The organism is Arthrobacter sp. NPDC080082, from assembly GCF_040686595.1.
GTDB lineage: Bacteria > Actinomycetota > Actinomycetes > Actinomycetales > Micrococcaceae > Arthrobacter.
Genome location: NZ_JBFBKQ010000005.1, coordinates 1 through 115343, shown reverse-complemented (window position 1 = coordinate 115343; position 115343 = coordinate 1). Strand labels below are relative to the sequence as shown.

General features: G+C 69.7%; 106 protein-coding genes and 1 tRNA gene (1 of these 107 running past the window's edge). 65 read left to right on the top strand and 42 right to left on the bottom strand.

The genetic code is table 11. From position 1 onward, the window contains the following. Positions 1-425, bottom strand: partial view of a long-chain-fatty-acid--CoA ligase gene (locus AB0O44_RS11600; protein ID WP_364137486.1) — the 5' portion only. It extends 1339 nt beyond the left edge of the window; the window shows 425 of its 1764 coding nt (coding positions 1-425); the start codon lies at positions 423-425; the stop codon falls past the left edge of the window. 262 nt (positions 426-687) lie between these two features. Between AB0O44_RS11600 and AB0O44_RS11595 the strand changes: the two genes are divergently transcribed. The 7 genes from AB0O44_RS11595 (at position 688) to AB0O44_RS11565 (ending at position 7523) form a co-directional block, all read left to right on the top strand. Then, on the top strand, positions 688-2070 hold the full coding sequence (locus AB0O44_RS11595) for an MBL fold metallo-hydrolase (protein ID WP_364137485.1): 1383 nt from the start codon (positions 688-690) through the stop codon (positions 2068-2070). Next, entirely contained in the window at positions 2067-3383 is a 1317-nt protein-coding gene (locus AB0O44_RS11590) for an erythromycin esterase family protein (RefSeq protein ID WP_364137483.1), read from the top strand. The genes AB0O44_RS11595 and AB0O44_RS11590 overlap by 4 nt, the downstream gene beginning before the upstream one ends. A 245-nt stretch (positions 3384-3628) precedes the next feature. Continuing rightward, complete coding sequence (locus AB0O44_RS11585) at positions 3629-4498, top strand: universal stress protein (RefSeq protein ID WP_364137481.1); 870 nt, start codon at positions 3629-3631, stop codon at positions 4496-4498. 74 nt (positions 4499-4572) lie between these two features. Further along, positions 4573-5253, top strand: a complete 681-nt coding sequence (locus AB0O44_RS11580; protein WP_364137479.1) for a hypothetical protein — start codon at positions 4573-4575, stop codon at positions 5251-5253. A gap of 213 nt (positions 5254-5466) precedes the next feature. After that, positions 5467-6678 (top strand): inorganic phosphate transporter, encoded by a 1212-nt coding sequence (locus AB0O44_RS11575; protein WP_364137477.1) that lies wholly within the window; start codon positions 5467-5469, stop codon positions 6676-6678. Continuing rightward, positions 6679-6900 (top strand): hypothetical protein, encoded by a 222-nt coding sequence (locus AB0O44_RS11570; RefSeq protein WP_364137475.1) that lies wholly within the window; start codon positions 6679-6681, stop codon positions 6898-6900. 74 nt (positions 6901-6974) lie between these two features. Further along, positions 6975-7523 (top strand): dihydrofolate reductase family protein, encoded by a 549-nt coding sequence (locus tag AB0O44_RS11565; RefSeq protein ID WP_364137473.1) that lies wholly within the window; start codon positions 6975-6977, stop codon positions 7521-7523. Between the two features lie 30 nt (positions 7524-7553). On the opposite strand, the gene AB0O44_RS11560 is transcribed toward AB0O44_RS11565, so the two are convergent. Then, positions 7554-8042 (bottom strand): hotdog fold thioesterase, encoded by a 489-nt coding sequence (locus AB0O44_RS11560; RefSeq protein ID WP_364137471.1) that lies wholly within the window; start codon positions 8040-8042, stop codon positions 7554-7556. Between AB0O44_RS11560 and polA the strand changes: the two genes are divergently transcribed. The 3 genes from polA (at position 8041) to rpsA (ending at position 14045) form a co-directional block, all read left to right on the top strand. Then, positions 8041-10902 (top strand): DNA polymerase I, encoded by a 2862-nt coding sequence (polA, locus tag AB0O44_RS11555; protein ID WP_364137469.1) that lies wholly within the window; start codon positions 8041-8043, stop codon positions 10900-10902. The genes AB0O44_RS11560 and polA overlap by 2 nt on opposite strands. A 93-nt stretch (positions 10903-10995) precedes the next feature. Further along, complete coding sequence (locus AB0O44_RS11550) at positions 10996-12294, top strand: GNAT family N-acetyltransferase (protein ID WP_364137467.1); 1299 nt, start codon at positions 10996-10998, stop codon at positions 12292-12294. Between the two features lie 269 nt (positions 12295-12563). Next, entirely contained in the window at positions 12564-14045 is a 1482-nt protein-coding gene (rpsA, locus tag AB0O44_RS11545; RefSeq protein WP_290257943.1) for a 30S ribosomal protein S1, read from the top strand. A gap of 82 nt (positions 14046-14127) precedes the next feature. Here rpsA and AB0O44_RS11540 read toward each other — a convergent pair whose 3' ends face one another. The 3 genes from AB0O44_RS11540 to AB0O44_RS11530 form a co-directional block, all read right to left on the bottom strand. Further along, positions 14128-14559, bottom strand: a complete 432-nt coding sequence (locus AB0O44_RS11540) for a DUF1810 domain-containing protein (RefSeq protein ID WP_364137465.1) — start codon at positions 14557-14559, stop codon at positions 14128-14130. 124 nt (positions 14560-14683) lie between these two features. Beyond that, positions 14684-15247 (bottom strand): GNAT family N-acetyltransferase, encoded by a 564-nt coding sequence (locus tag AB0O44_RS11535; protein WP_364137463.1) that lies wholly within the window; start codon positions 15245-15247, stop codon positions 14684-14686. Next, the gene (locus AB0O44_RS11530; protein ID WP_364137461.1) at positions 15231-15929 is read right to left on the bottom strand and encodes a YigZ family protein; all 699 of its coding nucleotides are present in this window, start codon (positions 15927-15929) and stop codon (positions 15231-15233) included. The genes AB0O44_RS11535 and AB0O44_RS11530 overlap by 17 nt, the downstream gene beginning before the upstream one ends. A gap of 22 nt (positions 15930-15951) precedes the next feature. Here AB0O44_RS11530 and coaE point away from each other — a divergent pair, with 22 nt between their 5' ends. From coaE to AB0O44_RS11515, 3 genes are all read left to right on the top strand, one after another. Continuing rightward, positions 15952-17193 carry a dephospho-CoA kinase gene (coaE, locus tag AB0O44_RS11525; protein ID WP_364137459.1) on the top strand — a complete coding sequence of 414 codons (1242 nt, stop codon included), beginning with the start codon at positions 15952-15954 and terminating at the stop codon, positions 17191-17193. Positions 17194-17233: 40 nt separating this feature from the next. Continuing rightward, a complete protein-coding gene (gene uvrB, locus AB0O44_RS11520; RefSeq protein WP_364137457.1) occupies positions 17234-19321 on the top strand; it encodes an excinuclease ABC subunit UvrB in 2088 nt (695 codons plus the stop codon). 176 nt (positions 19322-19497) lie between these two features. Then, positions 19498-20526: a TerC family protein gene (locus AB0O44_RS11515; RefSeq protein WP_364137455.1), complete on the top strand. Its 1029-nt coding sequence runs from the start codon at positions 19498-19500 to the stop codon at positions 20524-20526. Between the two features lie 101 nt (positions 20527-20627). Here AB0O44_RS11515 and AB0O44_RS11510 read toward each other — a convergent pair whose 3' ends face one another. From AB0O44_RS11510 to AB0O44_RS11500, 3 genes are all read right to left on the bottom strand, one after another. Next, on the bottom strand, positions 20628-21893 hold the full coding sequence (locus AB0O44_RS11510; protein ID WP_364137950.1) for an alpha/beta fold hydrolase: 1266 nt from the start codon (positions 21891-21893) through the stop codon (positions 20628-20630). Between the two features lie 97 nt (positions 21894-21990). Continuing rightward, positions 21991-22488, bottom strand: coding sequence for a GNAT family N-acetyltransferase (locus tag AB0O44_RS11505; protein ID WP_364137453.1), 498 nt, complete (start codon positions 22486-22488; stop codon positions 21991-21993). A gap of 20 nt (positions 22489-22508) precedes the next feature. Continuing rightward, entirely contained in the window at positions 22509-25055 is a 2547-nt protein-coding gene (locus AB0O44_RS11500) for a DEAD/DEAH box helicase (protein ID WP_290257935.1), read from the bottom strand. 178 nt (positions 25056-25233) lie between these two features. On the opposite strand from AB0O44_RS11500, the gene AB0O44_RS11495 reads away from it, so the two are divergent. The 19 genes from AB0O44_RS11495 to AB0O44_RS11405 all read left to right on the top strand — a co-directional run bounded on the left by AB0O44_RS11495 (position 25234) and on the right by AB0O44_RS11405 (position 46454). Continuing rightward, positions 25234-25875, top strand: coding sequence for an NAD(P)-binding domain-containing protein (locus AB0O44_RS11495; RefSeq protein ID WP_364137451.1), 642 nt, complete (start codon positions 25234-25236; stop codon positions 25873-25875). Continuing rightward, on the top strand, positions 25876-26556 hold the full coding sequence (locus AB0O44_RS11490; protein WP_364137449.1) for a serine esterase: 681 nt from the start codon (positions 25876-25878) through the stop codon (positions 26554-26556). 70 nt (positions 26557-26626) lie between these two features. Then, the gene (locus tag AB0O44_RS11485; protein WP_364137447.1) at positions 26627-27415 is read left to right on the top strand and encodes a trans-aconitate 2-methyltransferase; all 789 of its coding nucleotides are present in this window, start codon (positions 26627-26629) and stop codon (positions 27413-27415) included. A gap of 190 nt (positions 27416-27605) precedes the next feature. Next, a complete protein-coding gene (locus AB0O44_RS11480) occupies positions 27606-29363 on the top strand; it encodes an ABC transporter ATP-binding protein (RefSeq protein WP_364137445.1) in 1758 nt (585 codons plus the stop codon). 101 nt (positions 29364-29464) lie between these two features. Beyond that, positions 29465-31204: an ABC transporter ATP-binding protein gene (locus AB0O44_RS11475; RefSeq protein WP_364137948.1), complete on the top strand. Its 1740-nt coding sequence runs from the start codon at positions 29465-29467 to the stop codon at positions 31202-31204. Next, positions 31201-31593, top strand: coding sequence for a GntR family transcriptional regulator (locus AB0O44_RS11470; protein WP_364137443.1), 393 nt, complete (start codon positions 31201-31203; stop codon positions 31591-31593). Before AB0O44_RS11475 ends, AB0O44_RS11470 begins: the two co-directional genes overlap by 4 nt. 163 nt (positions 31594-31756) lie before the next feature. Beyond that, complete coding sequence (uvrA, locus tag AB0O44_RS11465; protein ID WP_290258249.1) at positions 31757-34657, top strand: excinuclease ABC subunit UvrA; 2901 nt, start codon at positions 31757-31759, stop codon at positions 34655-34657. A gap of 191 nt (positions 34658-34848) precedes the next feature. Then, positions 34849-35571, top strand: coding sequence for an HAD hydrolase-like protein (locus AB0O44_RS11460; protein WP_364137946.1), 723 nt, complete (start codon positions 34849-34851; stop codon positions 35569-35571). Beyond that, a complete protein-coding gene (locus AB0O44_RS11455; protein ID WP_290257928.1) occupies positions 35558-36226 on the top strand; it encodes a lysophospholipid acyltransferase family protein in 669 nt (222 codons plus the stop codon). The genes AB0O44_RS11460 and AB0O44_RS11455 overlap by 14 nt, the downstream gene beginning before the upstream one ends. Before the next feature lie 81 nt (positions 36227-36307). After that, the gene (gene uvrC, locus AB0O44_RS11450; RefSeq protein WP_364137441.1) at positions 36308-38371 is read left to right on the top strand and encodes an excinuclease ABC subunit UvrC; all 2064 of its coding nucleotides are present in this window, start codon (positions 36308-36310) and stop codon (positions 38369-38371) included. Positions 38372-38486: 115 nt separating this feature from the next. Next, positions 38487-39407 (top strand): RNase adapter RapZ, encoded by a 921-nt coding sequence (gene rapZ / locus AB0O44_RS11445; RefSeq protein WP_290257926.1) that lies wholly within the window; start codon positions 38487-38489, stop codon positions 39405-39407. Next, complete coding sequence (gene yvcK, locus AB0O44_RS11440; RefSeq protein ID WP_364137439.1) at positions 39407-40426, top strand: uridine diphosphate-N-acetylglucosamine-binding protein YvcK; 1020 nt, start codon at positions 39407-39409, stop codon at positions 40424-40426. The genes rapZ and yvcK overlap by 1 nt, the downstream gene beginning before the upstream one ends. Before the next feature lie 9 nt (positions 40427-40435). Beyond that, a complete protein-coding gene (whiA, locus tag AB0O44_RS11435) occupies positions 40436-41416 on the top strand; it encodes a DNA-binding protein WhiA (RefSeq protein ID WP_290257924.1) in 981 nt (326 codons plus the stop codon). 173 nt (positions 41417-41589) lie between these two features. Next, positions 41590-42213: a superoxide dismutase gene (locus AB0O44_RS11430; protein ID WP_364137436.1), complete on the top strand. Its 624-nt coding sequence runs from the start codon at positions 41590-41592 to the stop codon at positions 42211-42213. A gap of 267 nt (positions 42214-42480) precedes the next feature. Then, a complete protein-coding gene (gene gap, locus AB0O44_RS11425) occupies positions 42481-43491 on the top strand; it encodes a type I glyceraldehyde-3-phosphate dehydrogenase (protein WP_290257922.1) in 1011 nt (336 codons plus the stop codon). 10 nt (positions 43492-43501) lie between these two features. Further along, positions 43502-44728 carry a phosphoglycerate kinase gene (locus AB0O44_RS11420; protein WP_364137434.1) on the top strand — a complete coding sequence of 409 codons (1227 nt, stop codon included), beginning with the start codon at positions 43502-43504 and terminating at the stop codon, positions 44726-44728. 74 nt (positions 44729-44802) lie between these two features. Beyond that, positions 44803-45618 carry a triose-phosphate isomerase gene (tpiA, locus tag AB0O44_RS11415; RefSeq protein WP_290257920.1) on the top strand — a complete coding sequence of 272 codons (816 nt, stop codon included), beginning with the start codon at positions 44803-44805 and terminating at the stop codon, positions 45616-45618. 48 nt (positions 45619-45666) lie between these two features. Next, positions 45667-45924, top strand: coding sequence for a preprotein translocase subunit SecG (gene secG, locus AB0O44_RS11410; RefSeq protein WP_290257919.1), 258 nt, complete (start codon positions 45667-45669; stop codon positions 45922-45924). 137 nt (positions 45925-46061) lie between these two features. Further along, positions 46062-46454 carry an RNA polymerase-binding protein RbpA gene (locus AB0O44_RS11405; RefSeq protein WP_364137431.1) on the top strand — a complete coding sequence of 131 codons (393 nt, stop codon included), beginning with the start codon at positions 46062-46064 and terminating at the stop codon, positions 46452-46454. On the opposite strand, the gene pgl is transcribed toward AB0O44_RS11405, so the two are convergent. The 6 genes from pgl to tkt form a co-directional block, all read right to left on the bottom strand. After that, entirely contained in the window at positions 46407-47225 is an 819-nt protein-coding gene (gene pgl, locus AB0O44_RS11400) for a 6-phosphogluconolactonase (protein ID WP_364137429.1), read from the bottom strand. The genes AB0O44_RS11405 and pgl overlap by 48 nt on opposite strands. After that, positions 47215-48156 (bottom strand): glucose-6-phosphate dehydrogenase assembly protein OpcA, encoded by a 942-nt coding sequence (locus AB0O44_RS11395; protein WP_364137427.1) that lies wholly within the window; start codon positions 48154-48156, stop codon positions 47215-47217. The genes pgl and AB0O44_RS11395 overlap by 11 nt, the downstream gene beginning before the upstream one ends. Next, on the bottom strand, positions 48153-49715 hold the full coding sequence (gene zwf / locus AB0O44_RS11390; protein ID WP_290257915.1) for a glucose-6-phosphate dehydrogenase: 1563 nt from the start codon (positions 49713-49715) through the stop codon (positions 48153-48155). Before zwf ends, AB0O44_RS11395 begins: the two co-directional genes overlap by 4 nt. Positions 49716-49730: 15 nt before the next feature. Next, the gene (locus AB0O44_RS11385; RefSeq protein WP_364137425.1) at positions 49731-51380 is read right to left on the bottom strand and encodes a glucose-6-phosphate isomerase; all 1650 of its coding nucleotides are present in this window, start codon (positions 51378-51380) and stop codon (positions 49731-49733) included. Positions 51381-51385: 5 nt separating this feature from the next. Continuing rightward, positions 51386-52504, bottom strand: coding sequence for a transaldolase (gene tal, locus AB0O44_RS11380; protein WP_290257913.1), 1119 nt, complete (start codon positions 52502-52504; stop codon positions 51386-51388). A 62-nt stretch (positions 52505-52566) separates the two neighbouring features. Continuing rightward, on the bottom strand, positions 52567-54684 hold the full coding sequence (gene tkt / locus AB0O44_RS11375) for a transketolase (protein WP_364137423.1): 2118 nt from the start codon (positions 54682-54684) through the stop codon (positions 52567-52569). 527 nt (positions 54685-55211) lie between these two features. Here tkt and AB0O44_RS11370 point away from each other — a divergent pair. Beyond that, positions 55212-56165, top strand: a complete 954-nt coding sequence (locus tag AB0O44_RS11370; RefSeq protein WP_290257911.1) for a heme o synthase — start codon at positions 55212-55214, stop codon at positions 56163-56165. A gap of 36 nt (positions 56166-56201) precedes the next feature. Here AB0O44_RS11370 and AB0O44_RS11365 read toward each other — a convergent pair whose 3' ends face one another. The 4 genes from AB0O44_RS11365 to AB0O44_RS11350 are packed head-to-tail and all read right to left on the bottom strand — an operon-like array spanning position 56202 to position 59603. Continuing rightward, entirely contained in the window at positions 56202-56840 is a 639-nt protein-coding gene (locus AB0O44_RS11365) for a DedA family protein (protein ID WP_364137421.1), read from the bottom strand. Between the two features lie 54 nt (positions 56841-56894). Beyond that, positions 56895-57839 (bottom strand): COX15/CtaA family protein, encoded by a 945-nt coding sequence (locus tag AB0O44_RS11360; RefSeq protein WP_364137419.1) that lies wholly within the window; start codon positions 57837-57839, stop codon positions 56895-56897. A 7-nt stretch (positions 57840-57846) separates the two neighbouring features. Then, positions 57847-58638: an ABC transporter permease gene (locus AB0O44_RS11355; protein WP_364137417.1), complete on the bottom strand. Its 792-nt coding sequence runs from the start codon at positions 58636-58638 to the stop codon at positions 57847-57849. Then, positions 58635-59603 (bottom strand): ABC transporter ATP-binding protein, encoded by a 969-nt coding sequence (locus AB0O44_RS11350; RefSeq protein WP_364137415.1) that lies wholly within the window; start codon positions 59601-59603, stop codon positions 58635-58637. The genes AB0O44_RS11355 and AB0O44_RS11350 overlap by 4 nt, the downstream gene beginning before the upstream one ends. 151 nt (positions 59604-59754) lie before the next feature. On the opposite strand from AB0O44_RS11350, the gene AB0O44_RS11345 reads away from it, so the two are divergent. From AB0O44_RS11345 to AB0O44_RS11320, 6 genes are all read left to right on the top strand, one after another. Continuing rightward, positions 59755-60597, top strand: a complete 843-nt coding sequence (locus AB0O44_RS11345; protein WP_364137413.1) for a helix-turn-helix domain-containing protein — start codon at positions 59755-59757, stop codon at positions 60595-60597. Further along, positions 60597-62060: a Fe-S cluster assembly protein SufB gene (sufB, locus tag AB0O44_RS11340; RefSeq protein ID WP_290257905.1), complete on the top strand. Its 1464-nt coding sequence runs from the start codon at positions 60597-60599 to the stop codon at positions 62058-62060. Before AB0O44_RS11345 ends, sufB begins: the two co-directional genes overlap by 1 nt. After that, positions 62060-63346, top strand: a complete 1287-nt coding sequence (gene sufD, locus AB0O44_RS11335) for a Fe-S cluster assembly protein SufD (protein WP_364137411.1) — start codon at positions 62060-62062, stop codon at positions 63344-63346. Before sufB ends, sufD begins: the two co-directional genes overlap by 1 nt. A gap of 36 nt (positions 63347-63382) precedes the next feature. Beyond that, positions 63383-63742, top strand: a complete 360-nt coding sequence (locus AB0O44_RS11330) for a non-heme iron oxygenase ferredoxin subunit (RefSeq protein WP_364137409.1) — start codon at positions 63383-63385, stop codon at positions 63740-63742. Positions 63743-63847: 105 nt separating this feature from the next. Beyond that, positions 63848-64642, top strand: coding sequence for a Fe-S cluster assembly ATPase SufC (gene sufC / locus AB0O44_RS11325; RefSeq protein ID WP_290257902.1), 795 nt, complete (start codon positions 63848-63850; stop codon positions 64640-64642). 13 nt (positions 64643-64655) lie between these two features. Continuing rightward, positions 64656-64988, top strand: a complete 333-nt coding sequence (locus tag AB0O44_RS11320) for a metal-sulfur cluster assembly factor (RefSeq protein WP_290257901.1) — start codon at positions 64656-64658, stop codon at positions 64986-64988. Between the two features lie 117 nt (positions 64989-65105). Here the strand turns inward: AB0O44_RS11320 and AB0O44_RS11315 are convergent, their stop codons facing one another. After that, positions 65106-65990 carry a neutral zinc metallopeptidase gene (locus AB0O44_RS11315; protein ID WP_364137406.1) on the bottom strand — a complete coding sequence of 295 codons (885 nt, stop codon included), beginning with the start codon at positions 65988-65990 and terminating at the stop codon, positions 65106-65108. A 59-nt stretch (positions 65991-66049) separates the two neighbouring features. Here AB0O44_RS11315 and AB0O44_RS11310 point away from each other — a divergent pair, with 59 nt between their 5' ends. Both AB0O44_RS11310 and AB0O44_RS11305 read left to right on the top strand, forming a co-directional pair. After that, on the top strand, positions 66050-67465 hold the full coding sequence (locus tag AB0O44_RS11310) for an AMP-binding protein (protein ID WP_364137404.1): 1416 nt from the start codon (positions 66050-66052) through the stop codon (positions 67463-67465). Beyond that, entirely contained in the window at positions 67458-68660 is a 1203-nt protein-coding gene (locus tag AB0O44_RS11305) for a thiolase family protein (RefSeq protein WP_364137402.1), read from the top strand. Before AB0O44_RS11310 ends, AB0O44_RS11305 begins: the two co-directional genes overlap by 8 nt. Here AB0O44_RS11305 and AB0O44_RS11300 read toward each other — a convergent pair. From AB0O44_RS11300 to AB0O44_RS11290, 3 genes are read right to left on the bottom strand one after another with little or no spacing between them, the layout of a single operon-like run. Next, entirely contained in the window at positions 68657-69283 is a 627-nt protein-coding gene (locus AB0O44_RS11300; RefSeq protein WP_364137400.1) for an energy-coupling factor transporter transmembrane protein EcfT, read from the bottom strand. The genes AB0O44_RS11305 and AB0O44_RS11300 overlap by 4 nt on opposite strands. Next, positions 69280-69990, bottom strand: a complete 711-nt coding sequence (locus AB0O44_RS11295; RefSeq protein ID WP_364137398.1) for an ABC transporter ATP-binding protein — start codon at positions 69988-69990, stop codon at positions 69280-69282. The genes AB0O44_RS11300 and AB0O44_RS11295 overlap by 4 nt, the downstream gene beginning before the upstream one ends. Further along, entirely contained in the window at positions 69987-70715 is a 729-nt protein-coding gene (locus AB0O44_RS11290; RefSeq protein ID WP_364137396.1) for a biotin transporter BioY, read from the bottom strand. The genes AB0O44_RS11295 and AB0O44_RS11290 overlap by 4 nt, the downstream gene beginning before the upstream one ends. A 274-nt stretch (positions 70716-70989) precedes the next feature. On the opposite strand from AB0O44_RS11290, the gene AB0O44_RS11285 reads away from it, so the two are divergent. Then, the gene (locus tag AB0O44_RS11285; protein ID WP_290258902.1) at positions 70990-72588 is read left to right on the top strand and encodes an ABC-F family ATP-binding cassette domain-containing protein; all 1599 of its coding nucleotides are present in this window, start codon (positions 70990-70992) and stop codon (positions 72586-72588) included. Positions 72589-72728: 140 nt separating this feature from the next. Here AB0O44_RS11285 and AB0O44_RS11280 read toward each other — a convergent pair whose 3' ends face one another. From AB0O44_RS11280 to AB0O44_RS11270, 3 genes are read right to left on the bottom strand one after another with little or no spacing between them, the layout of a single operon-like run. Beyond that, entirely contained in the window at positions 72729-73610 is an 882-nt protein-coding gene (locus tag AB0O44_RS11280) for an SURF1 family protein (RefSeq protein WP_364137394.1), read from the bottom strand. Next, positions 73611-73871 (bottom strand): hypothetical protein, encoded by a 261-nt coding sequence (locus tag AB0O44_RS11275; RefSeq protein ID WP_290258900.1) that lies wholly within the window; start codon positions 73869-73871, stop codon positions 73611-73613. Further along, entirely contained in the window at positions 73868-74326 is a 459-nt protein-coding gene (locus tag AB0O44_RS11270; RefSeq protein WP_364137392.1) for a DUF3099 domain-containing protein, read from the bottom strand. The genes AB0O44_RS11275 and AB0O44_RS11270 overlap by 4 nt, the downstream gene beginning before the upstream one ends. A gap of 133 nt (positions 74327-74459) precedes the next feature. On the opposite strand from AB0O44_RS11270, the gene AB0O44_RS11265 reads away from it, so the two are divergent. The 3 genes from AB0O44_RS11265 to AB0O44_RS11255 all read left to right on the top strand — a co-directional run bounded on the left by AB0O44_RS11265 (position 74460) and on the right by AB0O44_RS11255 (position 76740). Continuing rightward, entirely contained in the window at positions 74460-75185 is a 726-nt protein-coding gene (locus tag AB0O44_RS11265) for a beta-ketoacyl-ACP reductase (RefSeq protein ID WP_290258898.1), read from the top strand. A 166-nt stretch (positions 75186-75351) separates the two neighbouring features. Continuing rightward, positions 75352-75771: an Hsp20/alpha crystallin family protein gene (locus AB0O44_RS11260; RefSeq protein ID WP_290258897.1), complete on the top strand. Its 420-nt coding sequence runs from the start codon at positions 75352-75354 to the stop codon at positions 75769-75771. Positions 75772-75984: 213 nt separating this feature from the next. Further along, positions 75985-76740 carry an SDR family oxidoreductase gene (locus AB0O44_RS11255; RefSeq protein WP_290258896.1) on the top strand — a complete coding sequence of 252 codons (756 nt, stop codon included), beginning with the start codon at positions 75985-75987 and terminating at the stop codon, positions 76738-76740. A gap of 98 nt (positions 76741-76838) precedes the next feature. On the opposite strand, the gene serB is transcribed toward AB0O44_RS11255, so the two are convergent. Then, positions 76839-77735, bottom strand: a complete 897-nt coding sequence (gene serB / locus AB0O44_RS11250) for a phosphoserine phosphatase SerB (protein WP_364137389.1) — start codon at positions 77733-77735, stop codon at positions 76839-76841. 201 nt (positions 77736-77936) lie between these two features. Here serB and AB0O44_RS11245 point away from each other — a divergent pair, with 201 nt between their 5' ends. The 5 genes from AB0O44_RS11245 to AB0O44_RS11225 all read left to right on the top strand — a co-directional run bounded on the left by AB0O44_RS11245 (position 77937) and on the right by AB0O44_RS11225 (position 81975). Further along, the gene (locus tag AB0O44_RS11245) at positions 77937-78722 is read left to right on the top strand and encodes an ABC transporter ATP-binding protein (protein WP_364137387.1); all 786 of its coding nucleotides are present in this window, start codon (positions 77937-77939) and stop codon (positions 78720-78722) included. A 19-nt stretch (positions 78723-78741) separates the two neighbouring features. Next, positions 78742-79527, top strand: coding sequence for a sulfite exporter TauE/SafE family protein (locus tag AB0O44_RS11240; protein ID WP_364137385.1), 786 nt, complete (start codon positions 78742-78744; stop codon positions 79525-79527). A 1-nt stretch (position 79528) separates the two neighbouring features. Beyond that, entirely contained in the window at positions 79529-80335 is an 807-nt protein-coding gene (locus AB0O44_RS11235) for an RNA methyltransferase (RefSeq protein ID WP_364137383.1), read from the top strand. A 173-nt stretch (positions 80336-80508) separates the two neighbouring features. Next, positions 80509-80766 carry a type B 50S ribosomal protein L31 gene (locus AB0O44_RS11230; RefSeq protein ID WP_290258891.1) on the top strand — a complete coding sequence of 86 codons (258 nt, stop codon included), beginning with the start codon at positions 80509-80511 and terminating at the stop codon, positions 80764-80766. Positions 80767-80868: 102 nt separating this feature from the next. After that, positions 80869-81975 carry a lipoate--protein ligase family protein gene (locus AB0O44_RS11225; protein ID WP_364137380.1) on the top strand — a complete coding sequence of 369 codons (1107 nt, stop codon included), beginning with the start codon at positions 80869-80871 and terminating at the stop codon, positions 81973-81975. 77 nt (positions 81976-82052) lie between these two features. Here AB0O44_RS11225 and pepN read toward each other — a convergent pair whose 3' ends face one another. Further along, the gene (gene pepN / locus AB0O44_RS11220; protein ID WP_364137378.1) at positions 82053-84656 is read right to left on the bottom strand and encodes an aminopeptidase N; all 2604 of its coding nucleotides are present in this window, start codon (positions 84654-84656) and stop codon (positions 82053-82055) included. A 34-nt stretch (positions 84657-84690) separates the two neighbouring features. Next, entirely contained in the window at positions 84691-85722 is a 1032-nt protein-coding gene (locus AB0O44_RS11215; RefSeq protein WP_364137376.1) for a putative sulfate exporter family transporter, read from the bottom strand. Between the two features lie 193 nt (positions 85723-85915). Between AB0O44_RS11215 and AB0O44_RS11210 the strand changes: the two genes are divergently transcribed. Genes AB0O44_RS11210 through AB0O44_RS11200 form a run of 3 tightly spaced genes read left to right on the top strand, consistent with a single transcriptional unit; the run spans position 85916 to position 89278 of the window. Further along, a complete protein-coding gene (locus tag AB0O44_RS11210) occupies positions 85916-87511 on the top strand; it encodes a circularly permuted type 2 ATP-grasp protein (protein WP_364137374.1) in 1596 nt (531 codons plus the stop codon). Next, on the top strand, positions 87504-88430 hold the full coding sequence (locus AB0O44_RS11205) for an alpha-E domain-containing protein (protein WP_290258886.1): 927 nt from the start codon (positions 87504-87506) through the stop codon (positions 88428-88430). The genes AB0O44_RS11210 and AB0O44_RS11205 overlap by 8 nt, the downstream gene beginning before the upstream one ends. Further along, entirely contained in the window at positions 88427-89278 is an 852-nt protein-coding gene (locus tag AB0O44_RS11200; protein WP_364137372.1) for a transglutaminase family protein, read from the top strand. The genes AB0O44_RS11205 and AB0O44_RS11200 overlap by 4 nt, the downstream gene beginning before the upstream one ends. Positions 89279-89308: 30 nt before the next feature. On the opposite strand, the gene AB0O44_RS11195 is transcribed toward AB0O44_RS11200, so the two are convergent. Continuing rightward, on the bottom strand, positions 89309-89821 hold the full coding sequence (locus tag AB0O44_RS11195) for a pyridoxamine 5'-phosphate oxidase family protein (protein WP_364137370.1): 513 nt from the start codon (positions 89819-89821) through the stop codon (positions 89309-89311). A 173-nt stretch (positions 89822-89994) separates the two neighbouring features. On the opposite strand from AB0O44_RS11195, the gene AB0O44_RS11190 reads away from it, so the two are divergent. Further along, entirely contained in the window at positions 89995-91692 is a 1698-nt protein-coding gene (locus tag AB0O44_RS11190) for a GAF domain-containing protein (RefSeq protein ID WP_364137368.1), read from the top strand. Between the two features lie 60 nt (positions 91693-91752). Here AB0O44_RS11190 and AB0O44_RS11185 read toward each other — a convergent pair whose 3' ends face one another. Next, on the bottom strand, positions 91753-92448 hold the full coding sequence (locus AB0O44_RS11185) for a response regulator transcription factor (RefSeq protein WP_290258882.1): 696 nt from the start codon (positions 92446-92448) through the stop codon (positions 91753-91755). A gap of 420 nt (positions 92449-92868) precedes the next feature. On the opposite strand from AB0O44_RS11185, the gene AB0O44_RS11180 reads away from it, so the two are divergent. After that, positions 92869-93315 (top strand): universal stress protein, encoded by a 447-nt coding sequence (locus tag AB0O44_RS11180; RefSeq protein WP_364137366.1) that lies wholly within the window; start codon positions 92869-92871, stop codon positions 93313-93315. Positions 93316-93342: 27 nt separating this feature from the next. On the opposite strand, the gene AB0O44_RS11175 is transcribed toward AB0O44_RS11180, so the two are convergent. The 3 genes from AB0O44_RS11175 to glgC form a co-directional block, all read right to left on the bottom strand. Next, on the bottom strand, positions 93343-93771 hold the full coding sequence (locus tag AB0O44_RS11175) for a pyridoxamine 5'-phosphate oxidase family protein (protein WP_364137944.1): 429 nt from the start codon (positions 93769-93771) through the stop codon (positions 93343-93345). Positions 93772-93865: 94 nt separating this feature from the next. After that, positions 93866-95317, bottom strand: a complete 1452-nt coding sequence (locus tag AB0O44_RS11170) for an SDR family NAD(P)-dependent oxidoreductase (RefSeq protein ID WP_364137942.1) — start codon at positions 95315-95317, stop codon at positions 93866-93868. Positions 95318-95420: 103 nt separating this feature from the next. Next, positions 95421-96845 carry a glucose-1-phosphate adenylyltransferase gene (glgC, locus tag AB0O44_RS11165; RefSeq protein ID WP_364137940.1) on the bottom strand — a complete coding sequence of 475 codons (1425 nt, stop codon included), beginning with the start codon at positions 96843-96845 and terminating at the stop codon, positions 95421-95423. Positions 96846-96941: 96 nt separating this feature from the next. On the opposite strand from glgC, the gene glgA reads away from it, so the two are divergent. Next, positions 96942-98141 (top strand): glycogen synthase, encoded by a 1200-nt coding sequence (gene glgA / locus AB0O44_RS11160; protein WP_364137364.1) that lies wholly within the window; start codon positions 96942-96944, stop codon positions 98139-98141. 126 nt (positions 98142-98267) lie between these two features. On the opposite strand, the gene AB0O44_RS11155 is transcribed toward glgA, so the two are convergent. Both AB0O44_RS11155 and AB0O44_RS11150 read right to left on the bottom strand, forming a co-directional pair. Further along, complete coding sequence (locus AB0O44_RS11155) at positions 98268-100433, bottom strand: acyl-CoA dehydrogenase (RefSeq protein WP_364137362.1); 2166 nt, start codon at positions 100431-100433, stop codon at positions 98268-98270. Positions 100434-100533: 100 nt separating this feature from the next. Then, positions 100534-101238, bottom strand: coding sequence for a TetR/AcrR family transcriptional regulator (locus AB0O44_RS11150; RefSeq protein WP_364137938.1), 705 nt, complete (start codon positions 101236-101238; stop codon positions 100534-100536). A 68-nt stretch (positions 101239-101306) separates the two neighbouring features. Between AB0O44_RS11150 and AB0O44_RS11145 the strand changes: the two genes are divergently transcribed. The 3 genes from AB0O44_RS11145 to AB0O44_RS11135 are packed head-to-tail and all read left to right on the top strand — an operon-like array spanning position 101307 to position 104945. After that, positions 101307-102671, top strand: a complete 1365-nt coding sequence (locus AB0O44_RS11145) for an acetyl-CoA C-acetyltransferase (RefSeq protein WP_364137360.1) — start codon at positions 101307-101309, stop codon at positions 102669-102671. Positions 102672-102681: 10 nt separating this feature from the next. Next, positions 102682-104022, top strand: coding sequence for a 3-oxoacyl-ACP reductase (locus AB0O44_RS11140; RefSeq protein WP_364137358.1), 1341 nt, complete (start codon positions 102682-102684; stop codon positions 104020-104022). Beyond that, complete coding sequence (locus AB0O44_RS11135) at positions 104019-104945, top strand: MaoC/PaaZ C-terminal domain-containing protein (RefSeq protein ID WP_290258873.1); 927 nt, start codon at positions 104019-104021, stop codon at positions 104943-104945. The genes AB0O44_RS11140 and AB0O44_RS11135 overlap by 4 nt, the downstream gene beginning before the upstream one ends. A 99-nt stretch (positions 104946-105044) precedes the next feature. Here AB0O44_RS11135 and AB0O44_RS11130 read toward each other — a convergent pair whose 3' ends face one another. The 5 genes from AB0O44_RS11130 to AB0O44_RS11110 form a co-directional block, all read right to left on the bottom strand. Then, positions 105045-106172, bottom strand: coding sequence for an aromatic acid exporter family protein (locus tag AB0O44_RS11130; RefSeq protein ID WP_364137356.1), 1128 nt, complete (start codon positions 106170-106172; stop codon positions 105045-105047). A 111-nt stretch (positions 106173-106283) separates the two neighbouring features. Further along, positions 106284-107468, bottom strand: coding sequence for a serine hydrolase domain-containing protein (locus tag AB0O44_RS11125; RefSeq protein ID WP_364137354.1), 1185 nt, complete (start codon positions 107466-107468; stop codon positions 106284-106286). 2 nt (positions 107469-107470) lie between these two features. Next, positions 107471-108535, bottom strand: a complete 1065-nt coding sequence (locus AB0O44_RS11120; protein ID WP_290257861.1) for a glutathione S-transferase family protein — start codon at positions 108533-108535, stop codon at positions 107471-107473. 39 nt (positions 108536-108574) lie between these two features. Further along, on the bottom strand, positions 108575-109378 hold the full coding sequence (locus tag AB0O44_RS11115) for a M50 family metallopeptidase (protein WP_364137352.1): 804 nt from the start codon (positions 109376-109378) through the stop codon (positions 108575-108577). A 7-nt stretch (positions 109379-109385) separates the two neighbouring features. Beyond that, entirely contained in the window at positions 109386-109739 is a 354-nt protein-coding gene (locus AB0O44_RS11110; protein ID WP_364137350.1) for a TraR/DksA C4-type zinc finger protein, read from the bottom strand. 129 nt (positions 109740-109868) lie between these two features. Between AB0O44_RS11110 and AB0O44_RS11105 the strand changes: the two genes are divergently transcribed. After that, a complete protein-coding gene (locus AB0O44_RS11105) occupies positions 109869-110348 on the top strand; it encodes a hemerythrin domain-containing protein (protein ID WP_364137348.1) in 480 nt (159 codons plus the stop codon). 145 nt (positions 110349-110493) lie between these two features. Next, entirely contained in the window at positions 110494-111126 is a 633-nt protein-coding gene (locus AB0O44_RS11100) for a GNAT family protein (RefSeq protein WP_364137346.1), read from the top strand. A 173-nt stretch (positions 111127-111299) separates the two neighbouring features. On the opposite strand, the gene AB0O44_RS11095 is transcribed toward AB0O44_RS11100, so the two are convergent. Next, a tRNA-Leu gene (locus AB0O44_RS11095) sits at positions 111300-111382 on the bottom strand. A 151-nt stretch (positions 111383-111533) separates the two neighbouring features. Between AB0O44_RS11095 and AB0O44_RS11090 the strand changes: the two genes are divergently transcribed. After that, the gene (locus AB0O44_RS11090) at positions 111534-112838 is read left to right on the top strand and encodes a M20/M25/M40 family metallo-hydrolase (RefSeq protein ID WP_364137344.1); all 1305 of its coding nucleotides are present in this window, start codon (positions 111534-111536) and stop codon (positions 112836-112838) included. Between the two features lie 38 nt (positions 112839-112876). Continuing rightward, positions 112877-114037, top strand: coding sequence for an acyl-CoA dehydrogenase family protein (locus tag AB0O44_RS11085; RefSeq protein WP_364137342.1), 1161 nt, complete (start codon positions 112877-112879; stop codon positions 114035-114037). Positions 114038-114073: 36 nt separating this feature from the next. Here the strand turns inward: AB0O44_RS11085 and AB0O44_RS11080 are convergent, their stop codons facing one another. Then, complete coding sequence (locus AB0O44_RS11080) at positions 114074-114307, bottom strand: DUF5703 family protein (protein ID WP_290257854.1); 234 nt, start codon at positions 114305-114307, stop codon at positions 114074-114076. Between the two features lie 39 nt (positions 114308-114346). Between AB0O44_RS11080 and AB0O44_RS11075 the strand changes: the two genes are divergently transcribed. Both AB0O44_RS11075 and AB0O44_RS11070 read left to right on the top strand, forming a co-directional pair. Beyond that, a complete protein-coding gene (locus AB0O44_RS11075; RefSeq protein WP_290257853.1) occupies positions 114347-114622 on the top strand; it encodes a hypothetical protein in 276 nt (91 codons plus the stop codon). Positions 114623-114789: 167 nt separating this feature from the next. Then, positions 114790-115343: DUF222 domain-containing protein (locus tag AB0O44_RS11070; protein WP_364137339.1), on the top strand; the 554-nt coding region annotated here is incomplete at its 3' end.

Below are 115343 nucleotides of genomic sequence, written 5' to 3'. Positions count from 1 at the left end.
CAGACGATCGCGACGGTGGCGCCGTGGTCCTCGAACTGATGGCGCAGCTCGCGGTCCGTGTACAGGGGGTTGTGTTCGACGACGACGGCGCCCAGGCGCAGCACCGCGTAGAAAGCAATGACGTGCTGCGTGCAGTTGGGTAGGACCAGGGCCACCCGGTCCCCGGCGGCCACCCCCAGCTTCTGCAACCCGGCGGCCACACGGTTGATCTGCGCGCCGAGCTCCCGGTAGCTGGTCCGCGCACCGAAGAACTCCAGCGCCGTCCGGCTGCCGTAGCGCCGAACGGACGCCTCCACCATGTCCACCAGCGACCCGGTGGGCAGCACCAGGTCGGCCGGAACGCCGTCGCTGTAGAGGGCGGTCCAGGGGCGGTCCGCCCACGGGAGGCCCGGCACCTGTGGTTCCGGGAGATTCTTCTGCTTCATGCCTGGTCCTTGCCGTGGGGAGGGGGTCCGGCCGCTGACGGGTCGGGGCAGTGGTTCGCGGCGGCTGCGGGACAAGTCGGCCGCCCCGAAAAAGCCTACTGCCCGGTACCGGGTCCCGGAGCGATGGGCGCTCCCAGTGGGCGGTCACGGCGGGCTGTCCGCACGGTGGCGAGGGGCGCCGCGGCGCCGTGACTTTCGGCCCTAGGGAGCGTGGGCGATTGCGCGGAAGGTGGGGGTGACGGACTCGGGAACGGAACGCACCATGACACACGACCGGCCTTCCCTGCGGTTCCTCGGTGCGACAGACACCGTGACCGGTTCCCGGTACCTGCTCGAATCCGGCGGCCGCCGCGTCATGGTGGACTGCGGGCTGTTCCAGGGCTACAAGCGGAGCAGGGAACGCAACCGGACCCCGTTTCCCGTCCCGCCGCACACTATCGACGCCGTCGTCCTCACCCACGCCCACCTGGATCACACGGGCTACGTCCCGGCCCTGGTCCGGGACGGCTTCAAGGGGCCCGTCTACGCCACCGACGGCACCACCGAACTGTGCAAGCTGATCCTGCCGGACAGCGGCTACCTCCAGGAGGAGGAGGCCAAGTACGCGACCCACCGGGGGTCGGCCAGCCACTCGCCGGCCCTCCCGCTTTATACGGCGGCGGACGCGGTCAGGTCGCTGAACAGCTTCAAGGTCAGGGAGTTCGATGACCCGCTGGAGCTCGGCGGCGGCATGGAGTTGACGTTCGTGCCGGCGGGCCACATCCTGGGCGCCGCCCAGGTGCACGTCCGGTTCGGCTCGCAGTCGCTCCATTTCACCGGGGACCTGGGCCGGAGCGATGATCCGTTCATGTATCCGCCCCGGCCGCTGGGAGATGTGGACGTCCTGGTCACCGAATCCACCTACGGGAACCGGAAACACGCGGAGGCGGACCCGGAAGAGCAGCTGGGGGAGATCGTCCGGCGGGTAGCCAAACGCGGGGGCGTGGTCCTGTTCGCCGCGTTCGCCGTCGGCCGCGCTGAAACCCTGATGCTCTACCTCTCCAGGCTGCGGCGGAAGAACGCCATCCCGGACATCCCCATCTACCTCAACAGCCCCATGGCCATCGACGCCTCGGACATGTACCAGCGCCACCCGGAGGAACACCGGCTCCGGCCCGAGGAGTACCGGGGCATGTACACCGTGGCCACCTTCACCCGCAGCGTGGACGACTCAAAGCTGCTAAACCTGCGCGGCGGGCCGATGATCATCATCTCCGCCAGCGGCATGCTCACCGGCGGCCGGGTGCTGCACCACCTCGCGGCGTACGGGACGGACCCGAAGAACGCCGTCGTCCTCAGCGGCTACCAGGCCGGCGGGACCCGGGGAGCGGCGCTCGCCGCCGGCGAGCGCAACGTGCGGGTCTACGGCGAGGACCTGACCATCCGGGCCGAGGTCATCCAGATGGAGAACCTCTCCGCCCACGCGGACACCGACGGGCTGATCGCCTGGATGAAGGCCGCGCCGCGGGCCCCGCGCATCGCCTACGTCACCCACGGCGAGCCGGACGCCGCAGACGCCCTGCGGCTGCGGATCAAACGGGAGCTGGGCTGGCGGGCCCGGGTTCCGGAGTACCTGGAACGGGTCGACCTGGGGAACCCGCGGTGAGCGCGCAGGTCACCCGCTCGGCGGTGTTGAGTGAGATCCACGCCCTGGCCCGGCCTTTGCGCAGCGACCGGGACCTCGACGCCGTCGTCCGGCGCGCGGCGGACTGCCGGTTCACCGCCATCGGGGAGGCCTCCCACGGCACGCATGACTTCTATACCTGGCGGGCCACGTTGAGCCGCCGGCTGATCGAGGAGCTGGGCTACACCTGGATCGGGGTGGAGGGGGACTGGCCGGACTGTTGGCGGATCAACCAGTGGGTGCGCGGCATCACGGGGGCGGAACAGGGCGTGCATTCGCTGCTGGCGGGGTTCCAGCGCTGGCCCACCTGGATGTGGGCGAACGAGGAGGTGGCGGCGTTCCTGGACTGGCTGCGGACCTGGAACCTGCACCGGCCGTTGTCCCGGCGCGTGGGCTTCTACGGCTTGGACGTGTACTCGCTCTGGGACTCGCTGCGGGAGATCATCGCCTGGCTCCAGGCCCACCAGCCCGACGCCGTCCCCGCGGCGATGCGCGCCTGGCAGTGCTTCCTGCCCCACCACGAGGACCCGCACCAGTACGCGTGGAGCACGCGCCTGGTCCCGCAGTCCTGCGAGGCCGACGTTGTCGCCCTTCTTCGGGAGATCCGCGCCCGGGCCTTCGACGCCGCGGAGCACGAGGACGACGACGCGTTCGACGCCGTCCAGAACGCGGAGGTCGCCGCCAACGCCGAGCACTACTACCGGATCATGGTCCGCGGCGACCGGCAGTCCTGGAATGTCCGGGACCATCACATGGCGGACAGCATCGACCGGCTGAGCCACCACCTGGGGCCGGAGTCCCGCGGCATCGTCTGGGCCCACAACACGCACGTGGGCGACGCGCGGGCCACGGACATGGCGGTGGACGGGCTGGTCAACGTGGGGCAACTGCTGCGGGAGCGGCACGCCGCCGACGGGGTGGCGCTGGTGGGCTTCGCCGGCCACCGCGGCACCGTGCTGGCCGCCGGGGCCTGGGGGACCCCGGAACGGATCCTGGAAGTCCCGGTCGCCCGGCCGGACAGCCACGAGGCGTTCCTGCACGAGGCGCTGGGTGTGCCCGCGGTGCTGGACTTCGGCGAGGACCGCACCGGCCCGTGGCTGGGCACCTGGCTGGGGCACCGGGCGATCGGCGTCGTCTACAACCCGGAGCGCGAGCGCGGCAATTACGTGCCCACACGGATGGGGGACCGCTACGACGCCCTGATCTGGCTCGAGGAGACCTCCGCCGTCCGGCCGGTCCACCACGAGGGACCGCCGCGCGAACCCGAATTCGAGACCGAGCCCAGCGGCTTTTAGCCCCTGCCGCAGCGGCGTGCCTGCCCCGAAAAGGTGCGGGGCTTAAGGCCCTAACCCGCCCCGCGGACCCGGGACACACTGAGGTGTCGGCGGCTCCCAGGGGCGGCCGGCGCGTCATGCCAGACAGCAGCGGCCACGGCAGCGGCTCGTGCGGCGTCCGGGCGCAGCGGTCACAGAAGGGTGCGCTGCCGGGACCGCCGCGGCGGGGCGGCCAGCCTGGCCTACGACGGAAAAGAGCGATCAGCATGAGTAAACCAATCGTCGTCGGCGTCAACGGGTCCGCGGGCAGCGACGCCGCGCTGGCCTGGGCGCTGGAACGGGCCGCCGCGGACAACGCCCCGGTCCTCTGCGTCCACGCCGTGGACGACCGCTGGATGTCCCCGGACTTCCAGTACCACGAGCTGATCCGCCAGTCCGGGATGGAGCTGCTGGAGAAGGCCAAGGCCGCCGCCGCTAAGCAGGCCCCGGACGTCACGGTCGACACCGAACTGCGGCACGGCAGCCCGGGCGCGGCGCTGCGCGAGGCGTCCCAGTCTGCCGCCCTCGTGGTGGTGGGCGGCCACGACAAGCACTGGCTCGACGGCGGCCCCATGACGGACCGCGCGCTGCAGGTGGCGTCCGCCTCCGAATGCCCGGTGGCGGTCATCCCCACCCAGCGCGGCACCGGCAACCGGGGCGTGGTGGTCGGCGTCGACGGCTCCGAGGAATCCCTGCAGGCCGTGGCCTACGCCGCCGCCGAGGCGGACCGCGGCGGCGACGAACTGACCGCGGTCCTCGCGTTCCGGAACCCGGCCCGCTGGGTGGAACGGCAACTGCCCGAGAGCGGACTGGCCGAGACGATCGTCGAGGAGGACCGGGTGGTGCTGGCCGAATCCGTCGCCGGGCTGCACGACAAGTACCCGGACCTGGTGGTCCATCAGCGCCTGGAAACAGACACCGACCCCGCGAAGGCCCTCTCGGACCTGGCGGGGGAGGCGCGCCTGCTGGTGATCGGAAGCCGCGGACGCGGCGGCTTCTCCCGGCTGGTGCTCGGCTCGACCGCACACGCGGTGCTCCTGAATGTCCCGTGTCCCACCGTCGTGACACGGGTCCACAAGGTCAAGCACGGCGACTGAGCGGTCCTGCCGACGGGAAGCCCCCTCCACGGAGGGGGCTTTTCCCGTGTCCGGGCCGGTGCGAGGATGGGGCGGTGGATTCGATACTGACCTTCGTGGGCCATTACTGGTGGCTCGTGTTCCCGCTCAGCGCCCTGGGCGGCAGCTGGGCCGGCGCCTGGCGGAAGGCCGCCGAACGGCGGCACCGGCGCCGGGTGGAGCTGTACCAGCTGAAGAACCGGCAGGCCGAGGCGGAGCAGAGCAGCCGGGCGGAGGTGCAGCAGGTCCTGGACGCCCATGACGCCGTCAACCGCCGCTGGCTGGACTATGAGCTCGACGTCGGCAAACTCATCGACTTCCCCGCCATGACGGACGTCCGGGAACCCCTCACGGTGGCGTTCCTGCGCGCCAAGCGGGACGCGGACGGCCTCCGCCCGGCGGGAACGGAGCCGCCGGCCGCCGCCCGGCTCGCCGAGTACCGGAACGCCGTCAACGCCTTCGAGGTGGCCTTCGACGTCGCCGAACGCGAGGCCAGGCGGATCCGCGACAGCAAGTTCACCGGCCCGGAACGCGACCGGCTCGCCACCGCCCGGAAACTGCTCCGGATCGCCTCCGACGCCGGGTCCACCCCGGCCGAACGGCAGACGGCGTACAAGCGGGCGCGGCGGGAACTGGACGGGCTGATCGTGCTCCCGGACGCGACGACGGCGGCCCTGGAGGCCAGGATCGCCGTCGCCCTCGACGCCGGGACGAGCGAAGACCTCCCGCGCCCCTGAGCGGGCGGCGCCGCTTCGGCCGCCCCCGGGTGCCGGGGCAGGCTTTCCCGCTGTTTTGCCGTGCCCCCGTTGGCACGTACGATCTATAGGGTTTCAGGACAGCTTTGGTGAACCGCGCAAGTGGCACCTGCCAAACGGCGGGTGAACAGTGAATGACAAGGCCGCCACGGGGAATGAAACTGCTGACCGTCGACTCTGCAGATTGGGCAACAGGTGGAAATCACCGTAATGGTGGCGCTAGTCATAGCACTGGCGCTGTTCTTCGACTTCACAAACGGGTTCCATGACACCGCCAATGCGATGGCCACGCCCATCGCCACCGGTGCCATCAAGCCCCGCACCGCCGTCGCACTCGCCGCGGTGCTGAATCTCGTGGGCGCGTTCCTGTCCACCGAGGTGGCCAAGACCGTCTCCGGCGGCATCATCCGTGAGGGCTCGGACGGCATCCAGATCACCCCGGAAATCATCTTCGCCGGCCTCATGGGCGCGATCCTCTGGAACATGATCACCTGGCTCAAGGGCCTGCCCTCGAGCTCCTCGCACGCGCTGTTCGGCGGGCTCATCGGCGCCGCCATCGCCGGCATCGGGCTGCACTCGGTCAACTTCACCTCCGTCCTGCAGAAGGTGCTCCTGCCCGCCGTGTTTGCGCCGGTGATCGCCGCGATCGTCGCCTACATCTGCACCCGGCTGGCCTACGCCCTGACCGCCCGGCACGATCCTGAGACCGGGAGCAAGCTGACCCAGAAGCGCGGCGGCTTCCGCACCGGCCAGATCTTCACCTCCAGCCTGGTGGCCCTGGCCCACGGCACCAACGACGCCCAAAAGACCATGGGCATCATCACCCTGGTCCTCATCGCCGCCGGCAGCCAGGCACCGGGCACCGGACCCCAGCTCTGGGTGATCGCTGCCTGCGCCCTCGCCATCGCCATCGGCACCTATTCCGGCGGCTGGCGGATCATCCGCACCATGGGCTCGGGCCTGACCGAGGTCAAGCCCGCGCAGGGCTTCGCCGCCGAGACCAGCACCGCCGCCGCCATCCTGGCCTCCTCGCACCTGGGCTTCGCGCTTTCCACCACGCACGTGGCCTCTGGCTCCGTCATCGGCTCCGGCATGGGCCGCCGCGGCACCACCGTGCGCTGGGGCACCGCCGGCAAGATCGTCATTGGCTGGCTCTTCACCCTCCCCGCAGCCGGCATCGTCGGCGCCCTCACCGCCCTGCTGGTGCACACCGGAACGGTCGGGTTCATCATCGCCGCCGTCGCCGGCACGGCCGCGGTGGTCTACATGTTCGTCGCCTCCCGGAAGTCCCACGTCGGCAGCCACAACGCCGTCGAGGTCGAAGAGGCCGGCCAGGCCATCCGGTTCGCGAAGAAGAAGGCAGCAGCCGTCAGCCGCGGCAACAAGTCCAAAGGTGGCCGTAAGTAAATGAAATGGCTTGAACTCTTCCAGGTGGCCGGCGCGACCCTCGTCGCCGCGGTGCTCATCACCGTTTTGTACTCACTCGGGGTGCGGCTCACGGCCATCGCCGGCGACAGCAGGACCGAGCAGCCCGGCTGGGTCCGGCCGCTGTCCTACGCCTGCTTCGGCCTCTGCGGCATCGCCGTCCTGGCCGGGCTGTACCTGATCATTCCCTACTTCTCCAAGTAGCGGCTCAAAGTAGCGGCGGGGTCCGGGCCCCCGCGGGGCTGGGAACCCGGCGGGCCCTTGGCTAGGCTGGGCCCATGGCTGACTTCCAGTACTTTGTCGCGGCATCCCTGGACGGCTACATCGCCACGGACGCGGACGGCCTCGACTGGCTGCTGCAGTTCGACGGGTTCGACGGCGGCGCCGAGAGCTACGATGCGTTCCTCGCCGGCGTCGGGTGCGTCGTCATGGGCGGCGGGACCTACGCGTGGCTGCTGGACCACCTGTCCGAGGGCTGGCCGTACCCCGGCATCCCGTGCTGGGTCTTCACCCACCACGAACTCGGGCACGTGCCCGGGGCGGACATCACCTTCGTGCGGGGTCCCGTCGCCGAATTCGCCGACGACCTCAGCTCCGCGGCAAAGGGCCGGAACGTCTGGGTGGTGGGCGGGGGAGTGCTCGCCGCACAGTTCGCCGACGCCGGGCTCCTGGGCGAGCTGATTCTCTCCGTCATCCCGGTGGTCCTGGGCCGGGGCAAACCGCTGCTGCCCCTCGCCGGTCCGACGGCGCCGCTGGAGCTCCTGGAATCCCGGACGATGGGCCGGGGCGTGGTAGAGCTGCGATACCGGCTGCCCGCCCGTTCCTGAGCCGACCGGCCGAGCCGACCTGCCCGGCGGCTACTGGGCCGGGTCGACGGCGGTGTCGGGGGCGTTGTCGCGCAACAGGTTGGTGATGCGGGCGGTGGAGAGCCGGCGGCCCTGCTCGTCCGTCATGACAATCTCGTGCGTGGTGAGGGTGCGGCCCAGGTGGATGGCCGTGCACGTTCCCGTCACGGTGCCGGAGGCTATCGACCGGTGGTGCGTCGCGCCGACGTCGACGCCGAGCGCGTGCCGGCCCGGGCCGGCGTGCATGGCCGCGGCGAACGACCCCAGGGTCTCGGCGAGCACCACATGGGCTCCGCCGTGCAGGATCCCGGCCACCTGGGTGTTGCCCTCCACGGGCATGGTGGCCACGGTGCGTTCCGGGCTGAGCTCCACGAACTTGATACCCATCTTCACCACCAGGGACCCGACGCCCATCCGGCCCAGCCAGCCATGCAGTTCCGCGGGAATGCCGGCGGCTTCCAGTTCGGCGGCGTACGGGGCCGGCGTGAAATTGTCGATCATGCCAACTAGGCTGGCACCTGTGAGCGAAACTACCAAACCGGCCCCTTCCGCGTCCGCAGTGGACACCCTTCAGCCAGCCGCACCGGCGGCGGAGAGCCCCGCCGGGAAGGCCCCGGCCAAGGCGGCCGGCCACAGCCTCGCCGACCACCCCTCGGCCACCGAAGCCCCCGTCATCCCGATCACGGACCAGCCCCGGCTCCTGGTGCTCGACGGCCACTCCATGGCGTTCCGCGCGTTCTTCGCGCTGCCCGCGGACAAGTTCTCCACGGCCACCGGCCAGCACACCAACGCCATCCACGGCTTCACCTCCATGCTGATCAACCTGATCAAGGAGCTGAAGCCCACGCACATCGCTGTCGCCTTCGACGTCTCCGACGACACCACCCACCGCAAGGCCGAATACGACGGCTACAAGGGCGGCCGCAACGAGACCCCGCGCGAAATGAGCGGGCAGATCGACCTGATCGATAGGGTCATGGGCGCCTGGGGCATCAAGACCATCAAGCTGCCGGGCTGGGAAGCGGACGACATCCTGGCCACCCTCGCCGCCCAGGGCGAAGCGGCTGGCTTCGAGGTCCTGCTGGTATCCGGTGACCGTGACGCGTTCCAGCTCATCACCGACAACGTCTTCGTTCTCTACCCGCGCAAGGGCGTCAGCGACATTCCCCGGATGGACGCGGAAGCCATCCAGGAGAAGTACTTCGTCAGCCCCGCCCAGTACTCCGACCTGGCCGCCCTGGTGGGCGAAACCGCCGACAACCTTCCCGGCGTCCCCGGCGTCGGACCCAAGACCGCGGCCAAGTGGATCAACCTCTATGGCGGCCTCGAGGGCGTGCTGGAGAACATCGACTCGATCGGTGGCAAGGTCGGCGACGCCCTCCGGGAGAACGTCGACGCCGTCAAGCGCAACCGCAAGCTCAACCGGCTGCGGACCGACCTGGAACTGCCCGTCACGCTCGAGGAGCTCGCCGATCCCAGGCCGGACCAGGGCGCGCTCGAGGAACTCTTCGACACCCTCGAATTCAAGACCATCCGCACCCGGCTCTTCGCCCTCTACGGCAGCGAGGTCACCGAGGCCGAACGCGAAACCCTGGCCACCCCGGACTACACCGTCCCGGCCACGGCCGAGGAACTCGCCGCATTCCTCGCCGGCACGCAGGGCAAGCGCGCCGCCGTCGCCGTGGACCTGGTCCCCGGCCGGATCGGCGAGGACGCGGCCGCCGTCGCGATCGTCCACGGCGAATCCGCCGTCTACCTCGACCTCACCACCCAGGACGCCGACACCGAGAACATCCTCGCCGCCTGGCTCCGGGACCCCTCGGCCGCGAAGGTGATGCATGGGTTCAAGGGTGCCCTCAAGGCGCTCTCCGCCCGCGGCATGGAGCTGGACGGCGTGGTCGATGACACGGCCATCTCCGGCTACCTCATCCAGCCGGACCGCCGCAGCTACGAGCTCGCCGAACTGGCCCAGCACCACCTCAACCTCACCGTCTCTAAGGAAGAGGCGAAGGCGGGGCAGCTGGAGCTGGCGTTCGACGGCGACGACGAGGCCTCGGCTGGCGCGTTGGTGCACGTCGCCGCCGTCGTCCAGGCCCTAAGCCGATTCTTCGAAGACGAACTCAAGGACCGCGGCGCCCTGGACCTGCTGACCACCCTGGAACTGCCGGTCAGCCGCGTCCTGGCGGACATGGAACTCGCGGGCATCGGCATCGACATGCAGCGCATGGACGAGCAGCTCTCCGACCTGGCCCGGGTGATCGACAACGCCCAGCAGCAGGCCTTCGCCGCGATCGGCCACGAGGTGAACCTCGGCTCGCCCAAGCAGCTGCAGACGGTGCTGTTCGAGGAACTCGGCCTGCCCAAGACCAAGAAGATCAAGTCCGGGTACACCACGGACGCCGCGTCGCTGAAAAACCTTCTGGAGAAGACGGGGCACGAGTTCCTGGTCCAGCTGATGGCGCACCGCGAATCCTCCAAGCTCCGGCAGATGCTCGAGTCGCTGAAGAAGTCCGTGGCGGAGGACGGCCGGATCCACACCACGTACGCGCAGAACGTTGCCGCCACCGGCCGGATCTCCTCGAACAACCCGAACCTGCAGAACATCCCGATCCGCAGCGAGGAGGGCCGGCGCGTGCGCGGCATCTTCGTGGTCAGCGACGGGTATGAGTGCTTGCTCTCCGCCGACTACTCGCAGATCGAGATGCGCATCATGGCGCACCTCTCCGGCGACGCCGGCCTGATCCAGGCGTACAAGGACGGCGAGGACCTGCACCGCTTCGTCGGCTCAAACATCTTCCACGTCCCCACGGACCAGGTCACCAGCGCCATGCGCTCCAAGGTCAAGGCCATGTCTTACGGCCTGGCGTACGGGCTGACCTCCTTCGGCCTGTCCAAGCAGCTGGAGATCTCCGTGGACGAGGCCCGGACCCTGATGAAGGACTACTTCGACCGGTTCGGCGCCGTCCGCGACTACCTCCGCGGCGTGGTGGAGAAGGCGCGGGTGGACGGCTACACGGCCACCATCGAGGGCCGGCGCCGGTACCTGCCGGACCTGACCAGCACGGACCGGCAACTGCGCGAGAACGCCGAACGCATCGCGCTGAACTCGCCCATCCAGGGTTCCGCGGCGGACATCATCAAGCGCGCCATGCTGGGCGTCTCCGGGGCCCTGGCGGAGCAGGGGCTGAAATCCCGGATGCTGCTGCAGGTCCATGATGAACTGGTCCTGGAAGTCGCCGCCGGCGAACGCGACGCCGTCGAGAAGCTCGTCACCGAGCAGATGGGCGCCGCCGCGGAGCTGTCGGTGCCGCTGGAGGTCCAGATCGGCATCGGCACCAGCTGGTACGAGGCCGGACACTAGCCGGAGCGCCGGGGGCAGCCGGCCACCGTCAGGCAGCCACCGGCAGGCGAACGCCGGGTTTACGTTTCACACAGTCATCAGGGGGAGTAGCACGTGTCAGAACAGTATGAGATCCGGCGGTTCACGCCCGCGGCCAAGGGCGAGACGGCCTACCCGGAGGCGGTTGCCTGGATGCGCGCCGTCGCCTTCGGCTTCCACGACGACCGCCGCACGGAGGAACGCGTGGACCGCGGCATCGCCATGCAGCGGACCGACGGCCGGGTGATGACCGGCGCCTACCAGACCGGCCGGGTCGCCGCGCACTCGCTCGACGCCGACATCCCGGTGGCCACCTTCGGCACCATGAACAAAACGCTCAACATCGGGTTCGGGCGCCTGCTCGACGCGCGGCTGGTGACGGCCGTGACGGTCCGGACCTCGCACCGCCGGCGCGGGCTGCTGCGCCGCATGATGGTGCAGGAAATGGAACTCGCCCGGAAGGAAGGCTTCGCCGTGGCGGCGCTGACCGCCTCGGAGGCGTCCATCTACGGCCGCTTCGGCTACGGGGTCGCCACGGCGGAACAGTCCATCAAGGTGGACACCAGCGCGCGCTTCGTCCTCAACCACGTGCCCGTGGGCAGCGTGGAGGTCGCCGATCCCAAGGTTCTCCTGGAGCTCGCCCCGCAGATCTTCGACCGGGTCCACCGCCAGACGCCCGGCTCCGTGGGCCGGCATGAGTTCTACCGGCAGTTCGTCTCCGGTGAGGTCAGCCGGGAAGCCAACGAGGACCCGAAGATCAAGACCGCGCTGCACTATGGCCCGGACGGGACCGTGGACGGGTACGTCTCGTACAAGTTCGGCGGCTGGTCCAGCACGCCGGCCACCATGGAGGTCGTGGACCTGGTGGCCGCCACCCGTGACGCCTACCTGGAACTGTGGCAGTACCTCGGCGCCATCGACCTCGTGGAGCGCGTCACGTGGCAGGAGGCTCCCGTGGACGACCCGCTGCCGTGGGCGCTCAAGGACCCCCGCTGCGTGGAGGCCTCGGAACCCCGCGACATGCTCTGGCTGCGCATCCTGGACGTGCCCCGGGCCCTGGCGGCCCGGCACTACCCGGCCGACGGCCGCCTGGTGCTGGCGGTCGCCGACGGCCTTGGGATCGCCGGCGGCACGTTCGCCCTCGACGTCGACGGCGGGACCGCCACGGTCGCCGACGTTACCGGGCAGGGCGCTGACCTGCCCGCGGACCTGGAACTGGACATCGCCGACCTGTCCTCGATGTTCGTCGGCGGCGTCAACCCGGTCACCCTCGCGGCCGCCGGCCGGATCCGGGAGCTCACGCCGTCGGCCGCGTTCCGCGCCGCCCGGATGTTCGCCGTCGAACGCCCCCCGCACTGCCTCACGCACTTCTAAGCGGGCCGCCCGTGGAGGGGCTGTTCAGGATCTCGCGCAGCCCGGCACCCGCCCGGTGCCGGGCTGCGCCGCGCCCGCATGCGCTTTGACCGGGCTTGGCGGATGGCACTAGACTAAGCGGGCGTGTACTACGTGTGCGCAACCAAATCCACAGAATCAGGATGACCCGGCAGATCGCCCGCGATCTGCCGTGCTTTCTCCCCGTGTCGCCGATGCGGGCTGGACGGTCTGCCTGACCGACTCACTATCCACAACGGAGCCCCTACTACATGACCATCACCTCTACCGAGAAGTCCGGTACCCCTGTCGTCGCGATCAACGACATCGGGTCCGCTGAGGATTTCCTCGCAGCTGTCGACGCGACCATCAAGTACTTCAACGACGGAGACCTCGTTGAAGGCACCGTCGTCAAGGTCGACCGCGACGAAGTCCTGCTCGACATCGGTTACAAGACCGAAGGTGTCATTCCCTCCCGCGAGCTGTCCATCAAGCACGACGTTGACCCCGGAGACGTTGTCTCCGTTGGCGATCAGGTCGAAGCCCTGGTGCTCACCAAGGAAGACAAAGAAGGCCGTCTGATCCTCTCCAAGAAGCGTGCTCAGTACGAGCGTGCCTGGGGCGACATCGAGAAGGTCAAGGAAGAAGACGGCGTCGTCACCGGTACTGTCATCGAAGTTGTCAAGGGTGGTCTTATCCTCGACATCGGTCTGCGCGGCTTCCTGCCCGCATCCCTCGTCGAGATGCGCCGCGTGCGCGACCTCGCTCCGTACATCGGTCAGCAGATCGAAGCCAAGATCATCGAGCTGGACAAGAACCGCAACAACGTGGTGCTGTCCCGCCGTGCATGGCTCGAGCAGACCCAGTCCGAGGTCCGCTCCACGTTCCTCAACAAGCTGGAAAAGGGCCAGGTCCGTCCCGGCGTCGTTTCCTCGATCGTCAACTTCGGTGCCTTCGTGGACCTGGGCGGCGTCGACGGCCTGGTTCACGTTTCCGAGCTGTCCTGGAAGCACATCGACCACCCGTCCGAGGTTGTCGAAGTCGGCCAGGAAGTCACCGTCGAGGTTCTCGAGGTCGACCTGGACCGCGAGCGCGTTTCCCTGTCGCTCAAGGCTACGCAGGAAGATCCGTGGCAGACCTTCGCCCGCACCCACGCCCTCGGCCAGGTTGTTCCGGGTAAGGTCACCAAGCTCGTTCCGTTCGGTGCGTTCGTTCGCGTCGAAGACGGCATCGAAGGCCTGGTCCACATCTCCGAGCTCGCCGTGCGCCACGTTGAGCTGGCCGAGCAGGTCGTCTCCGTTGGCGACGAGCTCTTCGTCAAGGTCATCGACATCGACCTCGAGCGCCGCCGCATCTCGCTGTCCCTCAAGCAGGCCAACGAGGGCGTCGACGCCGACAGCACCGAATTCGACCCGGCTCTGTACGGCATGGCCGCAGAGTACGACGAAGAGGGCAACTACAAGTACCCGGAGGGCTTCGACCCGGAGTCCAACGAGTGGCTCGAGGGCTACGAGACCCAGCGCGCCGCTTGGGAGCAGCAGTACGCTGACGCCCAGACCCGTTGGGAAGCCCACAAGAAGCAGGTTGCCCAGCACGCTGCCGACGACGCCGCTGCTGCGACGTCCGGTGACAGCGACTCCGGCACCACCAGCTACTCCTCGGAGCCGGCTGCGTCCGAGTCCAACACCGGTGGCGGCACGCTCGCTTCCGACGAGGCTCTCGCCGCCCTGCGTGAGAAGCTGACCGGCAACTAATTGCCAGCGGCCCGGGTTTCCCGGGCCACACACCGAGGGCCCCTGCACCATGCAGGGGCCCTTGGTGGTTTAAGTGGCGTCTTCAGCCGGCGAGGATCCGGTCCGTGGCGTCGTCCGCCGTGCCGTCGAAATACCGGTCGAGCAGTTGCTGGAATTCCGGTTGCCCGGGATCGGCCCGGAGGAACAGGGTCGCCGAGGACTGCAGCTTGCGGGCGTCGATGCCGCCGAAGATCTGCACGGCGCTGCGGCCGTCGACTTGGAGCACGGCGCGGGCACACTCCAGCAGCCGGGGGCCGAGCACCGGATGCGCCAGATAGGCGCGGGCCTCGTCCAGCGACGCGATGGCATACATGCGCGACGTCGCGCTCATGCCCAGGCCGGCGACCTGCGGGAAGACGAACCACATCCAGTGGCTGCGCTTGGCCCCGGCCTCCAGCTCGGCCAGCGCCTGCCGGTAGGTGCCGCCAGAGTCCTGCGCCGTCACGAACCGCTCCAAGTCATAGTTGCCGCTCATGCCGCTGCTCCCGTCCTTTGCCCTCGGCTGTTTCCTCCCATCGTGGCACACCCAAGTGACTCGCAGCTGAGGCCGTTATCAATGCTCACAACGGCCTCAGCTGCCAGTCAGATGGGTTGAGATCCTAGGGGAGCGGGATCCGGGCCGTGACCCGGGTGCCGTCGTCGGCGAGCGTCGCACCAAGGCCCGCCAGCAGGGACCGGGCCGCGGCGTTGACGGTGGCGGTGTCCGCCGTGAGGACCGCGGCCCCTGTGGCCGCCGCCTGCACCGTGACCAGCCGCAATGCCTCCCGGCCGATGCCCCGGCCGCGCAGGCTCCGGCGCAGCCAGATCCCGGTTTCAAGCACCAGGGAGCCCCCGGCGGTCCCCGGGACAGACACAGCCTTGAGCCGGACGGCACCGGCAAGCGTACCTCCCGCCGTGACCGCCCAGGTTTTCTCCCGGGCCGGCCCCTCCAGCCCGGCTGCCGCGGCCCGGTGGTAGGCGCGGAACCATCGGACGCGGTCCGCATTCCAGCCCGGAGACCCGCCCCCCGGTGGGGTTACCTCGTCGGCGTCCGCATCGTCCTGAGCGACGGCCAGCAGCCGCTTCAGCACGGCCTCCGTAACGTCGAGAAGTGCTACGTCGATGGGTGCCAGGTCAATGGGCGGCACGTCGGTCGGCTCTGCGGCGTCAGGGGAGCGGGACATCGACCCACTCCGTCCCGCCCGGTTGCAGGGAGGCCCCGCCGGCGGTGAGGGCGGCCACCCGCTCCGCGGCCCGGTCCAGCCCGGCGGGATCGTCCGGCAGCGCCAGCCGCAAGACGGTGGCGTGCTGCTCGTAGGCGGCCTCCGTCATCACGAACCCGGCGGCGCGGAGGTCGTTCTCCAGCCTTCCGGCGGTGGCGTGCGGCGCGGCGACGGAGCAGGTCCTGAGCCGCTGCCGGCGCACCATTGGCGCCAGGTCCAGGGCGGCGGACACCGATTCGGAGTAGGCGCGGACCAGGCCGCCGGCGCCCAGCAGGATACCGCCGAAGTAGCGGACCACGACGGCGGTGACGTCGCTGAGGTCCGCGGCGCCCGGGACGGTTTCGCGTTTCAGGAGCGCCTCCAGCATCGGGATTCCGGCGGTGCCGGACGGCTCGCCGTCGTCGCTGGAACGCTGGACGTCCCGGTCGGGGCCCAGCACGAACGCTGAGCAGTGGTGCCGCGCGTCGTGGAATTCCCGCCGCAGCCCGGCGACCACGGCCCGGGCCTGGTCCTCGTCGGCGGTGCGGGCGATCACCGTGATGAAGCGTGAGCGCTTGATCTCCAGCTCGTGCCGGAACTCCGGACCGGCGGGGACGGTGTAGGCGGTGGCCCGGCTCTCCTGGAATTCGGCGTCGTCAGGCACCCGTTCAGTTTAGTCTTGAGGTGTGCTGAAGATCGGTTTGACCGGCGGGATCGCCTCGGGAAAGTCAGTGGTGGCTTCACGGCTGCGCGAGCTCGGCGCCGTCCTGGTCGACGCCGACGCGCTGGCCAGGGAAGTGGTGGAGCCGGGCACGCCGGGGCTCGCGAAGGTGGTGGAGGCGTTCAGCTCCGCGGTGTTGGGACCCGACGGGCGCCTGGACCGGCCCCGCCTCGGCGCCCTCGTGTTCGGCGATCCGGAGCGGCTCGCCGTGCTCAACGGCATCATCCACCCGCTGGTGCGGGAACGGGCCGCGGCCCTCACCGCCGCGGCCCCCGCCGGCGCCGTGCTGGTCCAGGACATCCCGCTGCTGGTGGAGACGGGGCAGGGCGCCCACTTCCACCTCGTGGTGGTGGTCGACGCGCCCGAACCCGTCCGGGTCCGGCGGATGGTGGAGCACCGGAAGATGACCGAGGATCAGGCCCTCAGCCGGATCGCCGCGCAGGCCGGCCGGGAGGAACGCCTGGCCGCCGCCGACGTCGTGCTCGAGAACGCCGGCTCCAAGGACGAACTCCGGGACGCCGTGGACCGGCTCTGGAAGTTCCGCCTCACCCCCTACGCCGACAACCTCAACCGGCGCCGCGTGGCGGCCCGCACCGGTGGCCCCGCGCTGACCCCTGCCAACCCGGACTGGCCGGCGCAGGCCGCCCGGATCATCGCCCGGCTCCGGGTGGCGGCGGGGGAGGAGGCCCTGACGCTGGACCACGTGGGGTCCACCGCCGTGCCCGGTCTGGCGGCCAAGGACGTGCTGGACCTGCAGCTGGGCGTCGCGGACATGGCCGCCGCCGACCGGCTGGCAGCCGCCCTGACCGGCGCGGGTTTCCCGGTCTGGCCGGGCGTCCTCGCCGACCACCCCAAACCCGCGGACGCGGACCCCGGCCAGTGGGGGAAGCGACTGCACGGCAGCGCCGACCCCGGCCGGGCCGTGAACCTCCACCTCCGGGCCGCCGGCTCCCCGGGCTGGCGGTTCGCGCTGTGCTTCCGCGACTGGCTGCGCGACGACGACGGTGCCCGCGCGGCCTACCTCGCGGAGAAGCGCCGCGCCGCGCGCCTGCACGAGGTGGACCGGTCGACCGCCGGGTACGCCGCGGACAAGGAGAACTGGCTGACCGCATACGCCGTTCCCCGGATGGAGGAGTGGGCGGCCCGCACCGGCTGGCAGCCGCCGTCGTACGGCCTCCCCGGGGGCGGCCGTACCGCCCAAAGCTGAATCGGCTGTTCCTGTCGGTGCCCGGCGGTAAATTAGATTCATGAGCCTTGCCCAGGAAATCAACCGTGTCGTGGCGCCCTTCGAAGTCATCAGCGAGTTCAAGCCCGCCGGTGACCAGCCCGCGGCGATCGCCGAACTCACCGAACGGATTACCAACGGCGAGAAGGACGTGGTGCTCCTGGGCGCCACCGGTACCGGTAAGAGCGCGACGACGGCCTGGCTGATCGAGCAGGTCCAGCGGCCCACCCTGGTGCTGGTCCAGAACAAGACCCTCGCCGCCCAGCTGGCCAATGAGTTCCGCGAACTGCTGCCCAATAACGCGGTCGAGTATTTCGTCTCCTACTACGACTACTACCAGCCCGAGGCCTATGTCGCGCAGACGGATACCTTCATCGAAAAGGACTCCTCCATCAACGAGGAGGTCGAACGGCTCCGGCACTCGGCCACCAACGCGCTGCTGACCCGGCGCGACGTCATCGTGGTCGCCACCGTCTCCTGCATCTACGGCCTCGGCACGCCGGAAGAGTACATCTCCGGGATGGTCACGCTCCGCCGGGGCGCCGAGATGAACCGCGATGATTTGCTGCGGAAGTTTGTCTCGATGCAGTACGCGCGCAACGATATCGACTTCCACCGCGGCACCTTCCGGGTCCGCGGCGATACCGTCGAGATCATCCCGATGTATGAGGAACTGGCCATCCGGATCGAGTTCTTCGGCGACGAGATTGAGAACATCCAGACCCTGCACCCGCTCACCGGCGAGGTGCTCCGCGACGAGGATGAGATGTACGTCTTCCCCGCCTCGCACTACGTCGCCGGGCCGGAGCGGATGGGCCGCGCCATCAAGCGGATCGAGGACGAACTCGCCGACCGGCTCAAGGTCCTGGAGAGCCAGAACAAGCTCGTCGAGGCCCAGCGTCTCCGGATGCGCACCACCTACGACCTGGAAATGATGCAGCAGATGGGGTTCTGCAACGGCATCGAGAACTACTCCGCCCACATCGACGGCCGTGAACCGGGCACCGCCCCGCACTGCCTCCTCGACTACTTCCCGGACGACTTCCTGCTGGTCATCGACGAATCCCACGTCACGGTGCCGCAGATCGGCGCCATGTACGAGGGCGACATGTCCCGCAAGCGGAACCTGGTGGACTTCGGCTTCAGGCTGCCCTCCGCCATGGACAACCGGCCGCTGAAGTGGGACGAGTTCCTCGAACGCGTCGGCCAGACCGTGTACCTCTCGGCCACGCCGGGCAAGTATGAACTCGGCAAGGCGGATGGTTTCGTCCAGCAGATCATCCGCCCCACGGGCCTCATCGACCCCGAGGTGATCGTGAAGCCCACCAAGGGCCAGATCGACGACCTGCTCGGCGAGATCAAGACCCGCACGGCCAAGAACGAGCGCGTCCTGGTCACCACGCTGACCAAGCGCATGGCCGAGGACCTCACCGACTACCTCGTGGGCCACGGCGTGAAGGTGGAGTACCTGCACTCCGACGTCGACACGCTGCGCCGCGTCGAGCTGCTGCGCGAGCTGCGGATGGGCGTGTTCGACGTCCTCGTCGGCATCAACCTGCTTCGTGAGGGCCTCGACCTGCCCGAGGTGTCCCTGGTCAGCATCCTGGACGCGGACAAGGAAGGCTTCCTCCGCTCCGCCACCTCACTGATCCAGACCATCGGCCGTGCCGCGCGTAACGTCTCCGGCGAGGTGCACATGTACGCGGACAAAATCACCGACTCGATGGCGCAGGCCATCGACGAGACGAACCGCCGCCGCGCCATCCAGGTTGCCTACAACAAGGACCACGGCATCGACCCGCAGCCGCTGCGGAAGAAGATCGCCGACATCACGGACCAGCTGGCCAAGGAGGATGCGGACACCCGCGAATTGCTCGCCAGCGCCGGAAAGGGCAAGGGCAAGAACGGCGGCAAGGGCGGAGCGAAGGTCCGCGCCGACGGCCTCGCCGCGGCGCCCGCGGAGGACCTGGTGGGCCTGATCGAACAGCTCACCGAGCAGATGCACGCCGCCGCCGGCGAGCTGCAGTTCGAGCTCGCCGCCCGGCTCCGGGACGAGGTCGGCGACCTCAAGAAGGAGCTCCGGCAGATGCAGTCGGCAGGTCACGCCTGAGGTAAACTGGGAGGCACGTAGGGGAGTATCCCAAAGCGCTACGATCGTCAGCACGCATGGCACGGACGCCATGCCGGACGTAGCGGGCACCACACCAGATCCAGGAACGCGTTCCTGGCCGCCGTGGGGCCGGAGAGACTTACACCGCTGAGTCATGCCCTCCGAAAGGTTTCTACGTGCCTGAACTTCCCCTCTGGTTTGAGATCGGCTCCTTCGCCGTCCTCGGCCTGATCCTTGCCATCGACCTGCTGCTGGTCCTGAAGCGGCCGCACGAGCCGTCGATGAAGGAAGCCGGCCTCTGGGTCTCGTTCTACATCGGCCTGGCGCTGCTGTTCGCGGGCGCCATGTTCCTCTTCACCGGCCCCGAGTACGGCGGCCAATTCGTCTCCGGCTGGGTCACCGAGTACAGCCTGAGCATCGACAACCTGTTCGTGTTCATCATCATCATGGCGCGCTTCTCGGTGCCCCGGAAATACCAGCAGGAAGTCCTGATGGTGGGCATCATCATCGCCCTGATCCTGCGCGGCATCTTCATCATGCTCGGCGCGATCGTCATCGAGCAGTTCAGCTGGGTGTTCTACATCTTCGGCGCGTTCCTTCTCTGGACCGCCTGGAAGCAGGCCCAGGACGAGGGTGAGGACGAAGAGGACCGGGAGAACCCGCTGATCGCAAGGATCCGCCGCGTCCTGCCGATGTCCGAGAAGTTCGACGGCGGCAAGATCCGCACCGTGGTGGACGGCAAGAAGGTCTTCACCCCCATGGTGATCGTCTTCGTCACCATCGGCCTGACCGACCTCCTCTTCGCGGTGGACTCCATCCCGGCGATCTTCGGCCTGACGCAGAGCGCGTTCATCGTCTTCACCGCCAACCTGTTCGCCCTGATGGGCCTGCGCCAGCTGTACTTCCTGCTGGGCGGCCTGATGACCCGGCTGGTCTACCTCAAGCACGCGCTCTCGGTGATCCTGGCCTTCATCGGCGTCAAGCTGGTCCTGCACGCCATGCACGTCAACGAGCTGCCCTTCATCAACGGCGGCCGGCACATCGAATGGGCCCCGGAGATCCCCACCTTCGTCTCCCTCGGCGTCATCGTCGGCACCATCATCATCGCCGTCGTCGCCAGCCTCTACAGCTCCAAGGCCACCACGGCCAAGCTGGACGCCCGGCTCGAGGAAGACTCCCGCAAGAGCCTCACCGACGCCGAGTAGCGCCGACCCAGTACCGGCTAGCGCCGGTCGCGCTGGCAACAATGCCCGGGGAAGCCAGCGCTTCCCCGGGCATTGTTGTGCCCAGGCTGTGCCGGGCGGTGTCAGGCCGTGTGGGCCCGTGCCATCCCCAGCAGGCGGCCGAAGATCGCCTCGCCGTCGTCGGCAATGCCGTCGTGGTGGAACTCGTCCGTCTCCCAGACCTGCAGCCCGCGCACCGCGCGGGCGGTTTCCAGCGACAGGTCGCGGTCCACGTAGATGTCGTCGGTGTAGACGGCGGCCGCGACCGGCACCGTGGTGGCGGCCAGTCGGTCCAGGTCGTACAGCGGCGCCCAGTCGTCCTTCTCTGCCAGCAGGGCGGCGACGGCGCGCAGCGGCTCCAGCGCCGGGTCCTGCTCGAAGTACCAGGGGTAGACCATCTCGCCGGTGAGCAGCGGGGCCGGCACGTCCGGGCGGAACTCTGGGTGGTCCTGCAGCACCCGCAGCGCCGCCCAGTCCGTCGCCTCGCCCTGGCCGTAGATGGATTCGTGCATCAGCGCGTAGAGCGGGTTGGCGGCGCGGGTGACCAGGCCGCGGACCTGCTCCAGGAAGGTGTCGGAGAGCCGGTCGCCGTCGGGAGTGGCGGTGAAGGCGTCCTCCAGCAGGTGGTGGAGGCCGTCCACGCGGGTGTTGCCGCCCAGGAAGGAACCCACCATCTGGAACCGCTCCACCGTCAACGGGCTGCCGTCCGCCAGCACCTCCGGCGTCTCCCGCAGGTGCCGGGCGATCCGGTTCACGGTCTCCCGGTCCTCCGGGTACCAGCCGAAGTATTCGGCGTTGCGGGCGGCGACCCGGCGGAACGTGGCCTGGTAGACCCGGTCCGCGGGGCCGGTGAGGGGAGCGAGGCCCCCGGTGATCAGCACCTCGCGCAGACCCTCCGGGGCGAAGGACAGGTAGGTCAGGGCGCAGAAACCTCCGTAGCTCTGCCCGTAAATGGTCCACGGCGCCGCGCCGAGGGTCCGGCGGATCGCCTCGGCGTCGGCCACGATCGAGTCGGCGCGCAAGTGGGTTAGGTACTCGGCCTGGTCCCGGTCGCTGCCCCGCAGCGGCAGGGTGTGCCGGTCCGCGGGGGAGGACAGGCCGGTGCCGCGCTGATCCAGCATGAGAATCCGGAAGTCCTTGGCCGCGGCCTTGCCCCAGCCGCCCAGGGACGGGAACCGGTTGCCGCGGCCGCCGGGGCCGCCCTGCAGGAAGAGCAGCCAGGGCAGCTCCTGCGCCTGCTCCTCGGTGTGGTCGGCGGAGACGTACTCGCGGGCGAAGACAGTGATGGTCTCGCCCGCGGGATCCGCATGGTCCAGGGGGACCTCGAAGTAGTGTTCGGTGGTGCGCATCCCCCGGTAGCTGTGCCGGCCCTTGACCACGTGCGGGACGGAGCCGGACTCGAGGACGGGCAGCGGGGCGTGCGCGGCGGGTGCCGGGGCCACGGTGTCAGCCACGGGCCGCCTCCGCGCGGGAACCGAACCCTGCCAGGGCGTCGCCGGTGAGCCGGAAGGTGGACCATTCGTCCATCGGCGCCGCGCCGAGGTTCCGGTAGAACGCGATCGAGGGCTCATTCCAGTCCAGGACGCTCCACTCCACCCGGGCGTAGCCGCGTTCGACGGCGGTGGCAGCCAGGTGCTGCAGCAGGGCCTTGCCGTGCCCGGCGCCGCGGGCCTCCGGCTTGACGTACAGGTCCTCGAGGTAGATCCCGTGGACGCCCTCCCAGGTGGAGTAGTTCAGGAACCACAGAGCGAATCCCTGCACCTCGCCCGCCTCGTTCTCGGCCATGGTGGCGAAGACCCGCGGGTTCTCCCCGAACAGCACTTCGGTGAGCATGTCAGGGGTGTTCCGGACCGCGTCCGGCTCCTTTTCGTAGATGGCCAGGTCGTGGATCATCTGCAGGATGGCGGGGACGTCGGAGGCGGCCGCGGGCCGGATTACAGTCATGGACTGCAGTTTACTAGCGGCTACAGACGGTTAACGTCGGTCACGCGCACCACCGCGCTGCCGGCCTCGTCGGAGGCGGCGAGGTCCACCTCGGCGGAGATGCCCCAGTCGTGGTTGCCCTCCGGATCGTCGAAGATCTGCCGGACCTTCCAGCGGCCCGGCTCCTCGGTGATGATCAGCAGCCCGGGTCCGCGCGCGTCCGGCCCGGTGCCGATGTCGTTGTGTTCGTCGAAGTAGTCGTCCAGGGCGTCCTCCCAGCGCTCGGCGTCCCAGCCGGCGGCGCCGTCGAGCTCCCCGAGTTCGGTGGCGGCCTCGTCCGCGAAGAGCTCAACGCGGCGGAACATCTCATTCCGCACCATCACCCGGAAGGCCCGGACGTTGGATGTCAGCGACGGCGGCGGGGGAGGGGGAGCGTCGTGCGGGGTGGGCGCGGCGCCGGAGGTGAGTTCCTCCCATTCGTCCAGCAGGCTGGAGTCGACCTGCCGGACCAGCTCGCCGAGCCACGCGATCAGGTCCTCGAGGTCCTCGCGCAGGGCGTCCTGCGGCACGGTCTGTCGGAGCGCCTTGAAGCCGTCCGCCAGGTAGCGGAGCACGATCCCCTCGGAGCGGGCCAGGCCGTAGAACTGGACGAACTCGCCGAAGTTCATGGCCCGTTCGTACATGTCGCGGATGACGGACTTGGGTGCGAGTTCGAAGTCGCCGATCCAGGGCGCGGCCTTGCGGTAGACGTCGAACGCCTCGCCGAGGATTTCGGCCAGCGGCTGCGGGTAGGTGACTTCCTCCAGCATGGCCATCCGCTGGTCATAGTCGATCCCGTCCGCCTTCATCGCGGCGACGGCCTCGCCGCGGGCCTTCTTCTGCTGCGCGGAGAGGATCTGCCGCGGCTTCTCCAGCGTCGATTCGATCACCGAGACAACGTCCAGGGCGTACGACGGCGACTCCGGGTCCAGCAGGTCCAACGCCGCCAGGGCGAAGGGGGAGAGCGGCTGGTTCAGTGCGAAGTTGGCCTGCAGGTGCACGGTCAGCCGGACCGACCGGCCGTCCGGGCCCTGCTCGGCGGCCGGGATCCGCTCGACGACGCCCGCCGCCAGGAGCTCGCGGTAGATGCCGAGAGCGCGCTTCATCAGCTTCAGCTGCGCGGGCCTCGTTTCGTGGTTCTCGGTCAGCAGCCGGCGGGCGGCCTGGAAGGGATCGCCGGGGCGTTCCATCAGGTTCATCAGCATCGCGTGCGTGACGGTGAAGCTGGAGACCAGGGGATCCGGCACGGACTCGACCAGCCGCTGGAAGGTCGGCTCACCCCAGGACACGAAGCCCTCGGGCGGCTTCTTCTTGACCACCTGGCGGAGCTTCTTCTGGTCGTCGCCGAACTTGGCGGTGGCCTTGGCCATCGCCTTGACGTTCTCGATCACGTGCTCGGGCGCCTGGACCACCACGGTGCCGGCGGTGTCGTAGCCTGCGCGGCCCGCGCGTCCGGCGATCTGATGGAATTCGCGCGAGTTCAGCAGACGGGTGCGGACGCCGTCGTACTTGCTCAAGGCGGTGAGCAGCACGGTGCGGATGGGAACGTTAATGCCCACGCCCAGGGTGTCCGTGCCGCAGATGACCTTCAGCAGCCCCGCCTGCGCCAGCTGCTCCACCAGGCGGCGGTACTTGGGCAGCATGCCCGCGTGGTGGACGCCGATGCCGTGCCGGACCAGCCGGTTCAGCGTCTTGCCGAACCCGGGCGCGAACCGGAAGCCGGCAATGAGTTCGGCGATCCGGTCCTTTTCCTCCCGGGTGCAGACGTTGATGCTCATCAGCGTCTGGGCCCGGTCGATCGCCTCCAGCTGGCTGAAGTGCACCACGTACACCGGGACCTGTTTCGTGGAGAGCAACTCCTCCAGGGTCTCGTGCACCGGCGTCTGCTGGTAGTAGAAGTGCAGCGGGATGGGCCGCTCCGCGGAGCTGACCGTGGTGGTGGGGCGGCCGGTCAGGTCGGTGATGCCGGTTTCGAAGCGGCTGACGTCGCCGAGGGTCGCGGACATCAGCAGGAACTGGGCCTGCGGCAGTTCCAGCAGCGGCACCTGCCACGCCCAGCCGCGCTGGGGGTCCGAATAGAAGTGGAACTCGTCCATGATCACGGAGCCGAGTTCGGCGGCCGAGCCCTCCCGGAGGGCGATGTTGGCCAGGATCTCGGCCGTGCAGCAGATGATCGGGGCATCCTGGTTGACGCCGGAGTCGCCGGTGATCATGCCGACGTTCTCGGCGCCGAAGATGTCGCAGAGCGCGAAGAACTTCTCGGAGACCAGGGCCTTGATCGGGGCGGTGTAGTAGCTGCGCTGTCCGCGGGCCATCGCCTGGTAATGGGCGGCAATCGCTACCAGCGATTTACCCGAACCGGTGGGGGTGGCGAGGATGACGTTGGCCCCGGAGGCCAGTTCCATGACGGCCTCGTCCTGGGCGGGGTAGAGGGCGATTCCGCGGCTCTCCGTCCACTCGACGAAGCGGGTGTAAAGCTCGTCCGGGTCCACACCCGCGCCGCCTGAAACGCGGGCGGCCGGGGCGGGGAGCTGATCTACGAGTTTCATTGCCTTCCAGCTTAGTGCCGCGGCCGTCGGGCGGGATTCCGCACCGGCGCAGCAAACACTTGAACATTCAACTGCAGCGGCGTAGTTTTAGTTGTAGCTTCAACTTATCAATTCGATCCCGGCAGAACAGAACCCCATGAAAAACCTCCTGGCACGCCTCTTTGGAAAGAAGAACCCCATGACTGACATCACCATCATCGGCAACGGCTCCATGGCCCGTGGCATTGCCACCCGCGCCCTCGCTGCCGGCCGCACCGTCGAAATCCTTGGCCGGGACGCGGACAAGGCCCGGACGCTGGCTGGTGAACTCGGCGCAGGCGTCGGCCACGGCAGCATCGGGAGCGCCCCCGCCGGCGGCCTCCTCGTCCTCGCGGTTCCGTTCGACGCCGCCAGGGACGTGGTGGAGAGCTATGGCGCCGCCCTGGCCGGCAAGGTCATCGTTGACATCACGAACCCCGTCAACTTCGAGACCTTCGACTCCCTCGTGGTCGCCCCGGGCAGCTCCGCGGCCGAGGAAATTGCCGCCCTGGCCCCCGCCGGTGCGCCCGTCGTCAAGGCCTTCAACACCACCTTCGCCGGAACCCTCATGACCGGCCAGTCCGCCGGGCAGCCGCTGGACGTCTTCATCGCCGGCGACGACGAGGCGGCCACCGCCGCCGTCGCCCGCTTCGTCAGCGACGCCGGCATGCGGCCCCTCGCCGTCGGACCGCTCAAGCGCGCCCGCGAACTCGAAGGCTTCCAGTTCGTCCTCATGACCATGCAGGCCAGCCCCGCGTTCCCCGACTTCACCTGGGACACCGGCCTGAAGGTGACGAAGTAAATGACGGACACCTATCCGGCGCCGGTGGTGGCGACCGCAGGGTCCGCAGACCCGAAGGCACCACTCGTGGTCCTGCTGCACGGCCGGGGATCGAACGAACGCGACATCCTGGGCCTGGCCGGCGCGTTGCCCGAGGGCGCCGCCTATGCCGCCGTGCGGGCCCCCATCGCCGAGGGCGGCGGCTATGCCTGGTTCGCCAACCGCGGCATCGGACGGCCCGTAGCCGAATCCCTGGCCGGGACCATGGCCTGGTTCCGGACATGGTTGGACGGGGCCGCCCCGGCCGGCCGCCCCGTGGTGCTGGTGGGCTTCAGCGGCGGCGCCGCCTTCGCCGGCGGCCTGCTGCTCTCCGACCCGGTCCGCTACGCCGGCGCGGCCATCCTCTACGGGACGCTGCCCTTCGACGCCGGAGTCCCCGTGACCCCTGGCCTGCTCGACGGGACGCCCGTCTTCGTGGCCCAGGGCGAGCAGGACCGGGTGATCCCCGCGGAACTGCTCGACCGCACCTGGCGGTACTTGCGGGGCGAATCATCCGCGGCCGCCCGCTCCCGGCGCGACCCGGGCGGCCACGGCATCTCGCCCCGGACCCTGGCGGAGCTGGGCTCCTGGATCGCGGACCTCACGGCGGGCGCCGCGCGGACCACGGACCGTGACGCCCCGGCGGCCCCCGCCCGGGCTTAGGCTTCCCCTGGAAGAACACTGCGGGTGAAAGAACACTGCGGTTAAAGAGCATCGCGAGGCGGGGGAACTCATGAAGTGGGATGCGGCCAAGTATGCACAGTTCGGCGACCACCGGGACCGGCCCTTCTTCGACCTGACCGGGCGGATCCGGGCCGAAGCGCCGCGGCAGGTGGTGGACCTCGGCTGCGGACCGGGCAACCTGACGGCTGCCCTCGCCGCCCGCTGGCCAGGTGCCGACGTGGTGGGTATCGACTCCTCACCGGAGATGCTGGAACGTGCAGCGGCGCTGGCCGGCGGCGGCCTCCGCTTCGAGCGGGCCGACATCGCCGGCTGGCAGCCCGGTCCGGAAACCGACGTCGTGGTCACCAACGCGGCCCTGCAATGGGTCCCGGGCCACCGCGGGCTGCTGGAGGGCTGGCTGGCCGCGCTCCGCCCCGGCGCGTGGTTCGCCCTCCAGGTCCCGGGCAACTTCGATGCCCCCTCGCACGCGCTGATGCGCTCCCTGGCCGGGACGGGGGAGTGGGCCGAGCCGCTCGCCGGAGTCCTCCGGCACGACGACGTCGTGGGCCAGCCCGCCGACTACCTGAAGCTGATGCTTGATGCCGGCTGCGACGCGGACGTCTGGGAGACCACCTACTTGCAGGTGCTTCAGGGCCCGGACGCCGTCCTGGAGTGGGTCCGCGGCACGGGGCTGCGGCCGGTTCTCGCCGCACTCGACGGCCCGGACGCCGAACGCTTCGAGGCGCAGTACGGAGCGATGCTCCGGGAGGCCTACCCGCGGGGGCCGCACGGGACGGTCTTCGAGTTCCGCAGGGTCTTCGCCGTCGCCCGCAAGCGCGGCGGTTCCCTCCTCGATTGACGGATGTGACACGCCGTGTGACAACTTCCGCTGAGTCGTAGGCATACAATGACAAAGCGGTCTGGGGGCGGCCGCGCGACTCTCCGCTTCCGGGTACCTTTCCGCCGCCAGGCCGGGGGACGGTACCGGCCCGGCGGGCGACGGCTACGACGTCCGCCATCACGCTGCGTGACCCGACGTTGGAGGTTCTATGCTGTTTGCCCTGATCAGACGGGCGCTGGCCGCGCATCGGGGCGCGGTCGCGGCCATCATCGGGCTTCAGCTGCTCCAGACCACCGCCAACCTGCTCCTTCCCACCCTGAATGCGGCGATCATCGACCAGGGGATCGTCGCCGGCGACACCCCGGCCATCCCGCGCCTGGGGGCCGTCATGGCCGCCGTCGCCGCGGTGCAGGTGGTCACGGCCCTCGCCGCAGGCTACCTCGGCGCCGTCGTCGCCATGCGGGTCGCCCGGGACCTGCGCAGCGACCTCTTCGCCACCGTGCAGACCTTCTCCTCGCAGGACATCGCCGGCTTCGGCGCGTCCAGCCTGGTCACCCGGGCCACCAACGACGTCGTCCAGATCCAGAACCTCACCCTGCTGGTCCTGACAATGCTGGTGGCGGCGCCCGCCAGCTTCGTCGGCGGCATCGTGCTGGCGGTTCACCAGGACGTGGCGCTTTCCGGCATCGTGGTCGCCGTCATCCCGCTCCTGGCAGCGATCATGTTCCTGATCGTCCGCCGGCTGATCCCGCTCTACCGGGCGGGCCAGCAGCTCATCGACCGCGCCGGCCGGACGCTGCGGGAGCAAATCATCGGTGCCAACGTGATCCGCAGCTTCGTGCGGCAGGAGCACGAGATGCGGCGCTTCGGCGCGGTCAACCGGGACCTCACCCGGAACAACCTGGATTCGGCGCTGTTGGTGGCCGGGATGAATCCCCTGATCATGATCGTGGTGAACCTGTCATCCGTGGCGGTCGTCTGGTTCGGCGGGCACCGGATTGCCGCCGGGCAGATGAAGGTGGGCGCCCTGGCCGCGTTCATCGCCTACATCCTGCAGATCATGATCGCGATCGTCATGGCCATGTATGTGTTCACTACGGCGCCCCGGGCTGCCGTCTGCGCCGAACGGATCCGGGCGGTGCTGGACACCGAGCCGTCCATCGCCGACCCCCGCACCGCCGTCGTCGGCGCTGCAGTCCGGACGGTCGAACCCCGCGCCGCCGCCGGGACGGTCGAGTTCCGCGACGTCGGCTTCGCCTATCCGGGGGCAGAGAAGCCCGTGCTCTCCGGGATCAGCTTCACGGCCCGCCCCGGCACCACGACCGCGGTCATCGGCGCCACCGGCAGCGGGAAGACCACGCTGGTGAACCTCCTGCCACGCTTCCTGGATCCGACGCACGGCACCGTCTTCCTGGGCGGGGCCGACATCGCCACGCTGCCCCTGGACCAGCTGCGCGGCAGGATTTCGCTGGTGCCGCAGCACTCCCACCTTTTCGGCGGGACCGTGGCGCGGAACCTCCGGGTGGGCGGGCTCGACGCCACCGACGCCGAACTGTGGGAGGCGCTGGAGGCTGCGCAGGCCGACGTCTTCGTCCGCGAACTCGACGGCGGGCTCGACGCCCCGCTCAGCCAGGGCGGCGGCAACCTCTCCGGCGGCCAGCGGCAGCGGCTCTGCATCGCCCGGGCCCTGCTCCGCCACGCCGACATCTACCTCTTCGACGACAGCTTCTCGGCCCTGGACTACGGCACCGACCACCGGCTGCGCCGCGCCCTGCAACCCCTGCTGGCGGACGCCACCGTGCTGGTGGTGGCCGAACGGGTGGCCAGCATCGCGGACGCGGACACCATTCTCGTGCTGGAGGAGGGGCGGGTCAGCGCGCAGGGCAGCCACGACGCGCTGCTGGCCGGCTCCCCGGCGTACCGGGACATCGCCGCCTCCCAGCTGATCCTGGCGGACAGCCTGTGACCGCCGACGGCGCCGCCGACACGGCCGTCACCCCGCCGCCCCCGCCGCGGCGGCGGACGGCAGCCCGGCTGCTCGGACTGCTCCGGCCCGTGCGGCTCAGGATGGCAGGCGTCGTCGCGGCAACCTGCGGCTTCGCCGCCCTGAACGTCGCCGCACCGAAGTACCTGGGCGACGCCACCGACATCGTGGTCCGCGGCGTCATGGGCCGGGGCTTCGACGAGGCGCACCTGGGCCGGCTGCTGCTGGCGGTGTCGCTGATGTACCTCGGCGCCTCCGTCTTCAGCTGGATCCAGGGCGCCCTCACCGCCACCGCCGTGCAGCGGCTCAGCTACGGCCTCCGGGCCGCCGTCGAACGCAAGGTCCACGTCCTGCCGTCCGCCCACTTCGAGGGCCAGCACCGCGGCGACGTGCTGAGCCGGGCCACCAACGACGTCGACAACGTCTCCCAGTCCCTGAACCAGCTGCTCAACCAGTTGATCATGTCCGTCCTGATGCTCACCGGGGCGCTGACCATGATGATCTGGCTTTCGCCGCTGCTGGCGCTCATCGCGCTCGTCTCCGTGCCGGTGTCCACCCTGGTCACCGTCCTGGTGGCTCGCCGGTCGCAGGCGCACTTCGGCGAACAGTGGAGCAGCACGGGCGCCGTCCAGGCCCACCTCGAGGAATTCTTCTCCGGGCACGAGGTGGTCAAGGCCTTCGGCCGCCAGGAGGCCGCCGCCACGGTCTTCCGCGCCGGGAACGAGCGGCTCTACCGGGCCGCCTCCAGCGCGCAGTACCTCTCCGGGATGGTGCAGCCGCTGATGCTGTTCGTCGCCAACCTCAACTACATCGCCGTCGCCGTCATCGGGGCACTCCAGGTGGCCGCGGGAACCATGAGCATCGGCGGTGTCCAGGCCTTCATCCAGTTCAGCAGGCTCTTCAGCCAGCCGATGGGGCAGATCGGCGGCATGCTCACCCTGATCCAGTCCTGCCTGGCCTCCGCCGGGCGCGTCTTCGCCCTGCTCGACGCGGACGAAATCCCCGCCGACACCGGAGAAGTCGCCGTGCCAGCCGGCACCGGCAACGCCGCCCTTCCGGCCGGACGGATCCGCTTCGAGGGGGTCAGCTTCGGCTACCGCCCGGACGCACCGGTGGTCCGCGACCTCAGCTTCACGGCCGAACCCGGCCAGACGGTGGCGATCGTCGGCCACACCGGCGCCGGGAAGACCACGGTGGTCAACCTCCTGATGCGCTTCTACGAGCCCGACGCCGGCCGCATCACCATCGACGGCGTCGACATCGCGGAGCTGCCCAGGGACGTCCTCCGGGCGGGCATCGGAACCGTCCTGCAGGACGCCTGGCTCTTCACCGGCACCATCCGGGACAACATCGAGTACGGCCGGCCCGGCGCCCCCGACGCGGACATCATCGCCGCAGCGCAGGCCAGCCACGTCGACCCGTTCGTCCGCGCCCTCCCGGACGGGTACGCCACCGTCCTCGGCAACGACGGCGGCTCGCTCAGCCGCGGCCAGCGCCAGTTGATCTCGATCGCCCGCACCCACCTGGCCGGCGGCAGCATCCTGGTCCTGGACGAGGCCACCAGCTCCGTGGACAGCAGGACCGAGCTGCAGATCCGGGAAGCGATGGCACGGCTCCGGGAGGACCGGACCAGCTTCGTGATTGCCCACCGCTTGTCCACCGTCCGGGACGCTGATCTAATTCTCGTCATGGACCAAGGACGCGTCGTTGAGCAGGGCACCCACCAGGAACTGACCGGACGGGGAGGCCACTACGCCGCGCTGTGCCGCGCCCAGTTCGCCGGGCTGCCGGCCGCCGCGGACGCCCTGGAGTCCGGCCGGTGACGCCTCCGTCCGCCGGCACGGCCGCCTTTCCGGGCACCTGGAAGCCCAGCACCGCCAGCTCCGTCCCGCTGTTCGAGCAGCTGCGGCTGAACATCATCGAACGGGCCGACGACGGCACGCTCGCCCCCGGAACCCGGCTCCCCGCCGTCCGCAGCCTGGCCGCCGAGCTGGGCGTCGCGCCGCACACCGTGGCCCGCGCCTACAAGGAACTCGAGGCCGCCGGCGTCGTCAGCACCCAGGGCCGCAACGGCACGGTGGTCTGCGCGCGGGACGAGGCCTGGGGGTCCCTCGCCGAGTCCGCCGCCGACTACGCCGCCGCCGCGCGGGCCAAGGGCGCCAGCTTCGCCGAGGCGGTCCAGCTGCTCGCCGCCGCGTACGACCGCCACTGAGCGGCGTTGAGCGCCCCTGACCGGGGTGCCCTAGCACACGCACCGCCCGAATAGCGATTCGAAGAAGTTTTCGATTAGCATGGTAAGCGTGCCTAAAGCCGTAGCTGAAGAACCCGCCGTCGTTATCCAGCCTGACGCCACCGCGCCGGAGCCCGGAAAAGCCGTGTCCCGGACCGAAGGAAAGACGGCCCGGGTGGCCACCGCGGTGCCGGAACGGCCCGACCTGTCCCGCCTGGTGGTGAAGGGCGCCCGCGAGCACAACTTGCGCAACGTTGACCTGGACCTGCCGCGCGACGCGATGATCGTCTTCACCGGCCTCTCCGGCTCCGGCAAGTCCTCCCTGGCGTTCGACACCATCTTCGCCGAGGGCCAGCGCCGCTATGTCGAGTCGCTCTCCGCCTATGCCCGGCAGTTCCTGGGCCAGGTGGACAAGCCCGACGTCGACTTCATCGAGGGCCTCTCGCCCGCGGTCTCGATCGACCAGAAGTCCACCAGCAAGAACCCCCGCTCCACCGTGGGCACCATCACCGAGATCTACGACTACATGCGCCTGCTCTGGGCCCGTGTGGGGCGCCCGCACTGCCCGGTCTGCGGCGAGCCCGTCACCAAGCAGACCCCGCAGCAGATCGTGGACCAGCTGCAGGAACTGCCCGAGGGTACCCGGTTCCAGGTCCTTGCGCCCGTGGTCCGCGGCCGTAAGGGCGAATTCGTCGAGCTCTTCAAGGAGCTCAGCGCCAAGGGCTACTCCCGTGCCCGGGTGGACGACAAGCTGGTCCAGCTCAGCGACCCGCCCAAGCTGGGCAAGCAGTTCAAGCACACCATCGAGGTGGTGGTGGACCGCCTGGTGGTGAAGGAAGGCATCCGCCAGCGCCTGACCGACTCGGTGGAGACCGCCCTGGGGCTCGCCGAGGGCCGCGTCCTGGCAGAGTTCGTGGACCTCGACGCCGATGATCCCGAGCGGATCCGCGCGTTCTCCGAGCACCTCGCCTGCCCCAACGAGCACCCCCTCGCGCTGGACGAGATCGAGCCCCGCTCCTTCTCCTTCAACAACCCGTTCGGTGCCTGCTCGGTCTGCAGCGGCATCGGCACCCGGCTCGAGGTGGACGAGGAACTCATCGTCCCCAACCCCGAGCTGTCCCTGGCCGAGGGAGCCATCGCCCCCTGGTCGATGGGCGCCGCCACCACCGAATACTGGATTCGTCTCCTCAGCGGCCTCGCCAAGGACGTCGGCTTCTCCATGACCACGCCCTGGGAGAAACTCTCCAAGGATGCCCGCCAGACCGTCCTGCACGGCAAGGACCACAAGGTGGTCGTGCAGTACCGCAACCGCTTCGGCCGGGAACGCAAGTACAGCACCGGCTTCGAGGGCGTCGTGCAGTACGTGCACCGCAAGCACACCGAGACGGATTCCGACTCGGCCCGCGACCGGTACGAGGAATACATGCGGCAGGTCCCGTGCCCGGCCTGCAATGGCGCGCGCCTGAACCCGGCCTCGCTGTCCGTGCTGATCAACGGCAAGTCCATCGCCGAGGTCGCCGCCCTGCCGATGCGCGAGTGCGCCCACTTCCTGGACACCCTGGTGCTCACCGGCCGCGAGGCCCAGATCGCCAACCAGGTGCTCAAGGAGATCCAGGCCCGCCTGACCTTCCTGCTGGACGTCGGCCTCGAATACCTGAACCTGGAACGGTCCTCGGGCACCCTGTCCGGCGGCGAGGCCCAGCGCATCCGCCTGGCCACCCAGATCGGCTCCGGCCTGGTGGGCGTGCTCTACGTCCTCGACGAGCCCTCGATCGGCCTGCACCAGCGCGACAACCGCCGGCTCATCGAAACCCTCACCCGGCTCCGGGACCTCGGCAACACCCTGATCGTGGTCGAACACGACGAGGACACCATCCACGAGGCCGACTGGGTGGTGGACATCGGACCGGGCGCCGGCGAGCACGGCGGAAAGGTGGTCCACTCCGGCTCCTACCAGGACCTGCTGAAGAACACCGAGTCCCTCACCGGCGACTACCTCTCCGGCCGGAAGGCCATCGCGGTGCCGAAGAAGCGCCGCAAGTACGACAAGAAGCGCGAGCTGAAGGTCGTCGGGGCCAAGGAAAACAACCTCCTCAACGTAGACGCCTCCTTCCCGCTGGGGCTCTTCACCGCAGTCACCGGCGTCAGCGGCTCCGGCAAGTCCACGCTGGTCAACGAGATCCTCTACAAGGTCCTCGCAACCAAGCTCAACGGCGCCAAGCAGGTGGCCGGCCGGCACAAGACCGTCCAGGGCCTCGAGCACCTGGACAAGGTGGTCCACGTCGACCAGAGCCCCATCGGCCGCACGCCCCGGTCCAACCCGGCCACGTACACCGGCGTCTTCGACCACATCCGGAAGCTCTTCGCCGAGACCACGGAGGCCAAGGTCCGCGGCTACCTGCCCGGCCGGTTCTCCTTCAACGTCAAGGGCGGCCGTTGCGAGGCTTGCTCCGGCGACGGCACCCTGAAGATCGAGATGAACTTCCTGCCGGACGTCTACGTCCCCTGCGAGGTCTGCCACGGCGCCCGCTACAACCGGGAAACGCTCGAGGTCCACTACAAGGGCAAGACCATCGCGGACGTGCTGAACATGCCGATCGAGGAGGGCGCGGAGTTCTTTGCCGCGTTCTCGCCGATCGCCCGGCACCTGCGCACCCTGGTCGACGTCGGCCTCGGCTACGTGCGGCTGGGCCAGCCGGCCACCACCCTCTCCGGCGGCGAGGCGCAGCGCGTCAAGCTGGCAGCGGAACTGCAGAAGCGCTCCAACGGCCGCAGCGTCTACGTCCTGGACGAGCCGACCACCGGCCTGCACTTCGAGGACATCCGCAAGCTCCTCATGGTGCTGCAGGGCCTCGTGGACAAGGGCAACACCGTGATCACCATCGAGCACAACCTTGACGTGATCAAAAGTGCGGACTGGATCGTGGACCTGGGTCCCGACGGAGGCTCCGGCGGCGGGCGGATCGTCGCCTCCGGCACCCCGGAACAGGTTGCCAAGTCCAAGGACAGCCACACCGCGGCGTTCCTCGCCGAAATCCTCGGCTAGCCCCTTCTCGACGCATCAAGAGGCTGTCGACACGCAAATGCCCTGCCGCACCCGGAATTCCGGGCGCGACAGGGCATTTGTGCGTCGAACGACACCCGTGGCAGCGTGCCGCACGGGATCCGGCCTCCGGTTAACCGTTCGTCTGGACGAATTTCGGCCTTCCGGCCCCTCGTGAGAAACTAGGGCCCGTGATGCCAACCCCCGTGCCCGTGATCTTCGACCTGGACGGCACCCTGGTGGACCCGGCCGGCGGCATCACCGGAGGCATCGCCGCCGCCCTGCGGCAGCTCGGGATGCCCGTTCCGGGCCCCGCCGACCTGGACGCGATGGTGGGCCCCAAGCTCAGCCACTCCCTGCTGGAGATCGCCGGCGTCCCCGCCGACCGGCTCGAGGACGTCATCCGGCTCTACCGGGCGCACTACCTCGCCGAGGGCATTGCCCGGAGCCGGGTCTACGACGGGATCCGCGAACTGCTGGAGACCTTCGCCGCCGACGGCCGGCCCGCCGCGGTCGCCACCCAAAAACCCGAGCACCTGGCCCGGATCGTCCTGGACCACCACGGCCTGACCGGTTTGTTCCACACCATCCGGGGCTCCGCCGCGGACGAGTCCGCCTCCGCGCACGGACCGGCCGGGAAGGCCGGGATCGTCGCCGCCGCCCTCGCCGACCTCGGCACCGGCTACGCCGTCATGGTGGGGGACCGCGCCCAGGACGTCGCCGGAGCGGCTGCCAACGGCCTGGAGTGCATCGGGGTAGGCTGGGGTTTTGCGCTCGACGGCGAACTCGCCGGGGCGGGCGCGGTGGCGGTCGTGCACAGCACCTCCGACCTAACCGACACGATTACCCGGCTGGACGCCGTCCGGACCGGTGCCCTGCAGGCCCTGAACGAGGTGCACACCGATGGCAATGTTTGACGCGATCCGCTGGACCACGCGGGGGCTGGTCAGCTCGACCTGCCGCCCCACGGTCATCGGACTCGAGAACGTCCCCACCACGGGACCGTTCATCGTGGCGCCGAACCATCTGTCCTTCCTGGACAGCGTGATCGTCCAGGCCCTCATGCCGCGGCCGGTGGCGTTCTTCGCCAAGGCCGAATACTTCACCACCAGCGGCGTCAAGGGCCGCCTGATGAAGGGCTTCTTCGAGGCCGTCGGTTCCATCCCGGTGGAGCGCGGCGAGCAGGCCGCCAGCGTGCAGGCACTCAAGACGCTCCTGGACATCCTCGAAGCCGGCAAGGGCATCGGCATCTACCCCGAGGGCACCCGCTCCCGCGACGGCATCCTCTACCGCGGCCGCACCGGCGTCGGCTGGCTCGCCCTGACCACCGGGGCCCCGGTCATCCCGGTGGGCCTGATCGGCACCGAGAACCTGCAGCCGGCGGACAGCAACAAGGTCCGCCCGCAGCACTTCACCATGAAGGTGGGGGAGCCGCTCTACTTCGAGAAGACCGGCCCGGACCACTCGCTCCCGGCCCGGCGCCAGGTCACCGACAAGATCATGGACGCCATCGCCGAGCTGAGCGGCCAGGAACGCGCCACCACCTACAACCAGAGCAAAACCGTCGAGTAGCGCCAACTCCGATACGGGAGGGCGGCGCGTGCGGCGTGCCCCGATGCGGGGGCGGGGCGTGCCGCTCAGTAGAATGAACTAGTGGCACATCCAGCGAGTTACCGCCCCAAGACCGGGGAAATCCCTACCAATCCGGGCGTCTACCGTTTCCGGGACCCGCACGGCCGGGTCATCTACGTCGGCAAGGCCAAGAACCTCCGCTCCCGGCTGAACTCGTACTTCGCCAACCCCGCGGGACTGCTGCCCAAGACCCACGCCATGGTTCACACCGCCAGCAGCGTGGAGTGGACGGTCGTCGGCAGCGAGCTGGAATCCCTGCAGCTCGAATACACCTGGATCAAGGAATTCAAGCCGCGGTTCAACGTGATGTTCCGCGACGACAAGAGCTACCCCTACCTTGCGGTCACCATGTCGGAAAAGTACCCGCGCGTGCAGGTGATGCGCGGCGACCGGCGCAAGGGCACCCGCTACTTCGGCCCCTACACGGCCGGCGCCATCCGCGACACCATGGACACGCTGCTGCGCGTCTTCCCGGTCCGCAGCTGCAGCCCCGGGGTGTTCAAACGCGCCGAGGCCAGCGGCCGGCCCTGCCTGCTCGGCTACATCGACAAGTGCTCCGCCCCCTGCGTCGGCCGCATCTCCCCGGAGGACCACCGGGTCCTGGCCGAGGACTTCTGCGCCTTCATGGGCGGCGAAGCCAAGCGCTTCGTCTCCCGGCTGGAAAAGGACATGGCCGCCGCCGTGGCCGAACTCGACTACGAGCTGGCCGCCCGGGTGCGCGACGACATCGTCGCCCTGAAAAAGGTCTTCGAACGCAACGCCGTCGTCCTCGCCGAGGACACCGACGCCGACGTCTTCGCCCTTTACGAGGACGAGCTGGAGGCGGCCGTGCAGGTCTTCCACGTCCGCGGCGGCCGGATCCGCGGTCAGCGCGGCTGGGTAGTGGAAAAGGTCGAGGACTCCACCACCCCGGACCTCGTCGAACACCTCCTGCAGCAGGTCTACGGCGCGGAGGGCGAGGTCCAGGGCCGGCTTCCGCGCGAGATACTGGTCCCCGCCGAACCCAGCAACGCCGAGGAGCTGGCCCAGTGGCTCAGCGGCCTGCGCGGCGCCCGGGTGGACATCCGGGTCCCGCAGCGCGGGGACAAGGCCACACTGCTCTCCACCGTCCGGGATAACGCCGAACACGCCCTCAAGCTGCACAAGTCCCGCCGTGCCGGCGACCTGACCATGCGGTCCCAGGCGCTGAACGAACTGCAGGAGGCGCTGGACCTGCCGGTGGCGCTCCTGCGGATCGAATGCTTTGACATCTCGCACGTCCAGGGCACCAACGTGGTCGGTTCCATGGTGGTGGTCGAGGACGGCCTGCCGAAGAAGTCGGACTACCGCAAGTTCTCCGTCACCGGGCCCGCCGCCAACGACGACACCGCGGCCATGCACGACGTCCTGACCCGCCGCTTCCGCAACTACCTGCAGGAGCAGGCCGTCACCGCAGGCTCAAACTCGGAGCCGGGCTCCGGCCCGCTGGCCGCCGCCCAGGCCGCCGCCGTCGCCCCCGCCGCCCCCGCCGCCGGGGCCCCTTCAACCAGCTCCGGCTCCGGCCCGGTCACCGACACCACGACGCCGGCGCCCAAGGCGAAGTTCGCCTATCCGCCCAACCTCGTCGTCGTCGACGGCGGCAAGCCCCAAGTCAACGCCGCAGCCAAGGCCCTCGCCGACCTCGGCATCCAGGACGTCTACGTCGTCGGCCTGGCCAAGCGGCTCGAGGAGGTGTGGCTGCCGGACAGCGACTTCCCGGTCATCCTGCCCCGCGCCTCCGCCGGGCTCTACCTGTTGCAGCGGATCCGCGACGAGGCCCACCGCTTCGCCATCACCTTCCACCGGCAAAAGCGCGGCAAGGCCATGACCGTCTCCGTGCTCGACGGCGTGCCCGGCCTCGGCGAATCCAAACGCAAGGCCCTACTGAACCAGTTCGGCTCGGTCAAGAGCATCAAGGCCGCCAGCGTCGAGGAGCTCACCGCGGCCAAGGGCATCGGTCCCGCGCTGGCCGCCGCGATCGTGAAGCATTTCGACGCCGGCGACGGCGGGGACGAGCCCGCCGCGCCCGCGATCAACATGACCACGGGAGAAATCCTGGAAACTTAGCCCGGGCCGGCAAACTTGGCTAGGGTTAGAGGCTGATGCACGACGCGCGGCCGGCAGCACTTGCCCCGCGCGCCGTGCCGACGGCAGAGCAGACAGCAGAGATGGGGCACGACCGATGACAGAGTCACCTGCGGGAACCGGAGCAGAGGACGACCTGACCCCGGTGAAACCCGTCGAGGGGGAGCTGCTGGTGGTCACCGGCATGTCCGGCGCCGGGCGCAGCACCGCCTCCGACGCGCTCGAGGACCACGGCTGGTACGTGGTGGAAAACCTCCCGCCGCAGATGCTAGGAACCCTCGCGGAGCTGGTCTCGCACGCCCCGGGCTCCATCTCCAAGCTCGCCGTCGTGGTCGACGTCCGCAGTAAGGACCTGTTCGCGGACATCCGCGCCGCGCTGCGCAACCTCGAGGCCAGCGGCGTGACCTTCCGGGTGTTGTTCCTCGACGCCAGCGACGACGTCCTGGTCCGCCGCTTCGAGCAGGGCCGCAGGCCGCACCCGCTGCAGGGCGGCGGCCGGATCCTCGACGGCATCTCCGCCGAACGGGAACTGCTCCGCGAGCTGCGCGAGTCCTCCGACATCGTCCTGGACACCTCCCCGCTGAACGTCCACGGCCTCGCCACCGCCATCACCGAACTCTTCAGCGAGACCGGACCCGTGGCGCTCCGCCTGAACGTCATGAGCTTCGGCTTCAAGTACGGCCTGCCGGTGGACGCGAACTTCGTCGCCGACGCCCGCTTCATCCCCAACCCGCACTGGGTCCCGCAGCTGCGCCCGCACACCGGGCTGGACAAGGACGTCAGCGACTACGTGCTGGAGGCCGAGGGCGTCAGCAACTTTGTGGAACGCTACGTGCTGGCCCTCGAACCGGTCCTGGACGGTTACCGGCGCGAGAACAAGCACTACGCCACGATCGCCGTCGGCTGCACCGGCGGCAAACACCGCTCCGTCGCCGTTGCCGTCGAACTCTCCCGCCGGCTGGCCCAGTACCCCCGGGTCACGGTCACCACGACCCACCGGGATCTGGGCCGCGAATAATGGCGCTCCTCACCGGCCCCCTGCCCCTGGTCCCGGCCGCCAGCGCCGCCTCCGCCGGCCAGCAGGACAAGGGCCCCTCCGTCGTCGCGCTCGGCGGCGGCCACGGGCTCGCCGCCTCGCTCTCCGCCCTGCGCCTGCTTACCTCCGAACTCACCGCGATCGTCACGGTCGCGGACGACGGCGGCTCCTCCGGGCGGCTGCGCGAGGAGTACGGCGTGCTGCCCCCCGGTGACCTGCGGATGGCCCTCTCCGCCCTGTGCGATGACACCGACTGGGGCCGGACCTGGCGCGATGTCATGCAGCACCGCTTCAAGCCCGGCCGCGGCACGGGCGGCTCGCTCGACGAACACGCGATGGGCAACCTGCTGATCGTGACCCTCTGGGAACTCCTCGGCGACACGGTGGCCGGGCTGCAGTGGGCCGGCGCGCTGCTGGGCGCCCGCGGCCAGGTGCTGCCGATGTCCACCACCCCGCTGACCATCGAGGGCCAGGCACGGGTCCCCGGACCGGACGGCACCCCCGTCCTGGAAACCATCCGCGGCCAGGCCCGCTGTGCCGTCGCCGGCACCCTCGAGGCCGTGAGGCTGCTGCCGGAGGCGGCCCCGGCCTGCGTCGAGGCGCTCACCGCAATCGAACTCGCGGACTGGGTGGTCCTCGGACCCGGGTCCTGGTACACCTCCGTGCTGCCGCACCTGCTGCTGCCGGAGATGCGCACCGCGCTCTGCAACACCGAGGCCCGGCGCTGCCTGACCATGAACCTGGCGACCAACACCAAGGAAACCGCCGGCATGTCCGCCGCGGACCACCTCCGGGTGCTGCGGGACTACGCTCCCGACTTCACCGTCGACGTCGTCCTCGCCGACCCCGCCTCCGTGCCGGACACCGCCGACTTCGAGCGGGCGGCCGCGATGCTCGGGGCCGAGGTGGTCTTGGGTAAGGTTAGGGCGTCGAGCCGCCGGCCCGTGCATGATCCGCTGCGCCTGGCGACGGCGTACCACGACATTTTTGGAAACAGGTAGGAAGGTGCCATGGCACTGACAGCATCGGTCAAGGAAGAACTTTCCCGGCTGGACATCAAGAAATCCTCGGTCCGCAAGGCCGAGGTCTCCGCCATGCTGCGCTTCGCGGGCGGCCTGCACATCATCTCCGGCCGGATCGTGATCGAGGCGGAGGTGGACCTGGCGTCCACCGCCCGCCGGCTCCGTGCCGCGATCGCCGAGGTGTACGGCCACCAGAGCGAGATCATCGTCGTCTCCGGCGGCGGCCTGCGCCGCGGCAGCCGCTACGTGGTCCGCGTGGTGCGCGACGGCGAGGCGCTGGCCCGCCAGACCGGCCTGCTGGACGCCCGCGGCCGGCCCGTCCGCGGCCTTCCTTCCGTCGTCGTCAACGGCTCGGCCGCCGACGCGGAGGCCGTCTGGCGCGGCGCGTTCCTGGCCCACGGCTCGCTGACCGAACCGGGCCGGTCCTCCGCGCTCGAGGTCACCTGTCCCGGCCCCGAATCGGCGCTGGCCCTGGTCGGCGCCGCCCGCCGGCTCGGCATCCAGGCCAAGGCCCGCGAGGTCCGGGGAGTGGACCGCGTGGTGATCCGCGACGGCGACACCATCGCCGCGCTGCTGACCCGGATGGGCGCGCACGACGCGCTCATGGTCTGGGAGGAGCGCCGGATGCGCAAGGAAGTCCGCGCCACCGCCAACCGCCTGGCCAACTTCGACGACGCCAACCTGCGCCGCTCCGCCCAGGCCGCCGTCGCCGCCGGTGCCCGCGTGGACCGTGCCCTGGAAATCCTCGGCGACGACGTCCCGGACCACCTGAAGTACGCCGGCGAACTCCGCGTGGCGCACAAGCAGGCCAGCCTGGACGAGCTGGGCCGCCTGGCCGACCCGGTGATGACCAAGGACGCAATCGCGGGCCGCATCCGCCGCCTCCTGGCCATGGCGGACAAGCGCGCCCAGGACCTCGGCGTCCCCGGCACCGAGGCCAACGTGACCCCCGAGATGCTGGACGAGTAGCGGCACCCGCGGATCAGCGACAGAATCGGATCCAGGGCACGGGAATACCTCGCCGCCAGCGGAGGCTATGCCCACCGGGTCCACCCACAATCTTCCGGATGTCCAAGCATCCGGAGGCACAATCCGAGAGTTAGCAAAACCGGACCGTCGGGTCCACGACATTGGAGGATTTTGTGACCGAGTACGTACTGCCAGAGCTGGACTATGATTACGCCGCGCTGGAGCCCCACATCTCCGCAAAGATCATGGAGCTGCACCACAGCAAGCACCACGCAACCTACGTCGCCGGCGCCAACAACGCGCTGGCACAGCTGGCCGAGGCCCGCGAAAAGGGCGACTTCGCCAACATCAACCGCCTCTCCAAGGACCTCGCGTTCCACACCGGCGGCCACATCAACCACTCCGTCTTCTGGAAGAACCTCTCCCCGGACGGCGGCGACAAGCCCGAGGGCGAGCTGGCCGCCGCGATCGATGACGCGTTCGGTTCCTTCGACGCCTTCCGCGCCCAGTTCAGCGCCGCGGCGCTGGGCCTGCAGGGCTCCGGCTGGGGCTTCCTGGCCTACGAACCGATCGGCGGCAACCTGGTCATCGAGCAGCTCTACGATCAGCAGGGCAACGTGGCTCTCGGCACCACCCCGCTGCTGATGCTGGACATGTGGGAGCACGCCTTCTACCTGGACTACGTCAACGTCAAGGCCGACTACGTCAAGGCGTTCTGGAACATCGTGAACTGGGCCGACGTCGCCAAGCGTTTCGACGCCGCCCGCAGCAACGCGACCGGCCTCATCACCCTCTAGCCGGACCCCCGGCGGAAACCCGCGTGTAACAAACCTCACATTTTGTTGCGCAAGGGGCCGAATCACGGAAGGCCCGCCCCTTTTGTTGCAGGGGCGGGCCACCTTAAACGTAAGATGGATCACGGAAGGCGGTTAGCCTTCAGCAACGTGGCTGGTCGCCCTCCGATCTGGTAATCATCTCTGCCCAATGGCGTGCGGGATCTGTTAGTTGGCTTGAACGCCTACTCAACTAATCGTGCTTGAGAGAGCACCAAGGAGACTGAAAACGTGACGACACGTATTGGTATCAACGGCTTCGGCCGCATTGGCCGCAACTACTTCCGCGCCGCCCTCGCACAGGGCGCCGACCTTGAGATCGTTGCCGTCAACGACCTCACCAGCCCGGAAGCCCTGGCCCACCTCTTCAAGTACGACTCCGTCGGCGGCCGCCTGGCCGAGTCGATCGAGGTCAAGGACGGCAACATCGTCGTCGACGGCAAGACCATCAAGGTCCTGGCCGAGCGCGATCCCGCGAACCTGCCCTGGGGCGAGCTCGGCGTGGACATCGTGATCGAATCCACCGGTTTCTTCACCAAGGCCGCCGATGCCAAGAAGCACATCGACGCCGGCGCCAAGAAGGTCCTGATTTCCGCACCCGCCTCGGACGAGGACATCACCATCGTCATGGGCGTCAACGACGGCCTGTACGACAACGATGCGCACCACATCATCTCGAACGCCTCCTGCACCACCAACTGCCTCGGCCCGCTGGCCAAGGTCGTCAACGACGCGTTCGGCATCGAGCGTGGCCTGATGACCACCGTGCACGCCTACACCGCCGACCAGAACCTGCAGGACGGCCCGCACAAGGACCTCCGCCGCGCCCGCGCCGCAGCCATCAACATGGTCCCCACCTCCACCGGTGCCGCCAAGGCCATCGGCCTGGTCCTCCCGGAGCTCAAGGGCAAGCTGGACGGCTACGCCATCCGCGTTCCCGTCCCCACCGGCTCCGCCACCGACCTCACCGTCACCGTCTCCCGCGAGACCACCGTCGAGGAAGTCAACGCCGCCCTCAAGGCCGCCTCCGAGACCCCGGAACTCAAGGGCCTGCTGACCTACACCGACGAGCCGATCGTCTCCTCCGACATCGTCGGTGACCCGGCCTCGTCGATCTTCGACTCCGGCCTGACCAAGGTCATCGGCAACCAGGTCAAGGTTGTGTCCTGGTACGACAACGAATGGGGCTACTCCAACCGCCTCGTCGACCTCACGGAGCTCGTCGCATCCAAGCTGGGCTAGGGTAAGAGCCATGACATTCCACACCCTCGACGAACTGATCGCTGAAGGTGTCCGCGGGCGGTACGTTCTGGTCCGAAGTGACCTGAACGTGCCGCTCGACGGCTCTACAGTGACTGATGACGGCCGGATCAAGGCCTCCCTGCCGGTCCTCACGAAGCTCACCGACGCCGGTGCACGCGTGCTGGTCACGGCGCACCTGGGCCGCCCCAAGGGCGCCCCGGAGGAGAAGTACTCGCTCAAGCCCGCCGTCGCGCGCCTGGCCGAGCTCGCCTCCTTCCCGGTCACCCTCGCCGACGACACCGTGGGGGAGTCCGCCACGGCGGCCGCCGCCGCGCTGTCTGACGGTGCGGCTCTGGTACTCGAGAACGTGCGTTTTGACGCGCGGGAGACCTCCAAGGACGACGCCGAACGCGGCGCCTTCGCGGACGAGCTGGTCGCCCTCACCGGCGGCAACGGCGCCTTCGTGGACGACGCCTTCGGCGCCGTGCACCGCAAGCACGCCAGCGTCTACGACGTCGCCACCCGCCTGCCGTCCTACCAGGGCGACCTGGTCCGGACCGAGGTCGAGGTGCTGCGGAAGCTCACCACGGACACCCAGCGGCCCTACGTGGTGGTGCTCGGCGGTTCCAAGGTCTCGGACAAGCTCGCCGTGATCGAGAACCTCATCGGCAAGGCCGACACCATCCTGGTGGGTGGCGGCATGCTGTTCACCTTCCTCGCGGCGGCGGGCCACAAGGTCGCCGGCAGCCTGCTCGAAGAGGACCAGATCCCCGTCGTCCAGGACTACCTGAAGCGCGCGGCCGACGCCGGCACCACCTTCGTCATCCCCACCGACGTCGTCGTGGCCGCCAAGTTCGCCGCCGACGCCGAGCACGAGACCGTGCAGGCGGACGCGATCGAGGAGAGCCGCTTCGGCACCTCCGGCATCGGCCTGGACATCGGCCCCGACTCCGCGGCAGCCTTTGCCGCGAAGATCGCCGAGGCGAAGACCGTGTTCTGGAACGGCCCCATGGGCGTCTTCGAATTCCCGGCCTTCGCCGGCGGCACCCGTGCCGTCGCCGAGGCGCTGACGAAGACCGGTGCCTTCACCGTGGTGGGCGGCGGCGACTCCGCCGCTGCGGTCCGGACCCTCGGCTTCGCCGACGACCAGTTCGGGCACATCTCCACCGGCGGCGGCGCCAGCCTCGAGTACCTCGAAGGCAAGGACCTCCCCGGCCTGAGCGTGCTGGACCGCTAGACCCTTCCGGCCGGCCGGGCGCCCACGGGTGCCCGGCCGGCCCCTTTTTCACCGCAACGACTTTTGGAGACCTCGTGACCACGTCAACCAACGGCAAGTTCGACCGGAAGCCCTTCATCGCGGGCAACTGGAAGATGAACATGGACCATGTCCAGGGCATCACCCTGCTGCAGAAGCTCGCCTGGACGCTCTCGGACGCCAAGCACGACTACAACCGCGTGGAGGTGGCCGTCTTCCCGCCGTTCACCGACCTCCGCGGCGTCCAGACCCTGGTCCAGGGCGACGACCTGCAGGTGGCCTATGGCGGCCAGGACCTGAGCCAGTTCGACTCCGGCGCCTACACCGGCGACATCTCCGGTGCCTTCCTCGCCAAGCTGGGCTGCAGCTACGTTCTCGTCGGCCACAGCGAACGCCGCACCATCCACCAGGAGACCGACGAGGTCCTCAACGCCAAGACCAAGGCCGCCTTCAGCCACGGCCTCACCCCGGTGCTGTGCGTGGGCGAAGGCCTCGAGGTCCGCCAGGCCGGAACCCACGTCGAGCACACCCTCGCCCAGCTCCGCGCCGGCGTCGAGGGCCTCACCGCCGAGCAGGCCGCCGAACTGGTCGTGGCCTACGAGCCCGTCTGGGCCATCGGCACCGGCGAGGTCGCCGGACCGGAGGACGCGCAGGAAATGTGCGCCGCGATCCGCGCCGAGCTCGAAAAGCTCTTCGACGGTTCCGTGGCCGCGAAGACGCGCCTGCTCTACGGCGGTTCCGTGAAGGCCAACAACGCTGCCGCTATCCTGAAGGAACGCGACGTGGACGGGCTGCTGGTAGGCGGTGCCAGCCTGGACGCGGCCGAGTTTGCTAATATTGTCAGGTTCGAGAGCCACCTCACGGCGGAGTAGTCCGCCGCAGGTACCGGTTCCCGCAATCCCCTCTTTCGAAAGGCCGTCGTGGACGTTCTTCATGTCATCCTGCAGGTGCTGCTGGGTATCACCAGCCTCCTGCTGACCCTGCTCATCCTGCTGCACAAGGGTCGCGGCGGCGGTCTGTCCGACATGTTCGGCGGCGGCATGAGCTCCGGGCTCAGCTCCTCCGGCGTGGCGGAGCGGAACCTGAACCGGTTCACGATCGTCCTCGGCGTCACCTGGGGCGTGGTCATCATCGCCCTCGGCCTGCTGATGCGCTTCAGCACCGGCGCCGACTCCTAGCGCCGGCCGCGGGCCCCTCACGGGGCCGGTGCAGACAATTTCATACGGGCCCTCCGGCCCTGACCGCATCGGGAACTTCCTGCTTACACTGTCGCTTGCAACCGCCAACGGACCATGACAGTAGCCAGGAGTTCCCGATGCTGCATTCTGCGACAGGTTTCAGGGGTATCCGCGTCGGCGCGGTGGCCGGCGCGTCCGCCCGCCACGAGCCGTTCGACGGCGGCGCCACCCCGCCCCGGGTCAGCGTGTGCTTCCGCTGCGCCAAGGGCCACGAGACATCCGTCGTCTTCGCCCGGCTGCCCGAGGACCAGATCCCGGGCGTCTGGGACTGTCGCCGCTGCGGTTGCCCGGCCACGCGGGACGAGGCCCGCTTCGCCCTCGAGGACGAGCCGGGGGACAGCTACAAGACCCACCTCGAATACGTTAAAGAGCGGCGCTCCAGCCAGGACGCCGAAGACGTCCTGGCCGGAGCGCTGGAAAAACTACGCGCCCGACGCGCTTTTGCGGACCAGTTGCTCCGGGACACGTGAGGCCGCTTCCTCGTCGATCAGCCAGAGCGTCTCCAGGCGACCACGCGGCCCGGCCGCCGGGACCTGGACGGGGTTGGCGCCGGCCAGGGCCAGGCCCACGGCACCGGCCTTGTCGTCACCGGCCACCACCATCCACACCTCGTCCGCGGTATTGATCGTCGGCATCGTCAGCGAGACGCGCAGCGGCGGCGGCTTGGGGGAGTTTCGGACCCCCACCACCGTCAGCTGCTTTTCCCGGATGCCCGCCTGCTCGGGGAACAGCGAGGCCACGTGGGCGTCCGGGCCGACGCCGAGAAGAACGATGTCCAGCCGCGGGAGCGTGCCCGGCTCCTCCGGACGGTCATCGGACGTGTCCGCCGCGTGTTCCGCGGCGGCGGCCTCGGCCAGCCGGCGCGCGTAGTCCGCGGCCGCCTCCTCCGGGGTGTCGAATTCGTCCGAGGAGCCAGGGACCTGCACCCGGGCGGGGTCGACGTCGATGTGCGCGAGCAGGGCCTCCTGCGCCTGGCGGGCGTTCCGGTCGGCGTCGTCGCGGCCGACGAAGCGCTCGTCGCCCCACCAGAAGTTGACCTTGGACCAGTCCACCGCGCGGACCGCGGGGGATTCGGCCACGGCCTTGAGCGATCCAATGCCCATGGTGCCGCCGGTCAGGACCACCGTGGCCTGGCCGTGCTTGTCCTGGATGTCCACCAGCTTGGTGATCAGCCGGGCGGCGATCGCCGCCATCAGGACCTTGGAGTCGGGGTGGATGCTAACTCTGGGCTCAACGCTCACTGGGACGGACACTCCTTAGGTTGGTACGCGGCAGTCCAATGGTAATCACTTCGCCGAAGACCTCATCCGGGTCCAGGCGCCGGAGTTCCTCGGCCAGGCAGTCCTTGAGGCTGCGCCGCGGCAACGAGATCCGCTGCACGGGCTGTCCCGGCTGGCTCAGCTCGGCCACGTCCAGGCCCGGCCGGAACAACTGCACGTCCCCGCCGGTCCGGCAGAGCCGCACCCGGCGGATGCCGGTGCCGGCCGGGTCGGCGACGATCGTCACCGGTGCGTCGAGTGCCAGCGTGAGCCAGGCCGCGAGCAGCAGCGTGCTGGGGGAGTCGGAGGCGCCCTCGACGGCGACGGCGGTCACCGGGGAGGCATCGACCTGGTCCAGCGCGGCGGCCAGCTGGATCCGCCAGTTGGTCAGGCGGGTCCAGGCCAGGTCCGTGTCGCCGGCCTTGTAGGTGCTGCGGATGTTCTCGAGCGCCGCGTACGGGTCCGGCTCGTTGGCCGAGTCCGTGATGCGGCGGTGCGCGATCCGTCCGATTGAGGTCTCGCAGGCGTTGCGCGGGGCACCGTGCGGCCACCAGGCCACGATCGGAGCGTCCGGCAGCAGGAGCGCGGCCACCAGGGACTCGCTCTCCTCGGCCAGTTCGCCGTAGCCGCGCAGCACGATCACCTCGGAGGCACCGGCGTCGCCGCCCACCCGGATCTGGGCGTCCAGCCGGGTGGGGGCGGAGGCCCCGGCGTCGGCGAGAACGATGATCCGGCAGGGGTGCTCCCGGCTGGCCTCGTTGGCCGCCTGGATGGCTTCCTCCTCCAGGCCGGACTTGGTGACCACCACAAGGGTCAGCACTCGGCCCAGGGCGATCACCCCGCCGCGTTCGCGCAGCGACATGATCTCCTTGGAGATCTTGGACGTGGTGGTATCGGGAAGATTGACGATCATGGCCTTCTCCAGGTCCGCCCGTCGCGGGCAAGCAGTTCATCGGCGGAGGCGGGGCCCCAGCTGCCGGGCGCGTACGGCTCCGGTTGTTCCTTCTTCGCGGCCCAGTGTTCCTCGAACGGGTCGAGGATCTTCCAGGACAGCTCCACCTCCTGGTGCCGCGGGAAGAGCGGCGGCTCACCCAGGAGCACGTCCAGGATCAGACGCTCGTAGGCCTCAGGGCTGGACTCGGTGAACGAGTGGCCGTAGCCGAAGTCCATGGTCACGTCGCGGACTTCCATCTGCGTGCCGGGAACCTTGGACCCGAAGCGGATGGTCGCGCCCTCGTCCGGCTGGACGCGGATGACGACGGCGTTCTGCCCGAAGGTGTCCTCGCCGTGGTCGCGGAACAGCAGGTTGGGGGCGCGTTTGAAGACGACGGCGATTTCGGTCACCCGGCGGCCCAGGCGCTTGCCGGCGCGCAGGTAGAACGGCACCCCGGACCAGCGGCGGGTGTTGATGTCCACCCGGATGGCGGCGAAGGTCTCGGTGTTGGAGTCCTTGGGGATGCCCTCTTCCTCCAGGTAGCCGAGCACCTCCTCGCCACCCTGCCAGCCGCCGGCGAACTGGCCGCGCGCCGAGTGGGCGGACAGGTCCTCTGGCAGCCGGACGGCGGCGAGGACCTTTTCCTTCTCCGCGCGCAGGTCGTCGGCATTGAAGGAAATGGGTTCCTCCATGGCCGTCAGCGCCAGCAGCTGCAGCAGGTGGTTCTGGATGACGTCGCGGGCCGCGCCCACGCCGTCGTAGTAGCCCGCGCGGCCGCCGGTGCCGATGTCCTCGGCCATGGTGATCTGCACGTGGTCGACGTAGTTGGCGTTCCAGAGCGGCTCGAACAGCTGGTTGGCGAAGCGCAGCGCCAGAATGTTCTGGACCGTTTCCTTGCCGAGGTAGTGGTCGATGCGGAACACGGCGTCCGGCGGGAAAACGGACTCGACGATGTCGTTGAGCTGCCGGGCGGACTCCAGGTCGTGGCCGAACGGCTTCTCGATCACCACGCGGCGCCACTTGTCGCCCTCGGCCTGGGCCAGGCCGTGCTTGGACAGCTGGCGGCAGACCAGCTCGAAGGCCTTCGGCGGGATCGAGAGGTAGAAGGCGTGGTTGCCCTGGGTGCCGCGCCGTTCATCGAGCTCGTTGATCGTCTCGCTCAGCCGTTCGAACGCCTCGTCGTCGTCGAATTCGCCCTGGACGAAGCGGATGCCCTCGGACAGCTGCTCCCAGACGGTCTCGTCGAACGGGGTGCGGGCATAGCTCTTGACCGACTCCTTCACCTCGGCGGCGAAGTCCTCGTCCTCCCACTGCCGCCGCGCGAAGCCCACCAGGGCGAAGCTGGGCGGCAGAAGTCCGCGGTTGGCCAGGTCGTACACGGCCGGCATGAGTTTCTTGCGGGCCAGGTCACCGGTGACGCCGAAGAGCACCAGGGATGAGGGGCCGGCGATGCGGTTAAGTCGGCGGTCCCGCGGGTCGCGGAGCGGATTGCGCCCCCGGCCCGCGGCCTTCTGACCGCCGTTGTGCGTGGATGGCATGGTTGGTCTGGTGCCTTAGCTTTCGGGGGACGAGGGGGAGTGGCCGGTGCCTGCCGCGCCGGGCAGCGAGCGGACCAGCTGCTGCAGCTGGGCGACGCCGGCGGCCCGGTCGGTCAGGTGCAGCCGCAGGACGGGACGGCCGTGCTCGGAGAGTACCTGCGCGTCGCCTGCGGCCTGGGCGGAGATGAGTTCGCCGAAGCTGAACGGCCGGTCCGGGATGGCCAGGTCCGTCGCGGAGGCCGCGGTGACCTGCAGGAACACGCCGATCGCGGGGCCGCCCTTGTGGAACTGCCCGGTGGAGTGCAGGAAGCGCGGGCCCCAGCCGAAGGTCACCGGCCGGCCGGTGGCCGCGGCGAGCTCGTCGCGGACGCCCTCCAGCGGCGCGTAGCTGAGCCGGTCGAAGTAGGCCTGGACGCTGAGGTAGCCGTCCGAACCGAGCTGGCCGAGCAGCGCGGTGACGGCCTCGGCGGCCGTCCCGGCCCCGCCCAGCCAGTCGCCGCCGCGGACCTCGATGGCGCCGTCGGTGAAGTTGGCGGGCGTGGGTTCGGGCTGGGCGTCCAGCAGGCCGCGGGCGGCCACCTTGGCGGCCTCCACGTCGGGCTGGTCGAACGGGTTGATGCCCAGCAGCCGTCCGGCGACGGCGGTGGCGAATTCCCAGGTCATCATCTGGGCGGCGAGGCCGCCGGCGATGGCCGCCTGGTCGCCGGAGAGTTCGACGTCGGCGTCGGCCGCCACGAGCCGGACGACGAGCACGTCGGCGGCGCCGGAGGTGACCTCCGGGGCGTGGGGGCCGGCGACGACGGGCAGCACGCCGGTGCCCAGCTTGCCGGTGGATTCGGCGATCAGCTGCTCGGCCCAGTCGGCGAAACCCTTGATCCCGGAGCCGTCCTCGGCGATGACGATCTTGTTCCGCAGCGGGCTGGTGCCGCCCAGGGCGGCGCCGAGGGCCAGGCCGATGTTGTCCTCGCTGTCCTCGTTGAGGATCTCCGCGGTCTCCTCGGCCTCGTCCAGGAACGCCTGGATGTCGACGCCGGCCAGGCCCGAGGGGACCAGGCCGAACGCGGTTAGTGCCGAGTAGCGGCCGCCGACGTTGGGGTCGGCGTTGAACACGGCACGGTAGCCGGCCTCGCGGGCGGACGTGTCCAGCGGCGAGCCGGGATCCGTGACGATGATGATGCGGCTCTTGGCGTCCAGGCCGGCCTCGGTGAAGGCGTGCTCGAACACCCGGCGCTGCGAGTCGGTCTCCAGCGTGGAGCCGGACTTGGAGGAGACCACGATGGCGGTCTCGGCCAGGCGGTCCGCGAGGGCGGCGGAGACCTGTTCGGGGTCGGTGCTGTCCAGGACCGTCAGCTCGACGCCGGCGGTGCCCGCGATGACCTCGGGGGCCAGCGAGGAACCGCCCATGCCGCAGAGGACGATGCGCGTCACCCCTTCGGCGTGGAGCTCGTCACGAAGGGCCAGGATGTCCTGGACCAGCGGCTGGGAGACCGTGGCGGCCTCCACCCAGCCGAGCCGGACCGAGGCCTCGGACTCGGCGTCGGCGCCCCAGAGCGTGGGGTCCTTGGCGAAGATCCGGGTGGCGACCCGGTCCTCCAGCAGGGCGGGCAGGTGCTGTTCGTGGGCCGAGCGGGCTGCTCCCGCGGCGTCGTAGCTGAGAGTGGTCATGGGGACTAGGCGTCCTTCCGTGCAGCGGCGAGGGCGCCCTCGACGTCGGCCAGCAGTTCCTTCCAGCTTGCCACAAACTTCTCCAGGCCCTCGGACTCGAGCTGGGCGACGACCTCGTTGTAGGAGATCCCCAGCTCATCGAGGGCGTTGAGGGTGGCGTTGGCGTCGTCGTAGCCGCGGGTGACGGTGTCGCCCGTGACGGCGGCGTGGTCGAAGGTCGCGTCCAGGGTCTTCTCCGGCATGGTGTTCACGACGCCGGGGGCCACCAGTTCGGTGACGTACAGGGTGTCCGGGTAGGCGGGGTCCTTCACACCGGTGGAGGCCCAGAGCGGACGCTGCGGGCGGGCCCCGGCGTCGGCGAGGAGTTCCCAGCGTTCGGTGGAGAACAGTTCCTGGTAGACCTGGTAGGCCAGGCGGGCGTTGGCCAGGCCGGCCTTGCCCTTGAGTGCCTTGGCCTCGTCCGTGCCGATCGCGTCGAGTCGCTTGTCGATCTCGGAATCCACGCGGGAGACGAAGAAGGACGCCACGGAGTGGATCTTCGAGAGGTCGTGGCCGTTCTCCTTGGCCTGCTCCAGGCCGCTCTGGAAGGCGTTGATCACGGCGCGGTAGCGTTCGAGGGAGAAGATCAGGGTGACGTTGACGCTGATGCCGGCCGCGAGCGTGGCGGTGATGGCCTCGAGGCCCTCGAGGGTGGCAGGGATCTTGATCAGGACGTTGTCCTTGTTGACCCGCTCGTAGAGTTCCTTGGCCTCGGTGATGGTGCCCTGGGTGTCCCAGGCCAGGCGCGGGTCCACCTCGATCGAGACGCGGCCGTCGACGCCGTGGGTGGCCGCGGCGACGGGGGCGAAGAGATCGCAGGCGTCGGCGACGTCGGAGGTGGTGATCGAGAAGATCGTGTCCTCGACGTTCGCGCCGGCGGCGGCCTTCTCCTTGATGATTTCGTCGTAGTCGTGGCCGGAGGTGATGGCGGCCTGGAAGATGCTGGGGTTGGTGGTGACGCCAACGACGTTCTTCTCTTCGATGAGCTTGCGCAGGGTGCCCGTGGTGAGGCGGCCGCGGGAGAGGTCGTCCAGCCAGATGGAGACGCCGGCGTCGGAGAGTTGCTGCGTGGGGGTGGTGTTCATGGGTTACTCCTGAAAAATCTGGGGCCGCCGCCGGTGGGCGGCGGCCCAGGGGATGAAGAGTGTTAGGCCGTGAGGCCGGCCAGGGATTCCTTGGCGGCGGCGGTGACGGCTTCGGCGGTGATCCCGAACTCCTGGAAGAGGCGCTTGTAGTCGGCCGAGGCACCGAAGTGCTCCAGGCTGACGGACCGGCCGGCGTCGCCGACGTAGGTCCGCCAGGTCAGGGCCAGGCCGGCCTCGACGGAGACGCGGGCCTTGACGGCGGCGGGCAGCACGGCTTCACGGTAGGAGGCGTCCTGGCGTTCGAACCACTCGACGCAGGGCATCGAGACCACGCGGGTGGGGATGCCCTCGGCCTGCAGCGCCTCGCGGGCCGCGACGGCCAGCTGGACCTCGGAGCCGGTGCCGATCAGGATGACCTTCGCCTCGGCGGTGGCGCCGTCCTTGGACGCTTCGGCCAGGACGTAGCCGCCCTTGGCGACCCCGGCGGTGGAGGCGAAGGTGTCGCCCTCGGCCTCACCGGTGCCACGGTCCCAGGTGGGGATGTTCTGCCGGGTCAGCACGATGCCGGCCGGGTTGGCGTGGTTGGTCAGCATCGCCTGCCACGCCGCTGAGACCTCGTTGGCGTCGCCGGGGCGGACGACGTCCAGGCCCGGGATGGCGCGCAGGGACGCCAGCTGCTCCACCGGCTGGTGGGTGGGGCCGTCCTCGCCGAGGCCGATCGAGTCGTGCGTCCAGACATACAGGGACGGCACGCCCATCAGGGCACCGAGCCGGATCGCGGGGCGCTGGTAGTCGGAGAAGATCAGGAACGTGCCGGAGAACGCCCGGGTGGGCCCGGCGAGGGTGATGCCGTTCACGATCGACGCGGCGGCGTGTTCGCGGATGCCGAAGTGCAGGACGCGGCCGTAGGGGTTGCCCTTCCACGCCTCGGTCTGCCGGGACGCGGGGATGAAGGAGGGCGAACCCTCGATCGTGGTGTTGTTCGACTCGGCGAGGTCGGCGGAGCCGCCCCAGAGTTCGGGCATGACCGGGCCGATCGCGTTCAGTACCTTGCCGGACGCGGCACGGGTGGAGACGTCCTTGCCGGCCTCGAACACCGGCAGGGCGGCGTCGAAGTCTTCGGGCAGGGTCTGGGACTCGACCCGCTGCAGCAGGGCGGCGGACTCCGGGTAGGCGGCCTGCCAGGCGTCGAAGCCTTCCTGCCAGGTCTTGCGCTCCGCGGCGCCGCGGTCGGCCACGGCGCGGGTGTGGGCCAGGACCTCCTCGTCGACCTGGAAGGACTTCTCCGGGTCGAAGCCCAGGACCTGCTTCAGGCCGGCGACCTCGTCGGCGCCGAGGGCGGAGCCGTGGATCTTGCCGGTGTTCTGCTTCTTCGGTGCGGGCCAGCCGATGATGGTGCGCAGCGAGATGATGGAGGGCTTGTTCGTCTCCGCCTTGGCCGCGAGGAGGGCGGCGTGGAGTTCGGCCACGTCTTCCTTGTATTCACCGGTGCGGGTCCAGTCGACGCGCTGGGTGTGCCAGCCGTACGCCTCGTAGCGTGCCAGGACGTTCTCGGTGAACGCCACGTCCGTGTCGTCCTCGATGGAGATGTGGTTCTCGTCGTAGATGACCACGAGGTTGCCCAGTTCCTGGTGTCCGGCCAGCGAGGACGCCTCGGAGGTCACGCCTTCCTGGAGGTCGCCGTCGGAGGCGATGACCCAGACGGTGTGGTCGAAGGGGCTCTCGCCGGCGGGAGCCTCGGCGTCGAACAGGCCGCGCATGCGGCGCTGGGAGTAGGCGAACCCGACGGCGGAGGCCAGGCCTTGGCCCAGCGGGCCGGTGGTGATCTCCACGCCCTTGGTGTGCTTGTACTCCGGGTGGCCCGGGGTCAGCGAACCCCAGGTGCGCAGCGCCTCAAGGTCCTTCAGCTCCAGGCCGTAGCCGGAGAGGAAGAGCTGGATGTACAGCGTGAGGGAGGTGTGCCCGGGGGAGAGGATGAACCGGTCCCGGCCCAGCCACTGCGGATCCGACGGGTCGTGCCGCATCAGCTTCTGGAAGAGCAGGTAGGCGGCCGGGGCCAGGCTCATGGCCGTGCCCGGGTGGCCGTTACCGACCTTCTCCACCGCGTCCGCGGCCAGGACCCGGATGGTATCCACGGCCTTCTGGTCCAGGCTGGTCCATGACAGTTCTTGCTCTTCCAAATGTGGCACGTAAACCGGGCCCCTCTCTGTGCTGACGGCCGGAGGTACGGGGCATGGCCTCGAGAGGCGTCCGCCGGGGCACACGAGGTGCCCGCGTGGGTGTACCAGCCGTTCACCATCGAAACGTTGATCTATCACTCAGTCGCAAGCGCAGGGGCGTGGAATGCCGCCGGGGCGGTATGCCCGCGCGAGCCGATCTGTCAGCCAGCTTAGTCCCATTCCGGCGGCCCTGAGGCGTATGTGTCGGGATTTGGACGGGTTTCCCGCGTAGCTGAATTCGAGCCGCTTCCCGACCGGCCGGAGCGGGGGCAACGGCCGCCGGGTCGGGGACCGGCGCGGCGCCACGGTATGATGGTCGGAGGCTCCGGAAGGGGCGCTTTTTGGCCTGCGCGCCGCGCGGTTCCCGGCGGGAACCGAGCCCCGCCCGGGCACTGTCGGCCGCCGTCCGGTCCGTGGCTTTTCCTTAGGTCCGGGACCCTGCGGGCCTGGCCGACTGATCCAGCAGACAGAACAGCAGACAGAACAGAGTGACTGCCACCGTGAGCACAACAGAAACGCCGTTGAGCGTCCCCCAGGCCCGGATCGGCTTCCGCCGCAAGGCCAAGGCCTACCTGGCGCTCACGAAACCGCGGGTCATCGAGCTCCTGCTGGTCAGCACCCTCCCCACCATGATTTACGCCGAGCGCGGCTTCCCGTCGCTGGGCCTGATCCTGGCAACCCTGGTGGGCGGCGCCTTCGCCGCCGGCAGCGCGGGGTCCTTCAACTGCTACATCGACCGGGACATCGACAAGCTGATGCACCGGACCGAGAACCGCCCGCTGGTCACCGGCGAGGTGACGCCCCGCGAGGCGCTGGTCTTTTCGTGGCTGCTGGGTGCCGCCGCGATCGTGATCCTCTGGTTCGGCGCGAACCCGCTCTCCGCCTGGCTGGGCCTGGGCGCCATCGTCTTCTACGTGGTGATCTACACCATGATCCTCAAGCGCCGGACCGCGCAGAACATCGTCTGGGGCGGGGCCGCCGGCTGCTTCCCCGTGCTGATCGCCTGGGCCGCGGTGACGAACACCGTTCAGTGGCCCGCCGTCGTGCTGTTCATGGTGATCTTCCTCTGGACCCCGCCGCACTACTGGCCCCTGTCCATGCGCTACGGCGAGGACTACCGCAACGCCAATGTCCCCATGCTCGGCGCGATCGCCGGGGCCCGCGTGGTCTCCGTCCAGGTGGTCCTCTACGCCTGGGCCATGGTGGCCTGCTCGCTTCTGCTGATCCCGGTCGGCGGCGCCGGCTGGGTCTACACCATCACCGCCGTCGCCGCGGGCGCCTGGTTCCTCTACGAGTCGCACGCCCTCTACGCCCGCGCCCAGGGTGGGGACGTGTCCAACAAGGGCGCCATGAAGGTCTTCCACGGCTCCATCAGCTATCTGACCCTGCTCTTCATCGCCCTCGCCGTTGACCCGTTCGTGGGTTCCGCGCTCGTCGGTTAGGATTCCCAGGAAGAACACCCGCTTGGGAGACCTCCGCTAGGCCTCTTCGGAGGCCGCCGGTTCCGGTTCCCGGCGTGCCCTGCGGGAGCGCCGCAGGTGCCAGACGATCAGGCCGACAATGCCCAGCACCACGATGACTGCGGTGATGTCCTGCCCGGCAGCCTTGGCGACGGCGTCGTAGGAGTTGCCCGCGAAGAAGCCCAGCAGCACGAATCCGGTGCCCCAGACCAGGCCGCCGGCGGCGTTGAAGGCCAGGAACCGGGGGTAGTGCATCCGCGAGGCCCCGGCCAGCGCGGGCATCACGGCGCGGAAGAAGGCCACGAACCGGCCCAGGAACACCGCCGAGCCGCCGCGCCGGCGCAGGAACGCCTGGGCTTTGGCCAGGCCGCGGCGGCGCCGCTTCATGATCCGGATGTCCAGCAGCCGCGGTCCCACGTGCTTGCCGATCTCGTAGCCCACGGTGTCCCCGGCGATCGCGGCGGCGACCACGACGGCGGCCATGCCCCAGAGCGGGACCTCGCCGCGGCTGGAGATGACGCCGCCGAGGACCGCCGCGGTCTCACCCGGGATGACGAAGCCCACGAAGATGGCGTCCTCGGCAAAGACCAGGCACGCCACGATGGTGAAGGCCAGCGCCGGGCTGATGTTCAGGATTCCCTCGACAACCGCGCCCACATTCCCTGCCCTCCTCCGCCGCGATTCCGGCGGTTCAAGGGTCAGGGTACCGGGTCAGACCCGGGGGCTGCTGTGAGCCAGGTCCGCGGCGTTGGTGGAGGCCGCCATCAGCAGGGCGGCGCCAAGCATGTGCGCGGCCACCAAGAGCGCGGGGATGCCGTTGTAGTACTGCGTGAAGCCGATGACAGCCTGCAGGACCGTGACGCCCAGGAGAAGGAACGCGGCGGTCCGGAACGGTCCGGTGATCCGGCCGCGGAGCACCAGGTAGACGCCAAACAGGGCGCCGGCGGTGACCAGGTAGGCCGGGACGGCGTGGATGTGGGAGACGAAGTCCCAGTCGAGGTTGTTGCGCGGGGCGTCGGCGTCGCCGGCGTGCGGTCCGGCACCGGTCACCACGACGCCGAGGCAGACGGCGACGGCGGAGAACAGGGCGGCGGCGGTCAGCACCGGCCGCGCGGCGCCCGGCAGGGCCGGGAGGGTGCGGTTGCGGGCCCGGCCGGTCCGGCCGTAGGCGCGGTTGACCAGCAGGGTCGCGAGGACCACCAGGGCCATCGAGACCAGGAAGTGCAGGCCCACCACCCAGGGGTTCAGGCGGGTCAGGACGGTGATGCCGCCGATGATGGCCTGCGCGGGAATGCTGGCCAGCAGGCCCAGGGCCAGCAGGAACAGGTCGCGGCGCTCCTTGCGGAGGTTCCACAGGTAGACCAGCATGGCGACGGCCACGGCGGCGAGGGCGAAGGTCAGGAGCCGGTTGCCGAACTCGATGAAGCCGTGGATGCCCATCTCCGGGGTGTTGACCAGGGAGTCGCTGGTGCAGCGCGGCCAGGTGGGGCAGCCGAGGCCGGAGGCGGTGAGGCGGACGGCGCCGCCGGTGACCACCAGGACGGTCTGGCCGATCAGCGACAGCAGCGCCAGCCGGCGGATCGCCGGGTTGACGGTGGTGGGCAGCCGGGAGGACATCCGGGACAGGATTCGGGCGGGGCGGGATACCGTGCTCACATCATTCTCAATTCCACTTGAACCAACGGGCCGCCGCGGCGCCGGCGAGGGCCGTCCACAGCAGCAGGATAAGGACGGCAAAACCATTGACGGTGCCGGTCAGGAGCGCGTCGCGCAGCGCCTGGCCCAGCGCGCCGGAGGGCAGGAAGTGCACCACCGCCTGGGCCAGGGCGGGGAGCCGTTCGGCGGGCAGGACGATGCCGCCGAGTGCGCCGAGGAGGATCCAGAGCAGGTTGGTGATGGCCAGCGTGGCCTCCGGCCGCACCGTTCCGGCCACCAGCAGGCCGAGCGAGGTGAACGCGGCGGCGCCCAGGACCAGCAGGAGCAGGGCGGGCAGCAGTCCGGCGGCTTCGGGACGCCAGCCCATCGGCAGGGCGACGGCGGTGACCACGAGTACCTGGACCACCAGCACGGCCAGGACGGCCAGGATCTTGCCGACGATCAGGCCGGTGCGGCCCAGGGGTGTGCTGGAGAGGAAGCGGAGCACCCCGTACCGGCGGTCGAAGCCGGTGGCAATGCCCTGCCCGGTGAATGCCGTCGACATGGCGCACAGGGCCAGGATGCCGGGCACGGCGATGTCGACCCGGCTGTGGCCGAGGCCGTCCAGCAGGGGAGTGACGGCCAGGCCGATCAGTGCCATCAGCGGCAGGATGACGGCCAGGATCAGCTGTTCGCCGTTGCGCAGCATGGTGACCGTCTCGTAGCGGCCCTGCAACAGGATGCGGCGGACCAGCGGCGCGGGTTCGCTGCCCAGCGGGGCGGGCGCGGCGGCGGCCTGCGGTGCGGGGGCGGAGCTCATCGGGTCTCCCTTCCGGAGATGTCGAGGAACACGTCCTCCAGGCTGCGGGCGGCCAGGCTCATCGAGGCCGGCATGATGCCGCGGGCCGCCCACCAGGCGGTGACGGCGGCCAGGTCGGCCGGCGTCAGGGCGCCGGAGACGCTGTAGCTGCCGGCCCGGGTCTCGCGGACATCGACGGCGGCGGGCAGCACCCCGGTCAGGTCCAGCCCGGGCTCGGCCTCGAAGAGCAGGGTGCGGACGTTGCCGCCCGGAGCGTCGGGGGTCAGTTCGTGGCGCAGCAGCTGGGCGACGGTGCCCTCGGCGACGTTGCGGCCGTTATCGATGATGTAGACGTAGTCGGCCAGCCGCTGCGCATCATCCATCAGGTGGGTGGTGAGGATGATGGCCATGCCGCTGTCGCGGAGTTCGCCGATCAGGTCGAAGACCAGCTGGCGGGACTGGGGGTCCAGGCCCGCGCTGGGCTCGTCGAGGAACAGGACCTCGGGCCGGCCGGCCAGGGCGGCGGCGAGGGCCAGCCGCTGCTTCTGCCCGCCGGAGAGGCGCCGCACGCCGGTACGGCTGAAGCTGTCGATGCCCAGCCGGGCCACCAGGTCCTCAACCGGCCACGGATCCTTGTACATGCCGGCGATGTGGTGGAGCAGGGGGATGGGACGGGCCGACGGCGGGAGGCCGCCGTCCTGCAGCATCACCCCCACCCGGGAGCGCAGCTCGGCGCCCGCGGTGTCCGGGTCCTGTCCCAGCAGGCTGATACTGCCCCCGGTGCGCTTCTGCATCCCCTGGGCGCACTCGATGGTGGTGGTCTTGCCCGCACCGTTGGCGCCCAGCAGGGCCGTCACCTGGCCGCGCTCGGCCACCAGGGACACGTCGCTGACCACCCGCAGCATCTTGCCGTCCAGGCTGGGGACGGGGCCAACATCCTTGATGAGACCCTGAATGGCCAGGGCGGGGGATTCGGGAGATCGCACCGGAACATTCTACGGGATGTAGTAGGGAGCGAAGCTGGGAGCGGGCCGGGGCCCGGGTGCGGAGGTTCCCGCCGCCGGCCTCCGCCGCCGGGGAAGCCATGCCTTACTGGAACGCCGGACTAAATTACGACATGATTGTGTTGTGTATTCCATGAGTTCTGTGACTGCTTCCGCCGCGCCTCCCGCGCGTGGGGATCAGGCGCGCCCGGGCCCCGGGCCGCGGGAGACTCCGGCGCAGCCGGTCACCGCCGCGGATGCCGAGGAGCGCACCCGGGACCGCGTGCTGAGCGCGGTGCTGGAACACGGCCCGATCAGCGCCGCCGAGCTCGGCGAACTGCTGGGCTTCACCCCGGCCGCCGTCCGCCGGCACCTGGACCACCTGTCCCGCCGCGGTGTCATCGAGGTCAAGCGTGTCGCGCGCGCGGGCGCCGGAGCCGGCCGTCCCGCCCGTCGCTACGTGCTGAGCTCCCAGGGCCAGTCCAGCCTCGGCAACGACTACCTGGACATCGCCGCGTCCGCCCTGCGCCGCCTCGGCGCGGCCGCCGGGGATGACGCCGTCCGGGAGTTCGCCGTCGAACGCTTCGAAGCAATGGAGCGACGCTACGCCCCCGCGATCGAGGCCGCGGGCAGCGACATCACCGCCCGCGCCCAGGCACTCTCCGACGCCCTGAGCCGGGACGGCTTCGTCGCCTCCGCCCAGACGATCGAGGCGAAGGCGCCCCTGCCGGCGGCGCTCTCCAGCGTGCAGCTCTGCCAGGGCCACTGCCCGATCCAGCAGCTCGCCGCCCAGTTCCCCGTGTTCTGCGACGTGGAGACCGAGGTGTTCTCCCGGCTGGTCGGCGTCGACGTCCGCCGGCTCTCCACCCTGGCCCGCGGCGGCCACGTCTGCACCACCCACATACCTACGGGCCGTCCGGCCAGCGTCGGGACCACCGGTCCCGACGCTCCGGGCAACCCGGACGAAGTATCCAACCATCTGCAAGAAAGGCCGTGATGACGGACCAACTATCAGAGAAGAAGGTTGCTGAATCCACTGTGATCTCGGAGATTCTGGAAAAGAACCCCGAGTTGCACGGAATTGGCACCTATGAGTACGGCTGGGCCGACAAGAACGACGTCGGCGCCAACGCCCGCCGTGGCATCGATGAGGAGGTCGTCCGCGATATCTCGGCCAAGAAGAACGAGCCCGAATGGATGCTCGACCTTCGCCTCAAGGGCCTGAAGTACTTCGACCGCAAGCCCATGCCCACTTGGGGCGCGGACCTCTCCGGCATCGACTTCGACAACATTAAGTACTTCGTGCGGTCCACCGAGAAGCAGGCCGCCAGCTGGGAAGACCTGCCCGAGGACATCCGGAACACCTACGAGAAGCTGGGCATCCCGGAAGCCGAGCGCAGCCGCCTGGTCTCCGGCGTCGCCGCCCAGTACGAGTCCGAGGTGGTCTACCACCAGATCCGTGAGGACCTCGAGGCCCAGGGCGTCATCTTCCTGGACACCGACACCGCCCTGCGCGAGCACCCGGAGATCTTCCAGGAGTACTTCGGCACCATCATCCCGGTGGGCGACAACAAGTTCGCCTCGCTGAACACGGCCGTCTGGTCCGGCGGTTCCTTCGTGTACGTGCCCAAGGGCGTACACGTGGACATCCCGCTGCAGGCCTACTTCCGGATCAACACCGAAAACATGGGCCAGTTCGAGCGGACCCTGATCATCGCCGACGAGGACTCCTACGTCCACTACATCGAAGGCTGCACCGCGCCGATCTACACCTCGGACTCGCTGCACTCGGCCGTCGTCGAGATCGTCGTGAAGAAGGGCGCCCGCGTCCGCTACACGACCATCCAGAACTGGTCCAACAACGTGTACAACCTGGTCACCAAGCGCGCCATCTGCGAAGAGGGCGCCACCATGGAGTGGGTCGACGGCAACATCGGCTCCAAGGTCACCATGAAGTACCCGGCCGTCTACCTGGTCGGCGAGGGCGCCAAGGGCGAGACCCTCTCGATCGCGTTTGCCGGCGAGGGCCAGCACCAGGACACCGGCTCCAAGATGGTCCACATCGCGCCGAACACCAAGAGCTCGATCATCTCCAAGTCCGTGGCCCGCGGCGGCGGCCGTGCCGCCTACCGCGGCCTGGTCCAGGTCCGCGAAGGCGCCAAGCACTCGGCCAACACCGTGCGCTGTGACGCCCTGCTGGTGGACACCATCAGCCGCTCCGACACCTACCCCTACATCGACATCCGCGAGGACGACGTCGTGATGGGGCACGAGGCGACCGTCTCCCGCGTCAGCGAAGAGCAGCTCTTCTACCTGATGTCCCGCGGCATGCGCGAGGACGAGGCCATGGCCATGATCGTGCGCGGCTTCATCGAGCCGATCGCCCGTGAGCTTCCCATGGAGTACGCGCTGGAGCTGAACCGCCTGATTGAACTGCAGATGGAAGGATCGGTCGGTTAATGACTGACATCACTACTGAAAAGGCCCGCATCGGCGCGCCCTCGACCCAGCCGCTGATCGACGGCTTCACCGAGGAGGGCGAAAACCTCTCCCCGCTGAACACCGTCGATTCCAAGGCGCCGCTGGGCGGGGACGCCGTCAAGGCCCACTCGCACGGCGGCGGCGTCGGCGTCCCGGACAGCTCGCGCGCCGGCCGCCTGACCTCCTACGCCCTGGCGGACTTCAAGCCGCTGACCGGCATGGAGGAGGACTGGCGGTTCACCCCGCTCAAGCGCCTCCGCGGCCTGCACACCGAGGTCCTGAACGGCGCGGCCCCGGCCGTTACCGTCACCGCTCCGGACAGCGTCCGGGTCGAGACCGTTGACCGCGGCGACGCCCGCATCGGCTCGGCAGCGATCCCGGAGGACCGGGTCTCCGCCAACGCCTGGGAGAACTTCGCCGGCGCCACCGCCGTCACCATCCCGGCCGAGGTCCAGGCCGAGGGCGAGATCACCCTCGTGCTCACCGGCCAGGGCGACGCCCCGGCCGCGCAGCACATCGTCATCACCGCGGAGAAGTTCTCCAAGGCCGTCGTCGTCCTGGACCACCAGGGCAGCGCCGTCGTCTCCGAGAACGTCGAAATCCTGGTCGAGGACGGCGCCGAACTGACCGTCATCTCGCTGCAGGAATGGTCGGACGACTCCGTCCACGCCTCCTCCCAGCAGGCCAAGCTCGGCCGCGACGCCAAGTTCAAGCACATCGTCGTCAGCCTCGGCGGCGACCTGGTCCGCGTCACGCCGTCGGCCCGCTTCACCGCCCCCGGCGCCGAAGCCGAAATGTACGGCCTGTACTTCGCCGACGCCGGCCAGCACCTGGAGCAGCGGCTCTTCGTCGACCACGCCGTCGCCAACTGCAAGTCCAACGTCCTCTACAAGGGCGCGCTGCAGGGCAAGAACGCGCACACCGTCTGGGTGGGTGACGTCCTGATCCGCAAGGAAGCCGAAGGCACCGACACGTACGAGGCCAACCGCAACCTGGTCCTCACCGACGGCGCCCGCGCCGACTCCGTACCGAACCTCGAAATTGAGACCGGCCTGATCGCCGGCGCCGGCCACGCCAGCGCCACCGGCCGTTTCGACGACGAGCACCTGTTTTACCTGATGGCCCGCGGCATTCCGGAGAAGGTGGCCCGCCGTCTGGTGGTCCGCGGCTTCCTGAACGAGATCATCCAGCAGATCAAGGTCCCCGCCATCGAGGAACGCCTCACGGCCGCCGTCGAGCGCGAGCTCGCCGCGACGGACAACTAGGGCGCGGCAGCGGCGGACACGGAACAGGACGGGCACATGACGGAACAGCCCAAGGGCGAGCTGGTATGCACTGCCAGCGAAATCCAGGTCAAGCAGGCCCTGCGGATCCTGATCGACGACTACCCGGTAGCCGTGGTCAAGGACTCGATGGGGGAGATCCACGCGATCGGGGACACCTGCTCGCACGCGGACATCTCCCTCTCCGAGGGCGAGGTGGAAGGGTGCGCGATCGAGTGCTGGGGCCACGGCTCCCAGTTCGACCTGCGCTCCGGCCAGCCGTTGCAGCTGCCCGCCTATGACCCGGTGCCCGTCTTCGCCGTCACCATCGCGGACGGCGACGTCTACGTTGACATCAGCACCGTGCTCAACGGCGCCGAGGCGCCCAACGCCGGCTGACGCCGCCGCACCGCAGTCCATCGCACCGCACCCGGCAACTACCCACACTTTTTCGACGAGAACCATCCGGCCGCAGAGGCAGCCGGACAGAGGAGAACACGACACATGTCCACTCTTGAGATCAAGGACCTGCACGTCAGCATTGACACCGAGCAGGGCACCAAGGAAATCCTGAAGGGCGTCAGCCTGACCATCCGGACGGGCGAGATCCACGCCATCATGGGCCCCAACGGCTCCGGCAAGTCCACCCTGGCCTCCACCATCGCCGGCCACCCGCGCTACAACGTGACCAGCGGCTCCATCACCCTCGACGGCGAAGACGTCCTGGAGATGAGCGTCGACGAGCGCGCCCGCGCCGGCCTCTTCCTGGCCATGCAGTACCCGGTGGAGGTCCCCGGCGTGAGCATGACCAACTTCCTGCGCACCGCCAAGACCGCCATCGACGGCGAGGCTCCCAAGCTCCGCACCTGGACCAAGGACGTCAAGGCCGCCATGGAGCAGCTGCGCATCGACGCCGACTTCACCCAGCGAAACGTCAACGAGGGCTTCTCCGGCGGTGAGAAGAAGCGGGTGGAGATCCTCCAGCTCGAGCTCTTCAAGCCGAAGTTCGCCATCCTCGACGAGACCGACTCCGGCCTCGACGTCGACGCTCTGAAGGTCGTCTCCGAGGGCGTCAACCGCGCCCAGTCCGGCGGCAACATGGGCACCCTGCTGATCACCCACTACACCCGGATCCTGCGCTACATCAAGCCGGAATTCGTGCACGTGTTCGTCGACGGCAAGGTCGTCGAGGAGGGCGGCCCGGAGCTGGCCGACCGCCTCGAAGAAGAAGGCTACGACCGCTACGTCCAGGGTGCCGGAGCCGCAACCATCGCTGCCGACGCGGCAGCTCAGGCCTAGTAAGGACTACGCCATGACCGAAACGAATACGGCCCGCACGGGCCTCGAGGACGTCGAGGAGGCGCTCAAGGACGTGATCGACCCCGAACTCGGGGTTAACATCGTGGACCTTGGCCTGCTCTACGGTCTGAAGTACTCCGACGACGACGGCGCCCTGCTGATCGACATGACGCTGACGACGGCCGCGTGCCCACTCACCGACGTGATCGAGGAGCAGGTCGGCCAGGCCCTCGACGGGATCGTCGACGACTGGCGGCTGAACTGGGTCTGGATGCCGCCGTGGGGTCCTGAACGGATCACCGAGGACGGCCGCGACCAGATGCGCGCCCTCGGGTTCAACATCTAGGTCCGTCCCCACCGCCTCCGGGCAACGGCTTAACCACGACGGCGGCCGCCCACCTTCACTGCGAAGGTGTGCGGCCGCCGTCGGCGTTTAAGTCAGCGCTCGAGTGAGCGCAACAGCCTAGGGGGCGGCGACCTTGAAGGTGTCGCACTGGTTGATGTCGCCGGTGGTGTAGCCCTGGTAGAACCACTTCTGCCGCTGGGCGCTGGAGCCGTGGGTCCAGCTCTCCGGGGACACCCGGCCGGTGGCGGCCTTCTGGATCCGGTCATCGCCCACGGCGGAGGCCGCGGACAGCGCGTCCTGCAGGTCCTTGTCCGTGACGGCCGCAAGGAACGGCTGGCCGGATGCGGGATCCTTGGCTGTGGTGGCGTGCTTGACCCAGAGACCGGCATAGCAGTCGGCCTGCAGCTCCACGCGGACGCCGCCGGACTCGGGGCCCTGCGGGTCCTGCTGCGCCCTGTCGATGGTTCCCAGCAGGTTCTGGATGTGGTGGCCGAACTCGTGCGCGACCACATACTCCTGCGCCAGGGGACCGCCGGAGGACCCGAACCGGTCCACGAGCTCCTGGAAGAAGCCAGGGTCGAAGTAGGCGGTGCGGTCCACCGGGCAGTAGAACGGGCCAACGTCGGACGTGGCGTTGCCGCAGCCGGTGCTGGTCGCGTTGCTGAAGATCACGGTCTTGGGCCGCGGATACTGCTTGCCGTACTGGGCCAGGTACTCCGGCCAGAAGGCGTTGAGGCTGTTGACCGTGCCGTTGATCCGGCAGTCGAGCCGCCTATTGGCGTCCGCGCCGGTGGTGCAGGCCGGCGCGGTGCCCTGGCTCTGCGTCTGGTCCTGGGTGCCGGAGGTCAGGCCGCCGAGGACGTTCGGATTGATGCCGAAGAGCAGGGCCAGCAGCAGGACGACGCCGCCGCCGATCCCGCCGCCGATCTTGAGGCCGGAGCCGCCGCCGCGGCGGTCCTGCACCTGGGACGGGTCAAGCTGGACGTTGTCATTGAAGCTCATGCAAGTCACAGTAGCCGCTCCCGCCCGCGTGGGGGTGCCGTCCCGGTAAAATTGCCCCGATGCCTTTTCTCGACCGACTCCAGCGCTGGGCCGACAGCCGCCCCGACGACACCGCCGTTGTCGTCGGCGGCGCTCGGCTGACCTGGGCGCAGCTGCGGGACGGGGCCGCCGGCCTGGTCGCGTCGGCGCCGCCGGTGTCCGTGCTGGCCGAAGCCAACTCCACGGGATTCGTCGCCGCGTTTGCCGCCGCCGTCGCGGGGTCCCGCCGCTGCGCCGTCCTGGATGCCACCTGGCCGGCGGCGTTGCGCGCCGCCATCACGGAGCGGATCGGGGAGTACGCCCGCGGCCTGCCCGCCGATTCCGTCCATTCCGGCGACCTGGTCGACGGGCCGCCCCAAACCCCGTTCCTGATCGGGCTGACCTCCGGCACCACGTCCCTGCCCAAGGCCTTCACCCGGGCCCGCCGGTCCTGGCAGGTCTCGTTCGAGTCCTCGATCGAGTTGTTCGGCCTCCGGCCCGGCGACCGGACGCTCGCTCCCGGGACCATGGCGGCCAGCCTGAACCTTTACGCGCTGGCCGAGTGCCTCTACGCCGGCACCGAGTTCCACACCCTGACCGGCTTCGACGTCGGCGACGCCCACGCCGCCATCAGCCACGACGGGATCACCCGGCTGGTCTTGGTCCCCACCATGCTGCGGCTGCTCAGCGAACGCGGCCTGGCCGGCGGCGTTGATGCCTCCGGGCTGCGCAGCATCATCTGCGCCGGCTCGAAGCTGGACGCCCGCACCCTCGAGGCCGCCCGGCGCTGGGCCCCCAACGCCACCATCTTCGAGTACTACGGCGCGGCCGAACTGAGCTTCGTGGCCGGCGGCGGCCTCTGCCCGGGCGGCTCCGCGACGGCCACGCCCGCCGGGACCCTGATCGGCACGCCCTTTCCCGGCGTGGAACTTCGCATCCTGGACGAGGACGGGAACCCGGTCCCGGACGGAACCCCCGGCGACGTCTGCGTACGCAGCGGCATGGTCAGCGACGGCTACCTCTGGGGCGACGACGGCGCCGCCCTCCGGACCGTGAACGGCTGGTACACCGTCGGCGACCAGGGCTACCTCCAGGACGGTGCGCTGCACCTGCTGGGACGCCGGTCCGAGATGATCAACACCGCCGGCACCAACGTCTACCCGCACGAGGTGGAACTGGCCCTCGCCTCAGTTCCCGGTGTCGCCGCCGCCGTCGCGGCCGGACAAACCGACGAGGTCCGCGGGCAGCGGCTGGTGGCGGGCGTCGTTCCGGCCCACGGCGGCCTGTCCGCCACGCAGCTGCGCACCGGGCTGGAGTCACTGCTGCCGCGGAGCAAACGCCCCCTGGACTACTACCTCCTGACCGAGCTGCCGCTCACGGACCGTGGCAAGCCCAGCCGGGCGCTGCTGCTGTCCTGGATTGCCGACGGCGACCCGCGGGCCCGGCGTCTTGGCTGAGCCGCACCCGGCGCTGCCCCCGGAGCGGCAGCCGGTGATCATCGGGGCGCTCCGCACCCCGGTACGCCGTGCCCACGGCGCGTTCGGCCGGCTGGAGGCGCAACAGCTTCTCGCCCCGGTCCTGGGCCGGCTGCTGGCCGACGCCGGCGTCCCCGCCCGGCAGGTCAGCGACGTCGTGATCGGCAACGCCGTGGGCGGCGGCGGGAACGTCGCCCGGCTCGCCGCCCTCGAGGCTGGCCTTCCCGTCACCGTGCCCGGCCTCACCGTCGACCGCCAGTGCGGCTCCGGCCTGGACGCGATCGTGCTGGCCTCCCGCATGGTCGCCGGCGGGGACGGGACTGAGCTATACCTGGCCGGCGGCGTGGAGAGCATCAGCACCGCGCCGCTGCGCGCCCGCCGCGGCCCGGACGGCGAACCCGCGTTTTACGGCCGCGCCCGGTTCGCGCCGGAGCGGTTCGGCGACCCTGACATGGGCGCCGCCGCCGAGAACGTGGCGGAGGCCTGCGGCATCGGCCGGGAACGGCAGGACGAGTTCGCGCTCCGCAGCCACCGCCGGGCCCTGACCGCCGCCGCGGCGGGTGCCTTCGACGCCGAAACCGTCCCCGTGGACCTAGTGCCGCACGGCGGGACCGGCACGGTGACCCACGACGACGGCCCGCGCGCCTCCCTGACGCCGGCCATCCTCGCCCGTTTCCCTGCCGCCTTCGTCCGCGGCGGCACGGTCACGGCCGGGAACTCCTGCTTCGACGCGGACGCCGCGTCCGCCGTCGTGGTCACCTCCCTGGCCCACGCCCGTGAGGTGGGCGCCCGCGACGGGCTGCTGGTGCTCGGCACGGATACAGCGGGGGTGGACCCACGGCTCCTGGGCCTGGGCGCCGCCGACGCCGGGGCCCGGCTGCTGGATCGGACCGGAACCACAGCGGACGCGGTGGACCTGGTGGAGTTCAACGAGGCCTTCGCGTCCCAGACCCTGGCCTGCCTGGACCGGCTGGGCATCGACGCGGACCGCGCCAACCGGGACGGGGGAGCACTGGCGCTGGGCCACGCCTACGGAGCCTCGGGGGCCGTGCTCGTGACCCGGCTGCTCGCCCAGGCGCGGCGCGCCGGCACAGACGATCAAGTGGCCCTGGCGATGATCAGCATCGCCGGCGGCATGGGCACCGCGGCGCTGTTCCGGTACCGGAGGCTCGCCTAGCCGGCGTCGGCGTCGCCCAGGCCGCGGGCCGCCAGCGCCTCACCGGTCTGCCGGGCGAAGGCAACCGTGGTGATGAAGACCGGCAGGACCAGGGCCCGGGGATTGCGCTCCAGGCCGCGGGCCCGGGCGGAGTCCCGGACGTCGGCGAACGCCCCGGCGATGAAGGGGATGCTGCGCACCATGATGGCGATGGTCAGGGCGAAGCGCTCCGGATCCGCGCCGAACCGTTCCAACGGCCGGGCGAGGGAGGCGGCGCCGTCCAGCAGCTCCCGCACCGGGGTCGTGGCCGTCACGATCGAGGCCGCCACCACGCAGACCAGCACGTTCAGCACGATCCGCGCCGCGGTGGGGCCGCCCAGCTGCCACCACTGGAACGCGCCCACCAGCGCCAGTATGGGCAGCACCGGCCGGACCGCCGTCGCCAGCCGCCGGATTCCGGCACCGCTGGCCAGGAAGACGGCGGACAGCAGGGCAAGGGCCGCCGCGGACACGGCCCAGTCGGAGACCAGCCAGGACCCCGCGCCGCAGAGCAGCACCAGCAGAAACTTCGCCCACAACGGGGCACGGTGCACCATGGAGCGGCCGGGAACGTAGCCGGCAAGGAGGAAACCGTGGCCCCTCACGGCCGCGCCGGCATCCCGCACAGGGCGCGGTAGCAGGCCACTGCCTCCGGCGCCGCACCGTCGAAGACGACCGTCCCGGCGTCGATCACCAGCACGCGGTCCATGTCCGCGGCGATCTCCAGGTCGTGGGTGGAGAGGACCACCTGCTGCCCGAGCCCGGCCAGGGTGGTGCGCAGCAGCTCACGGTTCCGCAGATCCAGCAGCGTGGACGGCTCGTCCAGCACCAGGATCTCCGGCTCCACGGCCAGCACGGCGGCCAGAGCCGCGAGTTGCCGCTCCCCGCCGGAGAGTTCGTAAACGCTCTGGTCCGCCATGCCCAGCAGGCCGAACCGGTCCAGCACGGCCTCGGCCCGGGCACGCCGTTCCACGCCGTTGCGCACCAGGCGGCGCAGCGAAAGTTCCACGTCCTCCCGCGGTGTAGGCATCACCAGCTGGGAGAGCGGGTCGGTGAAGACGAATCCCACCCGGCGCCGCACCGCCCGCACCTCCTTGCCTGTATCTAGGCCACCCACGGTGACCCGGCCCGCGGTGGGAAGCACCAGACCGTTGAGCAGCCGCAGCAGGGTCGACTTCCCGGACCCGTTGGCGCCGATGACCCCGATCCGGTGCTCGGCCAGGGTCAGCGCGGGCAAGTCCAGCAGGGTCTTCGGTTCGGCCCGGCCGTCCACGTCAATCCGGACCGCGGGACGGTCCAGGATGATGCTCACGGCCGGGCGGTGCCGCGACGCACCCGGCGCAGCAGCAGGTCCGGGAATGCCCGGTGCAGCGCCAGGGCGATAATCACGGCGAGGACGTTCTTGATGATGTCCCCGGGGTAGAACGGCAGGTCGGCCAGGAACGCGGCCGCCAGGCTCAGCTTGGCATTGACCATCATGCCCAGGATGCCCAGGCCGTGGATGAAGACGATGCTGGCTGCCATGGCGGCGAAGAACAGCAGCACCGGGCGCAGTGTGCCGCGGCGGCCCGCGCCCGTTCCCGCCGAGGTCCGGCGGAGGACGACGGCGGTCAGGGCGCCGACGGCGGTGGCGCCCAGCAGGAAGCCGATAATGTAGCCGCCGGAGGGGCCGGCCAGCACGCCCAGGCCGGCGCGGCCGCCGCTGAAGATGGGCAGGCCCGCGAAGCCCAGCAGCAGGTAGAGGCCGACGGCGGCGAACGCCCGGGCCGGCCCCAGGGCCAGTCCGGTGAGGATGACCGCCAGCGTCTGCAGGGTGATGGGCACGCCGAGGCCGCCCACGGGGATGGCCGCGACCAGGGCGGATCCCGCCACCAGGGCGGCGAAGACGGCCACCAGGGCCAGGTCGGTGGCGTCCCATCGGCGGGCGGCGGGAGCCACAGCGGTTCCGGCAGCGCCGTCGTCGGTGGATGGCTGCGCGTAAGCGGAGGGCGCGGCGGGGGTGCCGGTCGGTGCGGAGGTGTTCTCGGTGCTGGCCATGCTGTGTCCTGTTCGTCACGGAATTCGGGTCCTGACTCCGACGGTACGTCCTGGGTGACGGCCCGTTTTTGTAGCCCCTCCACTAGTGGCGGGGCCACCCGCTGGGGGACTCCACCAAAAGTGGCCGGCCCGGCCGCCCACCGCCCCGATGCGGGCCGGCGGGGGTGCTGCCGGTAGACTGGAACAGACCGTGTTCTCGGCCCCACCGCCCCGGCGCCTTGCAGGCATGACCGCCGCGCCGCGGCGTTCCCTGTTGTGAAAGGCCTTAGCTGCATTGATTACCGTCCAGGATCTCGAACTGCGCGCCGGCGCCCGCCTCCTTATGGACCAGGTGAGCTTCCGGATCGACAAGGGAGACAAGATCGGCCTCGTGGGCCGAAACGGTGCAGGTAAGACCACGCTCACCCGTGTGCTCGCCGGCGAGGGCCTGCCCGCGGCCGGCAAGGTGACCCGCAGCGGCGAGATCGGCTACCTGCCGCAGGACCCCCGCACCCCGGACATGGAGCAGCTGGCCCGCGACCGGATCCTCTCCGCCCGTGGCCTGGACATCGCCGTCGGCAAGCTCCGCGCCGCGCACGAGGAAATGGCCAGCGAGGACCCTGCCGTCCAGCGCAAGGCCATGAACCGCTACGACCGGCTGGAGTCCGAGTTCCTCGCCGCCGGCGGGTACGCCGCCGAGGCCGAGGCCGCCGCGATCTGCTCCAACCTCGCCCTGCCGGACCGGCTGCTGAACCAGCCGCTGAAGACCCTTTCCGGCGGTCAGCGCCGCCGCGTGGAGCTGGCCCGCATCCTGTACTCGGACGCCGAGACCATGCTCCTCGACGAACCGACCAACCACCTCGACGCCGACTCGATCGCCTGGCTCCGGGATTTCCTCAAGAACCACCAGGGCGGCCTGATCGTCATCAGCCACGACACCGAGCTGCTTGAGGCCACGGTGAATAAGGTGTTCCTGCTCGACGCCAACCGCGCGCAGATCGACATCTACAACATGGACTGGAAGCGCTACCTGACCCAGCGCGAGACCGACGAGCGCGCCCGCAAGCGCGAACGCGCCAACGCCGAAAAGAAGGCCCAGGTCCTGATGGACCAGGCCAACAAGATGCGCGCCAAGGCTACCAAGGCCGTCGCCGCGCAGAACATGGCCAAGCGCGCCGAGCGCCTGCTCGGCGGCCTCGAGGCGGTCCGCGAGAACGACCGGGTGGCCGCGCTGCGCTTCCCGGACCCCTCGCCGTGCGGCAAGACCCCGCTCACCGCCGACGGGCTCAGCAAGTCCTACGGCTCGCTGGAGATCTTCACCGACGTCGACCTCGCGATCGACCGCGGTTCCAAGGTGGTCATCCTGGGCCTCAACGGTGCCGGCAAGACCACCCTGCTGCGGATGCTCGCCGGCGTGGACAAGCCGGACACCGGCAAGGTGGTCGCAGGCCACGGCCTCAAGGTGGGCTACTACGCGCAGGAGCACGAGACCCTGGACGTGGACCGCACCGTGCTGCAAAACATGCGCTCCGCGGCGCCGGACATGAACGACTCCGAGGTCCGCGGCATCCTGGGCTCGTTCCTGTTCTCCGGGGACGACGTCGACAAGCCCGCCGGCGTGCTTTCCGGCGGTGAGAAGACCCGCCTGGCGCTGGCCACCATCGTGGCCTCCAGCGCCAACGTGCTTCTCCTCGACGAGCCCACCAACAACCTGGACCCCGCCAGCCGCGGCGAAATCCTGGGCGCCCTGCGCAACTACACCGGCGCCGTCGTCCTGGTCAGCCACGACGAGGGCGCCGTCGAGGCGCTCAACCCGGAGCGGGTCGTCATGCTGCCCGACGGCGTCGAGGACCTCTGGAACGAGGACTACCTGGACCTGATCACGCTGGCGTAGGCTGCCGGCCCCGGTCGCCTTCGCGGCCCGGCTCGCCCGATTTGCCACGAAGGGCCGCTAACCGTCAGGTTTAGCGGCCCTTCGTGGCAAACGGGTGGCACTCGCCGTGGCTGCGGCGTCGGAAGCCATGCCGTCCTTGCTCAGAAGCCCTGGGCGTCGAGGATGGCGTCTTCCTCTTCCTCGGCCGTGGCGTTCTTTCGCTTCCGGGGAGCCGGACGACGGCGGGGCGCATTCGCGGCGGAGTGGTACGCCGCCTCGCCCCGGGCCTCTGCCTCCTCGGCGTCTTCGGCGTCGATGGCGGCGTTGCGCGCCTGCTGCCGGGCCGCATAGCCGAAGGCGAAGAACATCAGCACGCCGAACGCGAACCACTGCAGCGAGTAGGACAGGTGGGTGCCCTCGTCCGTGGACGGCTTCGGGAAGCCCAGCGGCATGGTCGCGGCAGCGGGACTCTCGCTGGCCACCTGTCCATACGCGCCGGTCAGCACCGGGTAGCCCAGCTGTCCGGCGTACGTGGGAAGGTCAATGGAGGCCAGCTGCCCCTCCGGGGCGCCGCGCTGCAGGGTCGGCTCCGAGGGCTTGAGCCGGGCGACGACGGTGACGTTGCCTTCGGGCGGCGCCGGCACCGAGTCCGGGCTGCCGGGCGTCTTGTTGCCGATCGGCAGCCAGCCGCGGTCGATCACCACGGTGTCGCCGGAATCGAGCTTCAGCGGGACCACCACCTCGTAGCCGGGCTGGCCGTTGAGCGGCCGATTGCGCACCACCCGCTGGCCGGCGGTGTCATAGACGCCGTGGAGCTCCACCTGGGTCCATTCGCGTTCCGCATCCAGCCGGACGAACTCGTTGCGTACCTCGGTGAACGGCAGCGGGGTGGCCGAGTAGTTCGAGACGACGCGGTTGATCTCGGCCAGCGTCTCGGCCCGGCGGTCCATCTGCCAGCGGCCCAGGAAGACGCACGCCGTGGCGAAGATGGCGGCCAGCAGCAAATAGCCCAGCCACTTGCTGGAAAAGAGAAAGCGGTACATTCAGGCGGCCCCGCCCGGGGTCGCGGGGGACTCGTCAGTCACGAGGGGGAGGGTTTCCTTCCAGAGGCCGCGGGTCCGGAGGTAGTCCTCCAGCCACTCGCGGTGGTCCCCGCACGCCAGCCAGGTTTTGCGCCGGTCGGGGGTGTGAATCTTCGGATTGTTCCAGAGCAGCCGCCACTCTGCTCCGGCACGGCACGCCTTGCGCGAGCAGATGGCGGTTTCCGGCGCGGCGGTCCCGCCGGCCAGGTCGAGGAGGTTCATGAAGCGGCCCGTCTGTGGTCTTCGTCGTCATCGTCGTCGTCGATGATCTCGCCCTGAAGCAGGGTGACCGGCCCGTCGTCGTCGGGCATGTCGCCGAAGGACTCCGCCGGCGGCGGTCCCTCCAGCTGGCCCAGCGGCACGTAGTCGATCAGTGACTCGCTGTGTACCTCCGTCTTGTCGTTGCCGTTGGCGACCACCACCGCAAACCAGGGCAGGAACACGGCCCCGATCACCGGGAGGATTTTGAACCAGCCGTCAACCACAAAGATCAGAACCAGGCAGACCATGCGGATGCCCATGGCCAGGGCATACTTGACCATCCGCGAACGCATCTCTTCCGAGTGGGCGGTGGCGGCGTCGGTGATGCTGTGGACCTCGGTGTCCTCGAAGTCCTCGCCGGGCGTGGTGCCGCCGGGCCGGTTCTTGTTTGTCACAGCTGTCAGATCACGCTCCATAGGCTCACCGTCAATTCTCGCACCATCGGCGGAAGCGCCCAAACGGCTCCGGCACCGGAACACTGGCTAAGATCGAAGGCAGGAAACCCAGCCCCGAGCGGCGCCACTGAGCCGCAGAATCCCGGAGACCACCATGACCGAAGCAAGCTCCACGGGACGCAGCGTCCTCATCACCGGCGGCAACCGCGGCATCGGACTGGCCATCGCCGAGTCCTTCCTCGCCAACGGCGACAAGGTAGCCGTGACCTACCGCAGCGAATCCGCCCTGCCCGAGGGCATCCTGGGCGTCAAGGCGGACGTGACGGATGAGGCCTCCGTCGACGCCGCCTTCGCCGAGGTCGAGGCGGCCCACGGTCCGGTGGAGGTGCTGGTGGCCAACGCCGGCATCACCAAGGACACCCTGCTGATGCGGATGAGCGAGGACGACTTCACCTCCGTCATCGACACCAACCTCACCGGAGCCTTCCGCGTCATCAAGCGCGCCTCCAAGGGCATGATCCGGGCCCGCAAGGGCCGTGTGGTGCTGATCTCCTCCGTCTCGGGCCTCTACGGCGCGCCGGGCCAGATCAACTACTCCGCTTCCAAGGCCGGCCTCGTGGGCATCGCCCGCTCGCTGACCCGCGAACTCGGCGCCCGGGGCATCACCGCCAACGTGGTGGCCCCCGGCTTCATCAACACGGACATGACCGCCGAACTGCCGGAGGCCACCCAGAAGGACTACCTGACCAAGGTTCCCGCCGGCCGCTTCGCCGAGGCGTCCGAGGTGGCCAACGTCGTCCGCTGGATCGCCAGCGACGAGGCCGCCTACATCTCCGGCGCCGTGATCCCGGTCGACGGCGGCCTCGGAATGGGCCACTAGCCTTCTTCGCCGGGCGCGTCCCGGGAGTTTAACGGCGGCGCCGGACCCTGCGGGGACCGGCGCCGCCGTCGGCCTTTTGGCCCTAGCCGCCCAGCCCGCGCCGTCATGTACTGGACGCACAGCCCCCACCACACCGAGGCGGGGCGTGCACCCAGGAGGAAAGATCGTGACCGAACTCAGCAAATGGGCTCCCTCGGACATGCTGGAACCCGTCCGCCGGTTCCTCGACGGTGACTTGTCCATGACGCCGTCCATGAAGGTCGAGCAGTTCCAGGACGGCAACACCCTGGTGGTCCGCGCGGAGGTCCCGGGCATCGACCCGGACAAGGACGTGGACGTCTCTGTCAGCGACGGCATGCTGCACATCCGGGCCGAACGCGAGGAAAAGTCCGAGCACAAGAGCAAGAACGGCTACCGCTCCGAATTCCGCTACGGCTCGTTCTCGCGCAGCGTCGCCCTGCCGGCCGGCGCGAAGGAAGAGGACATTACCGCCACCTACAAGGACGGGGTCCTCGAAGTCCGCGCCCCGGCCCCGGCAACGGCCGCCGCGGAAGCCAGCAAGAAGATCCGGGTGGACCGGGGTTAGGTTTCCAGCGGATTGGTCCAACCGGCTGCCCGTCTCCCGGGGCGGGCCGCCGTGCCTTGCCGGCTGCCCGTCCCCGGCACGCCGCGGACGGACCGCCGGAACTAGGCTGCTCCGGCTTCTTTGTGGGTCCCGTACAACCGCTTTGCCCGGCGTCGCTGGCATGATGGACAGCAGACCCCACGCAATTTGGATGGATGGAACAAAGGAGCTCGAATGGGACTGCTGGAGAACAAGACCGCGATCGTGACCGGTTCGTCGCGCGGCATCGGCGCCGACGTGGCGAAATTCCTGGCCGCCGAGGGCGCCGCCGTGATCGTGAACTACCGCCAGAAGGCACCTCGGGCCAACAAGGTCGTCGCGGAGATCGAGGCCGCCGGCGGCCGGGCCGCCGCGGTCGGAGCGGACCTGACCACCCAGGAAGGCGTCCAGGCCCTGGCCAGCGCCGCCATGGAAAACTTCGGCTCCCTGGACCTGCTGGTCCTCAACGCCTCCGGCGGCATGGAAAGCGGCATGGAGGAGGGCTACGCGCTCAAGCTCAACCGCGACGCCCAGGTCAACATGCTCAACGCCGCCGTGCCGCTGATGCCGGAGGGTTCCCGCGTCGTGTTTGTCACCAGCCACCAGGCCCACTTCATCGACACGGTTCCCACCATGCCCGAGTACGAGCCGGTGGCCCGCAGCAAGCGCGCCGGCGAGGACGCGCTGCGCGAGCTGGTCCCGAGCCTGGCCGACAAGGGCATCTCCCTGGTGGTCGTCTCGGGCGACATGATCGAGGGTACGGTCACCGCCACCCTGCTGGACCGCTCCAACCCCGGCGCCATCGAGGCCCGCCGCGCCGAGGCCGGCAAGCTGTACTCCGTCAACGAATTCGCTGCCGAGGTCGCCAAGATGGCCACAGCCGACGTCGAGAGCGGCCACACCGAGTACGTCGGCGGCGCCGACTACTTCGAGAAGAGTGGCAGCAACTAGCCGATTCTCCCACCGCGGAATTTCCCGCGGACACGGCAAAGGCCGGGGCAGGCGCCCCGGCCTTTGCCGTGTCCGGTGTGTCCGGAATCAGAGCCCGGTCAGACCCCGGCGATGTGCCGGACCGTGTCGAGGTAGGGCAGGTCGACGGCGGCATCCGCCGCGGCGCGGACGGCGGGCTTGGCGTTGAACGCCACCCCGATGCCGGCGGCGCCGAGCATGTCCAGGTCGTTGGCGCCGTCGCCGACGGCGATCGTGTGCTCCAGCGGGATGCCCTCGGCCGCCGCCCACTCGCGGAGGTATTTTTCCTTCGCCGCCCGGTCGATGACGTCCCCGAGGACGCGGCCGGTGAGGGCGCCGTCGACGATTTCGAGCTCGTTGGCGATCCAGTAGTCCAGCCCCAGGCCGGCCGCCAGCGGGCCGAGGATCTGGTTGAAGCCGCCGGACACCACCGCCACGGCATGACCGGCCGCCTTGAAGGCCGCCACCAGTTCTGCGGCCCCCTCGCTGAGGCTGACCTCGGCGCGGACATCGTCCACGACGGCGGCCGGCAGGCCGGCAAGCACCGCTACCCGGGCGTGGAGGCTCTGGGCGAAGTCCAGCTCGCCGCGCATCGCGGCCTCCGTCACGGCGGTGACCTCCTCCCGCTTGCCCGCGTAGGCCGCCAGCAGTTCAATCACTTCCTGCTTGATCAGGGTGGAATCGACGTCCATCAGCAGGAGCTTCCGCGGCGCGCTCCGCAGCCCGTCCGGCACCAGGGCGGTGCCGAAGCCGGCGCCGACGGCCGGGGAGACGGCCTTCCGCAGTCCGGCCAGTGCGGCGTCGGTCAGCGGTTCCGAGGTCGTGCACTCCGCGGTGTGGACCGTGTAGCGGCCGTCGCCGGCGGTGTCCTCGTCGGTGATGGCCAGCCCGGCGGCGGCCAGTGCGCCGCGGACCTGCCGGAGGTCGTCGTCGGACAGGGCGGGGCCGTAACTGACCGCGGTCACGTGGGAAATCATGGCCCCAATCCTATCGAGCGGGCCGGTGCCGGCCCGCATCCATGACGCCGCGAAGGGGTCGCGGTGACCCCCGTCACCGCCAGGACGCAGCGCCGCCGCAGTACTGGTCAGGCCATGGGGTCGCGCCCGGACGGTGGCGCCGGGGGAGGTGCGCCGCTCCGGTTATCAATCGTCAGCTTTTTTGTCCTAGTGTCTACTCCTATGAGTGAAGTTCTTGAATTGGCCGCCGTCAGCGTTGTCCGCGGGGCGAAGACGCTCCTGGACAAGGTGGATTGGCAGGTCAAGGAGGGCGAACGCTGGGTGGTCCTCGGCCCCAACGGCGCCGGCAAGACCACGCTCCTGCAGGTCGCCGCGGCCCGCCTGCACCCCACCTCCGGCAAGGCCGGCATCCTCGACGAGGTCATGGGCGCCGTCGACGTCTTCGAACTCCGGCCCCGGATCGGCCTGTCCTCCGCGGCGCTGGCCAACCAGATCCCCGAACATGAAAAGGTCCTCAACGTCGTCGTGACGGCCGCCTACGGGGTCACCGGCCGCTGGCGCGAGGGCTACGAGAAGGACGACGAGCGCCGCGCCTTCGCCCTGCTCAACGAATGGGGGATGGGCCCACTGCTCAACCGCCCCTTCGCCTCCCTCTCCGAGGGCGAACGCAAGCGCGTCCAGATCGCGCGCGCCCTGATGACCGATCCCGAACTGCTGCTGCTCGACGAACCGGCCGCCGGCCTGGACCTCGGCGGGCGCGAGGACCTGGTCCAGCGGCTGAGTGAACTCGCCGCGGACGAGGACGCCCCCGCCATCGTCCTGGTGACCCACCACCTCGAAGAGGTGCCGCCGGGCTTCACGCACGCCCTGCTGATCCGCGACGGCGGCATCGTCGCCGCCGGGCCGCTGCGCGAGACGCTCACCGCGGAGAACCTCGGCGAGACCTTCGGCGTCGAGCTGGACGTCACCGAAACCGGGGGCCGCTACACCGCCACCGCCCGCCGCTAAGCGGGGTCCCTGAACGCGCGTGGACCTTCTCGGCAGCATCTTTGTCTTCTTCGCCGGCCTCTGGGCCGGGACCATCAACTCCGTGGTGGGCTCCGGCACGCTGGTGACCTTCCCGGTGCTGATCGCCCTCGGCTTCGCGCCGGTCACGGCCTCGATCAGCAACGCCACCGGACTGGTGGCCGGCAACGCCGCGGGCGCCTGGGGCTACCGCAAGGAACTCGCCGGCCGCCGCAGCCAGCTCATCCGTCTGCTGCCCGCCTCCCTGCTGGGCGGCATCACCGGCGCCTACCTGCTGCTGCACCTTCCCGAGGTGGTCTTCCAGTACGCCGCCCCGGGACTGATCGTCCTGGCCCTGCTCATGGTGGCCTTCCAGCCGCGGCTGCAGCGCTGGGTGCAAAACCGGGAATCGGATCCGGAGACCGCCGCCAGGGACAAGAGGCACAGCGCCCTGCTCGTAGTGCTGGTCTACCTGGCAGGGGTTTACGGCGGCTACTTCGTGGCCGCGCAGGGCATCCTCCTGGTCGGGATCCTCGGCGTCTTCATGGCCGGAACCATCCAGAACGCCAACGCCATGAAGAACATCCTGGTCCTCGGCGTGAACATCGTCGCGGCGGCGTCCTACCTGCTCTTCGCGTTCGACCGGATCAGCTGGCCCGCCGTGGCGCTGATCGCCGTCAGCTCCCTGATCGGCGGGTTCATCGGCTCCAAGGTGGGCCGCCGGCTCCCGCCCGCCGTGCTGCGCGGCGTCATCTTTACCCTGGGCCTGGTAGCCCTCGGGTTCATGATCGCGAAGCTGGTGAACTGAGATGCCCCTGCACCACCTCGAGTCCGCGGACGATCCCCGCGTCGCCGACTACACCCAATTGACCGACGTCCACCTCCGCAAGATCCGCGAACCCGCCGAGGGCCTCTACATCGCCGAGTCCTCCCGTGTGCTCCGCCGGGCCCTCGCCGCCGGCCACCGGCCCCGGTCCTTCTTCCTCGCCGAAAAGTGGCTGGCGGACCTGGCGGACGTGTTCGAGCAGTACCCGGACGTCCCGGTCTACGTCGGCCCGGCCGCCCTGCTGGAGGAGATCACCGGATTCCACCTGCACCGCGGGGCCATGGCCGCCATGCACCGGCCGGCCCCGGTGCCGCTGCCGGAGCTGCTCGCCGGCGCCCGCCGCATCGCCGTGCTCGAAGACATCGTGGACCACACCAACGTCGGCGCCATCTTCCGCTCCGCCGCGGCCCTGGGCCTGGACGCGGTGCTGGTGACGCCGCGCTGCGGGGACCCGCTGTACCGCCGCAGCGTCCGGGTCAGCATGGGCACGGTCTTCCAGGTGCCCTGGGCGCGGCTGGAGGACTGGCCCGCGGACCTTGCCGTCCTCCGGGACCACGGCTTCACCGTGGCCGCCATGGAGCTCACTGACGACGCCGTCGACGTCGACGAGCTCGCCGCACGCAACCCGGAGAAGCTGGCGCTGGTCCTCGGCACCGAGGGCGCCGGCATGAGCCCGGAGACCCTCGCCGCCGTCGACCTCGCGGTCAAGATCCCAATGCGTCCCGGCGTGGACTCGCTGAACGTCGCCGCGGCCTCCGCGGTCGCGTTCTGGGAACTCCGCGCCCGCTGAGGCGGCGCCCTGGCCTGCGCACGTACCTGGCGCCGGCACCTGCGGCCCCGCGTTCGCGGGAGGCCCGTGACTGCGGTATCATTTACAGCTGGCCGTGCCGTGTGATCGGCACGCCAACTCCAACTCATACCTGGCAGCTGGCAAAATCCAGTTGCGCGAACAAAGGTCCAATTATGCAGGCAGATATCCACCCGAAGTACGAAGCTGTTGTTTTCAACGACCTGGCTTCCGGCGTCAAGTTCCTGACCAAGTCCACCGTTTCTTCCTCGAAGACCATCGAGTGGGAAGACGGCAACACCTACCCGGTCATCGACGTCGAAATCTCCTCCGAGTCCCACCCGTTCTACACGGGTAAGCAGCGCATCATGGACTCCGCAGGCCGCGTCGAGCGCTTCAACGCTCGCTTCAAGGGCTTCGGCGGCAAGAAGTAATTCTGCTCCAAGGTCTTGGGAGGCCCGCACCGGCAACGGTGCGGGCCTTTCGCGTTAACCGCCGCCCTGTCCCGCCGCCGCGCTCGTGGCAGGATTGAGGGTATGACTTCCTCCTCTTCCACCCCCGCAACGGCAGACGGAAACGGCGACGGCGGCCGCCGCCACGGCGAATACAAGGTCCCCGGCGGCAAGCTGGTGGTCGCCGACCTCGAGGTGGACAACGGCGTGCTCAGACACGTGTCCATCAGCGGCGATTTTTTCCTCGAGCCCGACGAGGCGCTGCCGGAGATCAACCGGGCCCTCACCGGGCTCCCCGCCGAGACTCCGGCGGCCGACCTCGCCGCCGCCGTCACCGCGGCGCTGCCGGAGGGCACCGTGCTGTTCGGCCTGTCCGCCGAGGCCGTCGCGATCGCCGTGCGCAGGGCCTTGGCCAAGGCCACCGGCTGGGGCGACCACCACTGGAACGTCATCGCCCCCACGGTGCTGCCCACGCAAGTGAACGTTGCCCTGGACGAGGTCCTCACCGAGGAGGTCGGTGCCGGGCGCCGCAATCCCACCCTGCGGTTCTGGGACTGGGAGGAGCCCTCCGTGGTGATCGGCAGCTTCCAGTCGGTCCGCAACGAGGTCCAGCCCGAGGGCGTCAGCCGGCACGGCATCAGCGTGGTCCGGCGGATCAGCGGCGGCGGCGCCATGTTCATGGAAGCCGGCAACTGCATCACCTACTCGCTCTACCTGCCGCAGACTCTGGTGGACGGGCTGAGCTTCGCCGACTCCTACGGCTTCCTGGACGCCTGGGTCCTCGCCGCCCTGGAAAAGGTGGGCATCAACGCCTTCTACGTCCCGCTCAACGACATCGCCACGGACCAGGGCAAGATCGGCGGCGCCGCGCAGAAACGGCTCGCCAACGGCGGCATGCTGCACCACGTGACCATGAGCTACGACATCGACGCCGACAAGATGGTCGAGGTGCTCCGGATCGGCAAGGAGAAGCTCTCGGACAAGGGCACCACCAGCGCCAAGAAGCGCGTGGACCCGCTGCGCCGCCAGACCGGCCTGAGCCGGGCCGACATCGTGGCGGCGATGATCGAGGTGTTCACCGACCGGTACGGCGCGACGCCGGCCGAGCTTACCGACGTCGAACTCGACGCCGCGCGGGCGCGGGTGGAGGCCAAGTTCGCCACCGAGGAGTGGCTGCACCGGGTCCCGTAGCCCGCACCCGCCACGTCCGTAAACGGCAGCCAGCCGGCTGCCGTTGCCCGCTGGAGGTAAGTTAGCGGGCGGGTGCGTTAGCCGGCGGCCTGCGCGGTGAGCGCCCGCAGCAGGTGGCTGCGCTGCTCGATGACGATCCGTCGGAGGGCCCGCGGCGCGTCCGCGTGTTCGGTGAGCCAGCGGTCCGTCCTGACCACCACCGGGTGCTCTGCCGGGGCGTGGCCGCTGAGATCCTGCCCCGCCGGGTACAGCCCGCGGACGATCCTGCTGGCGATTTCGATGCTGCGGCTGCCCCAGACCCGCTCCAGCGCCTCAAAGTAGGGGTCCACGAAGCCGGCCAGCAATTCCGCGCGCGCCGTGGTGAAGCCGGCGATCGTGGCGCTGAGCTGCTGGTTGGACAGGTCCGTGCCGTTGACAGCGGCCTCCCACGCCTTGGCCTTGACCTGCGGGTCGGGCCGTGCGGCCAGGGCCGTGGCGTGTCCCGAACGGCCGGAGGCGGTGTTGTCGCGGGAGAGTTCGGCGTCGAGCTCGTGCGGGTCGGCCTGGCCGTTGGCGGCGAGGGCGTGCCAGAGGTTCCAGCGGAGTTCGGCGTCGACCGCCAGCCCCTCAATCACGGTACTGCCGTCCAGCAGGCCGCGCAGCAGGGGCAGGCGGCTGCCGTCGTGGCGGCTGGCCGCGGCAACGGTGCGGGCCCAGGCCAGCTGCTGGTCCGAGCCGGGGCCGGCCTGCTCGAGCTGGGCGACGGCGGCGTCCAGGAAGGTGCGGCGCACGGCGTCCCGTTCCGCGGCGGGGACGTAGCGTTCGACGGCGGTGGCGGCGTTGCCCAGAATCGCGAGCAGCACGCCGATGCCGGTTTCCGCGGGACCGAACCGCTGCACCGCTGCCACGTAGTCCGCGGCGGGCGTGACGGCGTCCCGGGCCGAGTCCCAGAGCGCGGTCCAGCAGAGCGCGCGGGCCATCGGGTCGGTGATGCGGTCCAGGGATTCCCGGACCGTGGCCTCGGACACCGGATCCAGCCGGACCTTGGCGTAGCTGAGGTCCTCGTCGTTGACCAGCAGCAGCTCCGGCCGGGGCTTTCCGGTGAGGTCCGGAATGGCGGTGTGTCCGCCGTCAACGTCGGTTTCCACGCTGGCGGTGCGGACCAGGGCGCCGTCCGCATCCCGGTTGTAGAGGCCGATCCGCAGCCGGTGCGGGCGGGGTTCGGGGGAGCCGGTCACCGGGTCGGTGGCGTCCTGTCGCACGCCCACGGCGGTCAGCACCCCGTCCTCGTCGGTGATCTCGGGTGTGAGAGTGGAGATCCCGGAGGTCTGCAGCCACTGCCGGGCCCAGGGGCCCAGGTCCCGGCCGGAGGCGGCGCTGAGGGCGGCCAGCAGGTCGGCCAGGGTGGTGTTACCGAACGCGTGGTCGCGGAAGTAGCGGCGTGAGCCGGCGATGAAGTCCTCAAACCCCACATAGGCCACCAGCTGCTTGAGGACCGAGGCGCCCTTGGCATAGGTGATGCCGTCGAAGTTTTGCTTGGCGGCCTCCAGGTCCGGGATGTCCGCCACGATCGGGTGGGTGGTGGGCAGCTGGTCCTGGACATAGGCCCACGCCTTGCGGTTGTTGGCGAAGTTCACCCAGGCGGTGTCCCAGTCCGTGGTCCGGTCCACGCCCAGGGTGCCCATGTAGTCGGCGAAGGATTCCTTGAGCCAGAGGTCATTCCACCACTGCATCGTGACCAGGTCGCCGAACCACATGTGCGCCATCTCGTGCAAGAGGGTGTTGGCCCGGCCCTGGTACTGCGAATCCGTGGCCCGGGAGGTGAAGACGTAGCTCTCGGTGAAGGTCACCAGGCCCGGGTTTTCCATCGCCCCGAGGTTGTATTCGGGGACGAACGCCTGGTCGTATTTGCCCCACGGGTAGGGGTAGTCGAAGAGCCGATTGAAGAAGTCCAGGCCGTTGCCCGTCAACCGGAACAGCTCATCGGTGTCGAAGGAGGAGGCCATCGACGCCCGGCAGTACACGGCCAGTGGCACCTCCAGTGCGGTCCCGTCGGAGAGGGTGCCCTGCCAGCTGCTGTCCGCGCGGAAGTAGGGGCCGGCGAGGACGCTGGTGATGTACGTGGACACCGGCTTGGTCGGGGCGAAGTCCCAGCGGCTGGTGGCCGGGTCGCTGGTGAGCTGGGTACGGGCGGCCTCGACGCCGTTGGAGGCGACCTGCCAGCCCGACGGCGCCATCACATGGAAGGTGAACTCTGCCTTGAGGTCCGGCTGTTCGAAGTTGGCGAAGACCCGGCGGGCGTCAGCCGGCTCGTACTGGGTGTACAGGTAGCACTGGCCGTCGGCGGGGTCGAAGAACCGATGCATGCCTTCCCCGGAGGTGCTGTACAGCGCGGTGCCGGTGACGGTGACCTGGTTCTCGGCCTGCAGGTTGTCCAGCCGGATCCGGGATCCGTCGACGACGTCGGCCACGGGCAGGCCCTTGCCGTTGAGGAACACGCTGTGCACCTCGGAGCTGATGAAGTCCAGGAAGGTGCTGGACCCTGGTTCGGCGGCGGCGAAGGTGATGACGCTGCGGCTGGGGTAGCCGGCCACCGTGGGGTCCGCGGCCTGCCGGACATCGAGGGACACATCGTAGCTGTGCGTGGTGATCAGGGCCGAGCGGGCGGCCGCTTCTTCACTGGTCAAATTCTGGTTGGACACGCTGCTATCTAATCACGCAGGCGCCCCGCGCAGCTCAGTGCCCGGGCAGCATCAGGACCGCCGCGCCCAGGCCGAGGGCGGCGATCAGCAGCCACGCCGCGAGGGCCGCGAGCAGCGCCCGGGTGCCGGTCCGCAGCAGTTCGCGGACCCGGACGGCGGACCCCAGCCCGAACAGGGCCATGCCCAGCAGGATGTCCTGCAGCAGGGCGGCCGCCTCCAGCACGCCCGCGGGCAGCACCCCGGTGGAGCGGAGCGCGGCCATCGCGACGAACCCCAGCACGAACAAGGGCACCACCGGAGGCATGGTCCCGCCGGAATCATCGCGGAGCCGGTGGTGCAGCCCGGCGACGGCTACCATCGGGGCCAGCAGCAGCACCCGGGTCAGCTTCACGATCACCGCCACCGCCAGGGCCGCGGCGCCGGCGGTCTGCGCGGTGGCCACCACCTGGCCGACGTCGTGCACGGATGCCCCCACCCAGGCGCCGAAGAGCTGCGGGCCTAGTCCCAGCGGGCCGGTGAGCAGCGGCAGGACGCCGATCGCGAGGGTGCCGCAGAGCGTCACCAGGGCCACCGGCAACACCGTGTCCTGCTGCCGGATGCGGCGGACCGCGGCCATGGCCCCGATCGCGGAGGCGCCGCAGATCGCGAAGCCAGTGGCGATGAGCAGCGACACGCTCGGGGGCAGCCGGAAGATCCGGCCGATGCCATAGGTGCCGGCGAACGAGACCAGGACGACGCCGGTGATCAGCAGCAGCGCGGGCCAGCCGAGGCCCAGGACGTCCACCACGCTGACCTTGAGGCCCAGCACCACGATGCCGCTGCGCATCAGGTGCTTCCCGGCGAACCCCAGTCCCGCCCGGCCCGGCCCGGACGTCCAGGCGGAAATGCCCGGGAGATTCGCGGCGAGCAGGCCGAGCACGACGGCAACCGTCATGGCGGGCAGCGCGGGCACCAGCGCGTGGACGGCCAGGGCGGCAGCGACGGCGGCGGCGCAGGCCAGCAGCCCGGGAAGTAGCGGCGGCAGGCCGCGCAGGGAAGCGGTGAAAGGGTGAAGGTCTCGTGGCACGGGTCCACTGTGCCGCATCGGGCCCGGAATCCCCATTTCGGCGGGAAAACCCTGCCTGCCATGCCACCGGATCGGTCGCCGTCACCCGCCCCGGAGCCGGCGTGAGCTGTACCACGGCACCGCGTGGGCTGCAACACGCCAAAAGGGGTGCGCCGATATGAAATCGGGACCAAAAAATGGTTGGCTAGTGGGCATGTCTGACCTTTTTCAGGATTACTCCGAGGCCGCCGGCCGCAGCGGGGCGTACGACGAGATGTTCGCGCCCGGCCAGCAGGCCCGCCGTTCCTACGGCCAGGTGGCCGGGGCGCTCCGCGAACTCTCCCTCGCCGACGTCACCGCCCGCGCCGATTCGATGGCCCGCACCTTCCTGGACCGCGGCGTCACCTTCGACTTCGCGGGGGAGGAGCGGCCGTTCCCGCTGGACATCGTGCCGCGCGTCATCCCGGCGGACGAGTGGACCGTCCTGGAACGCGGCGTGGCCCAGCGGGTCAAGGCGCTCGAGGCGTTCCTGAATGACGTCTACGACAAGATGGCCGTCGTCTCCGACGGCGTTATCCCGCGGCAGCTCGTCACCACCAGCGCGCACTTTCACCGCCAGGTCCACGGGTTCGAGCCCGCCGGCGGCGTCCGCGTGCACATCTCCGGCATCGACGTCATCCGTGACGAGGCCGGAACCTTCCGCGTCCTGGAGGACAACGTCCGCGTCCCCTCCGGCGTCAGCTACGTCCTCGAAAACCGCCGCGCCATGGCCAAGGGCCTGCCCGAGGCCTTCGGCCAGCAGCGCGTCCGCCCGGTCGAGGAATACCCCCGCCGCCTGCTTTCGGCCCTGCGTAAGACCGCGCCCTCCGGCGTCGACGACCCCACCGTCGTCGTCCTGACCCCGGGGGTCTTCAACAGCGCCTACTTCGAACACACCCTGCTGGCCGGCCTGATGGGCGTCGAACTGGTGGAGGGCCGCGACCTGATCTGCCGCGGCAACCGCGTCTACATGCGCACCACCGCCGGTGAGCAGCGCGTGGACGTCATCTACAAGCGCATCGACGACGAGTTCCTCGACCCGCTGCAGTTCCGCTCCGACTCCATGCTCGGCTGTCCGGGCCTGGTCAACGCCGCCCGCGCCGGCGGCGTGACCATCGCCAACGCCGTGGGCAACGGCGTCGCCGACGACAAGCTGGTCTACAGCTACGTCCCGGACCTGATCCGCTACTACCTCAACGAGGAACCGGTGATCGCGAACGTGGACACCTTCCGGCTGGAGGAGAAGGAAGCCCGCGAACACGTCCTGGACCGGCTGGATGAACTGGTGGTCAAGCCCGTGGACGGCTCCGGCGGCAAGGGCCTGGTGATCGGACCCGACGCCTCCCGCGAGGAGCTCGACGCCCTGCGCAAGCGGATCATCAGCGACCCCCGCGGCTGGATCGCGCAGCCGGTGCTGCAGCTTTCCACCGTCCCCACCCTCAGCGGCGACAAGTTCGGCCCCCGGCACGTGGACCTGCGCCCCTTCGCGGTCAACGACGGCGACGACGTCTGGGTGCTCCCCGGCGGCCTGACCCGCGTAGCGCTGAAGGAGGGCTCCCTGATCGTGAACTCCAGCCAGGGCGGCGGGTCCAAGGACACCTGGGTGCTGGCCGATTCGGCGCAGGTGCCCGTGGAGGTCATCCCGAAGCCGGCCTTCGCCATCCGGGAGCGGGTCTCGGTCTGGCCGGTGGAAAGCAACTGGCGCGACAGCCAGAAGGAACAGCAACAGCAGCAGATGGCCGAGGCCCAGGAGGTACCCGAGCATGCTTAGCCGGATCGCGGAATCATTGTTCTGGATCGGCCGCTATGTGGAGCGGGCCGACGGCACCGCGCGCATTCTGGACGTCCACCTGGAGCGCCTGAACCACCTGCCGATGGAGGAACAACGCAGCGTCGCCCGGGAGCTGCTGGCCGTCATGGGCGCCCGTCCCCAGTCCGAGGACTTCGGCCTGGACGAGCTGCTGCACGACCTGGCCTACGACAAGCACAGCGCCACCTCCATCGCCGGATCGCTCGGCGCCGCCCGGGAGAACGCCCGCCGCGCCCGGGAAACCGTCTCCTCCGGCCTCTGGGAGAGCCTGAACACCACCTACTACGGGCTGAATCAGCACCGTAAGGACGTGGTGGGCACCTACCGGTTCTGCAACTGGGTGCTGGAGCGGACCGCCATGGTCAGCGGCCTCGCCGACACCACCGTCAGCCACGACGAGAGCTGGCTCTTCCTGGTCCTCGGCCGGTCGCTGGAACGCGCCGACATGACCGCGCGCATGCTCTCCACTCGCGACGTACTCTCCGCCGGCATGTCCTGGGTGAACATGCTCCGCTGCGCCGGCGCCTACGAATCCTTCCTCCGCACCCGCCGGGCGGCCTTCGGCGACCAGCACGCGGCCGAGTTCCTGCTGCTGGACCGGCTCTTCCCGCGCTCGATCGTGTACGCGCTGCGCGACGCGGACGATTGCCTGGCCAAGCTGGACCCGTCGGCCCAGCGTGTGGGCTTCATCAACGATGCGCGCCGGATCGTGGGCCAGGCCCGCACCTTCCTCGAGTTCCACCGGACCGATGACCTGATGTCCGAGCTCCCCGAGCACATGGAGCGCGTGCAGAAGGCCGTCTCGCAGGCCTCGGACGCCATTTCCCGTAAGTACTTCAATCAGGCAGACGAACTGGCCTGGGTGGGAGAAGTTTCATGACCCGGCTGAGCATCACGCACCGGACCGCGTACAAGTACAACAAGCGCGTCACCCTCTCCTACAACGAGGCCCGGATGACGCCGCTGACGGACCCCCAGCAGGTGGTTCTGGAGTCTTCCATGAAGGTCTCACCGTCGCAGGCAGCGCTCAGCAGCTACCGGGACTACTGGGGCACCCGGGTCACGGCGTTCGACATGCAGATGCCGCACGAGCACCTCGAGGTCCTCTCCACCACCACCGTGGAGGTGCATCGGGTGGAGCGGATCCCTTCGGAGGCCGACATCGTGGGCTGGGACGTGCTCACCGCCCCGGAGACGCTGGACCAGTTCAGCGACTGGATCCCGCAGTCGCAGCTGACCGGTCCCGGCGCGGAGGTCCTGGACATCGTCCCCGGCGTCGTCGCCGGCCGCAACCCGCACGAGGCGGCCATGGCCGTGTTCGAGTGGATGCGCGGGGAGATGACCTACATGAAGGGCTCCACCGGCGTTACCACCAACGCCGAGCAGGCCTGGAACCAGCGTCAGGGCGTCTGCCAGGACCTGGCCCACCTGGCCATCGGCGCGCTGCGTAGCTGCGGCATCCCCGCCCGCTATGTCTCGGGTTACCTGCACCCGCGCTCGACGGCGGCCATCGGCGAGACCGTCGCCGGCCAGTCGCACGCGTGGCTGGAGTGGTGGGACGGCGAGTGGCGCAGCTGGGACCCGACGAACCACAAGCCTGCCGGGGATTTCCACGTCACCGTGGCCCGCGGCCGGGACTACCGGGACGTGCCCCCGCTGAAGGGCATCCTCTCCGGCGGCGGCGGTTCGGCACTGTCCGTGACGGTGGAGATCACCCGCCTGGCCTGAGCAGGCACCGGATAGGGCAACGCCGTCCGGCTACTCCAGGCCGGAGCGGGTGGCGTCGTCCAGCGGCGTCCACCAGGTCAGGGGCGGCACGATCTTGAAGCGGCGTCCGGTCACGGAATCCGGGGTGATCCGGACGAAGTGTTCCTTCTTTCCCGCCTGCCACGGGAAGAGGAGCAGGCCCACGGTGTCCAGCACTTCCTCCTGGTTTTTCACCGGGGCGGCCTGGCCCTTGACCACCACGCTCCACGCGATCCCGGTGTCCGCGTCCACGCCGTCGGCCTCCACCGCCACCGGAGTGTCGCCCGTGGCGGCCTGGAGCTTGGTGCCGTCCGCGGTGCGGAACACCAGGGTGCCGTGGTCCACCTTGTAGTTGATCGGGAAGATATCCGGATGGTCATCCACCCAGACCGCCATCCGGCCGACGCTGACGCTGCGCAGCAGCCGCCAGCATTCGTGGTTGTCCAGGTTTTCGACGGCGTGCGGTCCTGATGCGGCGTCCTTTTTGTCCACGGGGTGCCCTGTCTGCTGCGGGTCAGTGCTCATGGCGGCGAGCTTATGCCAGAGGGCCCGGGGCAATCTAGGGACCAACGTCCCGCCGGGCCGCAAGTGGGGTGCTTCGGCTCTGGCCCCCGGCGCCCGGGAGTGGGAGTATTCTGACAGCAAACCATCAGCGTGGATGGTGGATGTCAGCATCTTGCACAGTTTGCGGGGGCACCATGCAGTCTCTTGATCAGGGACCGGACTCAATAGCGTCCGGCAACGCCAAAGCCGAAGACGTACTCAGGGATCTCGTCACCCGGGGCGGGGAACTGATGCAATCCCGGGAACGAATGGCCGGACTGCTGGAAGCGGTGGTGGCCCTGGCCGAGGACCTGAGCCTCGACGCCGTACTGGAACGCCTCGTCCAATCCGCCTGCACCCTCCTGCACGCACGTTACGGCGCCCTGGGCGTGATGGGAGAGGACAACACCCTGAACCATTTCGTCACCGTCGGCATCGACGCCGCGGCTGCCGCCCGGATCGGCCGCCAGCCCACCGGCCACGGGGTCATGGGCCTGCTGGTCAGCGACCCCAAGCCTCTGCGACTGCACAAGCTCGGCGCCCACCCGGAGGCCACCGGCTTCCCGCCGAACCACCCGCCGATGAACACCTTCCTGGGCGTCCCCATCCGCGTCCGGGACAAGGTCTTCGGCAACCTCTACCTGACCGAGAAGGCCGGGGGAGAGGACTTCAGCGATGAGGACGAGGCCCTGGCCGTGGCGCTGGCCGCGGCGGCCGCCGTCGCGATCGAGAACGCCACCCTGTACGACGACGCCCGGCGCCGCGCGCGCTGGCTGGAGGCGTCGATGGATGTCACGGGCACGATGCTCGCCGGCGACGGAGACCACCTCGAATCCGACCTCGATCCCATTGCCGAGCGGGCCCGGCTCGAATCGCGGTCCCGGCTCGCTCTGATTGTCGCCCCAGCCGACTCAGCCGCTGGCCACGTGGTGGTCGGCGCGGCGGGGGAGCAGGCTGCCGACTTCAGCGGCGCCCCGCTCCTACTGAACCATCCCGAACTGCAGGATGTCCTCGCCGGTGGCGAACCGGTCCTCTTTCCCTCGGCCTCCAGCGTGCTGGAACTATGCGATGACCACAGCACCGGACCGTTGCTGGCGGTCGGCCTCAGCGCCCGCGGCTCCCACCACGGACTTCTGTTGCTTGCCCGGGAGCCCGAGGCCGCCCCGTACGACCGGACCGATCGGGAGATGGGGGCCGTGTTTGGCTCGCACGTGGCGCTGGCCATGGAACTGGCGCGCGTTCACCGGCTCCGGGAGGAACTGCTCGTCTTCACAGACCGGGACCGGATCGCCCGTGACCTGCACGACCTGGTCATCCAGCGGCTCTTCGCCGCGGGCCTCAGCGTCCAGAGCCTGGCACGTTTCACCAAGGACGACCTCGCCACCGAACGGATCCGGAACATTACCGGCGAGCTCGACGAAGCTATCCGCAGTCTCCGGGATACCATCTACTCGCTCCGGCACAGCCAGACCGATTCCGACCCGCTCAGCGGACGGATCCGCCGCGTGGCCAGGAGTTCGGCGAAATCGCTGCCGTTCACGCCGCGGCTGACGCTGACCGGCCCGATCGACACCGTCCCGGCGGAGAAGGCCGACAATGTGGTGGCCGTGGTCTCCGAGGGGCTGAGCAACGCCATCCGGCACTCGGGCGCGGACGCGATTTCCGTTTCGGTGGCCGTGGTGAAGGGCCGGGTCACGGTGGTGGTGACGGACAACGGGTCGGGTTTCACCAACGCGGCGGCCCGCAACGGCCTGGCCAATCTGGAGGACAGGGCACGGATGCTCGACGGCGAGTGCGTGATCGTCTCAGCCCCGGACGAGGGAACCAGCGTGGAGTGGTCCGTCCCGCTCTAGCCCGGGCGCAGGCCGGCGTCGTTTTCAGGCCTGCGTGCCCGGGGACCTGTGGCGACCGGCTCAGGCGCCGTTGGCGTGCTGCGCGGCCGGGCTGGCGATGAACACCGCGGCCTGGGTCCGCCGCTCGAAGCCGAGCTTGGCCAGCAGCGAGGAGACGTAGTTCTTCACCGTCTTTTCGGCGAGGAACATCTCGGCGGCGATCTGCCGGTTGGTGAGTCCCTCGCCCACGAGCTCCAGCACGCGGCGTTCCTGCGGCGTCAGCGCGGCGGTCCGCGGATCGACTTCCTCCGGTTCCACCAGGCTCTCCATGACGCCCTCCGCCACGCCCTTTTCGTAGAGCGACTCGCCGGCCGCGGCGCGCCGCAGCGCCCCGATCAGGTCGGTCCCGCCGATCTCTTTGAGGATGTAGCCGGACGCGCCGGCGAGGACCGCGCCACGCAGTGCCTGGTCGTCGTCGAAACTCGTGAGGATGATGCAGTTCAACGAGGGATCGATGGAGCGGACGTCGCGGCAGACCTCGATCCCGGTTCCATCCGGCAGCCGGGCGTCCAGGACACAGACGTCCGGATGCAGGGCCGGGATGCGTCGGGTGGCCTCCACTGCGGAGCCGGAACTTCCGACGACTTGGAATCCCTCGCCCTCGAGGAGTTCCTGCAATCCGCGGCGGACCAGCTCGTGGTCGTCGAGGATGAAGACCTTGATCACCGCCGCGGTGCCCTCTGGTGCGGTGAGACCGGCATCTGCCCAGGCAATCATGTGTTTCCCATCCGGCCGCCGTCCGAGGCTGCCCGGGAGCCTGACGGACCCCGGCGCCCGGCCGGCGCCCTGTTCACGCGTCCTGCCGGCAGCGGACTGCGGCAGACTGACGATCCAACCTTCATGCAACTGTGGCTCCCCCCGAAGCCACGGCGGCGGCGGTGCGCCCGAAACCGTGTCCCCGGGTGGGCTGTGCCGACGGGATCTCCGCCGGTAAACCGCTGCCACGGCCATTCTCATCCCCCGTGCTCACCTGCGTAAAGGGCCGTTCGTCCCCCGGCGCGGCGGAGCCGGGAAAGGTGACCTTTGGCCCTAGCCGGGGAACGCCGTCGCCGTAGTGTTTGAAGCCATGCCCCACCGGTGCAACGGGTTCGGGCACGGCACAAGGCAACACAGGCGGGCAAGCGAAGGGGAACACAGATGAGCGAGGCACAGGGCATCCGCAGCATCCTGGTAGGCGTCGACGGTTCGGACGCCTCGGTGGAGGCCCTCCGGCAGGCACGGGTCCTGGCCGAGCCGTTCCATGCCCGCGTCACCGCCCTGGCCTGCTGGGACTTCCCGCCGGTCTACGACGGGTATGTGGCCATGGGCATCAACGACTTCGACGTCCGGGCCGGAGAGATCCTGCAGGACGCGCTGAACACCGCCTTCGGCGACACGCTCCCGGAGAACGTCGAATCCCGGTTGGTGCAGGGCAACCCGCGGCGGGTCCTCATCGACGAGTCCCGCAACGCGGACCTGATGGTGCTGGGCCGGCGCGGCCACGGCGGCTTCGGCGGACTGTTGCTCGGCTCGGTCAGTTCTGCACTCGTGGCCCATGCACACTGCCCGGTCCTCGTGGTGCACACGCCGGAGAAGCGGCGCTAGGAAGAGTTGCCGGCGCCCCCGAAGGCTCTACTCGAAAGAGGCTCGCCGCGGGTCCGCCAGCCGGGTCTTCCAGACATCGGGCTGGGTCACCTTGAACCGGCGGCCGGTCAGCGCCTTGGGCGGCACCCGCACGTAGAAGCTCTTCTCTCCCGGCTGCCAGGGTTCCAGCAGCAGGGCGTCCACCGCGTCCTTCTCGGCCTGGTCCTCGACCAGTTCCGCCTCGCCGCGGGCCATGACGCTCCAGGCTGTTTCCTCGTGCGCGTCGTAGCCGTCGATTTCGAACGCCACCGGCTTCGCGGTGATTGCGCCCCAGAGCTTCGTGCCGCCGGCGGTGCGGAAGACGATCGAGCGGCGGTGCAGGACAAAGTTCACCGGGAAGACCTCCGGATGGCCGTCCACGATCAGCGCGACCCGGCCCACCACCTCGCTGTCGAGGAGGGCCCAGCACTGGTCCATGGACAGGTTGAAATCCGGCGGAGGCGTCGTCGTAGTCACAGGTCCACGGTACGGAGGCGCCCCCGCACGGATCAGGGCCATTAGGCCCGTGGCGTCACCAGGGGCTGGGCTTGTAGTCCTTCAGGAACACCCCGTACTGGTCCTCCCCGGCCTCGCCCATGACGATCGGGTCGTAGACCCGCGCGGCACCGTCCACGAGGTCCAGCGGGGCGTGGAAGCCTTCCTCCATCAGCCGGACCTTGGTGTAGTGCGGCCGCTCGTCGGTGATCCAGCCGGTGTCGACGGCGGTCATGAGGATCCCGTCGGTTTCCAGCATCTCCTTGGCGCTGGTGCGCGTCATCATGTTCAGCGCGGCCTTGGCCATGTTGGTGTGCGGGTGGCCGGGACCCTTGTAGGCACGGGAGAACTGGCCCTCCATGGCGCTGACGTTCACGATGTACTTGCGCCGGGCGTCCGAGCGCCGCATCGACGGCCGCAGCCGGCTGACCAGCAGGAAGGGTGCGGTGACGTTGCAGAGCTGGACCTCGAGCATCTCCAGCGGGTCCACCTCGTCCACCACCTGGGTCCAGCTGTTGATGGTGGCCAGGTCCGGGACCAGGCCACCGGCGTCGATTGCGGTGCCCGAGGCGATGCGCTCCAGCGATGCCGAGCCGGTCGAGAGCGCCAGCGAGGTGATGGCGTCCCCGGCCAGCACCGGGTGGTCCAGCACGGAGGAGGCCAGGGCCAGCGGGTGCTTGTCGTGGGCGTGACCGAAGGTGACCAGCTCGGGGCCACCGTTCGCGGCCTGCAGCTCGGCCGGCAGCGGCTCATCCTCGGCGTCGACCAGGGGCTTGTAGGCGTTGCCGGAGCGGCGCACGGTCTGGGCGGCGTTGTTGATGATGATGTCCAGCGGGCCGGCGGCGTCCAGGGAATCGGTCAGGGCCATCACCTGGGAGGGGTCGCGCAGGTCGATACCCACGATCCGCAGCCGGTGCAGCCAGTCGGCGCTGTCCTCCATGGCGGCGAACCGGCGGGCGGCGTCCTTGGGGAACCGGGTGGTGATGGTGGTGTGGGCGCCGTCACGGAGCAGCCGCAGGGCGATGTACATGCCGATCTTGGCCCGGCCGCCGGTCAACAGCGCCCGGCGTCCGGTCAGGTCCGTGCGGGCGTCGCGCTTGCTGTGGCTGAAGAGCGCGCACTCCGGGCAGAGCTGGTGGTAGAAGGCGTCCACCTGGGTGTAGTGCTGCTTGCAGATGTAGCAGGGCCGGGACCGGATCAGGTGGCCGGCAACCTCCCCGGTGGCGGAGGTGGCGAGCTTGTTGCCGCGGGTCTCGTCGTCGATCCGGTCCGGGGCGGCGGTGGCGGTCTGGGCGATCACGGCCCGGTCCGCCTCGGCGATCAGGTCCCGCTTGGTGGTCCGCCGGTGCCGTTTGACCGCCTTGAACATCTTGCCGGTAGCGCGGCGGACGGCGACATAGTCCGGGTGCTCGTCGTCGTAGGCGTGGATGGTGTTCAGCACCTTGAGACAGGCGGCGATCTCTTCGGGGCTGAGGTCGGCCACCGGCACGGCCTCCGCGGGGGTGTCGCTGGCCGGTTCGGAGGGCAGGTCGGGGGAGCTCATTGTGCCAATTTTACCGGCAGCGCAGGGCTCCTCCCGACGCCCCCGTCGGTTACGGGGCCTGGGTGTGCGGGGCGGCCGGGGTCTCGACGCCGACGGCGGCGGCGTGCACCTCGCCCACCTTCTCCATCGACTCCCGGCCGGCCGGCCAGTTCTCGGTGGCCGTCCGGACAGCATCCGGCACCTGGTACAGGTTCGCTGCGGAGAGGGCGCGCTCGGCCTCACCCGGCTCCGGGACCTCCTGGCCCTTGGCGAGGACCGTGATGCCGGAGTCGGTGACCTTGAAGCCGCGGGCGCGGTCCAGGTCCGGGTCCAGGCCGATCGCCGCGCCGGCGGGGATCCGGACGTTCTTGTCCACGATCGCGCGCTTCACGACGGCGCCCGGGCCGACCTGCACCTTGTCCATCAGGACCGAGTCCAGGACCCGGCTGGCGGTGCTGACGTAGACGTCGTTGGAGAGCACGGAGCCCTCCACGATGCCGCCGGAGATGACGACGCCGCTGGCGACGATGGAATCCAGGGCAGTGCCGACGGTCTTGCCCTCGCCGCGGACGAACTTCGCCGGCGGGGAGATGCTCTGCCGGGTGTAGATCGGCCACTCGGAGTTGTAGAGGTTGAACACCGGGACGGGGGAGATCAGGTCCATGTGCGCGTCGTAGAACGAGTCGATGGTGCCGACGTCGCGCCAGTAGGTGCGGTCCCGTTCGGTGGAGCCGGGGATGTCGTTGGTGGTGAAGTCGTAGACGCCGGCCTCGCCCTTGTCCACGAAGTAGGGAATGATGTCCCCGCCCATGTCGTGCTTGGTGTCGAGCCGTTCGGCGTCCACGTGCAGGGCCTCCACGAGGGCATCGGCGTCGAAGACGTAGTTGCCCATCGAGGCGAGGAACTGGCTGGGGTCGGCGGCGAGGCCCGGGGTGGAGGAGGGCTTCTCGACGAACGCGGCGATCTTCTGGTGGTCGTTCTGGTCCACCTCGATCACGCCGAACTGGTCCGCCATGTGCAGCGGCTGGCGGACCGCCGCCACGGTGGCCTTGGCGCCGCTGGCGACGTGCTGTGCCACCATCTGGGCGAAGTCCATGCGGTAGACGTGGTCGGCGCCGACCACGACGACGATGTCCGGGTTGGCGTCGTGGATCAGGTTCAGGGACTGGTAGATGGCGTTCGCGCTGCCCAGGAACCAGCTCTTGCCCACGCGCTGCTGGGCGGGGACGGAGGCGATGTAATTGCCGAGCTGGGTGGACATCCGCCAGGTTTCGGAAATATGACGGTCCAGGCTGTGGGATTTGTATTGAGTGAGCACCACAATCTGCAAATAACGGGAATTCACGAGGTTCGAAAGAGCGAAATCAATGAGCCGGTAACTGCCGGCGAAGGGGACGGCCGGCTTGGCCCTGTCCGCCGTCAACGGCATCAGCCGATTCCCCTCGCCACCTGCGAGGACAATGGCCAAGACTTTTTTCTGCTGCGGCATGGTGATCGCTCCTGAACGCCTTCGTAACTCCCCAAAACAGTCCGGTGTGCCCGGACCTCTTCACACTAGAACAGATCAGCCCGAACGACTACCTTGGGGAATGTGCGAATAGACATAGTGACCAAGGAATTTCCGCCCGAAATCTACGGAGGCGCCGGCGTCCACGTGGCCGAACTGAGCCGCGTCCTGGCCAGCCACGTGGACCTGCAGGTGCGGGCCTTCGGCGCCCCCCGCGATCCCGACTACCACGGTGCCACCGTGACCTCCTACCCCGTCCCGGAGGACCTGGCCGGCGCCAACGCCGCCGTCCAGACCCTCGGCGTCGACCTCCGGATCGTCCCCGACGTCGCCGGGGCCGACCTTGTGCACTCGCACACCTGGTACGCGAACATGGCCGGCCACATCGCGGCCCTGCTGCACGGCATCCCGCACGTGCTCAGCGCCCACAGCCTGGAACCGCTGCGGCCGTGGAAGGCCGAGCAGCTCGGCGGCGGCTACGCCGTGTCCTCCTGGGTGGAGAAGACCGCCTACGAGTCCGCCGCCGCGATCATCGCCGTCTCCGAGGGCATGCGGCAGGACATCCTGCGCAGCTACCCGGACGTGGACCCCGCCAAGGTGCGGGTGGTGCACAACGGCATTGACGTCAGCCTGTGGAACCGGGACGAGAACGACGATGCCATTCGCGCCCTCGGCATCGACCCGGCCCGGCCCAGCGTGGTCTTCGTCGGCCGCAACACCCGGCAGAAGGGCGTCCCGTACCTGCTGCGGGCGGCCGCCGAACTCCCGGCCGACGTGCAACTGGTGCTCTGCCTCGGCGCCGCGGACACTCCGGAACTGGCCGCCGAGACCGCGCGCCTGATCGAGGACCTGCAGGCCCGGCGCAGCGGCGTGGTCCTGATCGAGCGGATGCTGCCGCGGCACGAGCTCATCCAGGTGCTCAGCCACGCCACCGCGTTCGCCTGCCCCTCGATCTACGAGCCGCTCGGCATCGTCAACCTCGAGGCGATGGCCTGCGGCGCTGCGGTGGTGGCCAGCGCCACCGGCGGCATCCCCGAGGTGGTGCAGCACGGCGAGACCGGACTGCTCGTGGTACTCGAACAGGTCACCGACGGCACCGGAACCCCGCTGGATCCCGAGAAGTTCGTGCGCGAATTCGCCGCCGCCCTCACCGAGGTCGTCTCCGATCCGGAGCGTGCCCGCGCCATGGGCCGGGCCGGCCGGCGCCGGGCCGAGGAGCACTTCTCCTGGGAGTCGATCACGGAGACCACGCTTGAGGTCTACCGCTCGGTCCTGCCGCAGTAACCTTGCCCGCAAGGCGGACCGGCCGGCAGTAGCCCGGCCGGTCAGCACGGCAGATTAACGACGGCGGCGCCGTCCCCATCCCTGGGGGCGGCGCCGCCGTCGTCGTATCGGACGCGGGGTGCGGACCTAGCGCTTGGCCTTACCCGCGGCCTTGGCAGCCTTCTGCTCCCGCGCCTCGCGGGCCAGGAGAGTCTTCTCATCCACCGGGGCCTGGCCGCTGGCGCGCTGATGCCGGAAGTACTCCCGCGCCTCATCCTGCCGGGTCTTCTCGGCGCCGGTGGCGATCGCGGCCCGGAGGTGCTCGGGGCCGAAGCCGAAGGCGTCCACCAGGTCCAGGGCGTGCGGGCGGATCTTCACCAGCAGGCGGTTGATGTATTCGCCCACGGTGCGGGCGCGCTGCATGGAGAGGCGGCCGTTCATCAGGTACCAGGAGAGGTGCTTCTCGATCAGGGAGAGACCGAACAGGTCACGCAGCCAGGTCAGCACGGTCTTGGTGCCGGGGTCGGTGACCCGGTGCAGGGCCTCGGTGAAGGCCTCCCACTGCAGCAGCTCGGCGTGCGCCAGGGCCGCCTCGATGAGTTCGTCCTGGTGGCTGTTGAAGAGGGCGGCGGCCTTCTCCTGCGGGAGCTTGTTCGCCCCGCGCAGCGCGGATCCGACCTCGGCCACCATGGCCTGGACGCGCTCGGTGAGCAGCGCGCGCTGGTTGGCCTCGTCCTTGATGGCGCTGGCGGCCTTCTGGACCGAGCCGGTGTCCACCACGAACTGTGCCACGCCGCGCAGGCCGGTGCGGTGGATCGCCGCGCCGCCGGCCTGGCCGACGACGTAGCGGGCCAGCACGCCGAAGTCGGCGCCGCGGAACTCCTTGGCGTAATCGGCCAGCAGGCGCTTGGCCACGAGCTGCAGCAGGACGGTGTTGTCGCCCTCGAAGGTGGCATACACGTCGAGGTCCGCATGCAGCGAGGCGAAGCGGTTCTCGATCAGGAAGCCGGCGCCGCCGCAGGCCTCGCGGCACTCCTGGATGGTGTCCAGGGCGTGCCAGGTGCTCAGCGGCTTGAGGGCCGCGGCCAGGGTTTCCAGGTCCTGGCGGTCCTCGTCCGTGTCGGCGCGGCCGGAGAAGACGTCGTCGAACTTCTCCAGCAGCTGCTCGCTGGCGAAGCCGGCCGCGTAGGTGGTGGCCAGGCGGGTGAACAGGCGGCGCTGGTGCCGCTGATAGTCCAGCAGCACCTCTTCGTCGGTGTGCGAGGAGGCGTTGAACTGGCGGCGTTCGGTGGCGTACTGGATGGCGGTCTTGAGTGCCAGCTTGGAGGCGGTCACGGCGGCGCCGTCGAGGGACACACGGCCCTGAACCAGGGTGCCCAGCATGGTGAAGAAGCGCCGGCCCGGGCTGCCGATTGGCGAAGTGTAGGTACCGTCGGCGTCGACGTTGCCGTAGCGGTTGAGCAGGTTGGTGCGGGGGACCCGGACCTGGGTGAAGTGCAGCCGGCCGTTGTCGATGCCGTTGAGGCCGCCCTTGACGCCGTCGTCCTCGCCGCCGATGCCGGGCAGAAACTCCTTGGTCTCCGGGTCGCGCAGCTCCACGTAGAAGGCGTGCACGCCGTGGTTGACGCCCCGCGTCACCAGCTGGGCGAATACGACGGCGGCCAGGCCGTCGTTGGCGGCGTTGCCGATGTAGTCCTTCCAGGCGGCGCGGAACGGCGTGTGCAGCACGAATTCCCCGGCGTCCGGGTCATACGTGGCGGTGGTGGCGATGCTTGCGACGTCGGAGCCGTGGCCGGTCTCGGTCATGGCGAAGCAGCCGGGGATCTCCAGGCTCATGATGCCCGGGAGCCACTTCTTGTGGTGTTCCTCTGTGCCCAGGTGGTTGACGGCGGAGCCGAACAGGCCCCACTGGACGCCGGCCTTGATCTGCAGCGACGGGTCGGCCACCACGAGTTCCTGGAAGCCGGCAATGTTGGCGCCGTGTTCGTCCGCGCCGCCGAGTTCCTTCGGGAAGGCCCGGTGCACGGCGCCGTTGTCCACCAGGATGCCGAGCTGGCCGAACACGCGCTTGCGGTGATCGGTGTGGGTCAGGCCCTCGATCTTGTGCAGTTCCTCGCGGCCGGCCAGTTCGCGGGCCTGGCGGCGGACGTCCGCCCATTTGCCCAGCAGCTGCTCACCGAGCGCGGCGACGTCGACGGCGGGGGCCGCGTCCCGGGTGGCACCCGCTGCGGGGCTGCCGGTGCCCTGCGGGCGGGCGGCGGCGGGGCGGGAGGAGCTGGTGGTGTCCGGGGTGCGGTCGGCTAGTTCAGTCATGTCGATTCCTTCGTTGGCACTGACATCGTTCAGGTGTTGCGGTTTCCGGCGCGGGGCCGGGTGGATCGTGGTGCTGGTGGGCGGGTGCAGGGGCAAGGGTTCAGGGGGAGGGCAGGTCGGAGAGTTCGGGGGCGATGCCGAAGCAGAGCCAGTCGGTGATCTGCCGCGCCATCGCCTCCTGCCCGGGTTTGGCGGGGGAGTCGGGGCTGGCCAGCCACTGTTCGCCGGCGTTGCGGACCAGGCCGATCGCGGCGTTGGGCCAATAGCCGATCACGGCCTCCTTGCCCGGGGCCGCGCGCAGCTGCTGGCGCATGGGGGCGGCGATCATCTCGCTGATGGCGTCGAAGAAGTGCCCGAGGGCGCCGGCGGCGGCAGGCCCGTTCTGGCTTTCGGGCTCGCCTGGCGCGGACCGGGTCACGAACGTGTAGACGTTGGGGCTGGTCTCGGCCATCTGCAGGTAGGCCGACACCATCGCGAAGAGGCCCTCCCGCGGAGTCTGTGCGGCCTGTGCGGCCTCACCGATCCGGCGCTGCATCTGGTTCAGGACAACCTCGCCAACGGCCTGCTGCAGGCCGGCCTTGTCCCCGAAATAGCGGTAAAAGACCGACTTGGAGGTCCCGGCGGCGGCGGCGATGTCCTCCATCGAAGCCTCGCTGCCCAGGGCATGGACCGCACGGCGGGCCGACTTGATGAGTTCGCGGCGGCGTTCCTCGCGGTGTGACTGCCAGCGGGAGGCGCGCCCGTCGACGGCGGCGCCGGGCGTGCCGGAGGACGCGCCGTGCGCGGCGGGGTCTGCTTCCAGGATGTTCACGATACCCAGCGTATCAGGTACGCTGGGTATCAGTAACCGTTCAGATCCCTAGGAGACAGCCCATGCCTGAAAACGGAACGCCCGCACCCGGCCCGCAGGACTCTGTAGCTCGCCCGGCGGCACCGGTGCAGCAGCTGCGCAAGGCCGTCGTCGTCGGCGGCAACCGCATCCCGTTCGCCCGCACCGGCGGCGCCTACGCCAAGTCCTCCAACCAGGACATGCTGACCGCCGCACTGGACGGTCTGATCGCCCGCTTCGGCCTGCAGGATGAACGGATCGGCGAGGTGGCCGCCGGCGCCGTGCTGAAGCACTCGCGCGACTTCAACCTCACCCGCGAGGCCGTCCTGGGTTCGGCCCTCTCCGCCGAGACCCCCGCTTACGACCTGCAGCAGGCCTGCGCCACCGGTCTGGAGACCGTGCTGGGCCTGGCCAACAAGATCAAGCTCGGCCAGATTGACTCCGCCATCGCCGGCGGCGTTGACTCCGCTTCGGACGCCCCGATCGCCGTCAGCGAGGGCCTGCGCGAAATCCTTCTGGACCTCAACCGCGCCAAGACCCTGCCGCAGCGGCTCCAGATCCTCAGCCGCATCCGCCCCAAGGACCTGGCCCCCGACGCGCCCAACACCGGCGAGCCGCGCACCGGCCTGTCCATGGGTGAGCACCAGGCCCTGACCACCGCGCAGTGGAAGATCACCCGCGAGGCACAGGACGAGCTGGCGTACAACAGCCACCGCAACCTGGCCGCCGCCTACGACGACGGGTTCTTCGACGAACTCATCACCCCGTACCGCGGCCTGAGCAAGGACTCCAACCTGCGCCCGGACACCACCCTAGAAAAGCTCGCCACGCTCAAGCCAGTCTTTGGGAAGAACCTCGGCGCCGAGGCCACCATGACCGCCGGCAACTCCACCCCGCTGACCGACGGTGCCGCCACGGTGCTGCTGGCTTCCGAGGAATGGGCCGACGCCCACGACCTGCCCAAGCTCGCCACCGTCCTGGACGGCGAGGCGGCCGCGGTCGACTTCGTCCACGGCAAGGACGGCCTGCTGATGGCCCCCGTCTTCGCCGTGCCGCGCCTGCTGGCCCGCCACGGACTGACCTTTGACGACATCGACTTCTTCGAAATCCACGAGGCCTTCGCCGGCACCGTGCTTAGCACCCTCGCGGCCTGGGAGGACGAGGAGTTCTGCCGGACCCGGCTGGGGCTCGACGGCGCGCTGGGTGCCGTGGACCGGGCCAAGCTCAACGTCAACGGTTCCTCCCTGGCCGCCGGCCACCCGTTCGCCGCCACCGGCGGACGGATCGTCGCCTCGCTGGCAACCATGCTGCACCGCAAGGGCACCGTGGACGGCCGCCCCGCCCGCGGCCTGATCTCCGTCTGCGCCGCCGGCGGCCAGGGCGTCGTCGCCATTCTGGAAGCACACTAGGGGGAACCGGATGACTGACAAATACACCCAGTTCGTGAGCCGCGGCCTCGGCCGGGACATCGCGAAGAAGCTCGGCCTGCCGCAGCCGGTGGAACTCCGCCGCTACCGGCCCGGCCAGCCGCTGATCGAAGGACCCATCCTGGTCCAGGGCGCCGGTGCCGGCGCGGACGAGCTCGCCGCGGCGCTGCTGGCGTGGGATCTCGACGTCCGCCGCCACGCCGTGCCCCGGGAGAAGCTCGGCGCCATCATCCTGGTCCTCGACGAGGCCGCCCGGCCCGAGGACCTTGAGAGGCCCGTCCTGACCGCCGCCGCCTCGCTGCGCGACCTCGCCTCCGGCGGCCGCGTCGTCACGATCTCCCGTTCCGCCGCCGAGGCGACGGATCCGGCCGCCGCGGCGGCCCGGCAGGGAGTCGACGGCCTGCTCCGGTCCCTCGCCAAGGAACTGCGCGCCGGGGCCACCGGCAACGGCATCGTCCTGGCCGACGGCGCCCGGACCACCAGTCCCGGAACGCTCGGCGCCCTCCGGTTCTTCCTCTCCGGCCGTTCCGCCTTCGTCGACGGCCAGTTCCTCACCGTCACCTCCGACGCCGGCGAACTGCCCGCGGACCCGGAGAAGCCGCTGACCGGCAAGGTCGCGGCAGTTACCGGCGCCGCGAGGGGGATCGGCGCCGCGATCGCCCGCACCCTGCACCGCGACGGGGCCACCGTGATCGTCATCGACATTCCCGCCGCCGGGGACCACCTCGCGGCCGTCGCCAACGAGGTCCACGGAACTGCACTGCAGCTGGACATCACCCGCGAAGATGCCGGCCAGCGGATCATCGACCACGCCGTGCAGCGCCACGGCCGCCTCGACATCGTTGTCCACAACGCCGGCATCACCCGCGACAAGCTGCTGGCCAACATGGACCAGTCCCGCTGGAGCTCGGTGATCGGGGTCAACATCGCCGCGCAGCTGCGCATCAACGAGGCCCTGCTCGCCTCCGAGCACTTCCGGACCTCGCCGCGGATCGTTTCCGTGGCTTCCACCAGCGGCATCGCCGGAAACCGCGGCCAGACCAACTACGCCGCCTCCAAGGGCGGCGTGATGGGCATGGTCCGGGCCACCGCACCGCTGCTCGCGGAGCACGGCGGGTCGATCAACGCCGTCGCCCCCGGCTTCATCGAAACCGAGATGACGGCCAAGATCCCCTTCGCCACCCGCGAGGTGGCGCGCCGACTGAACTCCCTGCAGCAGGGCGGCCGGCCCGGCGACGTGGCCGAGGCCATCGCGTTCCTGGCCAGCGACGCCGCCGGCGGCATCTCCGGAGAGGTGTTGCGGGTCTGCGGCCAGAACCTGGTGGGAGCATGAGTCCGGCGCCTGTGCTGCTGGCGGAGATGCCGTCGCTGTCCAAGTTGTACGTCAACGCTGCCGCGTCTGCGGCGCGTAGACGGCTGCTCGGGGCCCACGGCGGCACCGCGCTGCCGGCCGAGAGCCACGAGGTCCGCGGAGTCCGAGCCGGCGTCGACAACCTGACCGCCTACCAGCACCTGATCGGTGAAACGGCCAGCGACATCCTGCCGGCCGGTTTCATCCACGCCCTGGCGTTCCCGCTGGCGATGTCCGTGATGAACCGGGACGATTTCCCGCTGCCGCTTTTGGGCATGATCCACCTCGAGAACACGGTGGAGCAGTCTGCGCCGGTGCTGTTCACCGAGCCGCTGGACATCCGGGCCTGGGCGGAGAACCTGCGCGGCCACCGCGCCGGCACCCAGCTGGACCTGGTGGCCGAGGTCCGCGGGGCGGCCGAGGACGGCAACGCCGCTGACACTGTCCGGTGGCGGGGCGTGTCTACCTACCTCGCCAAGGGTGTTTTCCTGCCCGGCATCGACAAGCCCTCCACGGCCCAGGCGCCGGCCGCGTTCACCGCGCCGGACCCGACGGCGCTGTGGCAGCTGGGCGTGGACACCGGGAGGGCCTACGCCGCGGTTTCGGGTGACTTTAACCCGATCCACCTGAGCGTGCTCAGCGCCAAGGCTCTGGGCATGCGCCGTTCGATTGCGCATGGGATGTACCTGGCGTCCCGCGCGCTGGCCGACGTCGGTGCCGCCAAGGGCGACGCGTTCCGCTGGGACGTCCGCTTCGAGGCGCCGGTGTTCCTGCCGGCCCGCGTGGCGCTGGACATCAGCACTACGCAGGCCGAGGAGGGCACCTGGCTCGGCTCGGAGTACGTGGCGTGGAGCCCGCGCTCGGGCCGGAAGCACTTCAGCGGTTCCGTCACGCCCCTGTCGTGAGGGTCCTGGAGGGCTGGGCCTGAGGGTTCATCAGACGACGACGGCGGCCGTCCCCGAGGTGGGGGCGGCCGCCGTCGTTCGTTAAGGGCTCCCGGGCACTTAGTCCCGGGCGGAGGACTTAACTACCCGCAGCATGCGGTGCAGGCTGAGCAGAACGGACTCGACGGCGTTCGGGGCCCCGGGGGTGTGGTCGCCGTCGGAGACCTGTTGCGTCAGCGTGTCTACGGCGGCGTTGGCCTCGGCGATGCGCTCGGCCTGCCGTTCGCAGTCCTCCTCTTCCGTGGACCGGAGGACGTCGCCCACGCGGGCCATGGCGGCGGCGAGCGGTGCTTCCTGGCCGGACGGGATCACGAACGGGTGATCGCTGGCCCAGATGACGTCGGAGAGGACCTGGGTGACGTCCTGGATGTGGAAGGTCAGCCGTTCGAGGTCCCGCAGGTCGCGGTAGTCCGCGTCCACGTCGCGGGGGTGCAGCCGGCGCCGCGGATTGGCGCGCCGGCTCGCGTCCGCCTTCTGCACCGCGGCGCGGACGGAGCGGGTGTGGGCGGCGAGCGCATCGGAGCGGCGGGCCCAGTCCTCGTGTTCGGGCGGCCAGTTCTCCTCCAGCGCCGTCGCCATGTCCCACAGCTGCCGGGCCAGGGCCAGCCGCAGTTCGGCGAGGCTCAGGGCGGCGGCCTTGAAGTGCAGGGGCGGGAAGACCAGCAGGTTCACCACGATCCCCACGGTCACGCCGACGCCCATTTGGACCAGGTAGCCGAAGGAGAAGCTGTCCGGGTTGTGGCCGCCCACCAGCAGCACGAGCAGCGCCGCCGTCGGAATCCAGTCGCTGCCCGAACCGATCTTCGGCAGGCCGGCCAGGACCACGCCAAGGCCCATCACCAGGGCAACGGTGAACGGGGACGGCTGGCCGAGGCTGAAAAGCATGAAGGCCAGGCCAATGCCGATCGCCAGGCCCACGAGGGTCTGCACCCCCTGGCGCATCGAACCCGACACGTTCTCATACATGGCCACGAGGGCGCCCAGCGGAGCGTAGTACGGGTAGTCCGCGGCGGAGCCGGGCATGAACGGTGCGATGGCGAAGGCGATACCCGCGGCCAACGCCGCCTTGATGGCCAGCTGCAGCCGCGGCCACAGCAGGGCCGCGGACACGCTGGCCCGCACCGCGCGAAGCGCCTTGTCGAACCGGGAGGGGTGGCTCGCGCCGTCGGTATTCTCGTCACTAGCCATCCGGCCCACCCTAGGGTCCGGGGCGGCCTGCGACAACTGGACTAATCGTCGTCGCGGCCGGAACCGCCGGCGCCGGGGCGGGCTCCACCCTGGGATTCCAGGTCGGCGGCCTTACACGTCGGCGGAGGCGCAGGCCTTCCGGATCGCCGCGGACAACCGCTGTGCCCTGCCGTTGGTGCGGCCCTCCTCGGCGCGGTGCGGGACATAGCCGAAGCCGATCCCGTAAGCCGGGTCCGCGTAGCCGAGGGCTGCGTTGGCGCCCTCGTGCCCGAACGCGAGGGCGCTGCCGAAGTCGCGCTCCGGCTGCGGTTTCATGAAGACGACGGCGAACGCGTTGCTTTGCGCCGAGCAGCGGTCCAGTCCCCACACCTGTTCCTCTGCCATGATGCCGACCGTGGCGGGGGTGAGGAAGGCCGGGCCGCCTTCGACGCCGGTGAGCGCCGCGGCGTAGAGGCGGGCCAGCCCGTCCGCGGAGCCCACGCCACCGGCGCTGCTCATGCCGCCGGCGCGGATGGTGCGGTGGTTGGGAAGCTCCATGATGGTGCTCACCGGCGCGTTGCTGGTGATCCCCTCCAGGCTGAACGGGTCCGCCGGCGGCTCTTCGTCATAGGGGACGTCCACGTAGCGGGGTTCCTGGTCCTCGGGAAGGCCCAGGAAGAAGTCCACGCCGTGGGGCCGCCGGATCCGTTCGTCGAAGAGTTCCTGCAGGCTGGTCCCCGTCACGCGGCGGCAGAGTTCCTCCATCAGGATCCCGATGGTGAGGGCGTGGTAGCCGAAGGCCGTCCCGGGCCGCCAGAGCGGCGCCTCGGCGGCGAGGCGCCGCCCGCCCTCCGCCGTCGGGAAATCGGCCAGCGTCAAGCCGCCGCGGATTCCCGGGACCCCGGCCTGGTGCGAGAGGGCCTGGCGGACGGTGAGCGTGTCTTTGCCGTGCGCCCCGAAGTCCGGCCAGTAGCTGACCATCGGTGCGTCCAGGTCCAGGACACCGTCCTGGACCAGCAGGGCGATGACCAGTGCGCCCGCGCCCTTGGAGCACGAGTAGGTGCCGGTGATGCTGTCGGCGGCCAGTCCCGGCCCGCCGCTTAGCCCGAGGACCCTGGTGCCGTGCCGGTAGACGGCCAGCTGGGCGCTGTAGGCGGGGTCTGCGGCCAGGAACGTGTCGAAGAGCTCCCGGACGGCCGCGAACTCCGGCGCGGCGTGGCCAGTTGAAGCGGAAGAGCCGGATGTCGAGGCGTTAGCTGACGGGTTACCGGATGGGGGCGCGGTGGGTGAAGGGAAACTGGGGCGTTGTTCCGCCACGGTCAGGCCGCGCCGTGGCCCGGGGCGACCTCTTCGCCGGCCTTGACGGGTCCCGGTGGCGTGCCGTTGCCGAACGGGCGGCCGCCCAGGGCCTCCCGGCCGTGCGGGGTCAGCCAGACGGAGGTGTCCGGTCCCTTCGGCACGATTCCGGTGGGGTTGATGTCCTCGTGAACGATGTAGTAGTGCTGCTTGATCTGGACGAAGTCCGTGGTGTCGCCGAACCCGGGGGTCTGGAAAAGGTCGCGGGCGTAGCCCCACAGGGCCGGCATCTCGCTCAGCTTCTGCCGGTTGCACTTGAAGTGGCCGTGGTAGACGGCGTCGAAGCGGGCCAGCGTGGTGAAGAGCCGGACATCCGCCTCGGTGATGGTGTCTCCCACCAGGTAGCGCTGGCCCGTAAGGCGCTCCTCGAGCCAGTCCAGGGCGGTCCAGAGCCGGTCGTAGGCGGCGTCGTAGGCCTCCTGGGAGCCGGCGAACCCGCAGCGGTAGACGCCGTTGTTGACCTCGGTGAAGACGCGCTTGTTGACTGCGTCGATCTCCTCCCGGAGGGCTTCCGGGTAGAGGTCCGGAGCGCCGTCGCGGTGGAACTCGGTCCACTCGGTGGAGAAGTCCAGGGTGATCTGCGGGAAGTTGTTCGTGACCACCCCGCCGCTCGGAATGTCCACGATCGCGGGGACGGTGATGCCGCGCGGGTAGTCCGGGAAGCGGCGGAAGTAGGCGTCCTGGATCCGTTCGATGCCGAGCACCGGGTCCTTGCCGTCCGGGTCCAGGTCGAAGGTCCAGGAGCGGGAGTCGTGGGTGGGTCCGGGCTGGCCCAGGGAGATGACGTCCTCGAGCCCCAGGAGGCGGCGGACGATGACCGTGCGGTTCGCCCAGGGGCACGCCCGGGCGGCGATCAGCCGGTAGCGGCCCGCCTCCACCGGCCAGCCCGGTTCGCCGTTGGCGCCGGGGGCACCGTCACGGGTAATCCGGTCCTCGATGTAGTTGGTGTCCCGGGTGAACTCTGCCCCTCCGGTGACATAGGCGCCCTTCGTGCTGAAGGCCTGGTTCGTCGTCGTGTCTTCGCTCATGCCCCCAGCCTAAGCCCGGGAGCACCGCGTTCCGGCAGCCTAGCCGGGCAGCGCCGCCAGCACCGGACCCATGGGCTGCCAGGCGGCCCACCACGCCGCCGCGACGACCACCGCGAAAAGCACCAGCCACACGGGCGCCGGGATGCGGGTGGCGCGCGCCAGCAGGTACGCGTCCGACGTCGACAGCCGGCTGCGGTGCCGGGTGTGGACAGCGGCAAGCTTGCCGAGGTCCCGGACTGAGGCGACCAGCAGGGCCAGCCCCAGCCCGATCATCACGTGGCCAATGAGGGACGGGGGAACGAAGAGCACCAGCAACACCGCGGCCAGGACGGCCACCGCGGTGATCAGGATGCCGATCCCGTTGCGGAGGAAGAGGAAGGAAGCAATCAGGATCAGGGTCCCCACCGACATCGCGGCCGGACCCCAGCCGGTGAACCCGCAGCACACCATGGCGGCGCCCACCACAGCGGGGACCGGGTAGCCCCAGAACGTGGACCACACGGCGGCGAGCGGCCGGCGGCTGTAGCTGGTGGTGGTGCCGGAGTGATCCAGGCTCAACCGGATGCCGCCGAGCCGCTGCCCGGTCATCAGCGCGGCGAACGCGTGGCCGAGTTCGTGGGTGACGGTCGCCAGCAGGCCGAAGTAACGCCAGCTGGCCCGGGGGATGGAGACGGCGACGGCGACGCCGATCACCAGCCACAGTTCGGTGGCGGTCACGACGGGGGAGGGGGCGTGGCCGAACCCGGCGATGATGCGGTCCCACCAGGTCCCGGCGGCGTCGGCTGCCGTCAGGTTCAACTGGGGGTTCAGTAAGGGGGCGGCAGCGGCGGCTGTCGGGTGCATAAAGGGGCTAGGCCTTTCCGGAGGAATGGGTGATGCAGTACGGAGTCCACGGCCGGGCCTCGAGCCGGCCCTCGGCGATGGGGCCGCCGCAGACTTCGCAGATTCCGTAGCGGCCCTCGTCCATCCGCAGCAGCGCGGCCTCGATCTGGGCGAGGCTTTCGCGGCTCTGCGCCATGAGGGCCGAGGCCTGGGAGAGCTCGAAGGCGATGGTCGAACCCTCGGGGTCGTGCTCGTCGTCGACGTTCGCATCCTGCCGGGCCGCGTTGACGGAGCTGATGTCCCGGCGCAGTGCCGGGAGTAAAGCCAGTTTGCGGTCCCGCTCCTCGGTCAGGAGGCGCCGGAAGTGTTCGAGGTCAACCATAGGCAGTAACGCTAGCGCGGCCGGCCGGGAACAACCCAAACACGGGCCCAACGGTCCTGTCCTCCGCGCGGGCGCCGGACCTACAGTGGGCGCACCGTCCCGGATCGTCCTACCGGAGAGGGAGATGCCATGACCACCGACGACGACGCGGCCCTCGCTGCCGTCACCGCCCACCACGCCGGGATGCACCGGCGCCTGGAGAAGCTCACGGAGGCTCTCATCCATGCGGTGGCTTCCGGGGACACGGTAGGGGAGCACGAGGCACATGCCGTCCTGGTCGAATGGTGTGAGGACGAGCTCCTCCCGCACGCGCTCGCAGAGGAGGACGCACTGTACGCGGGGGCGGCTGCGCTGCCGGAGGGGACGCTGCTGGTCGACGGGATGCTCGCGGAGCATCGGGTGATCGTCGGCCTGCTGGAGGAGCTGAGGGCCGCCCACGGCGTGGCGGCCGCCGTCGTCGCCGGTGCCCTGCAGCGCGTCTTCTCGTTGCACCTGGACAAGGAAAACCGGCTCCTGCTGCCGTTGATCGCCGCCACTCCGGGCCTCAGCCTGGCCCGCAGCGCCGCGGGCCTGCACGAGCTGCTCGGCGAGGCTCACGGGGCCACCTGAAACCCTCACCGGAGGGTCCGCCAGCGTGTCGTTGCGCACGGTGCCACCGGGGTGATAATTTCTCTTGCCGCCGCAATTCTGCACATAAAAAACGGCCTTCGACACCATCCTCCCCGTCGCTTCACCGCGCACGAGAAAGGCCGCAATGGCGCTGCTCATCCCCGACACTCTGCCGAGCCTGGAAACAGTCTCCGGCAGGTTCGTCCTTGCACCGTTTACCGCACTGGACATCGAGCCCCTGGCCCGGCTCCTCGGCCAGGAGGTGATCTGGTCACAGGGCTTCAGCGACAGCGAGGCCCGGCCCGTGGGGGATGCGGAACTGACCGCCTTCGTGGAACGCCGGTTCTCCGGACTGCAGATCTTCTCGGTGTACCAGAAGCTGCCCGAGGGCCAGTCGCGGTTCGTCGGCACCACGGGCATCACTTCATACGACGGCGGCACCGAGTGCGTGAAGATCGGCCGCACTGTGCTGGATCCGCAGCTGTGGGGTGCCAAGGTCAACCACGAGGTCAAGATCACGTTGCTGGACTGGCTGTTCTCCTGCGGTGCGGGGCGGATCGAGTGCGACGTCGATGCACGCAACCAGCGTTCCCTCTCCTCCCTGGTGCGCTTTGGCTTCACGGCCGAGGGCACCCGGCGCCGGTCCTCCCGCAACCTTGACGGGCTGTGGCGCGACTTCGTCATCCTGTCGCTGCTGACCGAGGAGTGGCCCGGCCTGCGGCCCCGCGTGCTGGCCGCGCTGTCCGGTCAGGACGCGGCGGGGTTGCTGGGGGTCTAGGGGTTCTGGGCGCCTGTGGGCCGTGGCCCGTCGGCCCGAAGGCCGCGCACGCGAGGGTGCGCGGCCTTTTCCATGCCCTGACACTGTCGTTGCACCGGGCTCTCATGTTTGCCGCCGTGTTAAACAAAGAAATGCCCCGGAATTCGCAGTGAATTCCGGGACATTTCCCTTTGTGCGCGGAGGGGGACTTGAACCCCCACCCCCTTTCGAGGACTAGCACCTCAAGCTAGCGCGTCTGCCATTCCGCCACCCGCGCAGGTGGTATTTCCGGGAAGATTTCCGCCTCTCAGCGTTTTGCTTTTCTCGGAAGCAGCGAGAAAGACTCTAGCACGGGGATTCGGAAAACAAATAATCGGGGCTTGTGGGTAGGCTGAACGGAGCACTGAGCCACTGCCACGAGGAGCGAGATGACGAACATTCGGCCCGAAGATGAAGTCGTCCGGATCTGCCAGGAGCTGATCCGGATCGACACCTCGAACTACGGTGACGGATCCGGTCCGGGCGAGCGGGCCGCGGCCGAATACACCGCCGGCCTCATCTCCGAGGTAGGGCTGGAAGCCGAGATCTTCGAGTCCGCCCCGGGCCGCGCCAATGTCGTCACCCGCATGGCCGGCGAGGATCCCTCCGCGTCCGCCCTGGTGGTGCACGGCCACCTCGACGTCGTGCCTGCCCTGCGCGAGCAGTGGTCCGTGGACCCGTTCGGTGCCGAGCTCAAGGATGGCCTGATCTGGGGCCGCGGCGCCGTGGACATGAAGGACATGGACGCCATGATCCTCTCGGTCCTTCGAGACTTTGCCCGCACCGGCCGCAAACCCAAGCGCGACATCATCTTCGCGTTCTTCGCCGACGAGGAGGCCGGCGGCGCGTACGGCGCCCGCTACGCCGTCGACAACCGCCCCGAACTCTTCGAGGGCGCCACCGAGGCGATCTCCGAGGTGGGCGGTTTCTCTGCCACCATCGGCGGCCAGCGCACCTACCTGCTGCAGACCGCCGAGAAGGGCATCTCCTGGCTGCGCCTCGTGGCCCACGGACGCGCGGGCCACGGCTCGCAGATCAACACGGACAACGCCGTGACCCGGCTGGCCGCCGCCGTCACCCGGATCGGCGAATACCGCTGGCCGATTGAGCTGACGCCCACCACCCGCCAGTTCCTCGATGGCGTCACCGAGCTCACCGGCGTCGAATTCGATCCCGACGATCCGGACAAGATCCTCAAGGAACTCGGCACCGTGGCCCGCTTCGTCGGCGCGACGCTGCAGAACACCACCAACCCCACCCTGCTCAAGGGCGGCTACAAGCACAATGTCATCCCCGAGTCGGCCGAGGCCCTGGTGGACTGCCGCACGCTGCCCGGCCAGCAGGACCAGGTCCTCGAGATCGTCCGCGAACTCGCCGGCACCGGCGTTGACGTCAGCTACGTCCACAACGACGTCTCCCTGGAGGTCCCGTTCGCCGGGAACCTGGTGGATTCCATGATCGATGCGCTGCACTCCGAGGACCCGGGCGCGAAGGTGCTGCCGTACACGCTCTCCGGCGGCACGGACAACAAGTCGCTGAGCCGGCTGGGGATCACCGGCTACGGCTTCGCGCCGCTGATGCTGCCGGACGAGCTGGACTTCACCGGCATGTTCCACGGCGTCGACGAGCGCGTGCCGGCTGATTCGCTGAAATTCGGCGCGCGAGTGCTGAACACCCTGCTGACCAACTACTAAACGCCACCGCCGCCCCCGACAGAAGGCCACTGCACGCCATGACACCCGAAGACATCCTCCCCGACGCGCTGCTGGAAAGGATCCGCGCCCGGGCGGCCGGCTACGACCGCGACAACGCCTTCTTCACCGAAGACCTGCAGGACCTGGCCGACGCCGGGTACTTGAAGATCTTCGTGCCGGCGTCCGACGGCGGGCTGGGACTCGGGTTGTCGGGGGCGGCGCAACTGCAGCGGCGGCTCGCGACGGCGGCACCGGCGACCGCACTGGCGATCAACATGCACCTGGTGTGGACCGGCGTCGCCCACGTCCTGGCCGCCCGCGGGGATTCCTCCCTGGACTTCATCCTGAAGGAGGCGGCGCAGGGGGAGATCTTCGCGTTCGGGAACTCGGAGGCCGGCAACGACTCCGTGCTCTTCGACTCCCGCACCGAGGCCGCCCCTCAGCCCGATGGCGGCTACGCCTTCACCGGGCGGAAGATCTTCACCAGCCTCTCGCCGGCCTGGACCCGGCTGGGGATCTTCGGCAAGGACGCCTCGGCCCGGGACGGCGAGGGCGAACTGGTGCATGGTTTCATCCACCGGGATACGCCCGGCTACCGGATCCTTTCCGACTGGGACACGCTGGGAATGCGCGCCAGCCAGTCCAACACCACGCTGCTCGAGGGCGCCGTGGTGCCGCCGGAGCGGATTTTCCGGAAGCTGCCGGTGGGACCCAACGCGGACCCGCTGATTTTCGCCATTTTCGCCTGTTTCGAAACGCTCCTCGCGGCCGTGTACACCGGCCTGGGGGAGCGCGCGCTGCAGTTGGGCGTGGAGGCGGTCAAGCGGCGCACCTCGTACAAGAACGGCGGCCGCAGCTACGCCCAGGACCCGGACATCCGTTGGAAGGTCGCGGAGGCGGCGATGGCCATGGATGCCCTCTACCCCTACCTCGCCACGGTGGCGGCCGACGTCGACGCCCTCGCGGACCACGGCGGCCAGTGGTTCCCCAAGCTGGTGGGAGTCAAGGTGCGTGCCACGGAGACCGCCCGCACGGTGGTGGACCTGGCGATCCGCGTTTCGGGCGGGTCCAGCTACTTCCGCGGCTCGGAGCTGGAGCGGCTCTACCGGGACGTGCTGGCCGGGATGTTCCACCCGTCCGACGACGAGTCGGCGCACAACACGGTGGCGAACTCGTGGCTGGGACCGGTGGAGGAATAGCAGGTTCCTTGGGGGCCGCTTAGGGGTTTTTGGGGTCTAGACGGTCCGCTGGACCTGGATGACCTTGCGGCGGAGCCAGAAGCGCCGGCTCCCGCCGACGTAGAGGACGCTGCGCTCCAATTCCCACTTGCCGTATTCGGAGTGGGCGGCCAGCAGGCGGCGCGCCTCGGGCAGGGAATCCTCAGGGCTGACCGTCAGTACGAGGTATTCGTACTGCCGTGCGTAGTCCCGTTCCCGACGGACCGAGCTGTTCAGAAAATGTTCCCTCATCGCTCTCCATTTTCGTCTTTTTCGGGCTAACGTGAAGTCATGAGCATCGATCCGCGTGTCGCGCTTCAGTCACTCACTTCCGCTTTGGAGGAGCATCTGGCCGCCGCAGCGTCGAAGCGCAGCGACGGTGATCCGGCGGTGGAGGCAGCGTTTTTTGCCGTTGCCGATGCTTTTGAAGTCTACGACGACTCCCTCTACGAAGCGTACGGCGAAGTCACACCGTTGGAGGTCCTCGACGAGGACGATGACGAGGATGACGACGACGAGCGTGAGGCCGTCGACGACGAGGAAGACCTCGAGCTCCTCCAGGACTAGGGGAGCCCCTTAGCTCATTTAGCCGGTTCCGCCGGTTCCGCCCTTTTTCGCGGTCAGCGGCCCATAATGTCAGACCCCCTTGGCATTGTTAGTGCATGGGAACTCCCTCGGCGCTTTCGCTTCTTCCGGCTTACCGGCCGGTCGCTGGCGGGTGCGGCGGTATTACGTTGGGGGATATCGCCGCCTCGCTGCGGGAGGCCTGCACGTCTGCGGTCGACGACGCCGGTGTCCTGGGTTTCACTGAGGCGGCGGCTTTCGCCGGGGACGTGGAGGAACTCGCCCGGGCGGTGGAGTTCTTGCAGGTTGTTGCGGCGGGCGCGGTCGACCGGACGCGAACCCAGGCCGCCGCGGCCGATGATTGTGATCGCTCAAAGCCTGGGCCGGTGGGTGACGGGTATCGGCGGACCACGGACTTCCTGCGGGACCGCCTACGGATCAGCGCCGCCGAGGCGCACCGCCGCCTCTGCCTTGCCGGGGAACTTCTGCCCCGGGTTGGGCTGACCGGCCAGCCGATCCCGGCCGTTCACGGGGAACTGGCCGCGGCGTTCGCGGGAGGGGAGGTCCCGTCCCGGTCCGCGACCATCATCACCCAGGCCCTGGACCGGGTCCGGCTCCTGACCGACCCTGCCACCGTGACCCGGATGGAAGAAGTCCTGACCACGGTCGCGGCGGTTCATGACCCGGACTTCCTGACCCGGGTCGCCCGCCGCTGGGTCGACGG

Bases quoted from the DNA above. Each gene is read 5' to 3' on its own strand.
- AB0O44_RS11080 (WP_290257854.1), bottom strand. From the start codon at position 114,307: ATGAGGGAACATTTTCTGAACAGCTCGGTCCGTCGGGAACGGGACTAC.
- AB0O44_RS11235 (WP_364137383.1), top strand. From the start codon at position 79,529: ATGCCCCTGCACCACCTCGAGTCCGCGGACGATCCCCGCGTCGCCGAC.
- sufD (WP_364137411.1), top strand. From the start codon at position 62,060: ATGACTGACATCACTACTGAAAAGGCCCGCATCGGCGCGCCCTCGACC.
- AB0O44_RS11185 (WP_290258882.1), bottom strand. From the start codon at position 92,448: ATGATTGCCTGGGCAGATGCCGGTCTCACCGCACCAGAGGGCACCGCG.
- AB0O44_RS11115 (WP_364137352.1), bottom strand. From the start codon at position 109,378: ATGCACCCGACAGCCGCCGCTGCCGCCCCCTTACTGAACCCCCAGTTG.
- rpsA (WP_290257943.1), top strand. From the start codon at position 12,564: ATGACCATCACCTCTACCGAGAAGTCCGGTACCCCTGTCGTCGCGATC.
- AB0O44_RS11155 (WP_364137362.1), bottom strand. From the start codon at position 100,433: ATGACTGAACTAGCCGACCGCACCCCGGACACCACCAGCTCCTCCCGC.
- AB0O44_RS11145 (WP_364137360.1), top strand. From the start codon at position 101,307: ATGCCTGAAAACGGAACGCCCGCACCCGGCCCGCAGGACTCTGTAGCT.
- AB0O44_RS11265 (WP_290258898.1), top strand. From the start codon at position 74,460: ATGACCGAAGCAAGCTCCACGGGACGCAGCGTCCTCATCACCGGCGGC.
- AB0O44_RS11395 (WP_364137427.1), bottom strand. From the start codon at position 48,156: ATGATCGTCAATCTTCCCGATACCACCACGTCCAAGATCTCCAAGGAG.
- AB0O44_RS11355 (WP_364137417.1), bottom strand. From the start codon at position 58,638: ATGAGCTCCGCCCCCGCACCGCAGGCCGCCGCCGCGCCCGCCCCGCTG.
- AB0O44_RS11560 (WP_364137471.1), bottom strand. From the start codon at position 8,042: ATGATCGACAATTTCACGCCGGCCCCGTACGCCGCCGAACTGGAAGCC.
- AB0O44_RS11565 (WP_364137473.1), top strand. From the start codon at position 6,975: ATGGCTGACTTCCAGTACTTTGTCGCGGCATCCCTGGACGGCTACATC.
- AB0O44_RS11255 (WP_290258896.1), top strand. From the start codon at position 75,985: ATGGGACTGCTGGAGAACAAGACCGCGATCGTGACCGGTTCGTCGCGC.
- AB0O44_RS11420 (WP_364137434.1), top strand. From the start codon at position 43,502: ATGACATTCCACACCCTCGACGAACTGATCGCTGAAGGTGTCCGCGGG.
- AB0O44_RS11270 (WP_364137392.1), bottom strand. From the start codon at position 74,326: ATGGAGCGTGATCTGACAGCTGTGACAAACAAGAACCGGCCCGGCGGC.
- AB0O44_RS11140 (WP_364137358.1), top strand. From the start codon at position 102,682: ATGACTGACAAATACACCCAGTTCGTGAGCCGCGGCCTCGGCCGGGAC.
- AB0O44_RS11485 (WP_364137447.1), top strand. From the start codon at position 26,627: ATGAAGTGGGATGCGGCCAAGTATGCACAGTTCGGCGACCACCGGGAC.
- AB0O44_RS11090 (WP_364137344.1), top strand. From the start codon at position 111,534: ATGACGAACATTCGGCCCGAAGATGAAGTCGTCCGGATCTGCCAGGAG.
- AB0O44_RS11460 (WP_364137946.1), top strand. From the start codon at position 34,849: ATGCCAACCCCCGTGCCCGTGATCTTCGACCTGGACGGCACCCTGGTG.
- AB0O44_RS11180 (WP_364137366.1), top strand. From the start codon at position 92,869: ATGAGCGAGGCACAGGGCATCCGCAGCATCCTGGTAGGCGTCGACGGT.
- AB0O44_RS11570 (WP_364137475.1), top strand. From the start codon at position 6,679: ATGAAATGGCTTGAACTCTTCCAGGTGGCCGGCGCGACCCTCGTCGCC.
- AB0O44_RS11500 (WP_290257935.1), bottom strand. From the start codon at position 25,055: ATGAAACTCGTAGATCAGCTCCCCGCCCCGGCCGCCCGCGTTTCAGGC.
- AB0O44_RS11455 (WP_290257928.1), top strand. From the start codon at position 35,558: ATGGCAATGTTTGACGCGATCCGCTGGACCACGCGGGGGCTGGTCAGC.
- AB0O44_RS11345 (WP_364137413.1), top strand. From the start codon at position 59,755: ATGAGTTCTGTGACTGCTTCCGCCGCGCCTCCCGCGCGTGGGGATCAG.
- AB0O44_RS11540 (WP_364137465.1), bottom strand. From the start codon at position 14,559: ATGAGCGGCAACTATGACTTGGAGCGGTTCGTGACGGCGCAGGACTCT.
- AB0O44_RS11310 (WP_364137404.1), top strand. From the start codon at position 66,050: ATGCCTTTTCTCGACCGACTCCAGCGCTGGGCCGACAGCCGCCCCGAC.
- AB0O44_RS11110 (WP_364137350.1), bottom strand. From the start codon at position 109,739: ATGGTTGACCTCGAACACTTCCGGCGCCTCCTGACCGAGGAGCGGGAC.
- AB0O44_RS11100 (WP_364137346.1), top strand. From the start codon at position 110,494: ATGGCGCTGCTCATCCCCGACACTCTGCCGAGCCTGGAAACAGTCTCC.
- AB0O44_RS11480 (WP_364137445.1), top strand. From the start codon at position 27,606: ATGCTGTTTGCCCTGATCAGACGGGCGCTGGCCGCGCATCGGGGCGCG.
- AB0O44_RS11120 (WP_290257861.1), bottom strand. From the start codon at position 108,535: ATGAGCGAAGACACGACGACGAACCAGGCCTTCAGCACGAAGGGCGCC.
- AB0O44_RS11495 (WP_364137451.1), top strand. From the start codon at position 25,234: ATGACTGACATCACCATCATCGGCAACGGCTCCATGGCCCGTGGCATT.
- sufB (WP_290257905.1), top strand. From the start codon at position 60,597: ATGACGGACCAACTATCAGAGAAGAAGGTTGCTGAATCCACTGTGATC.
- AB0O44_RS11210 (WP_364137374.1), top strand. From the start codon at position 85,916: ATGTCTGACCTTTTTCAGGATTACTCCGAGGCCGCCGGCCGCAGCGGG.
- zwf (WP_290257915.1), bottom strand. From the start codon at position 49,715: ATGCCATCCACGCACAACGGCGGTCAGAAGGCCGCGGGCCGGGGGCGC.
- AB0O44_RS11475 (WP_364137948.1), top strand. From the start codon at position 29,465: ATGGCAGGCGTCGTCGCGGCAACCTGCGGCTTCGCCGCCCTGAACGTC.
- AB0O44_RS11505 (WP_364137453.1), bottom strand. From the start codon at position 22,488: ATGACTGTAATCCGGCCCGCGGCCGCCTCCGACGTCCCCGCCATCCTG.
- tal (WP_290257913.1), bottom strand. From the start codon at position 52,504: ATGAACACCACCCCCACGCAGCAACTCTCCGACGCCGGCGTCTCCATC.
- AB0O44_RS11230 (WP_290258891.1), top strand. From the start codon at position 80,509: ATGCAGGCAGATATCCACCCGAAGTACGAAGCTGTTGTTTTCAACGAC.
- AB0O44_RS11075 (WP_290257853.1), top strand. From the start codon at position 114,347: ATGAGCATCGATCCGCGTGTCGCGCTTCAGTCACTCACTTCCGCTTTG.
- AB0O44_RS11135 (WP_290258873.1), top strand. From the start codon at position 104,019: ATGAGTCCGGCGCCTGTGCTGCTGGCGGAGATGCCGTCGCTGTCCAAG.
- AB0O44_RS11190 (WP_364137368.1), top strand. From the start codon at position 89,995: ATGCAGTCTCTTGATCAGGGACCGGACTCAATAGCGTCCGGCAACGCC.
- AB0O44_RS11225 (WP_364137380.1), top strand. From the start codon at position 80,869: ATGACTTCCTCCTCTTCCACCCCCGCAACGGCAGACGGAAACGGCGAC.
- AB0O44_RS11315 (WP_364137406.1), bottom strand. From the start codon at position 65,990: ATGAGCTTCAATGACAACGTCCAGCTTGACCCGTCCCAGGTGCAGGAC.
- sufC (WP_290257902.1), top strand. From the start codon at position 63,848: ATGTCCACTCTTGAGATCAAGGACCTGCACGTCAGCATTGACACCGAG.
- AB0O44_RS11290 (WP_364137396.1), bottom strand. From the start codon at position 70,715: ATGGCCAGCACCGAGAACACCTCCGCACCGACCGGCACCCCCGCCGCG.
- AB0O44_RS11535 (WP_364137463.1), bottom strand. From the start codon at position 15,247: ATGTCCCGCTCCCCTGACGCCGCAGAGCCGACCGACGTGCCGCCCATT.
- AB0O44_RS11385 (WP_364137425.1), bottom strand. From the start codon at position 51,380: ATGACCACTCTCAGCTACGACGCCGCGGGAGCAGCCCGCTCGGCCCAC.
- AB0O44_RS11275 (WP_290258900.1), bottom strand. From the start codon at position 73,871: ATGAACCTCCTCGACCTGGCCGGCGGGACCGCCGCGCCGGAAACCGCC.
- AB0O44_RS11130 (WP_364137356.1), bottom strand. From the start codon at position 106,172: ATGGCTAGTGACGAGAATACCGACGGCGCGAGCCACCCCTCCCGGTTC.
- AB0O44_RS11585 (WP_364137481.1), top strand. From the start codon at position 3,629: ATGAGTAAACCAATCGTCGTCGGCGTCAACGGGTCCGCGGGCAGCGAC.
- serB (WP_364137389.1), bottom strand. From the start codon at position 77,735: ATGATTTCCCACGTGACCGCGGTCAGTTACGGCCCCGCCCTGTCCGAC.
- AB0O44_RS11280 (WP_364137394.1), bottom strand. From the start codon at position 73,610: ATGTACCGCTTTCTCTTTTCCAGCAAGTGGCTGGGCTATTTGCTGCTG.
- AB0O44_RS11330 (WP_364137409.1), top strand. From the start codon at position 63,383: ATGACGGAACAGCCCAAGGGCGAGCTGGTATGCACTGCCAGCGAAATC.
- AB0O44_RS11595 (WP_364137485.1), top strand. From the start codon at position 688: ATGACACACGACCGGCCTTCCCTGCGGTTCCTCGGTGCGACAGACACC.
- AB0O44_RS11105 (WP_364137348.1), top strand. From the start codon at position 109,869: ATGACCACCGACGACGACGCGGCCCTCGCTGCCGTCACCGCCCACCAC.
- rapZ (WP_290257926.1), top strand. From the start codon at position 38,487: ATGACAGAGTCACCTGCGGGAACCGGAGCAGAGGACGACCTGACCCCG.
- AB0O44_RS11200 (WP_364137372.1), top strand. From the start codon at position 88,427: ATGACCCGGCTGAGCATCACGCACCGGACCGCGTACAAGTACAACAAG.
- uvrB (WP_364137457.1), top strand. From the start codon at position 17,234: ATGAGCCTTGCCCAGGAAATCAACCGTGTCGTGGCGCCCTTCGAAGTC.
- AB0O44_RS11320 (WP_290257901.1), top strand. From the start codon at position 64,656: ATGACCGAAACGAATACGGCCCGCACGGGCCTCGAGGACGTCGAGGAG.
- AB0O44_RS11245 (WP_364137387.1), top strand. From the start codon at position 77,937: ATGAGTGAAGTTCTTGAATTGGCCGCCGTCAGCGTTGTCCGCGGGGCG.
- whiA (WP_290257924.1), top strand. From the start codon at position 40,436: ATGGCACTGACAGCATCGGTCAAGGAAGAACTTTCCCGGCTGGACATC.
- AB0O44_RS11510 (WP_364137950.1), bottom strand. From the start codon at position 21,893: ATGCGCACCACCGAACACTACTTCGAGGTCCCCCTGGACCATGCGGAT.
- AB0O44_RS11085 (WP_364137342.1), top strand. From the start codon at position 112,877: ATGACACCCGAAGACATCCTCCCCGACGCGCTGCTGGAAAGGATCCGC.
- yvcK (WP_364137439.1), top strand. From the start codon at position 39,407: ATGGCGCTCCTCACCGGCCCCCTGCCCCTGGTCCCGGCCGCCAGCGCC.
- polA (WP_364137469.1), top strand. From the start codon at position 8,041: ATGCCAACTAGGCTGGCACCTGTGAGCGAAACTACCAAACCGGCCCCT.
- AB0O44_RS11405 (WP_364137431.1), top strand. From the start codon at position 46,062: ATGCTGCATTCTGCGACAGGTTTCAGGGGTATCCGCGTCGGCGCGGTG.
- AB0O44_RS11175 (WP_364137944.1), bottom strand. From the start codon at position 93,771: ATGGACCAGTGCTGGGCCCTCCTCGACAGCGAGGTGGTGGGCCGGGTC.
- AB0O44_RS11195 (WP_364137370.1), bottom strand. From the start codon at position 89,821: ATGAGCACTGACCCGCAGCAGACAGGGCACCCCGTGGACAAAAAGGAC.
- AB0O44_RS11205 (WP_290258886.1), top strand. From the start codon at position 87,504: ATGCTTAGCCGGATCGCGGAATCATTGTTCTGGATCGGCCGCTATGTG.
- AB0O44_RS11490 (WP_364137449.1), top strand. From the start codon at position 25,876: ATGACGGACACCTATCCGGCGCCGGTGGTGGCGACCGCAGGGTCCGCA.